This is a genomic window from Campylobacter sp. RM15925 (genome assembly GCF_012978775.1).
GTDB classification, from domain to species: domain Bacteria; phylum Campylobacterota; class Campylobacteria; order Campylobacterales; family Campylobacteraceae; genus Campylobacter_A; species Campylobacter_A canis.
Genome location: NZ_LIWP01000004.1, coordinates 57,672 through 168,999 on the forward strand (window position 1 = coordinate 57,672; position 111,328 = coordinate 168,999).

Sequence of the window (111,328 nt, forward strand, 5' to 3'; positions counted from 1 at the left end):
TTTATCTGCAAAGCCGAAAATCTTTTCTGCTTGCTAAGACTAAGGCTGTTTATTATTTTAAACTATTAAACCATACAAGGAGACAAAATGGACTCTTATATCGTTATAACGGGCGCTAGCTCGGGTATCGGATATGAAGTCGCCAAAGCTTTTGCAAAGCGTGGCGAGAATTTAGTGCTTATAGCTAGGCGCGGAGTACTTTTAGATAGCTTAAAGGCTGAAATTTTAGCCGATTTTGGCAATCTTAAAGTGATAACTAAAATTTGCGATCTCTCGAATCCTAAAAATGTTCATAAAATTTATGACGAACTTAAAATTTATTATATTAAAGCTTGGATAAATAATGCAGGCTTTGGCGATTATAGCCTTGTAGGTTCGCAAAATTTAGACAAAACCGAGCAGATGATAGATCTAAATATCAAGGCTCTTACTATCTTTTCAACTCTTTTTGCAAGGGATTATTTTGATAAACCTGCCAAGCTTGTCAATATCTCTTCAACCGGAGGATACAGCATCGTGCCAAACGCAGTGACGTATTGTGCTAGCAAATTTTACGTAAGCGTGTTTACCGAGGGGCTATATCATGAACTTAGAGCAAACGGCGCTAAAATGCAGGCTAAAGTACTAGCTCCTGCGGCCACTAAGACTGAATTCGGCATGAGAGCAACCGACAAAGACGAATACGACTATGACGCAAATTTTAAGAGATATCACTCATCTAAGCAGATGGCGGAATTTTTGCTTAAGCTTTATGATAGCGATAAATGCGTTGGTTTAGTAGATAGAAATAGTTTTGAATTTAAGCTAAGCGAGCCGATATTCGCTCATGTTTTTAGATAATTTTAAAAAGAGTGAAATTTGAGCTTAAATTTCACTCTTAAAGAACTATCTAAGCATTTTTATATTTGCTCTGGCGCGAAGTTTGTTGAAGTATTCGCTTATGACACGCTCTTCTTCGAGTCTATATATGCTACTTATGACTTCGTTTTTTACGTCTTCAAATCTTGGCATCGTTACGCCTGATTTTGAACTAACTAAAAACATCTCAAATCCGCTTGGCGTTTGGAAAATTTGAGTAAATGAACCGTCTTTTGTCATCTCAAAAATTTGTCTTAGTTGAGGCGGAATTTGCTCGCTTTTAAGTTCTAAAATTTCGGTTTTTACGGCAGGATTTACGCTTAGTGGCGAATCTTGAATAGATTCTAAAAGCTCTCTTTGTCCGGATATATATCTTGTTGCTTTAACCTCTGCGAATTTTACGAATTGACTAGGGTTTTGCTCAAAATAAGCCCTCGCTCCCTCTTCGCTAACATTTACTTTTGCGTCTTTGAAGATGTTTTGATAGAGCTTTTCTTGTTTGATACTCTTTGCGACATCCTCTTTAAAATCGCTATAGTTTATTCCTTGACGCGATAGTACGCTGCTAAGATCGGCTAAATTTACACCGTTTTCTTGTGCAATTTTTTGCATTCTTTCATTTATCTCAAAGCTGCTTGCGTCGATGTTTAAAGCTTTTATCTGCGCTTGCTCGAGTCTATCTTTGATCAAAAAATTTATAGCGCTTTTCTCATCTGTTTTTAAAATTTGCGAAGTTTTATAAACCTCATACATCGTTATAGGTTCGTTTTCTACTATGGCCGCCAGTCCGTTTACTAGTTGTTGCGAAAAAGCGAAATTTGCACTGAGTAAAAAAGCCAGAAAAAACATCTTTTTAGACATATAAAACCCTTATTTAAGTTTAAAGTAAATATAATTATCCGCAATTATAACATTTTAATTTTTAAGATTGATAATAAAGGCAAAATTATGATAGTTACGAGATTTGCCCCGAGTCCGACAGGGTATTTACACATAGGCGGACTTAGAACTGCGCTTTATAGCTATCTTTACGCTAGGAAAAACGGCGGGAAATTTCTACTTCGTATCGAAGATACCGACTTAAAACGCAACTCCGAAGAAGCTACCGTCGCTATAAAAGAGGCATTTGATTGGTGTGGGCTTGATTATGACGGAGAGGTTACTTATCAGTCAAAGCGCTTTGATATATATAAAGAGTATGTTAAAAAGCTGCTTGAAGAGGGAAAGGCGTATAAGGATTATATGAGCAAAGAGGAGCTTGATGAGCTTAGAGCGCAACAAGAAGCGCGCAAAGAGCGTCCTAAATATGACGGCAGATACCGCGACTTTACGGGTGTGCCGCCTGAAGGAATCGATCCTGTTATACGCATAAAAGCGCCTTTGACGGGCGAAATTTTGATAGATGACGGCATAAAAGGCGAAGTTAAATTTAGAGCCGAAGATATCTTGGATGATTTTATTATCGCCAGAAGCGACGGCACGCCTACATATAACTTTACGGTAGTTATAGATGATATGCTTATGGGCGTAACTCACGTTATAAGAGGCGATGATCACCTCTCAAACACTCCAAAGCAGATTGTTTTATACGATGCGCTGGGCTTTAAGCCTCCTAAATTTTTTCACGTCGCGATGATAAACGGCGAAGACGGCAAGAAACTAAGTAAGCGTCACGGAGCAACGGACGTGATGGAGTATAAACGTATGGGCTATCTGCCTGAAGCGCTTTTAAATTTCTTAGTGCGACTTGGCTGGAGTCATGGAGATGATGAAATTTTTAGCATGGAAGATATGCTTAAATACTTCGATCCCCACCATATAAACAAATCCTCAAGCACATATAATGCACAAAAGCTTGAGTGGCTAAACGCTCACTACATCAAAACTCTGCCTTACGATAGGCTGGCTAAGGATATGCTTGAATTTGGAGTGGATTTTAAGGCTATGCCAAAGGGCGAAATTCTGCTAAATTCACTAAGAGAGCGCTCTAAAACTCTGCTTGAGATGAGCGAAAGCGCAAAGACTATCATCAATGCGCCAAGCGTTTATGACGAAAAAGCTTTTGGCAAATTTATAACCGAGCAAAGCCTTGAAATTTTGGCTAAATTTAAAGAAATTTTAACTTATGATCTAAGCGCTGCGGGCTATGAGGAGATAACTACTAAATTTTTAGAAGAAAACGGTCTGAAATTAAAAGATCTGGCTCAGGCTTTAAGAGTGAGTTTAACGGGCTCAAGCGTCTCTCCTTCGATATTTGAAGTACTTGAAGTACTTGGAAGCGCGGAGATAAAAAAAAGAATAGAAAATATAATAAAATACAAGGAAACGAAATGACACATGTAACGAAAGAGGAGAGTTTAGCTTATCACGTTGGCGGCAAGATAGAGATCAACGTAAAAACTCCGTGCGAGAGTGCAAGGGATCTATCCATGGCTTACACTCCCGGTGTTGCAGAGCCTTGCAAGGCGATTGAAGCGGATAATGAACTTGCATATAAATATACCAATAAAGCGAATTTAGTAGCCGTCATAACCGACGGCACGGCGGTACTTGGACTTGGCGATATAGGAGCCGTAGCGGGTAAGCCCGTCATGGAAGGCAAGTCTGTTTTGTTTAAAAAATTTGCAAACGTAGATGCCTTTGATATCGAGCTTGACGAAAAAGATCCGGATAAGATAGTTGAAATTTGCAAAGCGCTTGCTCCTACCTTTGGCGGTATAAATTTAGAAGATATCAAAGCTCCAAAATGCTTCGAGATAGAAAAGAAGCTTCAAGAAGCCGTTGATATCCCCGTAATGCATGACGATCAGCACGGAACGGCGATGATAACGAGCGCCGGTCTTATAAACGCGCTTGAAATTTCAGGCAAAGATATAGAAAAGATTAAGATCGTAGTAAGCGGCTCAGGCGCTGCGGGAGTAGCTTGCGCTAGGATGTATAGACTGCTTGGCGCTAAAAATATCGTGATGATAGACAGCAAGGGCGTAGTGCATGATGAAAGAGACGATCTGACCGCCGAAAAGCAAGAATTTGCCATAAAAACAAGCGATAGAACTATGGCTGACGCCGTTAAAGGTGCGGATATGTTTTTAGGTCTTAGTAAGCCGGGAGTGCTTACAAAAGATATGGTAAAAAGCATGAATCCGGAGCCTATTATATTTGCTCTTGCAAACCCGACGCCTGAAATTTTCCCCGAAGAAGTTCTTGAAGTAAGAAGCGATGTCATGATGGGAACGGGCAGGAGCGATTATCCAAATCAAGTAAATAACGTGCTTGGCTTTCCTTTTATATTCCGCGGAGCGCTTGACGTAAGAGCCAGAAAGATAACGGAAAATATGAAAATGGCGGCTGCCCGCGCTTTAGCCGACTTGGCAAAAGAGCCCGTGCCTGAGGAGGTTTGTAGGGCTTCAGGCGAGGATGAGTTAAAATTCGGTAAGGATTACATCATACCAAAGCCTTTTGATAAGCGTGTTTTAACGGCCGTTGCTCCTGCCGTTGCAAAAGCCGCTATCGAAGACGGTGTGGCAAGAGTTGAGAATTTCGATATAAACGCTTATACGGCTAGACTTGCAAAGGGCATAGTATGAAAAACGTTAAGCTCATATCTCATCCGCTAATAGAGCATAAGCTGGCCATTTTAAGAGATATCTCGACAGAGCCGTTTCAATTTCGAATGCTTGTGGATGAGATAAGCCACTTGATGATATTTGAGGCTACCAGAGATCTTGGTTTGCGTGAAGTTAGCGTCAAAACTCCCGTCGCCGATACGACGGCTAAAAAGCTAGCCGATAAAATCATGATATGCCCGATATTGCGCGCCGCTCTTGGTATGCTTGATAGTGTTTTTACGCTGATTCCTGATGCAAGCGTAGGCTTTTTGGGCTTTCAGCGAAATGAAGAGACGGCTGAGGCTGAGTTTTTTTACGCTAAACTTCCAAAGGATGCCAAAGATCGCGTTGCTATCATCATAGACCCGATGTTTGCTACGGGCGGTACGGCTATAGATGCAGTTAAATTTTTAAGAAAAAACGGCGTTAAGCATATCAAATTTATCTCTATCATCGCAGCCCCTGAGGGACTAAAAAGATTTAGTGAAATTTATCCTGATGTTGAAGTTTTTACCGCGGCGATAGACGAGAAACTTGACGAGAGAAATTATATAGTTCCGGGTCTTGGCGATGCGGGAGATAGAGTGTTTAACACACTATAAGCAGATATTTTCGTGAAATTTAATGAATTTATAAAAAGGAATAAAATGAGAAATTTTCTAGCCTGTTTGCTTTTATCTGTTTTTATGGCGGGTTGTGCTGCTTCTAGCGCGACAAAATCTAGTGCTAAAGTCGAAGAAAGGCAGTTTTCAAGCGTATTTTACGCGGTTAAACTAACAAGCAGCGACGGCTGGCAGACCGCAACTATGGAAGATAGCGACGGAGATGTTTATGAACTTAAGAAGAAAGATACTCCTAAGGGGTTGTTTTTAGTATCTGATAATAAAAGAGTAAACATCCATATCAAGGGGCAAAATGCCTTGCTTCAAAACAGTATGGGCGAATTTTTCGTACTTGAAGAAGCGAAGTAATCAGTAGCCTTTTTTGGGTTAAATTTATCTGGTTTATATAGCTAATTTAAAGCCGTTAGTAAAGATATTGTGGATATAATTAATCTAAATTTATATGTTAAAAACGGATAAATTAAATACACCTGAAAGGAATAATAATGAAAACCGTTGTCATTATGTCGCATCCGGATTATCAAAATTCAAGAATGAATAAGGCTCTTTTTGAGGCTGCAAAAACTATCAATGATGTTACCGTAAGGCACTTAGAAGCTATCTACGGATATGATACAAAGGCTTTTAACGTAAAAGAGGAGCAAAAAATTTTAGAAAGTGCCGATAGGATAGTCTTTCAGTTTCCGATGTTTTGGCTTGCGACTCCTGCGATGCTAAAAGCTTATATAGATGAAATTTTTACTTACGGCTGGGCGTATGGAAGCACCGGAAATAAGCTTGCAGGCAAAGAGCTTCAGATAGTGGTTAGCTTAGGAAGCGCAGAGGCTGCCTATTCAAAAGAGGGTAGCATCAAGCATACCGTTAGCGAAGTGCTTTTGCCTCTACAGATCACGGCTGATTATTGCGGGATGATATTTAATAGAATTTTTATAAACGGCGGCTCGTTCAGTGCAAATGACGATGATATAAAAGAGTGCGTCGAAAAATACGTAAAACTACTTCAAAACGAGCCTATGGAGGAGTAAATTTCAGGAGTTTTCTCCTGAAATTTTGAAGGAAATTTGTGATCTTTGGCAAGATTGATTATCTGAATTTACTTCCTTTTCACATATATCTTAAGCGCTCACCACTTCAAAGCTATACCAAAAAAACGATTGAGTTTAAAAAAGGAGTTCCAAGTCGCTTAAATAAAAATTTACGCGCTCGCAGAGTCGATGCCGCAGTTGTTTCTAGCATAGAGAGCTATCAAAAAAGATATAAAAAGCTTAATTTCGGCATAGTCGCAAAACGCGATGTAAAAAGCGTGCTAGTACGCAAAAATTCTCTCCCAAAGAGCGATCCCGCATCTGCCTCTTCAAATTTGCTTGCTAAAATTTTAGATGTCAAAGGCGAGGTTATCATAGGCGATAGGGCCCTTAAAGCTTATCTTAGCGAAGGCGGCGAGCGGTTTTACGACTTAGCCGGGCTGTGGCACGAGCGGACAAATTTACCTTTTGTATTTGGTAGATTTTCATGCACGAAAAATTTCAGTAGATACAAAAGGCTAACTAAGAAATTCTTAAACCAAAACATCAAAATTCCAAACTATATACTAGCGACATACGCTAAAAGCAGAGGCATCGGCAAAGAAGATATAAAATGGTACCTTGGGTTTATCAGCTACAAGATAGAGCCTAAGGAGCAAAAATCACTTAGGATATTTTTTAAAGAAGCAAGACTTCTAAAATCCCGTTCAAAACAGCCCAAAATGTAAAATTTAAAGCGCAAATGATTTGTGGTGTGCGAGATATTTAAATTCGGGCTTCGCAAGGCTTGAGTTTGGCTTGTATTAAACACGCTTTAAATTTTTAGTAGAGCTAAATTTGTCTAAAAGCAACCTAATAAATTTATCGCTAAATAAAATTAAAATTTACAAAATCTCTTTTTTAAGATAAACCACCGACGTTAAAGCTTATGCAAACTTCGACTAGAGCGAATTTTTATAAGCTTTTGAAGTGATGAATTTTAAGCGGATAGCTTAAAATTCATTTTGTATAACGGGAGTAAATTCTTCCCAATGAAGCTTGGTTTTTGCCGTAGGCATCTTGCTTTGAAACGGTTCTTTTTTCATCGAAGCCACCGCTACGCTATCGCCGATAGGTTTAGCAGGCGCCTCAACAGAAAGTATCGTACGCTCAATCTGCATAAAAATTTCTATTATCTGAGCGTAGGCTTTAAAGAAATTTGAATTTTTGTGATTATGCAAAAGCAAGGCGAATTCATCTACAAAATTATTTATAACCCCTGAAAATAGCTTGTCGCTGATGTTTTTTGCACCGCTAAATTCATCGTTTAAAAAAGTTGACATCGCCAAAAACACAAAACCGATGAAGTCCTCGCTATCTTTGCAGTTTTGCACATCGCGTCTATACGGGCTTAGCTTAAGGCACTCTATCACTCTAAGCCTTGCTGCGCCGTCATCACGACCCTCTTCATAAAAAGAGGCGTTTAATGGGATGTTTGAGTAGGCAAAGTCAAAAAGCACGTCATTTTGCTCACGCAAAAACGTTTCAAAATCAAATTTCTTAAGATGAGCAAACGCCTCGTCCGATTGCTCGGAGATCGGTGTTGAAGCTAGATACTCAAGCTTTTGTAGCCACTTTTCAAATTTTGATTTGTCGGTATTAAAAAACAGCGGAAACGCTAAAAATTCGTAAAAATATGAGCGCGCTTTGGTGATATTGTTATCCATTGAAAATATCCTTTTGCATCATCTCTATTTGCGCTTGTACCATCACTTTGGCTTTGCAATCCGCACAGCAGTAAAGCGTCTTGTGCTTTATCGGATCGGAGGCGAATTTCGGACCCATTATAGAAGCTATTTTCTCAACGGCTTTTTTAGTCGCAAACTCTTTGCCGCACTCTATGCAGGCAAAAAGCTCGTCGCGCGCAAGCTCGTTATATACGAAATATTCCGGTTTTAGCTCGATCTCTCCTCGTTTAAGTACTATGGTGTCTTTTTCGGCGCAACTTACCTCGCAGTATCCGCAGTTGGTGCATATGCTTGGGTTAAACATTATGGAATTCGTCTTGGTGTCCGTAACGAGCGCACTTACGTTACATGCACCCACGCAGCTTAAACAAAGCGTACATGTGTCGCGGTTTATCTCAACCGTGCCGTAGCTTATGTTTTCACCCGTTTTTACTACGCCTAAATTTTCATCTCCGACAAGCCACTCAAGTCGTTTGGCAAAAATTTCTCTTTTTGGCATTGCGTATTCGGCAATCGAATGCTGTGAGCCTTCTATTAGAGTTGCTTTGCTAAGAGCGTCTTTAAGCTCTTTTTCATTCATGGCGACATAGACCGCTTTGCGGGCGAATTTGATCTCATAAATTTGATTTACTATGTCAATGGCGTCTTTTGAGCCGCGACTTACGAAATCGGTATAAAATATCACGCTTGCTCCGCTTTCTTGCAAAAGCGTCATAAAGTGCGCCTCATGCAACCATTTTTCGCCTTCTACGGCAAAAGGAAGCACGCCTGCAGGCAAATTCAGGCTTAAATTTGCTAGATCCATTTTTTTAGGCACGATCAGCGCGATTTTGCCTTTATACATCTTTGCTATTTCTCCAAACGCAACACGCGGAGTATATGAGTAATCAAGCGCACCGCTAGGACATACGCTGATACAGCCGCCACATCCAAGGCAGTCTATGTGAGAAAATACAAGATGTTTTGTCGCATCCTCTTTTAAAATCGCAACCGTAGGGCAGACATCCGCACATCTTCCGCAAATTTCTTGTCTGCGCTCGTGGTATTGACAAATGGTAGAATCATAAAAAATATGCGTTTTGTATTTGAATTTCGGGCTTTTTTCAAGCATAAAATTTAGCACGTTCTCATCGCTCATATTTGCTATCTCGTAGCAGCCGCTTTGCTTAAGCATATAATCTCTTGCGTTTTCAACTAGCAAGAAATCGCAATCAACTTCAAACTCGTCGTTTTCTCTTAGCATTATCACGCTTAATTCGCCTGCCGCGCCATATACGAATTTCATCTCAAAGTGCGTTATTTCAATAACCTTAAATCCGTTTTCTTTTAAAATTTCAGCTAGCTTTTCACGGCCTGTGTTGCTTACGATGACGACGTTTTTGCCGACTTCCTTTTCGTGCTCGACATCTCTTGCAAGGTCAAATCCGTGAGCTCTTGCTTCGTATAATAAAAGCGTGTTTTTGGCTTTGTCAAGTACGCTATCGCTACTGTTTTTGAGATAAAAATTTATCTCGGGGGCTATGATATCAGCCTTTAATTTATCCGAATTTGAGATCAGATACTCGCCTTCTTTTGCTATTTCAATCTGCTCGTTTAGCATCAAAGAGTCGTCAAAATCGTTGTAAAAGCCAAATTCTTTCATTAATATTCTCCATTATCAAAAACTACTGCATTTTAATACTTATGTCATTAATGAGTACTGAATTTAAAAATCTATTTTTAATATATAAGCTAAAATCTCTTGCAAAATTTATGATACAATCCTCGTAGTAAAACAAAATTACTTGGAGAGTTGAAATGAGCGAATTTAAAAGCCTACCGCAGATAGATAAAATTTTAAAAATGCCCGAATTTAAAGATAAAATTCCAACCTTTGTAGCCAAATTTGCCAGACAAGAACTTGAGTTTCAGCGCGAAAAAATCATAGCGAATAAAACTTGCGATCAGTTGCAAGATATTATAAAAAATATCCTAAAACGCTACGCAAAATTTGAAATTTCATCTTTGCAAAGCGTGATAAATGCAACAGGCGTTGCCGTGCATACAAATTTAGGCAGAAGCGTAATAGATGAAGAAATTTTGATGCGTGCAAAGGACGTCATCACGGGGTATTGTAATTTAGAATACAGCCTTGAAAGCGGGACTCGCTCAAACAGATACGATTACGTCGGCTCGCTTTTAGCGGAGCTTTTTGGCTTTGAAGACGCAATCGTCGTAAACAATAACGCAAGCGCCGTTTTTCTCGTGCTAAATACCTTTGCAAAAGGCGGTGAGGTGGTTATTAGTAGGGGTGAGCTTGTTGAGATCGGAGGAAGCTTTAGAGTGCCTGAAGTGATGGCAAATTCGGGAACTTTATTGCGCGAGGTCGGCACTACAAATAGGACAAATTTAAAAGATTATGAAGCGGCTATCGGTGAAAACACCAAGATGATCGTAAAAGTGCACCGTTCAAATTTCGATATAGTCGGATTTAGCGAGGATGTTTGTATAAACGAGCTTTCAAATTTGGCTAAAAAGCATGAAGTGATTGATTATTACGATCTTGGAAGCGGATATGTCGGCGAGCTTCCTTATAATCTAGGCAAAAATGAGCCGAATGCGAGGGAATTTAGCGATGTTTCGCTACTAAGCTTTAGCGGCGATAAGCTGTTTGGCTCGGTTCAGTGCGGCATAATCCTTGGCAAACGCGAACTAGTAGCAAAGCTTAAGCAAAATCAACTCCTTAGAATGCTTCGAGTGGATAAGGTGATAATATCGCTTCTAAGCGAATCGGTAAAGGCTTACATAAATAAAGAATTCAGTCTCATAACCACAATTAATCAGCTTTATAAAGACATTAATGAGCTTGAAAATACCGCGACTAGGATAAATTTTGCTCTTAAAAAACCGCTTGAAGCGGTGCAAACCAAAACTTTTGTGGGCGGAGGCACTATGCCAAATAAGGCTATACCGAGCATTGCTCTTAAAGTGCGCGGTAACGCAAATTTAAACGAGGCGAAATTTAGAGCTAAAAATATCATCGGACGGATTGAAAACGGGGCGTTTTTGCTTGATTTAAGAAGCGTTTTGCCTAAGGAAGAAACGAGGCTTATAAATTCGATAAACGAAATTTTAGGAGAGTGCGATGAATAGCCTCATAATCGGAACCGCAGGACATATCGATCACGGTAAAACGGCACTTATAAGAGAGCTAAACGGCTTTGAAGGCGACGTGCTTGAAGAGGAAAAAAAGCGCGGCATAACTATCGATCTTAGTTTTTCAAATTTAAAGCGAGGCGAAGACAATATCGCATTTATCGACGTTCCGGGACATGAAAGCTTGGTTAAGACGATGATAAGCGGAGCGTATGGCTTTGATGCTTGCTTGTTTGTAGTTGCCGCAAATGACGGGCTTATGCCTCAGAGTTTAGAGCATTTGCAAATTTTAAATTTGCTTCAGATAAAGTCTTTGATTATCGCCGTAACAAAGTGTGATTTGGTAGATGAAAGCAGGATAGAGCAGGTTAAATTTGAAGTTACAGAGGCTATAAGCAGGCTAAAAAATCTTGAAATTTTAGAATTTTTTGCAGTTAGTATAAAAGACGCTCAAAGCATAGCCGAATTAAGAGATTATCTCTTTACTTTAAAGCCAAAAACCAAGAGTGAACACGGCGTGTTTCGCTACTACATCGATAGGGTCTTTAGTCTAAAAGGAATCGGTAGCGTCGTAACCGGCACCATCATAGAAGGAAGCGTAAAAAAAGGCGAAAAGATCTATAACTACGGCTCAGGCAAAGAAGCGCTTGTAAGAAGCGTGCAAATTCACGATAGTTTCGTTGATGTCGCGTATGAAGGCAGCCGCGTGGCACTAAATTTAACAGGTATTGAGCTAAATCAGCTTAAAAAGGGGCAACTTCTAAGCAAAAAAGGCTTTTTTAGGGGATTTAGAGAGGCTGACTGCTTCGTAAATGCAAAAAATTTAACTCACAATGAAAGCGTGACGTTTTGCGTGGGAGCGCAAACAGCAAGTGCAAAAGCGATTATTTTGAGCCAAAAAGACGATAGTTGTTTTGTAACTTTTAAATTTGAAAAGGATATGTTTTTAAAATTTGACGAGCCTTTCGTCTTGGTTGCAAATTCGCGCGTGATAGGCGGCGGTAGAGTTTTAAATTCGGTAAATGAACCGCTGAAAAAGGCGCAAAAAATTCTATTTTTAAATCATCTTTTTAAAAAAGATTTCGTAAGCGCCTTTGCTTTGCTTAAAGACACGCATAAAAACGGCTTTGGCATTATCTCCTCTTATCAAAGATTTGGTTTAACGCACGAAGAAGCGGTTAATATAGCAAAGCAAATTCCAAGCGTTTATGTAGATGAAAAAGCCTTAAATATCTACGATATAAGCGCGATTTCTCGCATTAAAGAGATTATAAAATTTATGATAGAAAAAAATCCTTATGCCATATTTTCGGCTTCAAGTATCAGTCTAAAGCTAACTTGGGCGAGCGAGGAGCTATGCCAAAAAGCTATCGACGAGCTTTGCAAAAGCGGCCTCATAGCTCAAAACGAAGGCGTTTATACAAAAACAGGGGTTGATATCAAAGAGCTTAAAGTAAGGCTTGAAGAGCGAATTTATCAAATTTTGGAAAGCTCAAATTTAGCTCCAGCCGCGCCTTATAACATCTATGATGAGCTTGAGATAGACAGGCTTAGCGGAGATAACGCGCTTAAAAAACTAACGGGCATAAAGCGAGTGGTAAGGCTTGCGCATAATCTTTTCGTAACTTCAAAGGCTTTAAACGAGGCGACCAGTAAGCTTAAAGAGATAATAAAAACTGAAGGCTTCGTAAATGTAACAAATGCAAAAGATCATCTGAATTTAAGCAGAAAATACATAATCGCATATCTTGAATACCTCGATACTATGCCTGATATCGTAAAAAACGGAAACGATAGAGTGATGAAGGGGTGATTTTCTATCCGTTTAAAAAAAGTTATTATAATCGAGCGAAATTTCAACAAAGGTAAAACAATGAAAAAAATTATATTAGCGTCCGTAGTTGCGGCTACAAGTCTATTTGCTGCCAGCAATGAGCAGATAATCGATTTTTATAAGTCAATTGCTCAGCCTGGACTTATGTTTAAGGTTACGGAGCGTCAAAAACTAGCCGAAAACCCTGAATACGAGATGGTTGTAGTAAATATCAGCAACGGCAAACTTAGCGAAGATGAGATAATGTTTACTAAGGGCGATCTGCTTCTTCCAGATATCATCGATCTAAAAAATAAAAAAGCTTATAAAGCCGAGATGAAAGAGAAGATAACTGCTAAAAATATCGCAGCTCAGTTTAATAAAGAAGAAAAGAAAAATATCATAATGCTTGGCAACGACTCTAAAAAGCCTACTTATGTTATGTTTTCAGATCCTGAGTGCCCATACTGCAGAATGGAGCTCGAAAAGATCGAGACAACCCTAAAAGAGGCAAATGTCCATATAATCCTAACTCCTGTACATGATAAATCAGCTCTTCAAAAGAGCTTTTTGATATATAAAGATGCGGTTAAGGCAAAAACCGATAGCGAAAAGATCAAAATTCTAAGAAAATATTTCGCTGAGGATTATAAAGTAGCGGATAATGCAGTAAGCGACGATGAGGTTAAAATGATGGATGATCTTCGCACAAAATACCTTGCAGCAGGCGTTAGAAGCGTGCCTTATATAATAAATTTGCAAGATCTTAAAAAATAACACTTCATTACAAAAGCTCTCTTTTTGAGGGCTTTTATCAAATTTAGCCACCTTAAATTTTAAATTTTCTTTTTCGTCCGCTTAACCGCTTCGGCATTGATGCTTAAATTTTATAATCTCTCATTTTAAATTTCATTGTTTGAATAAATATTATTATTTTTTTATATTTTTAAAGATTTTTAAAAAATATTATTTAATATCAGTTCTTTACGATTTCCAATTATAAGATATGCTAAATTTGCATAGTTAATATTTATGTGGCTTAAATTAGCTATTTAACGCTATTTGATAGCGGTTTCCAATTAGAAATATGCTAATTTTGAACATTTTAAATTGAATTTTGCTTTTTAATATAGATAAGTTGCTTTTATATATTTAAAAGCTGAAAGGAGAAAAGATGGAAGGCTCAAGACGAGATTTTTTAAAAAAATCTTTAAAGATTGGCGCCGTGGGCGGCACGATGATGGCTACCGCTGCTATCGCAAATAGCGGCAGTAAGGCTAGCTTGCAAGCTGATTCTAACGGCGTAGTGCTTGGTAAGTCAAGCAAAAAAGAGGTGCTTTATCAAAAAAGCAAAGAGTGGGAGTACTACTATAAAATCGCTTACTAAGGGAGAATACTATGAGTGATTCACGTATAGGAAGACGCTCTTTCCTTAAGCTTGCAGCCCTTGGAGCGGGTAGCACGGTCGCTTTTGGAGAGAATGAAGTATTTAGAAAAGCCACGAACGAAGAGATAAAAAATCCGTTTGAGGGCTCAAAAAAAGTTAGAACCATCTGTTCGATATGTTCTGCCGGATGCGGTATAGAGGCGGAGGTCAAAGACGGCGTTTGGGTTCGTCAAGATATGGCGATGTATCATCCCGTATCTCAAGGCAGTCACTGCTGTAAGGGCATAGATCAAATCGATCTAACCAAGAGCAAGCAACGCATCAAATACCCTATGAAAAAGGTAAACGGCAAGTGGGAGCGCATAAGCTGGGAAACTGCGGTAAACGAGATCGGCGATAAGATGCTTGAAATTCGTAAAGAGCATGGACCTGATTGTGTTGAATTTTTGGGCTCTGCGAAATTTAGCAACGAGCAGTCGTTTTATTTTAGGAAATTTGCAGCATTTTGGGGCACAAATAATATAGACCACGTTGCACGTATTTGACATAGCGCATCAGTCGCCGGAGCGGCGAATACTTGGGGTTATGGCGCTATGACAAACCACTTTGGAGACGTGGCGGCAAATTCAAAAGCCATTATGGTTTTTGGAGCAAATTCCGCAGTTGCAAATCCAGTCGGAGGCATGAAGCACTTCCTTCAAGCTAAAGATAGAAACAACGCAAAGCTGATAGTTGTAGATCCTATCTACACAAAAACAGCGGCAAAAGCCGATATATACGTGCGTGTTAGACCTGGAACGGATATAGCTTTTGTTTACGGGCTGCTTCATATCATATTTAAAAACGGCTGGGAGGATAAGAATTTCATCGCCGATAGAACTTACGGCATAGATGAAGTTCGCAAAGAGGCCGAGCACTGGACGCCTGAAGTAACGTCTGACGTTACCGGAGTTCCTGCCGATTTGATTGTGCAGGTAGCAAATATTTACGCTCATACAAAGCCGGCTTCTATCGCATGGTCTCTTGGAATGACTCAGCACAGTATCGGCAGCTCAAATACGAGAATTTTGCCTATTCTTCAGCTTGTGCTTGGAAATATGGGCGTAGAGGGCGGCGGATGTAACATTATCCGCGGACACGATAACGTTCAAGGTGCAACCGATATGGGCAACCTAGCCGACAGCTTGCCTACATACTACGGGCTTGGAGATAAAGCTTGGAAGCACTTTTGTAAGGGCTGGGGCGTTGAATTTGACGAATTTGTAAAACGATTTGCCGTTTCAACCAAAGAGCCTAAAAAAGGCGGTACTCCTATAAAAGGAACGAAATTTGAGGAGTATTATTACCACGATCCTAAAAATCCTGAAGATAGAAACTGGAGAAATGAAAAAGGCTGGTCGCTTTCAAAATGGTGGCAGGGCGTTTTAAAAGAAGAAAATACCTTTACAAGCGGCGAGCTTAAGGTGCTTTGGGTTCAAGGAACGGGAATTACCTCTATGGCTCACCTGGCAAAAATTCAAGAGGCGATAGATAAACTTGATTTGCTAGTTATTGCAGAGCCGTTTGTAAATGAGGTTGCGATCTTAAGCGACAGAAAAGACGGAATTTATATCCTTCCTGTTGCGACTCAGTTTGAAAATGAAGGTATCGTTGTGGCTACAAACCGAGCTGCGCAGTGGAGAACGAAAGTTGTAGATCCACTTTATGAGAGCAAGCCTGATCATGAGGTTATGTTTGAATTTGCTAAAAAATGGGGCTTTTATGAGGATTACACAAAATCTTTAAAGATGAACGATGATCTTGAAGTGGTAAAAGATAGCTTCGTGTGGCCTGATGACGCTACAAGAGAGCTAGCCAGAATGGGTCAGACTATCGGGCTTCAAGGTTGGCAGCCTGAAAGATTAAGAAAGCATCAGCAAAATTGGGAAAATTTCGATCCCGATACGCTAATAGGAATAGGCGGAGACGTAAAAGGCGAATACTACAGCTTGCCTTGGCCTTGTTGGGATAAGCAGCATCCGGGAACTCCTATACTTTATGATCTAAATAAGCCTTATACCGAGGGCGGTTGCGGATTTAGAAATAGATTTGGTCTAGAGCATAACGGCGTTTCTCAAATCGCATCTGAAGCCGTTCAGCTAAAAGGCTCTAAGGTTAAAGGCGGCTATCCGCAAATCACTAAGGACAATATCGAGCAGGTGCTTGGCATAACTTTAACCGAGGAAGAAAAGGCTAAGATCGGCGAAAACTGGACTATGGATTATAGCGGTATCATAAATCAAAAATGTCGCGAAGCGGGCGTTGCTCCTTACGGAAACGCAAGAGCAAGGGCTATAGTTTGGGAATTTATAGATCAAATTCCAAAACACAGAGAGCCGATACACTCGCCAAGATGGGATCTGGTACAAAAGTATCCTGCTATTGATGATCAGACTAGAAATTTCCGCGTTGAGACGAAATTTAAATCAGAGCAGCAAAAGCAAGATTGGAGCAAGGATTTCCCTACTATCATCAGTTCAATGCGCTTGGTTAATTTAAGCGGTGCGGGAATGCTTGAGCGTACAAGTAAATATCTAGCGGCTATTACGCCTGAGATGTTTGCTAACGTTCACCCTGAACTAGCGCTTAAATACGGCATACAAGACGGCGATATGATGTGGATTCACTCTCCGCAAGGCACTAAGATAAAGGTAAAATGCTATCACAACAGAAGCGTTACGCCCGATAGAATTTGCTTACCTTATAACTTCGCGGGCGTGATGCAAGGCGTTGATCTAAGCCACAGGTATCCTGAAGGAACTAAGCCATATACGATAGGCGAGCCTTCAAACATCGTAACAAACTACGGATTTGACCCTGTTACTCAAATTTCAGAGTATAACGCAGGTCTATGCCGTCTGGAAAAAGCGTAAGGAGTAAGCCATGGCAAGAATGAAATTTTTCGTAGATAACAACAGATGTATAAGTTGTTTCGGTTGTCAAGTAGCTTGCTCTTCGGCGCACGAAACTCCTGTGGGCATTAACCGCCGTAAGGTTATCACGCTGCATGACGGCGTTGAGGGCAAGGAGGTTTCAACAACCATCGCATGCCAACACTGCACGGACGCTCCTTGCGAGCAAGTTTGTCCTGTGGATTGCTTTTATATCCGCGAGGACGGTATCGTGCTTCATGATAAAAACAAGTGCATCGGCTGTGGATACTGCTTATATGCTTGTCCGTTTGGTGCGCCGCAGTTTCCAAGAGACGGGGCGTTTGGCATTAAAGGCGAGATGGATAAATGCACTATGTGCGCAGGTGGTCCGGCTGAGACAAATTCTCACGAAGAGCGCGAACTATACGGACAAAACCGTATCGCAGAGGGCAAAGTGCCTATGTGTGCGGCGGTTTGTGCGACAAACGCTCTTTTGGTTGGAGATGCAACCGAAGTTGCAAACGTATATCGCAAACGTGTCACACTTCGCAATACAGGCTTTTCTATCTAAATTTAAGGGGGCAATTCGCCCCTTTTTCTTCTCTTTTATTCTTTAAAATTTAGCTTTTATTTTATCTTTCATTAATCGCAGCGAGTTATAATTTTATGTAAAATCATAAAATTAAAGGATTTGAGATGAGGTATGTTCAAATTTTACTCCTTTTATTTATAGCCTTTTTCTTTGCGGCTTGCAGCACAAATAGCACTCCAAAACTATACTTAAACTCCAGTGCGCCAGTATTTATTACAAATTTAGACGCAAACCAAACGGTCTTTATAAATTTTAAAAACTCATCAGGACATCAAAACACTCTTGAAGAGACGGTTAGAAAGAAATTTGTAAGTAAGGGCTTCGTGCCCGTAGCTGATAAAAAGCGTGCAGATATCGTCTTGCTTGGGGATTTTATGATGCTTGAGAGAGTGGAGCGTAAGGATCCTAATGTCTTTATAAATTTAGGCTACGGCTTTGGCTCGTTTGGACGTAGGAGCTCAGCAGGAGTTGGCATGGTGTTTGGAGATCCTTTTTATGATGATTATTACGACACTCGCCACTACATCTACAAGGCAACGGTTAGCGTCTCGATCGCTACAAAAGAGCGCGAACAACGCACCATACTCGATGTGCAAAGCGATAAAAACGTATATTCTCCAAGCTACATCATGCCTTTTGTAGAAGATAAGATAGCTACTCAGATAATCAACTTCTTTTATTAATTTTGTTTGTAAAGAGGGCGGATAGGCTCTCTTTACAAGCCTTTATCCTTTCAAACCATGCTTATAATTTATCGAGCTAAATTTCAAATTTGTTTTTGATATATATTTTAGAGTTGATATATATCAATATCTTTAACTGCTTAATAATGATATACTTAATCAAAATCAAAAGAAATCAAATTTCTCATAAATTTCATACAAAAAGGACGCAAGATGAGAGTAGTTTTAAGTTGTGCCGCGTTAGTTAGCTTGCTTGTAGCAAATAGCGCAAACCCAGATAATATCGCTCCGTTAAAAGATTTCGTGCCACCTAAGCCATATACGCCAAATATCGCTCAAAGCGCATTTCCCGCACATCAGTTTGATCGTACGAATAGGGATGAGTATTTTTTCGTAACCGATCTGCTTGATGATTCAATGGATAAATTTCACGTTTCAGGCGGATTTTACGGTAGAGATTTTTATAGCTCGACTCTTTTTAAATACCGTGGGGCAAATTTCTACACCATCTTAAATGCAAATTTTTCAAAGGGCAACCGCTACAAAGACGGTGGCGGCAATGAAGTTGATTTTGGCTACTCAAGACAAGGTCAAAGCGCTATAGTAGGATTTGTACCAAACGATATAAGCGAATTTCGTTTTACTTTTTTGCGTGATAATATAGATAACGAAAAAGAACCTCATCACGCGATGGACTCAGTTAAAACCGAGCGTAAGATAGCGAAATTTAACGCTCGTTTAGGCGAAGAAAGTCTTGCTAATACGCTAAATTTAGAGCTTATGCTAAGAGATATCAACCGCAACGCAAACAACTACGAGCTAAGAAATTCGGCTCAAAAAGTAAAAGTCGAAGTAGAGAGGAAAATTTTTGACGCGAAGCTTAGCTATGACGCTGATTTTGGCAATTTTCACAACATGATAGGCACTAGCTATCAGCACGACTTGCACGAGGGCAAAAGATACGGATTTGTGGGCGGCAAATGGGTGTTTAACGGATACCGCTTCGGTGATATTAAAAACCAAAGCGTGAGAGTGTTTGACGAGATATCTTATAAATTTAACGAAGCAAACAGGCTAAATTTGGCGCTAAACTACGAGTGGATGAGCTCAAATTTGCGCGCGGCGAACAACCAATACGTAGCGCGTATGCCTCAAATTTCAACGATAAAAGGGCTGATTAAGTCAATTTACGGCGAAAATTTAGACGGCGACATCAAACATAAGGCTTTAAGTGCGAGCCTGAAATACGAATTTAGCCCGAATGAAAAGGATCTTTACTACGCGGCACTTGAGAGCATTAGCAGGATGCCTTCAAACATGGAGCGCTTTAACACCCTTTACGGACCGCTTGATAATGGCTGGATATCAAATCCGTTCTTAAAACCCGAGCGCCACAACCGCGTGAATTTGGGACTTGAGTATAAAAGCGAGTTTTTCAAAGAGTACCTAAGCTCAAAGCAGGGCGAGGATAGCTTTGCGATTAAAGCTCATCTTATCGCAAGCGACGTAAAAGATCTCATCATCTATGATCGCAGGCACTCAAAAGCGGCTATGCCGATGAACAAAAACGCCGTTATTTCGCGCAATGTGGATGCTGAAATTTACAGCGCAAATTTAAGCGCGAGTTATAATTTCTTGCAAAATTTTGGCTTAAAAGCAGCACTTTTTTACAACTACGGACAAAACAAAACAGACGGCAGAGCCCTTTATCAAATTCGTCCGTTTGAAGCGAATTTGGCAGCTGATTACAAGAGCTACGCAAGCTTTGGAAGCTTTAGTTTAGGCAGTGCGCTTAGATATGTGGCAAAGCAAAACAGAGGCGATTTTGATAAAACTACAGGTCTTGGCATAGACAGCAAAGAGACCAAAGCGTTTACGCTCATAGACGTTTACGGTGCGGTTGAGTTTAGAAATAAATTCGGCTTAAGATTTGGCGTAAATAATATCTTTGATAAAGAGTATGCGGAGTTTATAAGCGGCGATCATGTCGCAGCTCTTGATCCAAGGAGGGTGAATGCTCCAGGCAGAACGGTGTTTGTAAGTTTTCACTCAAGCTTTTGATAAAAGCTAGTCTCGCGAGCGCTTTTTTGAGATTTTGCAAAATTTTCACTGCAGCAGGCTATCTTGCCTAGCTTTGCTTAATTTTGCTTCAAAGCTCAAAAAATCATCTCGCGATACTTTGCTTTTACGACTTTATTTTAGTTAAAAATTTAGATCAACACAAAGGATAAAAGATGAAAAGACGAAATTTCTTAGGTTTAGGCGCAGCTCTTGGAGTAACGGCATTAGCCCCAGATTTGTTTGCAAAAGAGAGGTTTGATATTTGGGGGATGCCCGCTATCCCAAGCACTATGCTTGCGGTTGCGACTATGCAAGGAGAGCTTAATAAAACTCACGATATGAAGCTGCGAATTTGGAGCAACCCCGACCAGCTTCGCGCGGGTGTGGCAAGCGGAGATATGAAGCTAACTGCCGCACCTAGTAACGTGGGCGTAAATTTAGCCAACCAAGGCATAAAATTTGGCATGCTAAACATCATGACAAACGGACTTCAAAACGTCCTTGTTAAAGACGCAAGCATAAAAAGCATAGAGGATTTGGTCGGTAAAAAGCTTATCATGCCTTTTAAAAACGATATGCCCGATCTCGTCTTTCGCGCCATTTGCAAAAAGCGCGGCATAGACATCTCAAAGATCGACATCACCTACGTGCAAACTCCGCCTGAGTCGGTTGGACTCTTTTTACAAAAGGACTATGACGCTGCACTATCTATCGAGCCTATGAGCTCTGCTGCCATACTTAAGGGCAAAAAGATGGGCGTGGATGTAAGCGTGGGCTTTGAACTACCTGAAGTTTGGGGCGAGAGCTTTGGCATAAAGCCATATATCCCGCAAGCGGGTCTTATAGTGAGTTTGGATTATTATAATTCTAACAGAGAGGTTTTTGAGGTATTTCATAACGATTTGCAAAACGCTCTTAAGTGGATTTTGCAAAACAAACAAAGTGCCGCTAAGATCGGCGCTCAGTATCTGCCTGCACCGGAACCGGCTCTTGCAAACGCATTTGAGCGCTCAAATTTAACCGTAACTAAAGCAAGCGATTTGGCTGATGAGCTGATGAGCTTTTTTGAAGTGCTTTTTGAGCTAAATCCAAAAATTTTAGGCGGTAAAATGCCTGATAAAAGTCTGTTTTTATGATTTTAATCGATAACGTTAAAAAAGATCGCGCGGCGATAAACCGCGTGGTTGATTATCTTTGGGGCGGATTTAGTGGCTTTGCCACGATATGTCTTTTGATTGCTCTTTGGCAGCTTGGTAGTGAAAAATTCGGCGAATTTATGCTGCCTGCTCCAAAGGTCGTCTTTCTTAAGGCTTATTCGCTTCTGCTTGAATACAAGGCAAGTGAGATTGATGTAACGCTGTTTAGGTCGCTTGTGGGCGTGGGAACTGCATGTATCATCGGCATCACTTTGGGGCTTATTGCCGGCGCTTATAAGAGCTTTGCCGTACTTTTAAAGCCGCTTATAACGGTGCTTTTGGCTATGCCGCCGATCATTTGGATAGTGATGGCAATATTTTGGTTCGGATTTGGAAATTTTAGCACTATCTTTACCATCATCATAACCGTTTTGCCGCTAACGTTTGCAAGTTCGGCAGTGGGCATGATGAGCGTTAGCGAGGAGCTAAAGGAGATGTTTGACGCATATCATCTTGGGCTTGTTAGGAAGATTCGCCACCTTTATATCCCCCATCTTACGGGATATATCATAAGCTCTTTGAGTGTGGCTGTGGCGATGGGCGTTAAGATAGTCATCATGGCGGAGCTTTTGGGAGCAAATGAAGGAATGGGCGCAAAGATAGCAAGCGCGCGCGTCATGCTTGATACGACCGAGGTGATGGCTTACGTCGTGCTTGTTATCACGCTTATCATGCTTTTTGAATACCTAATCATCGAGCCTTTAAAGATAGCACTCATGCCTTGGAAGCGCTAAGGAGCGATAATGCTGGAACTTAAAAATGTAGAATATGAAATTTTGCGCGATAAGGTCGTGAGAAATTTTAGCCTAGATGTTAAAAGCGGCGAGGTTATAACTCTTTTTGGCGCAAGCGGGTGCGGTAAGACTACGATACTTAGGCTAATTTCCGGTATCATAGAGCCAAGAAAAGGGCGCATAATCAACAAATTTGCCCGCACGACCTATCTTTTTCAAGAAAACCGCCTCTTAGAGTGGAAAAACGCGCTTGAAAACGTGCTTTTAGTTATGGATAAGCCCGATGAAAGTCTAGTGCTTAGCTACTTTGAAAGGCTTGGTCTTGGCAAAAAGGACGCTAGAAAATATCCTAATGAGCTAAGTGGTGGAATGCGCCAAAGGGTCGCCTTCGTGCGTGCTATCGTTACCCAGCCTGATTTGCTTTTGATGGATGAGCCGTTTTCGGGGCTTGATTACGACATGAAAGAAATTTTGATGGAAATGATCGCAAACCGCGTGAAAAACGGCATGAGCGTAGTGCTTGTGACGCATGATAGGATGGAAGCAGCTAAGATGAGTGATGAAATTTGCTTCCTTGAGAGCAAGGGTGCTGTCATCGAGCGTAGGCTAAAGCTTGAAAAGCGCTTTGAAGATAGGAATTTTGATTACTTAAACGCCGTGATAAACGAGAATTTTAAGGGGAAAATTTACTATGATTAATGATTTTTTTACCTATCCTATGCGGATATTTTTCCTTTCAAGCGCGATTTGTGCGGCACTTGGCGGGGCTGTATTTTTTGCGCCGGTTGATTTTATAAGCCTTCATAAATTTATATTTTTACACCTTGTAGGCGCGCTTGCTTATGCGGGATTTTTGCTCACTGGCCTTACCGACTGGACGAATTTTACTAAATCGCTTAAAATTCACGCTTATAGTTTGTTTGGAATTTTTGCTCTTAGTTTCCTTGCCTCACTCGTAAATTTGTGGCTTGCCCATCTTTTTATGGCGATTTTTTGGGCGTATTTGGTGATGCTTTGCGCTTATATGATCTGGCTTGATAAAAACGACGATCAATTTGGGGTTATGGGCTTTTTGCTTGGAATTTTGCTCTTTGAAATTTGCTATCTTTTAAGTGGTGAAGAGAAGTTTTTAAATTTGCAAATTCATCTGCATATCATCGCGATTTTGCTTATATCATTTCGTGTTAGTATGGTGCTTGGACGAGAGGCGATAAAGCGCGAAAGCGATATGGATGAGGCTGTGTTTGTGCCAAATTTGGTCTATAAAAATATCGCCATTTGCTGCGTTTGTGCGTTTTTGATTTTAAGCGTGTTTTTTGAATCAAGCGGCGCGATAAGTTATGCGGCGTTAGCTTGCGGTGCTGCGGTGTTTGCCAAGCTTAAGGAGTGGCATTATAAAGAGCTTTTAAGGCATAATTTTATCGTTTTTTACTATCTTATGCAGCTTCTTGCGGCAGTTGCTTACGCCATCTTTGGCATAAGCGGAATTTTGGGTCTTGGGCTTGAGGCAAACATGATTCACATACTTGCGATTAACGGTATGATATTTAGCATTATGCTTATCTTTAATATCGCCGGGCTTCGTCATAGCGGACAGGAGCTTGAGTTTTTGCTTCTTAGTAAGATAGCTTTTGTTTTGGTTGTGGTTGCGGGAATTTTTAGAGGGTTTTTTGCCTATGCTTGGAGCGGATTTTATATACATCTGCCGGCTACTTTGATCGTAATCGCTTTTGTTTTATGGTTTGTTGATTTTTATAAAATTTTTAAAAATAACGAATTTAGCGACGATCCCGAGTAAGAAATTTGAGTTTAAATCGACTAAAAGCGATAAATTTGCCGATTTTGCAAAGAGTATCGAGATATTTAAAAAAGAGCCGATAATGGCTAAAGCAGTAGATGTGTAAGGCTCTTCACGCAGGTAAAACTTGGAGCGAGGCCGAAGTTAGCCTAAAGCTTGCCGTAGAAAAATGATTTAAAGCCCAAATTCGGGCTTTAATCTAATCAAGCGTTCTTTTATATCTATACAACGATAAAGCGGTGCTGGCGCATAAAAATACAAACATAGCTATCACGTCATAGACGTAGTCTGTTATAAGAGCATTTTTAAGCCAAATTCCTCTAATCATACGTAAAAAGTGCGTCAGCGGAAAGAATTCTCCTAAAATTTGCGCCCATTTTGGCATACCGTAAAACGGAAACATGAACCCCGAAAGTAGCAGTGAAGGCAAAAAGAAAAAGTAAGTCATCTGCATAACTTGAAGCTGATTTTTAGCAAGCGTGCTAAAGGTAAATCCAACTCCCAAATTTGCAAGCATCAAAAGAGTGCAGCAGGCTATAAGAGAGCCCCAATTAGTTATGATGGGAAGCTCAAAAAGATATCGCGCGATAAACAAAAGCACGCAAATTTGCAGATACGAGATAAAAAGATAGGGCAAAATTTTACCAAGCATCACCTCGGTCGGATATAGCGGTGTCGCAAGCAAATTTTCCATCGTGCCGCGCTCATACTCCTTAGTCATCGAAATTCCCGCCAGCAAAATAGTCGTAAGCGTAAGAAGTATGCCCACTAGCCCCGGGATGATCTGATATCTTGTCAAAAGCTCAGGGTTGTATTTAGTATGAACTATCAGCTCAAATTCGCTGTTTTGATGCTCTATGCTAAATTTATCCCTTGAGATGGCTTGGTTAAAAGCTCTTATAAGCGCGCTTGAAACCTGAGCCGATGAGGCGGGATCGGTAGCGTCAATGTCGATTAAAATTTTTGGCACAAAGCCTCTTGTTAGATCGCGCTCTAAATCATGCGGGAAGTGGATGATAAACTGCACATCGCCTTTTCTCATCAGTTCATCTGCAAGCTCTAAATCCCTCGTAATGCTTTTTATATGAAAATATCCCGTGTTTTGCATGGCCTTAATAAGCGATCTGCTAAGCTCTCCTTGCGAATTTATGACAAGTGCGGTTGGCAAATTTCTTGGATTGTTGTTGATCGCGTAGCCAAAAAGCAGCATGAGCATAAGCGGCATCATGATGATAAGAGCTAGTGTGCCTTTATCTCTTAGAATTTGGCGAAATTCCTTGATAACTACGGCGTGAATTCTAAGGATTGAAAATTCTTGCATGATTTTTCCTACGCACGCTCATCTTCAAAAATGTTTAAAAGATGGATAAATATATCTTCCAAACTCGTTTTTATAGGCTTTAAATTTGCTTGAGCGTTTGAGTATCCAAGATTTTTTATCTCGCTTTGGAGCAAATTCGCATCTCGCACTACTATGTGATAGCTGTTTCCAAAAGCAGAAACTGTATGAACCGCTCTGCTTGAGGCTATTAGCCTTGAAATTTCAGCTGCGCGCGAGCCGCTTAGATCCCAGATGTCAAGTTTGTATTTGGAGATGATTTCATTTTCACTGTCTTGGGCTAAAATTTTGCCGTAAGCTATGTAGATAAGCTCATGGCAGCGCTCGGCTTCATCCATGTAGTGGGTTGAAACTAGCACCGTTACGCCGTCGTTTGCAAGGCGATGTATGATATCCCAAAACTCCCTTCTAGCCTTTGGATCAACGCCCGCGGTAGGCTCATCGAGCAAGAGCAGTTTAGGGCTATGCACAAGGCACATCGCAAGCGCAAGGCGTTGCTTTAAGCCGCCTGAGAGAGCGCCTGCACTTTGGTTTTGTCTAGCTGCAATACCAAGCTCGTCAAGCGTCCTGTCTATCTCAAATTTTTGATTTTTGATCTTAAAAAGTTTCGCTACAAATTCTAAATTTTCTCTAACGGTTAGATCAGCGTACCAGCCGAATTTTTGCGTCATATAGCCAGTGTTTAGCCTTATGGCGTCAGACTGCGTTAAAAAATCATATCCAAGACACTGCCCGCTTCCGCTATCGGCTTTTAAAAGTCCGCAAAGCATTCTTATCGTGGTCGTCTTGCCGCTTCCGTTTGGTCCTAAAAATCCGCAAACGCTACCTTTTTGCACTCTGATATTTACGTTGTCCATTATCACGCGCTTGCCAAATCTCTTTGAAAGCCCTTGCACGTCTATGGCGTACTCGCTCATTGATTTTGCCTTACGCTAATGGGAAGTGAGGGGTGCAAAAACTCGCTTGGGTTATCAAGCACGGCTTCAACGAGATATGTAAGCGTATCTTGAGTGTTTTCGCTGTAGATGATGGGCGGGGTGTATTCGGGCTTAGAGGCTATCTTGCTAACGGTTGCGGTTAAATTTTCGCATCCAATGCAGCCGATTTTTATCTTTTGTCCCTCTTTAAACTCGCCGATATAAGCGATCGGCACGAAAAATTTGGCTTTTAGCTCGTTTATGGGAAGTAGCAGGATGGCGGGCTTTGAGTTTAACGCCCACTCGCTTTCTTTGTAAAAAATCTCTTCGATCTTGCCCGCTTTTGGGGCATAAATTTTGGTTTCATTTAGCTGCCACTCTTTGGCTTTGATATCTTCTTTAAGTGCATTTATGTCCGCTTTTAGGCTGTTTATTTGATTTACTCTGGCGGGCAAATTTGCGATCTTTAAAGAGGCTTCAAGCTCGTTTACTACGGCTCTTGCTCTTTCAAATTCGGCTTTTGCGATATCCGCTTCTTTATCAGAAACCGAATTTTTGGCTATTAGTTTTTTAGTTCGCTGCCAGTTTTTATCAGCAAGCCAACTTGCCGCTTTGGCTTCGTCTAGCTTTGCTTTGATGCGCTCGATCTCTTCTTTTCGCATGCCTAAATTTAGATCTTCAAGCTTTGCTTCAAGGGAGGCTAAATTCGCTTTAGCTATGTTTAAATTCGCTTTTTGCAAAGTATCTTCAAGCTCAAATAGCAACTTGCCCGAATCAATAATCTCGCCTTCTTTTACGTGAATTTTTACTATGCGTCCGCTAAAATAAGGCGATATGTGGATATATTCACCTTCTAAATAGCCGTTAAAATGTGTGTCGTCCGCTTTCTTGTCGCAACCTGCAAGTAGCAAAAAAAGAGATAAAACTATAAATTTTGCATTCATTTTTACTCCTGAAATTTAGAGTGCAAATGCTAAAAACTAAAAACAGCTTTTTAAAAGCGATATCATTATAGCGGAATTTAGCTTAGCGGCTAAATTTTAGTGTCGGTTTGAAAGCTTTAAATTTGGGCTTGTTCTGATATAATCATTTTTAAATTTCTAGCTTTTAGGCGCGAAATTTGTGAAACAAAAAGGAAAAACATGCAGATAAAAGAGAATAAAAAGGGCGCTATAGGATCGCTTATCATGTCGGTCTTGCTATTTGCGGCGGGTTTTTTGGGATATGTTTATTATGAACTTGCGGCTTCTGCGATTTTTACCATGATAGTAACTTTAGTATGTGCCGTTTTTTGTGTGAAAAAGATAGTTCAAGAGAGTTTTATAGAAATTTTTGATGACGGATTTGGCGTGAAAAAGGGTTCTAAACAGCATAAATTTTATTTTAAAGATATCGATGAGATAAGCACTCGCGTTGTGGATAAAAAGCGAGATATTCAGGTTTTAAACGTGAAATTTAAAAGAGGAAGGCTTGACAGGGAAGCCGCTGACGGGCTTATACAGCCAATTGGTGAAAACGACGCAATAATCTTAGATAAATACGAAAAATCAAAATATGAAATTTTTAATCTTTTAAGAGAGAAGCTGCAAAAAATTAATGCTGATAAATAATCCCCAAGAAAGCGATAAATTTAGGCAAGATAAGCTGCAAATGTAGTTTTGTTAATTAGTTTTCTAATTTGTATATGGTAAAGGTAACCTGCGCATCAGAAGGTTTTGCTATTGAAATTATATTATTATTGTGAATATGAACATATTTATCTTGCGGAATATCAGGGTGGTTACTTAATTGATAGTAATCAAGATAAAAAATAAGTTTTGAAATATATGGAACTGTTTTGTCCGCTGAAGTTAATGCCATGGATATCATAATACAAGATAAAATATTTACGAACATGATGCCTGTAACTCTTCCGAATAAATTCAAATTTAATATTTGCGGTTTATTGAAATTTACAATTTTTGTTACACCGTCAAATATCATATCCAAAAACATTCTTGCAACTAGGGATATCCAGCTTAAAATAAGAAAGAATGAGATAAAAACATAAAATGTAATAATAGCTGAAGGTATATATAATAACGCAGTTAAAGCCTCCACACTAAATTCAAAGTCCTGAGGAGGTAGTCCTGTAGTGATAGAAATAGCATACATTGCTATAAATTTTGCTAGAAAATAGATAATTAAATTTGAGATAGTTAATATTATTTTACCTATCCAATGTTTCCATATTTTTTTTACGAACTTAAAATAATGACTTAAGCAAGCATAAATACAGAGCAAAATACTTAAAAAACATAGTGTTTTAATATACACATTGTGCTTGAGTTCAAAATTGAAGTTTAATAAAGCTAGAATAAGTAGCATTATAAAACTTATAGCATAGAGTATCGTTTCTTTGTTTGAATTTATAAATTTATTTTTGATTTTATCTATAAACAACATACTTCCTTTTTAATTTAGTTTTTGTATTGTTTGATAAGGGAGTATATTCCATATAAGTTACTATACAGAATATACTAATTTAGAATATTATTGAGTTTTATGTGTATTAAATTTTCCTCTCAACCTCATATCTCTCGCCGGGTTTCATTTCTATTATCTCCCACGGCAATCCTTGCTTCATAAGCTCGTCCATGAAAGGCTTGGCGTCAAATTCTTCCATGTTAAATACACCTTTACCATTCCAAATTCCTTTAGCAACCATCATAGAACCTATCATGGCAGGAACGCCCGTCGTGTAGCTAACAGCTTGCGCGCCCGTCTCTTTATAGCACTCTTCATGATCGCATACGTTATAGATATAGACTTGGCGCTCTTTGCCGTCTTTTATGCCTCTTATGACGCAGCCGATGTTTGTCTTGCCTTTCGTTCTTGCACCGAGGCTGGCGGGATCCGGAAGTAGGGTTTTTAGAAACTGGATAGGCACTATCTTCATTCCGTTATGCTCAACCTCGTCTATGCGCAGCATGCCGACATTTTCAAGGCATTTCATGTGAGTTAGATAGCTTTGTCCAAAAGTCATAAAGAAGCGAATTCTCTTAAGTCCTTTGATGTTTTTAACTAGGCTCTCAAGCTCTTCGTGATATAACAGGTAGCTGTCTTTTACGCCGATTTTCGGGTAGTCCCACTTAAACATTATCTCCATAGGCTCGGTTTCTATCCATTTGCCTTCGCCGCTTTCGTCTTTTTCCCAATACCTGCCCTTTGAGCTAACTTCGCGCAGGTTTATCTCCGGGTTGAAATTCGTCGCAAAAGGATATCCGTGATCTCCGGCGTTGCAGTCTAGGATATCTATCTCGTGGATTTCATCGAACAAATTTTGTTGTGCATAGGCGCAAAATACGTTTGTCACACCCGGATCAAATCCGCTTCCAAGAAGCGCCATTGTGCCTGCGTTTTTAAAGTCGCCGTCTTTTGCCCATTGAAGCTTGTATTCAAATTTCGCAGTATCGGGATGCTCGTAGTTTGCGGTGTCTATATAAGGAATTTTAGCTTTTACGCAAGCGTCCATGAGTGTCAAATCCTGATACGGAAGCGCCACGTTTAGTAGCAGATCGGCTTTGGTTTGTTTAATGAGCTCTACAACCGCATCGGTATCATCAGCGTCGATTTGAGCCGTATTTATCGTAACCCCAAGGCGCTCTTTGATAAATTTTGCTATAGCGTCGCATTTGCTCTTTGTGCGGCTTGCAAGCGTGATAGTCGTGAAAACATCGCTATTCATCGCGCATTTTACGGTCGCTACTTGGCTTACTCCGCCGGCTCCGATAATTAAAATATGTGCCATGTTTTTCCTTAGTTTTGAAATTTATTTTGATTTTATCAAAAAATTATGTAATGTAAGATAAGTTTAAAGCTTAGTAAAAATCACAGGCAAAATAGTATCGCCATAAATTTGCCTCAATTTAAAATTTAATCAAGAGTTCAAAGCACCCCCTGCTCGTTTGACTTTTTAATCTGCAAAAGTGCCTTGTACAAAGCGCAAAGATGTATCATATAAATTTCCTCTCAATGCTCCTTAGCACAAATTTAATTAACTCAAGCCCTTTTGATCGGTGAGAAATTTCAAGCTTTATCTCATCATCAAGCTCGCCAAGAGTTTTATCAAAGCCGTTTGGTATAAATAGCGCATCATAGCCAAAGCCGTTTTCGCCCCTTTCTTCGGTAAGCGCAGTTCCGTGCATAAATCCATGCGCGCTGAATTCTCCAAATTTGCTAGCTATCGCGATACAAGCCGTGTAGTAAGCGCGCGAGTTGGGTAAATTTAGCGCTTTTAGTTCGGATATCAGTTTGGCTCTGTTTGCCTCGTCCGTTGCAAGCTCGCTAAATCTGGCCGAGTAAATTCCAGGCTTGCCGCCGAGCGCATCTACGCTAATGCCGCTATCATCGCTTAGGGCTATAAATTTATCCTGCAAATTTAGCTCGCAAATTTTATTATAAACGGCTCTTGCCTTGATAAGCGCATTTTCTTTAAAGCTCGTCCCGTCTTCAGCTATATCAAAAGGCTCGCAAATCTCGTTAAGCGAGTAAATTTCATACTCTTTTAAGAAATCTTTTATCTCTTTAACCTTACCTTTGTTGGACGTGGCTAGAACTATTTTCACTTTTTTATCCTTTTTGCGACTTATCTTTTGGCGTATTATAAATTTAGCCTTTTATTGGCCGTGCGAGTACGGTAAATCGCTCAAATTTATGCGAAATTTCAAGGCTTAATTTAAATTTTGCCATCCTGCAAGTAGGCTACTGCAATCGGCAAAATTTTTCATATTTTAGCTAATTTTGATAAAAAATTTAAGCCTATCTAGGGTAAAATCACTCTTTTATATCAAGGAAATTTTATGTTAAAAAGCGTTTTGCCTCTGTCTTTTATCATCGGAAGCAGATTTTTTGGGATATTTATTATACTGCCTGTTATCAGCGTTTATGCTTTGGAGCTTGAGCACTCAAGCGAATTTTTTGTAGGAGTTTTAATAGGCGTTTATGCGCTAACTCAGGTGATTTTTCAGATACCTTTTGGCTATTTTTCGGACAAATTCGGGCGCAAGATCACTCTTTGTCTAGGGCTTGTGATCTTTATCATCGGAGCCTTGATCTGTGCGCAGGCAACCGATATCTACACGATGATTTTGGGGCGTTTTATACAGGGCGTGGGCGCTATCGGAGGCGTTGCTACCGCGATGATAAGCGATAATACAAAAGAAGAAGTTAGAGGCAAGGCGATGGCGATAATGGGCGTATTTATCGGCGTAAGTTTCGCTCTTTCGATGCTTATCGCTCCTAGCATGAGTGCGAAATTCGGACTTTCAAGCCTCTTTTATCTAAGTGCTGCGCTTACTGCGTTTTGTATAGTGCTTTTATATACTGCTGTGCCAAAAGACCCTAAAATTCAGCATTATGAAGAGAAAACGCCGTTTTTTAAGCTCATATCAAATAGAAATTTATTTTTGATGAATCTAACAAATTTCATGCAAAAAATGCTTATGTCTGTGGCTTTTTTCATTATTCCGGTCGTCTTGGTTCATGATTTTGGAGGTTCTAAAGACGAGCTTTGGAAAATTTACGCAGTTTCTACCGTGTTTGGCTTCATCGCGATGGGGTTTGGCGGAGCAATAGGCGAAAAAAGAGGTCTTGGCAAGCATCTTTTGGTAGTAGGAGTTGTATTTTTTATAGCCTCTTATCTCTTTTTTGCATTGGCAAAGAGCGAGCTTGTGTTTTGTATCGGTGTCGTGCTGTTTTTCGTAGGGTTTAACCTTCACGAGCCTATCATGCAGTCAATCGCTTCAAAATTTGCCAAAGTAAGCGAAAAGGGAGCCGCTCTTGGCGTGTTTAACTCATCCGGCTTCATGGGAACTTTCATAGGCGGCATAGGGGCGGGAGCTTTGCTGAAATATTATGATTTAAACGTGCTTTGCATCGTTTTTATCGTGCTTTGCGTGATCTGGCTTGTGCTTTTAAGGTGGCTTGACAATCCCGTTATTTTTAAAAATATCTATTTTGGGCTTGAGGATAATGTAAATTTAGAGGCTATTTCAAATTTCGACGAGGTTGTTGAATGCTACAAAACCGCAAACAACTACGTTATCAAATACAACTCTAAAATGATAGATGAAGCCGCTTTGTTTGATAGGATCAAAAACTAAATTTTGGTTTTAATTTGAATAAAATTTACGATGTTTTAATTATCGGAGCAGGCGCTAGCGGACTGTTTTTAGCCTCAAATTTGCACGGACTAGAGGTTGCGATCTTAGAAAAAAACTCCTGCGCAGGCAAAAAAATTCTAGCAAGCGGTGGCGGCAAATGCAACATCACAAACCGCTACATAAGCTCACAAAACTATCTTGGCGATGAAGAATTTATCGCTAAAGCGCTTTTAAATTTGAGTTTTTGCGATGTGCTTGAATTCTTCGCAGAGCTTCAGTTTAAGGAGATAAAGCAAAATCAATTTTTTTGCACAAGCTCCGCCAGAGACGTTTTGGGAGTGCTTTTAAGATCGTCCGAGCAAAACAAAGCGAAGATATTTTATAACTGCGATGTAAAGAGTGCTAGTAAGATTTCAAATTCCAAAAATTGCGAAGCCGGCGTTTGTGGCGACTTATCAAATTCTCAAAATGAAATTTTTGAAATTTTAACCCACAACGGGCAGAAATTTAGAGCCAAAAATCTTGTAGTAGCAAGCGGCGGACTTAGTTATAAAGCTCTTGGCGCAAGCGATATAGGCTATCTTGTCGCTCAAAATTTCGGCTTGCAAGTAACCAAAACCGCTCCGGCTTTAGTTGGCTTTACAGTTCAAAAGGATGAATTTTGGTTTAAAAATTTAAGCGGTGTTAGCCTAAATGCCGAAATTTCTTTAAATACAAAAAATATATTAGGTTTAAAATTTAAAGACCAAGATAAGCCAAATTCAGATAAAAAAACGGCTTTAAGCGAGCGAAAATTTAGCGCAGATGTTTTATTTACTCACAAAGGCATTAGCGGACCTGCCGTATTAAGCGCATCTTTGTTTTGGAGCAAAGGCGCTGTTAGGATAAATTTTTTACCGAATTTTGATACGAGATGTTTAAGCCGTACAAAAAAGCAACTTTCTACGATTTTGCCGCTTCCAAGGCGATTTACGCTTGAATTTTTAAAGGCAAACGGGCTAGAAGATATGATTTTTGGCGAATATAACGAAGAACAAAAGGCTAAAATTTTAAAGTTGTTTGATTATCCGTTTGCACCTGCGGGAACCTTTGGATTTGAACGAGCAGAAGTTACTAAAGGCGGCGTTAGCACAGATGAAATAGATGAAAATTTTGAGTGTAAAAGCGTTAAAAACCTATACTTCATCGGCGAGGTTTTAGACGTTACGGGCATGCTTGGCGGATATAACTTGCATTTTGCTTTTACAAGCGCAAAAATTTTAGCCAATCATTTAAATTTAAGACTTCCATAGAGTCTTTTGAAATCCAAAAATTAATTTCAAACAAATTTGCGCAAGAGCCAAATTTAACCTCGCGCAAAATTTTATTAAACCATCTTTAGAACTTCGACTACTTCGCCACGAGCGATAAATTCGGTCTCTTTTGGGATGATTAAAAGCGCGGCGTCATTTAGCAGGTTATTTACGATCGCGGAGCTTCCAAGCTTCTTGCCCTCTAAATTTAGGTAAATTTTGCCGTCGCGATTTACTAAATTTGCAGCCGTAAATTCCAAAAACGGAGAGCGTTTTTTATAATCCTCATCCATTATCGCAGTTATCTTTGGCTCGGGCAGATTTAACCACGAATTTATCAAAATTCGCACGTAAAGCACGCACATAACCATCGCCGAATACGGAAATCCTGGAAGCGCAAATATGTATTTATCTTCGCTTTTTGCTACTTTTATATGTCTGCCCGGTTTAATCGCCGCTCCATCTATTATTAGTTTAAAATTTTCATTCAGCGCGCCTTTTACGAAGTCGTAATCCCCCATGCTGACTCCGCCCGTGGTTACCAGCACGTCCGCACTTTTTAAGGCATTGATGATGGCTGTTTTTACGGTGTTTGCATTATCTTTTGCGATTTCGCAGATGATCGGCTCGGCACCCATTTTGCGCACCATTTGGGCGATTGCTATATGGTTTGAGCTGTGAATTTGAGCAGGGTTTAAAAGCGGCTCGCCAAGATCTCTTATCTCGCTTCCTGTTGCCAGTATCGCAACTCTAGGACGCACAAATACGCTTATATGAAACATCCCAAGTTCGGCCATTAATGCAATTTCTGCGTAGCCGATTTTGGTGCCTTTTTTGATTAAAATTTCGCCTTTTTTATAGCTTTCGCCCACTTCTCGCACGGCAAAGCCCTTGTTTACGGGCTTTTTTATAATTATTTTAGAGCCTGCTACTTCTACGTTTTCAACGGGTATAAGAGTATCGGTTCCTTCGCTCATAAGCGAGCCCGTGAAGGTTTTTACGCATTTTGCGCCGCTTACGTTTATGCCCTTATCGGTTCCTGCCGGAAGATCGGTGATAAGCTCAAGCTCATTTAAATTTTCACTCCAGGCAAACGCATATCCGTCCATAGCCGAAGTCGGTTTTGGCGGGTAGTTATCGGCTGCAACTACATCTGTGGCGATATTGCGATCAAGCGCTTCGGTAATGGCTACCTTTTGAATCTTATCCCAAGGCGTGATCGTGGAGCGCAGTATGTCCAAGCTTGCTTCATAGCTCATAAATTCTTTCATTTTTTTCCTTCCGGCGGTTGCATTAATAGTCTTAGAACCTCGTTTTTATCTTAAATAACGAGTTGATTTACGCAAAGCGCAAATTTTGCATATTTTATCATCTTAGCCTTAAATGGCTATGGAATTTATCACCTTTTTATTTTTCACAAGCTAAAATAAAGTTTAAGAAATCAGGCTGATTTTACCTATCCTTAAGGAAATTTCATGAACACTTTAAAATGGCAAATCGTAGCCGGCGGAGCGCTTGGCGTAGTGGCAGCTCTTCTTGTATTTTTTGGCAATCCGGGCAACATGGGCGTATGTGCAGCTTGCTTCTTGCGCGATATAACGGGATCGCTTGGGTTTCACAGAGCAAGCGTCGTGCAGTATATGCGTCCCGAGATCATGGGGCTTGTCATAGGTGGGTTTATAGCAAGCGTTCTTTGGACGAAAGAATTTGCTCCAACTACGGGATCCTCGCCGTTTTTGCGCTTTTTCTTGGGCGTATTTGCGATGATCGGATGTCTTGTATTTCTTGGTTGCCCATGGAGGGCGTTTTTGCGTCTTGGCGGAGGAGATTTAAGCGCACTGGCAGGCTTTGGCGGACTTATAGCAGGAGTTAGCTTTGGAGTGATGTTTAAGAAATTGGGCTACAAGCTTGATGGCGGAGCAGTTGCTAGCAAGGCGTTTGGAATTTTGCCTGTGGTTATTGCCGTGGCTTTATTTGCGGCGTTGATATTTGGCTTTAAAGCCGGTGAAAGTGGTGCGCTTTTTGCCTCTGTAAAGGGTCCCGGCTCAATGCACGCAGCCGTTTGGATATCGCTTGGCGCAGGAGTTTTGATAGGAATTTTGATGCATAAGAGCAAATTTTGTAGCGTAGGAGCGATAGGACACATCTATAAGGGCGATTTTTCTATGTTTGCGGGGCTACTTAGTATTATATTTTTTGCAAGCGTTGCAAATTTAGCCCTTGGGCAGTATAAATTCGGCTTTGAAGATCAGCCTATCGCGCACAATAATTATATATGGAATTTTTTAGGAATGGCGCTTGCGGGGCTTTGCTTTAGCCTTAGCGAAGGGTGTCCGGGCAAGCATTTAGTGCAGATGGGAACGGGAAATTTAAACTCGGTTATATTTGTTATCGGGATGATGACCGGGGCGGCTTTTGCTCATAACTTTATGCTTGCAAGCTCTCCAAGCGGAATAACCTCAAATGCGCCTTATGCCGTGATAGCGGGGTTTGTTTTTGCCGTTTATGTCGGGCTTTTTAAAAGGTAAATTGTCATACCAAAAGGACTTTAAATCATTTTAGCCGGGTGCTTAATCATGTATTTTAATACTCTCATATCGCACTCTGCTAAAATTATCCAAAGTACGCTCAAGCCGTCTAAGATTAAGTTAAAAACACAGTCGTAACATTGTGTCTTTAAAGACTTTGCCAAATTTATACTTGATGAATTTTAGATTTACTTCTTCTTAGCTTTTTCTTTAGCCTGCTCCAGCTGTCCTTTAGCACTATCCAGCTTTACTTTTGCTTCGTCCAGCTTAACTTTGTTTTCATCGGTAGGGCTGATCTCGTATTCTGCCCTAGCCTCTGCCTCTTCCTTTACTGCCTCTTTGTAGGTTTCTTTTGCCTTTGATAGCTTATGCTCTTCTGCGGTCATACCGTCTTTTTCGATTGTGTAGCTCTCCATAGCGACTATTCTATCAAAGCTACCTTTTCCGCCTGGCATATCATAGCCTTTTGTTTTTTCTAATAATTCGCTTGCAACTAATTCATTGTTTCTCTCTTCGATAGTGTTAAAAGCTCTTTTATTTCTATATCCGCCCTTATAATCTGTTCCCCAGTATAAAACATACTTGCCATTTTCAAATGTGCATTTAGCTTCACTTACTCCCAGTTCAGGGTATTTTTTATTCTATTGCAAAAATCTTGCTCCGCTTCTGCTCCAAAAGCCAAACCGATTGCCGTTAAGCTAAGTAAAACTATCTTCTTCATCTTCTAGCTCCTTATTTTTTGTTAATTATACCATTTTGAATAATCTAAAATTTATTGAAAGTAAAATTTGAGTGTAGTTTTTTGAATAAGCTAAGCCAAAGAGCTTAGCTTTTAAATTTGTATTAAGCCAAAAGCCCTGCGCCTTTTATAGCTTGGCTTCGCTCTTTAGCGTAAATTCTCTCGCCGTTTATCACGTCGTATTTCCAGATGGGAGCGTTTGCTTTAAAGTCCTCGACAAATTCGTTGATTAGCCTTAGCGCTACTTTTCTTTGAGGGCTTACGACTCCTGCTACATACGAGCTTGTATGAACTGCTACATCGCCCTTTGAGTGTGCAAAGAGGACATAAGCGTTTTCTTTTGCGGCTTTTTCTTCCCAGCTTTTTAGCCATCTAGCTAAAATCGGCTCATATATATCAAAGCTAAGCGCGCTTATACCGCCTTCTTCACGCACGATACCCACAAAAGTTATCAAAGCTCCGCAGTTTTTATCCTTAAACTCATCGTACCAAGAATTTGTGATTTGATTTACGTCCAAACTTCCTTCATAAATTTGCATATCAGCCTCCGCAAACAGGTGGTAAGATAGAAATTCTATCTCCGTCTTTAAGAGGAGTGTTAAGCTCGCTAATTATCTCGTCATTTACGGCTACTGCGCAAATTTTAAGCCACTCGCTAAGCTCAAGCTCATGATAGCCTTTTAAAGCGTCCTTTAGCTCGCCCAAATTTGAGGCTTCAAGCTTTATGTTTTCAAATTTTATAGGTCCTAAGAATTCAACCTCTACCATAAATATCCTTTTTAAAATTTTCGCCATTTTACTTAAAATTATTAAATTTGGATATACTTATAATCAAAAATTTATAAAACCAGAGATAAAAATGAATGAAATTTTAAATACTATAAAAACTCCGGCTTATGTTTGCGAAGAGGCTTTGTTGCGTAAAAATTTAGAGCTTTTAAAGCGTGTTAAAGATGAAAGCGGAGCTAAAATTTTAGTAGCCCTTAAAGGCTTTGCATTAAGCGGCGTGATGGATATCGTAAGCGAGTATCTTGACGGAGCCACTTGCAGCGGACTTCATGAGGCGAAATTTGCAAATGATTTTGTAAAAGGCGAAATTCACACATACAGCCCGGCCTTTAAAGATGAGGAATTTGATGAAATTTTGGCTATCTCAAAGCATGTGGTTTTTAATAGCTTTAATCAGTGGAAAAAATTTAAAGATAAAGCCTTAAAAAGCGGAGTTGAATGCGGACTTAGAGTAAATCCTGAAAGTTCGGTTGCACCTACTGATATGTATAATCCATGTGGTAGATTTAGCCGTTTAGGCATAACGGCTAAGAATTTTAGAGCGGATCTGCTTGATGGTATCACGGGACTTCATTTTCACGCGCTTTGCGAGGAGAGTGCCGAGAGTTTAGAGACTGTACTTATGGCGTTTGAGGAGAAATTCGGTGAGTTTATACCTAAGATGAAATGGATAAATTTCGGCGGAGGTCATCACATAACCAGAAAAGATTATAATATCGAGCTTCTTATAAATTTGATTAAAAATTTCCGTGCAAAATACGGCGTTGAGGTCTATCTTGAGCCCGGAGAAGCGGTCGGCTGGCAGACGGGATTTTTGATCTCAAGCGTGCTTGATATCGTAGAAAACGAAAAGAATATCGCTATTTTAGATACTTCCGCAGAAGCGCATATGCCAGATACTATACTAATGCCTTATCGACCAGCCGTTAGAAACGAGAGTAAAAACGGCAAATTTAGCTATCGTTTCGGTGGCAATACCTGTCTTGCAGGCGATATCGTCGGAATCGATGCCGGCAATGCCGAATATAAATTTGATGAAGAGCTTAAGATCGGCGATAGAGTGATATTTGAAGATCAAATTCACTACACTATCGTAAAAAATACGACTTTTAACGGCATTAAGCTGCCTGATTTGCTCCTTTTGACAAAAGACGGCGAGATAAAAACGCTTAGAGAATTTGGTTACGAAGAGTATAAAAGACGAAATTAGTCCTTAAATTTTTTCAAATTCAACATTTTTTGATAACTGCCAAAGTTTAAATTTTGCTTTGGTTGTTATCAAAATACACTATATCCTATCTCCTTAAATTTTTATAAAGATTACCTAAAATTCGCAATTTAAACACTATGCTGTTAAGGCATATTTAAGGCAACTTTAATTTTTATAATTTATATTTTTTTAAGTATATTAGCTAAGCTTTTTGGTAGTATAGTTTCATTGTCAAAAAGCGTGAGAGCTCGATGACTAGATGATTTAAAAGGATTTTTTGTGGCGAACGCTTCTGATATAGCTGCTGCTAGAGCGCTTTACTATTCGCTGTTTTCAAGGCTTTTTGCATTTAGCTTTAAAGAGGATAGGTTTGACGGCGTAAGCAAGATGCTTGGGCTTATTAGCACAGCCAGTTTGGACGAGGAGTCAAATGCCGCAGCTATGAGGCTTAGCTTAAATTTTAGTGAGCCTAATCCGCAAAACGTAGTGCAGGAGTATGATGATATATTTCACTCTCCTCCAAGACCGCTTAGAAATACATTTTCGTATTATGATGAGGGCTATGAGGTCGGAAACGCCTGTGTTGAGATCAAAAAACTGCTTCTAAAAACGGATATTAGAAGAGATGAGAAGAAATTTAAAGAAAACGAAGATAGCGTAGGGTTTGTATTTACGCTTATGAGTGAATTTATACAAAGAGTGATAGATGGAAAAAGCGAGTATGAAGAGATTTCGGCTGAGCTTTTTAAGGATATTATAAACCCTTGCATAGATGAATTTTGCGATAAGCTATTTATGCATGATGCTTCTGAAATCTATAAAGACGTTGCGATTTTGCTTAGAAATTTCATAGAGTTTGAAAGAATCTACTATGATGTGCCAAGACCTATCAACGATAGCGAACTTAGTAAAAAAAGCTCAGGGCTTGCACGCTCTGAGATGATTAGACGAGAGAAAAATAGAGTTAGAAAACTAAAATCACAAGGAGAGATTTGATGGAGAAAAACAGACGAGAGTTTTTAAAAAAGCTCGGCGTTGCAGGTAGCGTTGCCGTAGCTTCCGCAGGGGCGGCATATGCAGCTGGCTCAAATTTAAAAAGCGGAAAGAGTAAGAAAAACGAGGTGCTTTATACAAGAAGCAAAACTTGGGAATTTTATTATAAACAAGCAAACTAATAAAATCTAAGAAATTTTAAAAAAGGAAAATATATGTCGCAAGCTAATACACCTAGCACACTTGCGCCAAACAGAATCGGTCGTAGATCGTTTCTCAAGATGGCGTCGCTTGCTACGGCTATTGGCTCTGTTAGCGGACTTGCCGCGAGCGGAGTAACTAGAGAGGCAAGCAACGAGGAGATGAAAAATCCATTTTCTAATTCTCGCATTGTAAAAAGCGTCTGTACAGCGTGTTCTGTAGGATGCGGAGTTATAGCAGAAGTTGAAAACGGCGTTTGGGTTCGTCAAGAAGTAGCTCAAGACCACCCTGTAAGTGCAGGCGGACACTGCTGTAAGGGCAGCGATATGATCGATATGGTTCGCTCTCATTGTCGCGTTAAATACCCTATGGTTAAAGAAAACGGAAAGTGGAAAAGAATAAGCTACGAAGAAGCCCTTGACAGAATAGGCGCTCAGCTTAAAAAATATAGAGAGGAAAACCCGGAGCAAGTGATGTTTCTAGGCTCTGCCAAAGTTAGCAACGAACAAAGCTACTATATAAGCAAATTCGCTGCTATGTTTGGAACGAACAACCTAGATCATCAAGCTAGAATTTGACATAGTGCAACAGTCGCCGGTGTGGCGAATACTTGGGGTTACGGCGCTATGACAAACCACCTTGGAGATATCCAAAGCGCGAAATCTATATTTATAATAGGCGCAAATCCGGCGGTTAATCACCCTGTGGGATTTAGACATTTTTTAAAAGCTAAGGAAAACAACGGAGCTAAGCTAATAGTTGTAGATCCTAGATATACAAGAACTGCGGCAAAGGCTGATTATTTCGCTCAAATTCGTCCGGGAACGGACATACCGTTTATGTATGGAATGATGCATTTAATCTTTGAAAACGGCTGGGAAGATAAGAAATTTATAGAAGATAGAACTTACGGTATAGATCTTATCCGTGAAGAGGCTAAAAAATGGACTCCTGAAGTTGTTGAAGATGTAACAGGAGTAAAGGCTAGCACGTTAAAAGAGATAACGGAAGTTTTTGTTAAAAACAAACCAGGTTCCGTCGTGTGGGCTATGGGTCTAACTCAGCACACTATAGGAAGCTCAAACACTCGTATAGCCCCTATACTTCAACTAATACTTGGCAATATGGGCGTAAGCGGCGGCGGATGTAACATCCTTCGCGGTCACGATAACGTCCAAGGCGCAAGCGATATGGCAAACGCTCCTGACAGCTTGCCTGGATATTATTCTAAGAATGAAGGATCTTGGAAATATTTTGCTAAGATGTGGAAGGTTGATTACGAGTGGTTGCAAGGAAATTTCGTAAAACCTGAGTGGATGTTTAAGCCGGGCTTTACTCTTGCTCGCTGGTGGGCGGGACCGCTTGACGGAAAGAATGGAAACGATCCGATAGATAACGCTGGAACCAGCTTAAAAGCTCTGTTTGTAATAGGAAACGGTATTACATCTACCGCTCAGCAAGCTAAAGTTCAAGAGGGGCTTGATAATCTTGAGCTTTTAATACTAGCCGATCCTTTCGTAAATGAAGCGGGTATCATAACAAACAAAAAAGATAATATATTCTTGCTTCCTTCTGCTACTCAATTTGAGACAAGCGGTTCGGTCGTAGCTACAAACAGAAGCGGTCAATGGAGATCTCAAGCTGTTGAGCCTTTGTTTGAGAGCAAGCCGGATCAGGAAATTTTATTTGAACTTGCTAAGCGCATAGGATTTTATGACGAGCTAACTAGAACTATTCGCGACGAAAGCGGCAAAATTGAGTGGCCTGAAGCCGCCACTAGAGAAATTGCAAGCATAGTAAAGAGCATCGGACTTACGGGCTGGACTCCTGAAAGGCTAAAAAAACATCAAGAAAACTGGGATAAATTCGATGAAAAAACACTTATTGGTAAAAAGGGCACTCCTGTAGAGGGCGAATACTACGGCTTGCCGTGGCCTTGCTGGACTACAAGCCACTGCGGAAGTCCAAATTTATATGCTATAAATAAACCTGTAAGTGATGGCGGAATGGGCTTTAGAAATCGCTTCGGTTTAGAGCATAACGGCGTAAATCAACTTGCAGCCGACGGTTCTGCGCCTGTGGATTCGGTAGTAAAAGGCGGATATCCTCAGATTACTAAAGAGAATATAGAATCCGTTTTGGGTATTACTTTAACCGAAGAAGAAAAAGCCAAGATGGGAGCTACTTGGGCTACTGATGATAGCAATATAATAGCCGAAAAATGTATGGAAAAAGGCATCGCTCCTTACGGAAACGCAAGAGCAAGGGCTATAGTATGGACATTTGCGGATCAAATTCCTATCCACAGAGAGCCGATTCACTCTCCAAGAACGGATCTTGCTAAGAAGTATCCAAGCTTTAAAGATAAGCCAAACCACTACCGTGTATTTACGCAGTATGAAAGCTTGCAACAAAGCAAGGATTTCGCTAAAGAATTCCCGTTAAATTTGGTTACGGGCAGACTTGTAAATCTAAACGGTGCGGGAATGGAAAATAGGGCTAGTATGTATCTAGCGCGCTTAACGCCTGAAATGTTTGCCGATGTGCATCCTGATTTAGCTAGCAAATATAAGCTTAAAAACGGCGACATGATCTGGATCCACTCTCCTGAGGGAACCAAGATCAAAGTTAAGACAAGAATAGTGCATTCCGTTGCAGCGGATATGGTATTTTTACCGTTTCACTTCACGGGCGTTATGCAAGGTGTCGATATGACCGGAAATTTCCCTGATGGAACAAAGCCGTATGCATGGGGCGAAAGCGCAAATACGGTAACAAACTACGGATATGACATAGTTACTCAAATTCCGGAAACAAAAGGCGGTCTATGCCGCATAGAAAAGGCGTAAGATGAGTGCGATAACAAGACTTAAATTTTATTGCGATGATGATAGATGTATCGATTGTAACGGTTGTTCGGTAGCGTGCGACGAAGCGCATGAGCTTCCTATGGGAGTTCGCCGCCGCCGTGTTATAACCTTAAACGAGGGCGTAGTTGGCAAAGAGGTTTCGACTTCTATTGCTTGTATGCACTGCGAAGACGCTCCGTGCTCTTTGGTTTGCCCTGTTGATTGTTTTTATATAAGAAATGACGGAATCGTTCTTCATGATAAAGAAATTTGCATAGGCTGCGGATACTGCTTGTATGCTTGTCCTTTTGGTGCTCCTCAGTTTCCAAAAAGCGGCGTATTTGGCGTTAAGGGTTCTATGGATAAGTGTACGATGTGCGCCGGAGGTCCTGAGCCTACAAATAGCGAACATGAGCGCGAAGAGTATGGACAAAACAGAATTTCTGAGGGTAAAGTTCCTGTTTGTGCGGCTATGTGTTCTACTAAAGCTTTGCTTGTGGGAGAATCTGATATAATTGAGCAAATTTATCAAGATAGAGTAAGCGCAAGAGGATACGGTGTAAAAAATATCAAAGAATCGCCTTCTTGGAAGATCGCTTACTACACAAAGGATAGAGTATGACAAGAATTTTTGTTTTTCTTTCTATGGCTTTTGGAGCTTTGATGGCTAGTTCTGCAACCAGCACCAATCAATATGATAGCAACATATGGGCTGCCGGCAGAGTCGAAAACATCAAGCCTTACGAAGATGGATTTGGTCCGCTTTTTACTTTTATCCAAGGAAATGACTACTTCGCGTTTGGCGTTGTTGCTATACTTGCTGCCGTTGTGTTTGCCTTTGTTCTTCACTTTTTGATCATAGGTCCAAAGCATTTTAGCCATGACGGAAAGAAAATTTACGCTTTTGGAGTGATTGAGCGCGTATCTCACGCTCTTGCGGCGGTATCTTGGATAGTGCTCGTTCCAACTGGCATAATCATGATGTGGGGCGATCTGTTTGGTGGCGGAACTTTTGTTAGAGTCTGTAAGAATTTGCACGGTATAGCAACTATTATCTTTGCGGTTTCCGTGCCTCCGATGATGATTTACTGGACAAAAAGAATGCTTCCTGCGATCTATGACATCAAATGGATGATGATAGTGGGTGGCTATCTTTCAAAGGTTAAGCGACCTGTGCCTGCGGGTAAATTTAACGCCGGTCAAAAGGCGTGGTATTGGATAGCGATTCCCGGCGGTCTTGTCATGATAGCAACGGGAGCAGCGATGTATTTCCTAGACTTCTCAACTCCAAACGTTGCAGGCTGGCTTGGAATGAGTCAGATAGAGGTTCTTAGACTTTCAGCTATCATCCACAACATACTTGGTATAGTTTGCGCTACTTTCTTCTTTGTGCATATCTATATGGCTGCAATCGCTATTCACGGAGCGATTTGGTCTATGGTTACGGGCTATAAAGAGGAAGAAGAGGTGGCTATACTTCATAGCTATTGGTATAAAGAGCTTCAAAGTAAAGGTCAAATTTAAAATTTATAAACAGGGGAATTTGGATTCAAATTCCCTTTAAATTTAAAATTTAAGAAATGTGCTAAAAAATCATAACAAATAGCTTCAAGATACCCAATATTACGATATAAAATAAGTTTAAGTTTTATGCTTTATTTAAGTTAAAATCTAATACAATTCAAATGTAAATTTTAATAGAATAACTATGTTTTATTAAAATTTAAAGGAAGTCGATGCAACCGATTTATACTACGCAAATCACTAAATTTAAAGGTGATGAGCAAATTTTAAAAGATGATATTTTGGTTCGTGAGATCAAGCTTGAAATTCAGATCAACGACAAACGCTTCGGTGCTATGATGGCGACACCTGTGGATCAAGAAGCACTTGCCGTAGGTTATCTTATAAGCGAGAATATAATAGCTAGTCCAAAAGATATAAGCGAAGTTAGGCTTGAGGATGACGGACTTATGGTCAAAATAGCCGCAAAAGTAAATGAAAAGAGTATGGAACGCTTTGATGAAGAAGCTATCATCATAAGCGGATGCGGTAGAGGACAAACCGCCAACATCGATCCGGAGGCGATGGCGGCAAGAGTCGTAAAAGCCGATGTCAAATTTAAAAAAGATGAAATTTTAAAGCAGATGGGGCAGTTTTACACGCAGTGCGAGCTTTATGAGATGACGGGCTGTGTGCATACGGCAAAGCTTTATGTGGATGAAAATACTTTCTTTATCGGAGAGGATATCGCTCAGCATAACACTATTGATAAAGCAGTAGGCAAGGCCTGTTTAGCAGGAGTTGATCTTGGCAAGACGTTTTTGATGGTTAGCGGAAGATTGAGTTCGGAAATGGTGGCAAAAGCCGTTATGCACGGAGTGTCGGCGCTTATTTCGCGAACGGCTCCGACTAGCCTTGGAGTGCTGATAGCGCGTAAATTTAACCTTACTCTTTGCGGATTTGCAAGAGGCGAAAATATGAACGTTTATAGCGGTCTTGAGAGGATTATAAGATGAGTAAAGAGGTCGAAAATTTAATAAATGATCTGCTGAATTCAAACGGCAGACTTGATTGCGGTTCGGCTTTTAAAATTTCAGCCAAGACAAACACGCCTATAGAAGAAGTAGGCAAGATAGCTACGGATATCGGCGTTAAGATCGATAACTGCGAGCTTGGACAGTTTGGAAAACTTGATTGTGATAGCGGAAGCGTAGAGGTTTTATCCAAGCTTGAGCCGTTTTTAGATGATAAAAGAAGAATATTTTGCGCCGATGGAAGAAATGCGGCGCAAGGGGTCGGATTAAAGAAAATTCGCTCAACTTTAAAAGATTATAAAATAGATGTCAAGTACTGCAAACTAGGCTGTTTTAAAGAAAAAAAAGGCAAGAAAATGGTAGTAAAAACTAAAACATGGATAGAAAACGCAGAGGGCGAATTAATCTTTGGCAAAGGCAAAACCGAAGTTCTTGAAGTAATAGCTCAAGTGGGCTCGATCTCAAAAGCAGCTGAAATTTTAGGAATGAATTATAAAAAATGCTGGAATCACCTGCAAATTTTACAAAAAAATATGAAAGAAGATCTTGTAAACACAAAGCAAGGCGGCGGGGATAACGCGGGAACTACGCTAAATGAAAGAGCTTATGAGCTTATTAACGCCTATAAGCAGCTTCAAGCCGATATCGAAGAGTATGCAAACAAGCGCTTTAAAGAGCTGTTTATAAAAAAAGAAGAGAAATAATAACCAAATTTATACAAGGGAGAAAATATGTATATCAAACTAAACGACAGAGTCTATCTTAACAAAGATAAGATCACCAGAGTAAAAGTTGATAGCGTTCAAGACGGTATCAGAATTCGCTTCTATGAGGGTCAAAATCAAGTTGCAAAGAGCGGAAAATTCGAAAGCGAAGCAAAAGCTATCGAATGGCTTGAGAAAAACTTTATCAACAAATAACAACCACAAAAGGCGCTCAATAAACCCGGGCGCCGTCACTTCTAAAATCATTTCTAATAAAATTCACAAATCTCTTTTAACTATTTAAAATTTAAAATGTTATAATCACTTCTAAGCTTCAAGGTTTATCGGCTAGAGCCGGTTTGAAGAGACAGTAAAAAGGAAAAATATGCAAATAGATTGTAGAAATTTAGAGTGTCCGCAGCCTGTTATAAACACGAAAAACGCGCTAAATGAGCTAAAAAACGGCGAAATTTTAGAAATTTTAGTAAATGCCGTAGCTCCAAAAGAAAATATCAGTCGCTTTTTAACTTCTCAAAATATCAAATTTACTATGACCGAAGATAATGATGAAGTGATAATTAGAGCCGTTAAAAGCGGGGCTGAGATAAAGAGTGAAAATTTTGATGAATTTCTTTGCAAAACTCCTAGCAAGGCAGGCAAAGTTGTCTATATCAGCGAAGAGTACGTAGGTAGCGGGCCTGTAGGTGTTGGGCTGATGTCGAAATTTATCGGTGCGCTTCTTCAGCTTGAAACCAAGCCTTATGCGGTGATTTGCGTAAATAACGCAGTTAAAATGACGACTGACCGCGGACACGTCAGCTTTACTCCTCTAAAAGAGCTTGAAAGAGCAGGCGTAAAAATTCTAAGTTGCGGAAGCTGTTTGGAGGCTTATAAACTGGTTGATAAATTAAGTATCGGCGAGATGACAAACGCGTATGAAGTCGTGAGTTTGCTTGATAAATACGATGTGATAAAGCTATGATGTATAACGATAAAAGACTTACTAAATTTGTATCCGCTGCGGGTTGAGCTGCCAAACTGGACCCGTCGGGTCTAAACAAAAGTATCGGCAAGCTTGATCTGGTCCATCCGAATTTGCTTACTCGCATAGATACCAACGAGGATGCAAGCGTATTTAAGATAAACGACGAGCTTGCGCTTGTGCAGACACTTGACTTTATAACTCCTGTTGTTGATGATCCGTATCTTTATGGGCAGATTGCCGCGGCAAATTCGCTAAGCGATATATTTGCAATGGGCGCAAAGGTAATAAACGCACTAAATATCGTTGGTTTTGATAGTTGCAACCTTGAGCCTGAAATTTTAAGCGAAATTCTGCAAGGCGGGTTAAGTAAAGTGCGTGAGTGCGGCGGCGCTCTTGTGGGCGGGCATACGATAGAGACTAAGGAGATGTATTACGGACTTAGCGTAACAGGAAGCGTTAGACCGAATAAATTTTGGGCGAATAATACGGCTTGCGAGGGTGATGTATTGATCCTCACAAAGCCGCTTGGAATGGGAGCTTTAAGCACGGCTATAAAAGCCGATATGCTAAATTTAGACCAAATCAAAGAGGCTGCTAGCTATATGGCTCAGCTAAATTTTTATGCGGTAGAGGCGATGAGCGAAATTTGCGTTAATGCGGCGACCGATGTAACGGGATTTGGATTTTTAGGGCATTTGAGCGAGATGTTAAGAGCTGATATAGGCTTTGAAATTCTTTCTGATAAAGTACCGATTTTATCCAGCGCCAAAGAGGTTGCGGCGATGGGACTTTTGCCTGTGGGAAGTTATAAAAACCGCGAATTTGCTAGTAAATTTGTAAGCGGCAAGGAGGCCGATATGCTACTTTACGATGCTCAAACTTCAGGCGGACTTTTGCTTGCAGTTAGTGAAAAACATGCAAATTTAGCTCTTAAGCGACTAAAAGAAGCAGGATATGAGATGAGCCAAACAGTTGGCGTAGTAAAAAGCGGCAGTTGCCGTATCAGATTGGTTTAATGCCACTTTAGGCTTTGCATATATCTTTTTTATCGCTTTAAGCATCGTGAAATAAATTTATCATTTGTCGGTCTTGTGGCAAATTTAACTCGGACAAGTAGTAACTAATATATGATATTTTAAGTTTAATATGAAATATAATATAAAATTTATGAAATAAATATAATAATTTAAAAGATATATCATACTTTACTATTATTTAATAGCTATTGATATTTACAATCAAAATATAAACTTTAAAACCGTTAATGCTTATAAATTCTGTCTTGATATCTGAAATTTATATTATAAAATACTCTTTTTAGTACATATTTTATTATAAAATGATACAAGATTATGATATTAAAATATGAAATTAAAGTATATCTTTTACAAGAGAAGCTCTTTAAGAAAGATATAAATAAATTTAAAATAAAATCAGCAGATTAATTTTAAAAATATTAAGAAAGGAGACAATAAATATGGAATTGTTGGGATTTTTATTCTTTGCTCTTTCTATTTTTATTGCTTGGAAAAAGCCTGAAAAAGAGGGGCTTGCATTTGGTGCGTTCGTGCTTGGCACGGCGGTTTGCTTTATTATGTTTTTTATCGCCAGTTGGCCGTCGTTGCTACCTTACGCGGCTTATTAGGAGGTGAAAAGTGGGATTTTTTAACGAAAAGAATTTTGACTTTTTTATGGCGACGGCAGTACTTTTAGTGCTTGCTATACCTGTTGGAATCGCAAATTTTTATCTTGGATATGTGATAGGTGAAGGTCCGTGCACGCTTTGCTGGTGGGAGAGAATGGGTATGGTAGTAGTAGGAGGAGCTGGAATTCTTATCCTTAGATATGGACTTAGAGCAAGATATATCGCGGCTATTTTATTTGCGGCGGCTTACGGTATATTTATGACGCTTCGTCATGCAAGCTTTAGCGTGTATAGAGACGTTGGCATGGGCTTTGGCGGAGATATTTTCGGCGCTCACACTTATACTTGGGGAATTTTAGTATATTGGGTTGTGGTTGTCGTAATGGGAATTTTCATGCTGTTTGCAAAAGATAAAGTAGTGGCCGAAGATATATCAAGAGAGCATACTCGTATAAAACCGCTTTCTAAATACTCAAGCTTCGTTATTGCGCTTAGCCTTATCGTAGTGCTTTCAAACGCGGTTCAAGCGCTTATTTCGGCAGGATACCCTCCATATAGCGGTAAGGGAAGCCCTGAGAGAATAAGTCTAAATAATACTTGGACTGCAGGCGTTTGGAAGAGATTTGAAAAGCCGTTTTCATTTACAGGCTCAAACGTAGTTGAGGATCCGTTTATAGCCGGCGAACCAAAAGAAAAGAGCATTAAATTTAGTGCAAACGCTAAAGACGGTGCTTTTATAGATATAAAACCTGCCATAGCTGTTAAAAATAGCTTCCCGCTTCCGTTTACTACAAAAGGAATTTTTGGCAAGGGTGTTACGTCAGGACTTGCCTATAACGCTAAAGACGATGTATTCGGTATCTCAAACACCGAAGGAAGTGTTTATTTTACCGATGCGAATTTCAAAGAGATAGCTCATGCCATCATAGATAAGCCAAACGGCAGAAATATCAAAAAATCAGTCGCTTCAACTTTCGTAGGCGATATGTTGGTAACTTCAGGGTTTAATAAGACGATTTTTGCAGTGAAACAAGTATCAAAAGACAAGATTGATCCTTATAAAGAGTGGGTAACGTTCCGAGAGACTACAGGCGGCCTTGAGATGCCTTGGCATACCGATCGTCCGGCACTTCTTACTATAAGAGCCAAAAAACAATACATTCTAACTCTAAGCAAGGATCAAAACAGCAATTTTATGTATATGATATCCGTGCCAAATGATCGTGTTAAAGGTATGATACTTATAAAAGTTGATACTAAAGATAGATTGCTAAGCGGCGAAACCATCATTACTTCCTCGCTTGCTCTTAAAGAAAAGCGTGATATTAAGGATTATTATGTAACGGCAGGCGATATAACTGACGGTAAATTCTTAGCATACTCTAAAAACTACAACACCTTGCTTGTGATAGATCTTGCAAGCGCAAAGGTTATTGACGCTTATGAGATGCCTCAGATCGGTGATATATCAGGACTTGCCATAAAAGGAGATAGCTTATTTACTCTAGCTCACAAAGATGGCAAAGTGGAAGTTGTCGAGCTTGACAATCCTTTAATGTAATTAAAAATTTAAATTTGAGCGGCGAATTTTAACCGCTCAAATTCCTCTTTTAAAATCCTAAATTTTCAATTTGTTTCTTTTTGTTAAATTGCGGTTAGAATATGTTCAAATTTTGTTTTGATTTAATAAGTGTTATCAAAGCTATTGTAAAGTGAAACTTAAGGATTTGTTGTTTTGCATGCACGGCAAGTCTGAAAGATTTCAAATAAAAGGATATAAAATGGCTGCACAAGATTTAAATTTAGAGAGTTTAAAAAAAGATATCGATTCGCTAAAAACGGATTTAAAAGATATAGTTAAGTCTGTAAAAGATATCGGAGCTAAGCAGATTGAGGCCGGCAAAGATAAAATTTTAGATCACTTGGATACCGAAGAGATCAAAAAATATATCGACGATCTTAAGGCAAAAGGCAAAGACGGCATAGAAACCGTAAATGATACTATCAAAGAAGATCCGATTAAAAGCGTTGCGATAGCGGCAGGTGTTGGGTTTTTAATAGGTTGGATACTTAAAAAATAATGGCAAATATATCTGAATTCCTAGTCTCTGTCGTAGAGCTAGTAGAAGCCCAAGCAGATGATATCAGGCACTCTTTTTTTAAGAGTGCCGATAGCTTTTTGATACTTGTGGTGGCGCATATTTTGGCGATAATAGGATTTGTGTTTTTCCTCATAGGGCTAAACATACTCTTAGTTTCGATGTTTAACGAAGTTGCGGCATATTTAACTACCGCTTGTATAGCTTTTATTTCGGCATTTATTTTTTATAGGGTTGCGCTGTGGAAAACAAAATGACAAAAGAAAAGTTAAGCGTAGTAGTATCTATGCTTGAAGGAAGAGATAACAATAAAAAACGATTAAGGCTTGAAGAGGCTAAATTAAGACTGCTTTTAAACGATCCCGGATTTGATGTCTCAAACGAGCTTAAATTTATAAACCAAGGCAGAATCGCTGACGCATTGATAAGCTTCATAGATAGAAATTTAATCATGCCTGCCTTGGTTAAACTTTTTAAAAGATAATTTGCTAGTCGCGTAAATTTATCTACGATAAGGAGACTACATGGACGCTTTGGATAATAAGGACTATTTGGAAATCATAAATTTTCGCCACGCTTGCAAAATTTTTGATGAAAATAAAAAGATCAGAAAAGCTGATTTTGAGTTCATCCTTGAGGCGGGCAGACTTAGTCCAAGCTCGCTCGGACTTGAGCAGTGGGACTTTCTTGTAGTGCAAAACAAAGCTTTGCGTGAAAAGATAAAAGAAAAATCATGGGGTCAGCCTCAGATAACTACTTGCTCTCATCTTGTTGTCGTACTTGCTAAGATTGCCGAATTAAAAAGCGGAAGCGAGTATATCAATAAGATGATTGATCGTTTTGCTTTTAGTTCCGAGCAAGATCGTATGGCTAAAGAGGAATTTTACAAGACAAGGCTTCATCAAAAGCTTCAAAACAACGACGAGATAATTTTTCAGTGGTCTCATGAGCAGTGCTTGTTCGCTGCGCTAAATATGATGAATGCCGCTGCAAGTATCGGCATAGACAGTTGTCCGATGGAGGGCTTTGAGCGTGATGAGGTGGGTAAAATTTTAGGAATTGATCCGATTAAACATCGCGTTGCTATCATTGTGCCATTTGGATATCGTCTAAACCCTCAACCGCCAAAATATCGCCGTGAAATGAGCGATGTAGTCAAATGGATAGATTAAATTTATATTGTTAAACCTAAATTTCAATATGTTTAGCTTTTTAGCATTAAGCTAGAAATCAATACCTTTTTTATATGATTTTGTAAATTTTATAAAGGAGTTTGTATGGATTTTTTAGAAGCTATGAATTTTCGCCACGCTTGCAAAATTTTTGATGAAAATAAAAAAATAAGCGATGATGAATTTGGTCTTATCTTGGAAGCAGGAAGGCTTAGCCCAAGCTCAACCGGACTTGAGCAATGGGACTTTCTTGTGGTGCAAAATGCTGATTTAAGGCAAAAGATACGTGAAGTATCTTGGAATCAGGTTCAGATGACCTCTTGCTCGCACCTTCTTGTGATACTGGCAAAGATATCTGAAGTAAAACCTGGAAACGAATACATAAAAAAGATCATCGCAAGACGAGTTGATAAGGAACCTGAGCTAATCGCTCAAAGAGAGAAATTTTATCAAGATTTTCTAACCGCAAATTTCAAAAATGACGACGAACTTACATATCACTGGTCAAGCAAGCAGTGCTACATCGCCGCTGCAAATATGATGACCGCAGCCGCGACTCTCGGTATAGACAGTTGCCCTATAGAAGGATTTGACGCGGATGCTTTAAATAAAGTATTAAATCTTGATACGACTAAACAGCGTGTCGCCGTGATGATACCGTTTGGATATCGTCTAAACCCTCAACCGCCAAAATATCGCCGTGAAATGAGCGATGTGGTTACTTGGATAAAATAGCTTGATAAATAAAGAGGCGATTTATATGTTCGCCTCTTAAATTTCAGCTAGAGTTTTTAGGGTATTTAGCGCGTCTTCTTCAGGGTTTTCTACAAGATCAAATCGCTTTAAAATTTCGCCTTTTTTTATGATTAGAGTTTGACGGTGATAAAATTTCTTTCCGTCACCCGTGCTAAAGGTTTTTAAATTTAATTTATCCGCAAGATTAAAATTTTCATCGCTGAAAAAGCTGAAATTCACGCCTAAAGCCTCTTTAAATTCTTTAGTTTTTGCTACGTTTAAAGCCCCGAGCGCGATAACTTCAAATCCAAATTTTTCAATCTCTTTTAAATTAGCTTCATAAGCTTTGCATTGATTTGTACAACCAATTAAGCCTTTTGTCTGCTTTAGCTCTTCGGGTAGGAATTTGCCGCTCTCGCCCATTTTGGGATAGACGATTAAAACGCAGTTTTTATTTTTGATAAGTTCTAAAAAATCAACTTCGTTTGCGTTTATATCTTTTACGCTCATACTTTATCCTTGTTAAATTTGATTTTATGATAGCATAAATTTGAGTTAAAGCTGCGCGAGTAGAGCTGCAATCAGTAAAATTTGAGCTTAAAATTTAGGCTTTTTTCTGTTTAGCATTAAAGAAATAGACCAAAAATAGCACGGCAAAGCTGATTATGAGCATGAGTGCGGAGTAAACATGCGCTTTTTGATAATCCATCAGCTCGACCGCTTCGTAAATGGCGATACTTGCGACCTTTGTCTTATCGCCGACACTTCCTCCTATCATCAGCACCACGCCAAATTCGCCCAAAGTATGAGCAAAGCTAACGATAAGCGCAGTTAGAAGTGAAGGCTTGATATTTGGCAACGCAACCATAAAAAGCGTAGTCCATTTGCCTTTGCCCAGTGAATAACTTGCCTCAAAAAGGCTCTTTGGCAGGCTTGAAAACCCGGCTTGCAACGGCTGAAACATAAACGGAAGCGAGTAGATACAGCTTGCTATGACAAGCCCTGAGAAGTTAAAAACCAATCGTATATCGAAATTTTCTTCCATAAATTTGCCAAAGAAATTGTATGGCGAAAGAAATACAAGCATGTAAAATCCAAGCACCGATGGCGGCAAAACAAGCGGAAGAGCCACTATGGATTCGATTATCGGTTTGGCTTTGAAATTTGATCTACTTAGCCAGTAGGCAAGCGGTAGTGTTGCAAAAAACAATATAATCGTCGTAATAAAAGCAAGTTTTAACGATAGATAAAACGGCGTAAAATCAATACTTGATATATCAAACATCGCTTTTGCTTTTTCTAAGAGTCGCCGCAAATGCTTTTGCGCTAAGCGTAGCCTCGTCGCCAGCTTTTAGATTTGCCGCTTCTTGATGGCTTAAGACTACTTCGCAAAGCTGCTGTCCGACAAGAGTGATCGCTACATAGATACAGTCGCGCTTTTGAATTTCTAAAATTTTGGCATGAAAGCTAAGCTTTTGGGAATTTGAGTGCTTTAAAAATATCTCGCCGGCGCTTCCGCAGCGCTCTATCACGCCTTCGCTTAGGACAAATACTTTTGAAGTAAGTTTATAAATTTCAGCTATATCGTGGCTTACCAATATGGTCGTCATATCAAATTCGCGGTGAATTTTAAGCAGATAGTCTTGCAGCTTCTCGCGCATAGATATATCAAGCGCAGAAAGCGGTTCGTCAAGCAGCATGATCTCAGGCTTTCGCATAAGCGCTCTAGCTAGCGCCACACGCTGCTTTTGACCGCCTGAGAGCTTTGAAATTTGAGCATTTTTAAGCGATGTTAGCTCGACTAGATCAAGCAAGTGGTTTGCAAGCTTTAAATCATTGTTTGCAAAAAGCAAATTTTTAAGCACGTTCATATTTTCAAAAAGAGCGTAATCTTGAAACAAAAATCCTATATTTCTCTTTTGAGGCGGCAATGATTTGCCCGCATTGAAAAAGAATTTGTCCTTAACTTTTATCACTCCGCTATCAGGGGTTTCAAAGCCTGCAAGTAAGCGTAAAAGTGTAGTTTTGCCGCTCCCGCTTTTTCCGTAAAGTGCTACGAATTCGCCTTTTTTGATATCTAGATCAACATCAAGGCAAAACTGTCCGCTAGAGCCGTTTAAGGTCTTTTTGCATCTAAATTCAATCACGGTTTTTATCGCTGATATAAAGTGAAGTGGCTTTTACGTAAGCGTAAATTTCGTCATTTTGTTTAAGATTTAACCTCTGGCAAGATTTTGTCGTTATTATGCTTTCAAATTCGAAATTTAAAGCCTGTAAATGCAAAACGCTTGTGATGTTTCCTTTGGTTAAATTTGAGATTGTCGCTTTTATCTCGTTTGTAAGCGAGCAGTTTTTCAAAGGAGTCGTTGCGATGATGACATCTGAGCTTTTAAAGGCGAGTTTTACACTGTCGGCTATTTTAAACTCATCTAAATTTTCAAGCCCAAGCATATAAAATTTCATTTCACCTGAAGTAAATTCAAAGAGATTTACGTCCTCGCTACCGGTTATATTTGAAACTTGGGCCTTTATCATTATATGTTGTATCCGAATTTTCTAAAGATCTCTTTTGCTTTTTCGCTTAGGATAAAATCATAAAACGCCTTAGCTTCAGGGTTGTTTTCGCCGCGTTTTAGAAGGATTACGCCTTGATCGATCGGAGTGTAAAGAGCAGGATTAACTAAGATGAAATTTTTACCCTCTTTATACTTGGCCATTTTCGGATCATACATCGCGCTAGCTGCGATAAATCCGGCATCTGCTGCGCTAAGAGCCGAGCTTAGAGCCTCTGAAATCGATTTTGTGTAGATGATGTTTTTTTCAACTTTATCAAAAATTCCATCTTTTTTAAGCGCTTCAATACTTGCCTTGCCGTAAGGAGCTGACTCGGGAAGTGCGATAGCAACGGCTTTTAATCCCTCAACCGCTTTGATGCCTTTTGTAAAATCTATGTCGCGGATACTAAATAGTGCAAGTGCGCCTTGAGCGTAAACTATCGGACGAGTCGCAGAAAAGCCGGCTTCATCGAGATTTTCAACAAATTTCATATTTGCCGCCATAAACACATCAGCAGGTGCGCCGTTTTTGATCTGAGTTGTCAAAGCGCCGCTTCCGCCAAGCGTTACGGTTACTTTTGTGTCCGGATTTGTCTTGGCAAATTCAGCCTTTAGCTCATCAAACGCATAAGTTACGTTTGCTGCGGCAAAGACGTTTATCTCGCCAGCGTTTAGATTAAAAGTCGCGATTGCCGCTAAAACTAACGAAAAGAAAGTTTTTTTCATTTTTATACTCCTATTATGATTTGACTTGATTTAATTAAGGCTGTTAGTTCGTCGCCAACGCCTATTTTCATCTCCATTGCGCTATCTTTTGTTATGATTGCGGTGATGGTTTGATGATCGTTTATCTCAAGGACTATTTCAGCACTTACCGAGCCGATTTTAGCCTCTATCACCTTGCCTTTTAGTTGATTTGCCGCACTTATGTTTAGATTTTCGTCCTTGGCAAGCATAACGCTTGGGGCTTTAAATATAAATACTACTTTTTTGCCGACTTGCAAATTTAGGCTTTTTTCGGATTCTACGGTTATGACCGCTCTTAAAATTTCATCATTTGAGAGTTTTGCTACTACTTCAGAGCTTACCGCTCCTGTTTTTATTTCAATTATTTCGCACGATAGTTGGTTTCTAGCGCTTAAACTCATACTCATACGTTGTAAATTTGCTATTTCGGCAGTAGAGATATCTATGTTTGCACATACTTTTTCTAAAAATATTTTTTGCGACTCAAGCATAGCTTCATATAGGCTGATCATCTTTCTGCCATATTCGGTTAGCTCGCTTCCGCTGTTTTTTTTATTTCCTTGCATGCGGGCTATTAGAGGCTTATCCGAGCGGTTGTTTAGCGCATCTAGGCTATCCCAGGCGTTTTTGTATGAAATGCCTACGAATTCGGCTGCTTTAGTTATGCTTTTTGTCTCGTCAATCGCTTTTAGCAAATTTATATGCTTGGTTAAAACAGGCACTCCGCTATCTAAAAATAACTCTAAACTTATATCTGCTTTCATTTCTTATCCCTTATATTATATTTGTATATTTAATTGTAATGCTAGCTTTAATCGGTTTATATATAAAAAAGCTTTTAAGTATAAAATAGTATATATAAAAAGCAACTTAAAACAAAACTCAAATACTCCGATCTAAAAAAGATTTTATAAATTCGTATAGCTTTAAAATTTAATATTTTTGATTTTGTTATAATTATTTTGCTAATATTAGCAGTTTGAAAGGAAGCTATGAAAATTTTTATATCTTTAATGCTTGGTTTTGTTTTGGTTTTTGCAAATGAAATTGATGAATTCGACGATGAATTCAAAGATAAGACCGAGGTGTTTGATCCGCTTTCGGGATACAATAGAGTAATGACGAATGTAAATGACTTTTTGTACGTAAATATTTTTAATCCCGCTATAAGAGGTTACAACTACGTAGTTCCACAGCCCGCAAGAGAGGCTGCCGGAAATTTCTTTGATAATCTTTTATTTCCTCTTAGGTTTGTAAATAACTTGCTTCAATTTAAATTTAAAGAAGCGGGCGAAGAGACGCTTAGGTTTGTCGCAAATACGATAATAGGCTTTGGCGGACTAACCGACGGGGCTAAATACTATGATTTGCAAAGACACGATGAGGATTTTGGGCAAACTCTTGGATATTGGGGTGTCGGAAGCGGTTTTCACGTGGTTTTGCCGATTTTGGGACCTTCAAATTTACGCGATATAGTGGGCTTAGCCGGAGATTATTTCGCCGATCCTATAAGCTATATAAATCCTAGTTCAAGGGCGAGCGGTATTCAAATTTACAGAAGAGGCAACTCGTGGTCGCTTGATCCTGATGCTTATGAAAATTTAAAAAAAGACGCGGTTGATTTATATCCGTTTTTACGCGATGCATACGAACAGCGTCGTAATTATTTGATAAAGGAATAAGATGAAATTTTTTAAGATTATTTGCGCTTTGTTTTTAAGTGTTTCACTTTATGCTATAACCGAGAGTGAGATAAAGCCAAGCGTTGAGGCGGCGACAAAAAACGCTATTTCGGTTTTAAAGGATAAGGGCTTAAATAACGATCAAAAAGCCGATAAAATTTTTGCCATATTTGATCCGTTTTTTGACTATAAACAAATGGCTAAAATAAGCCTTTCAAAGCGATACGACGCCTTAAGCGATACTCAAAAGCAGCAGTTTGACAAGGCGTTTGAAACAAGACTTAAAAGCTCGTATGTGGATAAGCTTTTAAGCTATAACGACCAAGAGATAAATTTAAAAGAGCACACAAAACCAAACGATAAAAGATACTGGCTAAACGGCGAGGTTGTAAGCGAAGGCAAAAGCTATCCTTTTGTCTATAAATTTTATGACGCTAAAGAGCGCGGTTGGCTTATATACGACCTTGATATTTTAGGCGTTAGTATAGTTCAGACTTATCGAAGTCAGTTTGGAAGCTTGCTTGAAAACGGCAGCTTTGATGATTTGCTAAAAAGGCTAGAAAGCGTAAATTTGCCCGAGGATAGCAAGTAAATTTAATGAAATCCATCTTTAAATTTATCGTTTTTTATCCTAAGCGAGTTATTGTCTCAGTCTTGCTTTTAACGCTTGTTTTTGGATATTTTTCCACAAAACTTGCAGTTGATGCCTCCACTGAGACGCTTTTGCTTGAAAACGATAAAGACTTGGCTTTGTTTAGGGATGTTGCTAAAAGATATGCAAGCCCTAACTACTTAGTTGTCGCATACACTCCAAAAAACGAGCTTTTAGATGATGTTACGCTTGAAAAGATTAGAAATTTATCAAGCGAATTTGAGCAAAACGAGCTTGTTAAAAATGTCGTATCCATACTAAATGTCCCTCTGCTTCAAAGCTCAGGCGGCTCGCTTAGCGATATCGTAAAGCGAGTCCCTACTCTTGAAGATCAAGATATAAATAAAACCGCCGTGAAGCTGGAATTTGCAAGCAGTCCGCTATATACAAACGCCCTTGTAAGCAAGGATCTAAAAACAACGGCGATCATCTTAAATTTAAAAGACGATAAAAGATATACGGAGCTTTTAAACGCTAGAAATTTGCTGTTAAATAAAGAACTAAACGGTACTTTAAGCAAAGGCGATAAGCAAAATTTAAAAAGCGTAAATGTTGAGTTTAAGTCCTATCGCGACTCTTTGCGCGCAAAAGAGAAGGCTAGTATAGAGCATATAAGGGGCGTGATAGATAAATTTAGAGGCGATGAGACGCTGTTTTTAGGCGGAGTAAATATGATCGCAAGCGACATGGTAAGCTTCGTAAAATCGGATCTTTATACTTACGGTATAAGCGTGGCCTTGCTTTTGATATTTAGCCTTTGGCTCTTTTTTAGGCAAATTCGCTGGATCGTGCTACCTATATTTATATGTGCGGTTAGCGTTATATTTGCAACGGGACTTTTTGGCTTTTTGGGCTGGGAGATAACGGTTATCTCATCAAATTTCATAGCTCTTCAGCTTATCATTACTATCTCTGTGGTGATTCACTTAACGGTTAGCTACAGGGAGTTTTTTATAACCAAGCCGAGCTTAAATCAGCACCAGCTTGTATATCTAACGCTTAGGGATAAATTTCAGCCATCTTTTTTTGCGATATTTACGACCGTTATAGGCTTTTTATCGCTTGCGTTTTCCGACATAAAGCCCGTTATAATGCTTGGCGTGATGATGAGTACGAGCATATCTATTTCGCTTGCGCTTGCGTTTTTATTATTTGGCAGCGTAGTCTCTCTTCTTGATAAGCTCGCTCCCGTTAGGACGTTTGAGAGCAAATTTAACTTTACTAAAATTTGTGCAAATTTTGCTCTGAAATCCAAATTTGCCGTTTTTGCCGTAAGCGGACTTATGCTTGCTTTTGGAATTTACGGAATTTCAAAACTTCGCGTTGAAAATAGCTTTATTGAGTATTTTAAAAGCTCAACCGAGATCAATAAAGGCATGCAGATAATCGACACTAAACTCGGTGGCACGGTGCCCGTGGATGTACTTATAACATTTAAAGACACAAGTAAAGACGAGGGCGTAAACGAAGCGAAAGATGAATTTGAAGATGAGTTTAAGGCTAATGAAAACGAGGCTAAGTACTGGTTTAACAGCCATAAGATGAACATCGTAAAAAAAGTGCATACTCATCTTGAAGGCAAGGAATTTGTCGGCAAGGTTTCAAGTCTTGGCACGCTTTTAGAGATCATTGAAATTTTAAACGACGGAGTGATTGATGATTTCTTGCTAAGCGTGATGTATGAGCAGATGCCTGAAATTTATAAAGATATCATTTTAAGCCCTTACGTTAGCATCGCGGGTAATCAAGTGAGATTTTCGCTTAGGACTATTGACTCTGACGAGAGGCTTAGACGAGATGAGTTTTTAAAAACGCTTGAAAGCGAGATCGTAAATTTAACCAAAGACGATAACGTGAAAGTGCAGATAAGCGGTGCAATGGTGCTTTATAACAATATGCTTCAAAGCCTTATTTACTCGCAGATTGATTCTTTCGGTTTTGTCGTTTTAACTCTTTTTGTGATATTTTGCGTTATTTTTAAGAGCGTAAAACTTGCGATTATCAGCATTATCACAAATATCATCCCGCTTTGCGTGGTTTTTGGAGTGATGGGTGCAGCGGCGATTCCGCTTGATATCATGAGTATTACTATAGCTTCCATAAGTATCGGTATCGGCGTGGATGACATTATTCATTATATCCATAGATACCGCGAAGAGCGCCGAAGCAAGAGCGTGGCGGAGAGTATAAAAGCCTCGCACGCAAGCATAGGTTACGCGATGTATTATACTTCCTTTGCTATATTTTTAGGCTTTAGCGTAATGGTTACGAGTAATTTTATCCCGACTATTTATTTTGGATTGCTTACCGATTTGGTTATGGTTATGATGCTACTTGGAGCGCTTGTGCTTTTACCTGCGCTTATTCATACGTTTTATGCAAAAAGCGCTGCCAAGTAGAAACTTTACTTCATAACTCTTAAAAACGAATAAACGTCATTTACGCCTTCGATATGTTTAGCATACCAGATGGCGTGCTTTTCTTGCTCGATATCTGTTATTATGCCTGTAAATACGACATTGCATTGTACTACGCTAACTCTTACGCTAGTACCGCTTATCTTGCTATCTGCAAAGAGGTTATTTTTAAGGGCAAGCATTATGTTTAAGTTGCTTTCGCATTTTTTTTCGTCGCTTGGAAATCTTATATAAGTGTAAATTTTTTCAACCTCGGCGGTATCTTTGGCTAAATTTATGAGTTTTGTTTTATGATTTATATCAGGCACTATGCCTATTAGATAGACGTTGCCGTAAAAGCTCTCTACATCGATATCAAGGTTGCTAAGTCCCGATGAGGCTAAAATTTTGCTTTGAATTTTTGTTTTGATAACCTTGTCTTTTGTTATTGCGTAAATTCCTCGCTCGTCTTGAGAGATGAGATATGCGTCATAGACGTTTAGTCCTGTAAGCGGAGATGGGATGCTGGTAAAAATTTCTAAACATCCGTTTAAAAACAGTGCAAAAAACAAATTTATAAATACAAATCTAAATTTCATAAACAACTCGTTAATAATTTGCCTGAAATCGTATAAAATTCAAACTAAAATTTATATAAATCTGATATAATCCACATAGTCTTTGGAGGATAAAGCGATCTGGTGGCGCTCGCGGACTTCAAATCCGATGACGGGGCGGTTGACCGCTTCGTGGGGAGTTCGATTCTCTCATCCTCTCGCCAATTCCTAACTAATTACATTTTTATTTTAATGTTTAAATTATATTAAAAAAAGAAAAATCCGATATAATACTCTTTTATTAAATTTAATTATAGTTTTTAGGGCATTTGGTATAAAATAATGTTTTTACACAAGAATAAAAATTTATCTTTCAACATCTTAAATAAAATTTATTTTGCAAATTTTATGACCACTATTGCTATATTTTGCATTATTGCTTTTGGGTTGAGCCTGAAATTTGACGATGTAAAAGATAACGTATATGCTAATAACAGATACTTCAGAAACGTCATCACCGCCCACTCAAGAGCGGTTGCCGCAGAGCTTGATCTGCTGCAAAAATACATAGTTTCTGATAGCTCCGATACAGGAACCATACTTGATTACGCCTTTCGCAACAGAGAGGAGTATCACGCCTTTTATGTGCTTGACTCTAATGGAAATGTCGAATTTTCAACTCTAAAAAGCAACGAGATTAACAAAGACTATAGAGTATTTTTTGCTTCAAAGCCATGGGAAGGTAAATTTGTAGATGGAATTTATAAATCCAAATTTAGCTTTGCGACAAGTGATATTCCCACTAGATTTATCGCTAAAGATCTTGGAAACGGCGAAATTTTAGTTGCCGAGATTAAATTTGATTTTATATACGGAGAGCTTACGCAAGCTTATGACGATAAGGGGGCTAACTCTTTTATCATAAACGGCAACGGTAAAATTTTATTTCATCAAAATATAGATCTTGTGCTTGAGCAAAAGACTATATTTGATCTTTACGGCGTAAGGGCTGATTATCTTACGAATAACGAAATACAAACCAGCGATTTTGGCTCAAAAAATTTCGATATTTATCTTATTAGATATATACCTGAAGAGGATATGGCGATAGTTACTTATCGCTCTTTTGATAGTATTTTTGGGACAAACTGGCTGTTTTTGCTGATATCTATTACATTTTTATTCTCTTGTCTGTTGCTCATTTTTATCGATGTTAGAGTTACTAAAGACAAGGTTATAAAGCCTATTCTTTCGATTAAAAAACTCATTAAAAAGATGGAAAATGAAGAGGATATTAAGCAGTATGTAAGTACTAAGCATATAACCGATTTTAACGAGATAATAAACGGCATTATTAAAATTTATCAGGATTTTGACGCTAAAAAGACAGCTTATCTTGAGCATGATAAGAAATTTGGCTATCTGTTTAAGAAAGGTCCTCTTGTTATATTGCTAATCAACGCTAAAACAGGCGATATCATAGAGGCAAGTGCAAAAGCTTTGGAATTTTACGGGCTTGAGCAAGAGGGGATGATCGGTAAGAATTTAAATTCCTTAAATGCCATAGAATCAAAAGATATAAACATCATCTCTCACGGAAATATCGACGATACGATAGTTTATGAAACCAAGCAAAGAGTTTCAAACGGCGATATAAAAGATGTCATCATAAGCAGAAAAAATATCGATGTGAATGATTACAAGATAGGTTTTTGCGTCATACAAGACGTTACTTACGAAAATATGATGAGAGAGAATTTAAAGAAAGAAAACGAGACGAATTTCTACTCTCCGGTATTTACCATATCTTGGAAAAACGGCTTTTTAGAAGATATTATAAATGTATCCTCAAACACGCAAAGCATACTTGGATATAAGATCGAAGAGATGCTTGATAGCAATTTTAGTTTCAAAGATATTATTCATCCTGAGGATTTTATTAAAATTTTTAACGAATTTAACATCAAATTTAGGCTTTTTGGGCTTAACTTTTCTAAAAAAGAGTATGAGTCTTTGCAAGCTTGCAGGCTTATAAAGAAAAATTTAGAGATCATCACTTGTAATATTTTTATTAAATTTATATCAAACGACGGCAAGAACGTCAGCGAAATCATAGGGTATTTTATAAATAACGAGCTTATTAAAAAAGTAAGCGTAGAGTATGCGGATATAAATAAATCTGTTCCTATAAGCGTTCAAAAAGAGTCAAAAGACTATAAGCTAATTGCCGATAAGTATAAAAATATAGTTTCAAATTTATTCTTGCATTCAAAAGAGGGTATAGCGCTTGTCGGTACGGATAGTAAATTTATAGACATAAATGATACTTTTAGCGATATTACGGGATATTCTAAAGAAGAGATCATCGGCAAGCCTTCAAGCGTATTAAAATCGGGCGTGCATGATAATAAATTTTATTCCAATCTATGGAAAAAAGCCGTTGAAAACGGTTATTGGAGCGGTAATATATGGAACAAGCGCAAAAACGGCGAGAAATATCTCGAGTTTTTAACCATAAGCGCAATTTACGACAGCAACGGAAGTATCGAGTATTTCTTGGCTATTTTTTCAGATATTTCAAGTATGAAGGCAAAAGAGGATAAATTAGAGCAAATCGCTTATTACGATCCGCTTACCAAGCTTCCAAACAGATTTTTATTCTCAAAGCGTCTTGAAGAGGCTATGAAAACGGCGGCGCAGTCTGAAAATTTAGTAGCCCTTATCTACATCGATATAGATGACTTTAAGCCTATAAACGACCTTTACGGACATAGCATAGGCGATCAATTCCTTATAGAAGTTACCAGAAATATAAATAGCGTAATAAAGGCAAACGATACATTAGCTAGAATTGGTGGCGATGAATTCGTAGCCATCGTAAATGACATATACGATCACAAGCAAGCCGAAGAGATACTAAACAGCATACTAAAAGCGGCAAATAAAGATATATACATAAATTACAAAAAATTAAAAGTAAGCGTTAGCGTAGGCGTAAGCTTGTATCCTCAAAAGGCGGACATAAGGCAAGAGACATTGATCGAGCAGGCCGATTGGGCGATGTATCAGTCAAAATTATCGGGCAAAAACAAATTTTATATATTTGATTCTGAATCTGATAGAAATTTTAGAGACAAATACGCGGTTGCCGATAGAATTTCAACCAGCCTTGCAAACAATGAGTTTAAAATAGCTTACCAGCCTATCATACAGATAAAAACAGGCAAAATTTCCGCTCTTGAGTCCTTTGTCAGATGGAAATCAAGTAGTGTTTCCATACTACATGAAGAGATCTTGCCTCTTGTTTCAAAAGATTATATATACGATGATTTGGTCATTTGGAATATAAAAAATGCGCTTAGAGATCAGGAATTTTTAGCAAAGGAGCATGGACTTAACTTAAAAGTCAGCGTAAATGTAACGCTTGAGCTTCTTTATAAGATGAATTTTATAGATAAATTTAAGATTATCGTTGAAGAAGGATATGAGAATTTGCATATGCTTGAGTTTAATATAAACAACTCAAATTCGTTTAAACAGCCTGATGACGATGAAACATTGGAGGTTTATACCGAACAAGGCGTTACCTTTGCGCTTGATGAATTCGGTTCAAATTCCGCTTCGCTTCAAATTTTAAAAGACATTCACGCCGATAAGCTAAAAGTCTCAAAATACTTAAGCTTAAGTGCGGTAAACGGAGCCGATAGCCTTATCATACTTCGCGCTATACTCTCTCTTTCAAACGCATTTTCTAAGGATGTGGTTGCAAAAGGAGTTGAGACTTCAAGCAATATGAGACTGCTCATAAAAGCCGGATACCAAAAGCTTCAAGGCGGGTATATAGCCCCTCCTATGAAGATTGAAAGCATTAAAAAATGGTCAGATAACTATCAAATTCCTGAGCAATTTAAAGAGCTAAGAGCGCTGAGTGAAGACGATATGATGTGGTGTAATTTAGCCGTTATGCATAGAGTTTGGATAAGAAGCTTGCTTGATATGCTAAGCGCTTCAAATTTAGGCAGACTTGATACTAAAGAATTTGCCAAAGAATATACCGCTATGATGATAAACGTCTATAAAAAACATATAGAGGATACGCACAAAGTAGCCATTCATGTAGAGATAAGCGATATAATCATGAATATTTTGACAAATCTTGACAGCAAGCAAGATATCTCTAAACTTGTGTTAAATTTAAAAACCAAGCGAGATAAGCTGCTTGATTTAGAGTAAGGATGGGCTGTGGAGTTTAAAAATTTTGACGCAAATATATTTGAGCATGAGATCCCGGTAGGAAGCAGGCTTTATTTCGGCAAGAGCGCATCTCTTAAGCGAGAGGTTGAAAGTATAGCCAGTGAAATTTTAACCCAAAACGGCTTTAATGAGATAGTAACGCCTTATTTTTCGCACCATCAGCACTTAAGCGTAGCTCCTACTCAACTTCTTAGATTTAGCGATCATGCAAATCACGAAGTAAGCTTAAGAGCCGATAGTACGGTTGATGTTGTAAGGATAGTGCTAAGAAGGCTAAAAGACAGCGAGCCGAAAAGATGGTTTTATATCCAGCCGATTTTTAAATACCCAAGTAGCGAATTTTATCAGATAGGAGCCGAGTTAATAGGCGAAAAAGATCTTATAACAAGCGTAAATATCGCTAAAAGTCTCTTTGAAAGGTTAAATTTAAAACCCTATCTTCAAATAAGCCACATAAAGATACCTCATATCGTATGCGAACTTTTAAATTTGCCTATTAGTATATTTGAGCATGGCGAGCTTGAGAAAATTCTAAATCAGGATAAAGAGTGGCTAAGAAAGCTTGTTTTTGTAAATTCGATTAAAGACATCGATGAAATTTTAAGCATAGTGCCAAATGAGTTAAAAGAGCCTCTTTGCGAGATAAAAGAGCTTGCTAGTCTGTCGCGATATGAAAATTTAAGAATAGTGCCGTTATACTACTCTAAAATGAGATATTACGATAATCTGTTTTTTAGATTTTTAAGCGGTAATCAAATTTTAAGCGGTGGCGGAAATTACGATATAGAAGGCATTAAAAGTAGCGGTTTTGGTGTTTATACCGACGCTTTATTAGAAAATTTGAAATAAAAACTAATCAAGGATTTAAGATGACTAAAGCTGATATTGTAGTCGGAGTTCAATGGGGAGACGAGGGAAAAGGCAAGATAGTTGATATGCTAAGTGCCAAGTATGATGTGGTTTGCAGGTGTCAAGGCGGACACAACGCCGGTCACACTATCTGGACAAACGGCGTAAAATACGCACTTCACCTTGTGCCTTCGGGAATTTTGCATAGAAATATTATAAACGTGATCGGCAACGGTGTCGTAGTAAGTCCTGAATTTTTGATCAAAGAGCTTGAGCAGTTTGAGGATCTTGAGGGAAGATTTTTTATAAGTGACAAGGCGCATTTAAATTTACCTCATCACGCGCTTATAGATCGTGCAAAAGAGCGTTTAAAAGGCAAAAACGCCATAGGAACTACAGGCAAAGGCATAGGACCTGCTTATAGCGATAAGATAAGCAGAAGCGGTCATAGAATGGGCGAACTAAACGATCCTGATAAACTTTGCAAGGCTATAATGAGCGATTTTGAAGAAAACAGATGCTTTCTTGACGCACTTGAAATAGAAATTCCAAGCGAAGAGGAGCTTTTAAAAGAGCTTAAATTTTATAAAGAGAAGCTTGCGAAATTTATAACCAACACTACAAGGCTTGTTTGGAGAGAGCTTGACAATAATAAAAAAATATTGCTTGAAGGTGCGCAAGGAACCTTGCTTGATATAGATCACGGCACTTATCCTTATGTAACTAGCTCAAACACCGTAACCGCAGGTAGTTGCGCAGGTATAGGCATAAACCCTAAAGAAGTAGGAGAGGTAATCGGTATCATCAAAGCTTACACTACTCGCGTTGGCAACGGAGCTTTCCCGTCTGAAGACTTTGGAAAAGATGGCGATAGTATGTGTGATGTGGGTAAAGAGGTAGGCACTACGACAGGTAGAAGAAGACGCTGTGGTTGGTTTGATGCGGTTGCCGTAAGATACGCTGCCAGACTTGACGGAGTGGATAAATTTGCGCTTATGAAGCTTGATGTGCTTGATGGATTTAGTAAGGTTAAAATTTGTAAAGCGTACGAGTACAAGGGCAGGGAAACGGATTGTTTTCCTACCGATTTGGAAAACGTAAAGCCGGTTTACGAAGAGCTTGACGGTTGGGATAGCGTAGTCGGCGTGCGTGAATTTAAAGACCTCCCTGAAAATGCAAAGGCTTACATAAGACGCATAGAGGAGCTAACCGGAGTTAGAGTAGGCATCATCTCTACGAGTCCTGAAAGAGAAGATACTATCATAAGATGAAGAGCAAATTTAGCCAAATCGTAAAAGTAAAAAAACAAAATTTGGATAAAATAGGCATGCGTCTTGCAAGAAGTAGGGCCGAAGCCGTGATGATAGAGGGGTTTATCGCTGAAGCAAACGAGCAGATAGCTTCTATAAAACTGCCTCAAAGCGGTCAAATTTCGCAAATGAAAAGCTCTTTGGAGCTTTTAAATTTGGCTCGCAGGGAAAAAGAAATTTTAACTCAAAGGCTTGAGCTTACCAAAAAAAGCATAATGCACTATGAGCACCAATATAAAAACGCAAATTTAGAGTATGAAAAGATCAAGTATCTTGAAAGCGAGGATTTTAAATCTCAAATCACCAAGATAAAAAGAGCCGAGCAAAATATGCTTGACGAGTTCGGCTCTATTAGGCATGCTTATCTTAAAGAGAGTGGAAATTGAAAAAAATTTTAATTTTATCGCTGCTGAATTTGGCTCTTTTTGGTTTTGAAGTGCCGGTTGATTGTGTTTCTATATTTGAATCCAGAAAAGCCGAGCTTTTAAAAGAAGTTGAAAAGATAGATGAAGCCAAACAAGGACTTGAGGCATTTCAGGCTTCATCAAAAGCTCTATTTAACGAGCGCAATACCCAACTTGCTAAAAAAGAAGCCGAGATAAACGCGACGCTCGAAAAAATCGAAGCGAAAAAGAAAGATATCGAAAATTTGCTCAAGAGAAACGATGAAATTTTAGCCGAGCTTAAGACGATGACTACCGATAAGGTTAGCGAAGCTTACGGCAAGATGAAGGATCAATCCGCCGCCGACGTGCTAAGTGCTATGGATAGAGCAAATGCCGCTACTATAATGTATGCGCTAGCTCCTAAAAAAATTTCAACTATCATGGCTAAAATGCCGCCTAATATAGCTTCGGAGATAACATTACTGCTTCAAAAGGGTCCGCCGTTTATACATAGCGAATCAAACGCGACTTCAGGCAGTGAGAGTTCGCCCGAAGGACCTGCAGGAAATCTGCTAAATTTTTAAATTTAACCTACTTTTACCTTTTTTTGGCTAAAATTCAGCCAAAAAGAGAGGTAAATATGCGTATTAAACTACCACACACTCCCTATATTGCACAAAAAATCGCAATTGATCTATTAAAATCCGGATTTGTTACTTTAAATAAAGGCGTTGAGCCTCTTGCAGCTCTTGCTAAAGAAATTTTAGATGATGATTTAAACCGCGAAAGAGCACTTGAAGAGCGAGTTAATGAGGTCTTGGAAGAGAATGAAAACGAGATGGAATTTATGCAAGTGGATAGAAAAAATATGTTTTGGCTCGTTAAGAAAAAACTCGCAAAAGAGTATAATGTGATACTTGCTTATGAAGATCGTTTTAATAACGTTGCTCACCTTATCCTTGAGGCCGCTTGGAAAAAAAGCCTGATGGACTATACCGTTTCTGAAAATAGAATTAAAAACATAATTTACGGCTCGATAGAAAACTATATTAAAACCTACGAAAAGCTTGAAGATGAGGTTATCGCAAAGATTGATAACTATAAGCGCAAGCTGATACCGGGTACCGAAGAGTATGATATCGTGTTTGAAAAGCTTTATGAAGAAGAGCTAAGAAAAAAAGGAATGCTTTAATGAAAGCTTATATCTATCTTGAAAACGGCGTATTTTTAGAAGCTAAAGCTTTTGGTAAGAGTGGAAGCGCATTTGGCGAACTAGTCTTTAATACATCCATGAGCGGTTATCAAGAGATAATGAGCGATCCAAGCTATGCCGGGCAGTTTATAGTATTTACCATGCCTGAAATCGGCATAGTGGGCGCAAATGACGACGATATGGAAAGCTCTCATATTTATGCAAGCGGCGTTATCATGAGAAGCTATAACGAGATGACTTCAAATTTCCGCTCTCAAAAGAATTTGGCCGAATTTTTCGAATCAAAGGGCAAATTCGGCGTTTATGACGTAGATACTCGCTATCTTACTAAAATTTTAAGAGATAGCGGCAATATTAGAGCCTTCATATCAACTGAAATTAGCGATAAAGACGAGCTTAAAAGACGCCTTGAAGCGTCACCTGATATATCCGAAATAAACTATGTCAAAGAGGTTAGCACAAAAGAAATTTACTCTTATGAAAAATCAACTTGCAAATACGGACAAAAACCTTTTGAGTCTTCGAAAAATGTCGGCAAAAAAGTCGCGGTAATTGATTTTGGCGTTAAAAGAAATATACTAAACGAGCTTTGTGAAGTTGGTCTTGATGTCGAGGTTTATCCTTATGATACAAAGGCTGAAATTTTAATAGACAAGTTTAAAAAAGGCGAAATTCACGGCGTATTTTTATCAAACGGACCGGGCGAACCAAAGAGCTTAAAAACCGAGATAGAGCAGATAAAAATTTTAGTTGAAGCTAAAATGCCGATATTTGGAATTTGCCTTGGACATCAGCTGCTTAGCAATGCGTTTGGTTACGAGACTTACAAGCTTAAATTCGGACAGCACGGGGCAAATCACCCTGTTATAAATTTAGACACAAAAAGCGTTGAAATTACAGCGCAAAATCATAACTACAACGTGCCGGAAAACATTTGCGAGGTTGCCGAAATAACTCACAAGAATTTATTTGACGGCACTATCGAAGGGGTTAAATACAAAGACTACCCCGTATTTTCCGTCCAGCATCACCCTGAAGCTAGTTCAGGACCAAATGAGAGCAAGTATATATTTAAGCAATTTGTTGAAATTTTATAAAATTTATGGATAGTGCGACAGTTTTTTCGATCATAACCGTTGCGCTATCTAGCTCACTGGCCCACTGCACAGGAATGTGTGGAGGCTTTGTAATCGCACTTTCAAGCTTTTTAGATCAAAAAAAATCAGTAAAAAATATATTTGTCATTGTAGGCTATAATGCTTCAAGAGTTAGCGCATATATCCTGCAAGGTGCTATTTTTGGTGCATTTGGAGGAGTGTTTGTGCTCTCTTTAAAGGCAAGAGGATATCTGTTTTTTGCTCTTGGAGTTTTTTTAGTGATTTTAGGAATCGCGCTTATTCGTCGCGGGAAAATTTTAAATTTGATCGAGACAAATTCGCCGTTTTATAAGTTTATAAACTCAAATATGCGAGCTTTGATATCTAAGAAGAGCAAATTTGGCTTTTTGATACTTGGGTTTTTAAACGGTTTTTTGCCTTGCGGCGTGGTGTATTATTTCCTAGCGCTTGCCATCGCTTCAGGAAGTGCAGCAAAAGGAGCTTTTGTGATGGGACTTTTTGGCGCTGTTAGTTTGGTTATGATGAGTACGTATGCTCTTTTGTTTAAACTGCTAAGTGATAAATTTAGGAATTTTATGCTTTACGTATCCGGCGTTTTGATCGTAGGATACGGTATTTATTTGGCGTTTTTGGGATTTATGGCGACGAAGTAAATTAAATTAGAGTTAAGAGTATGAATAAAATAGAAAAGAAATTCAAGCAGTATCAAGAGGCGATAGAGGCTAGCAATATCGTATCAAAAACCGATATAAACGGCATTATTACCTTCGTAAATGATGAATTTTGTAAAATTTCCGGCTTTTCAAGAGAGGAGCTTATCGGCGCAAATCACAACATAGTTCGCCATCCTGAAGTTGATGAAAGTGCATTTAAAAAGCTTTGGAATACGATTTTAGCCAAAAAAGTTCATAAAGCTATCGTCAGAAACCGCACTAAAGACGGCAAAGACGTCTATCTAAATACGACTATAATTCCTATTTTGGATTTAAACGGCGAGATAGAGGAGTTTGTCGCGATTCGCCATGATATAACAGATACGATAAATTTAAATAACGAGCTTTTAAAGACCAAACAAGAGCTTGAGGATCTTAATAAAACGCTTGAAAAAAGGGTCAAAGAACAGACCAAAGAGCTTTTAAATCTAAATGAAAATTTAGAGCGACTCGTGCAAGAAGAGATAAAGAAAAACGAAGAAAAAACCAAGATGCTTATAGTGCAATCTCGTCTTGCGAGCATGGGAGAGATGCTTTCAAACATAGCCCATCAGTGGAGGCAGCCGCTAAATGAACTCAGCATCACGCTTTTTAAACTCAAAGAGGCTGCTGGCAAGGATGATGAGAAGTTTAAGAGTGGCTATGAGCACTCAAAGCGGATTATTAAGGATATGTCTCATACTATTGAAGAGTTCAGAAATTTCTTTAATGTGGATAGGGATAAGGAGCTTTTTTTGCCTTCTATTTCGGTTAAAAACGCTATGCAGATGGTTGAAAAGACCTATCAAAAAGAGGGCATTGATCTAAAGTTAAATTTGGAAAATGAAGCTGAAATTTTAGGCTTTCATTCGCAACTTGCTCAAGCTATAATCATCTTGCTTAGTAATGCAAAAGATGCGATGAAGGATAAAAATTATGATAAAGTTGTTACCATTTCAATAAATATAGAGGATAAATTTGTAATAATTCAGGTTTTGGATAACGGCGGCGGCATCAAAGATGAGATTATAGATAAAATTTTTGAGCCTTATTTTACTACTAAGCATCCAAGCGCAGGAACAGGTATAGGGCTATATATGCTTAAGACTATAGTTGAGAACATGTGTGGAAGTATAAATGTGCGAAACGAACCCTTTGGAGCTTGCTTTGAGATAAGATTACCTATTGCAGACGAAGATAATTAAGAAAGAGGGATAATGGGAAATTTAAAAGATCTAACAATACTTTTGGTAGAGGATGAACATAGAGTAAGAGAGTCTATGGGCGAAGTTTTTGCAAGTGAATTTAAGAAGGTAATAACTGCTGGCAACGGAGATGAGGGGCTTAAGAAATTTAAGAAATTTAGTCCTGATATCGTGGTAACGGATATAGCCATGCCTATCATGGACGGACTTGATATGTCAAAAGAGATAAAAGAAATTTCTAAAAATACTCCGATAATCGTTCTAAGCGCATTTAGCGAGAAAGAAAGACTGCTAAAAGCCATAGATGTGGGCATAGATAAGTATTTGATGAAGCCTATTGATATGGATGAGCTTTTTACAGTGCTTGAAAACATAGCAAAATCAAAGATAGAAAGCGCAAATTTGATAGATATTGCGGATGGATATTTTTTCAATCAGACCAAAAGAGTTTTAGTTAAAGACGGAGTAGAGATAGCCCTTACGAAAAAAGAGCTTGCATTTATATCTTTACTCGTTAAGCGCCTTGGCACTCTTGTTTTGATTGAAGAGATAAAAAATGTCGTTTGGGTTGGCGAAAAAGTAAGCGAAGCTGCTATAAGAACCTTTGTAAAGCGGGTTAGAGACAAAGTTGGAGCCGAATTTATCAAAAACATCCCTGGACTTGGGTACAAGATAGATCTGAAATAAATTTATAAAAATTTGCTTAATTTAAGAATATTTATATATTATTTACTTTAAAATATCACTATAAAATTACGTTAAAGTGATAAATTTGAAAAGGAGGTTTTTAATGCGACCATCAAATGCATTAAACTACGATTACACGGTAGCTAAGTATTTTATGTTTGCAACCATATTGTTTGGTATCATCGGTATGGCTATCGGCGTGATCATAGCGTTTCAGATGGCATATCCTGACCTGAACTACTTGGCTGGCGAATATGGAACTTTCAGCCGTCTTAGACCGCTTCATACCTCGGGCGTTATCTTTGGATTTATGCTCTCTGGAATTTTTGCGACTTGGTACTACATCGGACAAAGAGTTTTAAAAGTCTCTATGAACGAATCGCCGTTTTTGATGTTTATCGGCAAGCTTCATTTTTGGCTTTATATGGTTTTGATGATAGTTGCGGTAATAAGCCTTTTTGCAGGCGTTAGCACATCAAAAGAGTATGCCGAGCTTGAGTGGCCGCTTGATATAGGTGTAGTTGTCGTGTGGGTTCTTTGGGGTGTTAGTATATTTGGACTTATCGGAATTCGCCGCGAAAAGACGCTTTACATCTCGCTTTGGTACTATATAGCTACGTTTCTTGGTGTTGCTATGCTATATCTGTTTAACAACATGGCGGTTCCTACGAAATTTATTTCAGGATACGGCGACTGGTGGCATTCAGTTTCCATGTATGCCGGCACAAACGACGCTTTAGTTCAGTGGTGGTACGGGCACAACGCGGTTGCTTTCGTATTTACCGTTGCAATCATAGCTCAAATTTATTACTTTCTTCCAAAAGAGAGCGGACAGCCTGTATTTTCATATAAACTATCGCTTTTTGCATTCTGGGGCCTTATGTTTGTCTATCTTTGGGCGGGCGGACACCACCTTATTTACTCGACCGTTCCTGACTGGATGCAGACTATGGGATCGATATTTTCTATCGTTCTTATCCTTCCGTCTTGGGGCTCTGCGATAAACATGCTCCTTACGATGAAGGGCGAGTGGGTTCAGCTTCGCGAAAATCCGTTAATCAAATTTATGATTTTGGCTTCAACTTTTTATATGTTCTCAACGCTTGAAGGACCGATCCTTTCTATCAAATCGGTAAACGCTCTTGCTCACTTTACGGACTGGATCCCGGGACACGTTCATGACGGTACTCTTGGATGGGTTGGGTTTATGACTATGGCGGCACTTTATCATATGACTCCGCGCATTATGAAGCGTGAAATTTACTCAAAATCCTTGATGGAGGTTCAGTTCTGGATCCAAACTACGGGTATCGTTCTGTATTTCGCGTCAATGTGGGTAGCAGGTATCACTCAAGGTATGATGTGGAGAGCGACTGATCAGTTTGGAAATTTAGCCTACTCGTTTATTGATACCGTTACGGTTCTTATACCTTACTATTGGATTAGAGCGGTTGGTGGACTACTTTACTTAATAGGATTTTTTATATTTACTTACAATATCTACAAATCCATGTCTGCAAGAGTGCTTGATAAAGAGCCTGCAAATGCAAGCCCGGCAGGAATTTGCTGTGGCGTAAAGGAGGCAAAAAATGTTTAGTTGGTTAGAAAAAAATCCATTCTTTTTTGCTGTTGCTGTTTTTATAGTTATCGCTTATGCGGGCATTATCGAAATTTTGCCTGATTTTGCAAATCGTGCAAGACCGCTTGAAGGAGTTAAGCCCCCTACGGTGCTTCAGCTTGCAGGCAAGCATATCTACATGAAAGATAGCTGTAATGCCTGCCATACGCAGATGATACGTCCGTTTAAGTCTGAAACCGATAGATACGGTATGTATTCTCTAAGCGGTGAGTATGCTTACGATCGTCCTCATCTTTGGGGTTCAAAAAGAACGGGACCTGATCTAAAACGCGTAGGTAACTACCGCACGACAGACTGGCATGAAAACCATATGCTAGATCCTACATCCGTAGTTCCGGGTTCTATCATGCCTGCTTATAAGCATATGTTTAAAAACAATGCCGACATAGAGACGGCTTATGGTGAAGCGGTTACTACAAAAAAAGTATTTGGAGTTCCTTACGATACCGAGGGCATGCCTAAACTTGGTTCTTGGGAAGAGACTCAAGCAATCGTAAAAGAAGAGGCTCAGGCTATAGTTGATGAGATGAAAGATCAAGGCGTAAAAGATGCGTTTGCAAGAGGCGAGATCAAAGAGATCGTCGCAATAATCGCATACTTAAACAGCTTGAAATAGGAAAAACGATGGATATGCAGACTATAAGAGAGCTTCAGGGCTATGGATTTTTCTTCTTTACCGTTTTTTTGGTAATCGTGCTTTATAGCTATTATTATCATCTTTATAAATCGGAAAAAACGGCCAGAAGAAACTACGAGAAGTACTCGAATTTAGCGCTTAACGACAACCTTGATAGCGAAATTTTAGAGTCTGTATCCTCGGATAATACAAAAAAGGAAAGTTAAAATGCAATGGTTTAATTTAGAAGACAATATCAATCTCCTCTCTCTCATCGGCGCATTGGCTATCATATTGCTTACCGTTTTTGTGGTTGGCAAATATATGAAACAGATGAAAGAGAGCAAATCCGAAGGAGAGCTTAGCGAGCATAATTGGGACGGCATAGGCGAGTATAAAAACCCTCTTCCTATAGGTTGGGCGGTGATGTTTGTGCTTACTCTTGTGTGGGCGATTTGGTACTATTTAGTAGGCTATCCGCTTAATTCGTATTCTCAAATCGGCGAATACAACGAAGAGGTTAAAGCTATGAACGCCAAATTTGAAAAAGAGTGGGCAAACCCTGATCTAAAAACTCTTCACGCAATGGGCGAGAGTATCTATCTGGTTCAGTGTTCTGCGTGTCACGGTATAACAGCTGACGGTATTAACGGCAAGGCGGCTGATCTTACCGTATGGGGAAGCGAAAAAGCACTTGTCGATGTGATACTAAACGGCTCAAAAGGACTTGACTATCCTATGGGTGAAATGCCCGGAGGAATGGCCGATGAGGAGGGTGCAAAAGCTATCGCTGCTTACATAGCCAAAGAGCTTTCGGGTATTAAAAAAACATCTAATGAAGATTTGGTTGAAGTCGGCAGAGCGCAGTTTGCGGTCTGTGCGTCATGCCATGGAGATGACGGCAAAGGAATGGACGGCATGAGTCCTGATCTAACCAAATACGGCACTAGCGAGTTTGTGGTGGACGTGTTAAGACGCGGTAAAAAAGGCGCGATCGGCGCTATGCCTAAATTTGACGACGGCAGGCTAAACGATATCCAGCAAAAAGCTGTAGGCGAGTATATACTCTCGCTTAGCAAATAAGGAGGCGGCAAGTGGAAAATACAAATCGAAACGTTTTTGCGCTAAACGGCGTAACTGGTATGCTTATAGCCACGGTGCTTTTGCTTACTATATTGGCGGTCCTTACTTGTCTTGGAATTTCGGCTCAAAAAGAGGTCGCACAAAAACCTTATGTCTTAGAAAACCCAAGCGGTATTCAGATGAAAAGCGTTGAAAATGCAAAACATGTGAAGATTAAGGAGTAAGATATGTCTGCAATTTTAGAAAAAGCTATACTTGTTTTGCTTATCGTAGCAGCGGCGATTTGCGCGTGGTCGGTTCTAACTCCAAATCACCTATTCGTAGGATGAAAATTTTAAATTTTAAGGGCGTTTTCTTCGCCCTTATTCTCTTTTTATCACCTATTTTTGCAAATAAAATTGTCCTTATTAACCAAAACATCCTAAGCGATAAAGTTGAGAGTAAAATTTCAACCATCGGTGAGGAGCTACGCGAAAAAACCGGCATCTATGCCGGGCTTGGAATTTTTGAAAATTTGGGCGGTAAAAGCATAAACGAGAAATTTAAAGAGCTAAATTTAAAGCCGCCGTACGCATTTTTAATGCTTGCAAAGAGCGAGCATAAGCTTGAAATTTTTGCCGATGAAGATACGCTAAAGCTTTTTGATAAAGAGCAAATTTTAAGCCCTTATCCAGCTCGTGGATCGATACTTCCGATACTTACTTCAAAAAACGGCAAGGATATTTATAACGCTTCTATGTTAAATGGTTATGCCGATATCGCCGAGCAGATCGCAAAATCAAAAGGTATTAAACTAGAAAATGCTATCGGTAGCTCAAATAAAATCACGCTTGATATTTTAAGATTTGCCGTTTACGGGTCGGTTATTTTGGTTATAGGCGTGATAATGTTTGCTAAATTTAGGAGAAGAAATGCAAAATAACACAAAGACGTTTTGGCCTCACGCGATAGTGCTTTCCATCATCGCCATAGTGATAGCTTGCATCGCAACTATCGTTATCGCGCTTAAAAATCCCGTGCAGATGGATAACTTTTATATGGATAGATACCAAAATGTCGATGAAAACATAAATGAGATAAGAGATACTCACAAACGCTTTGAAGCCAAATACGCAGTTGCGTTTGATAATCCAAATCCAAGAGCTATGGAAGGCGAGTTTGAGTTTAAAATCACTCCTAAAAGCGCCCAAATGCCAAATTTCAAAACGCAAATTTTGCTTACTAAGCCTGAGACGAACGAATTTAACGAGGAGCTAAGCTTAACTCAACAAAAGGAAGTTTTAAAAACAGCCAAGGTAAAATTAGCCAAAGAGGGCAGATGGCAAATTTTGCTTAAGATAAATGACGGTGCGGATACGGGGTTTTATAAATTCGATATAAACGCCACTAGATAGCTAGCTGCGCTTTTTAGATTTAAAAAGGCTTGCGCGTGATAGATAGACAAAATTCGCTTTTTGTATTTACAAACTCACGAAAAATTCGCGAATTTAACTCAAATTTTGAAAACCAACTCATACCAAAAGCTCTTACAATAGCCGAATTTGAGAAAAAGGCGGTTTTTGTAAGAGATAAATTTGACGCTGATCCTACTTATCTGCTTGTTTTGATGCAAAGAGCCACATCAAGCGTAAAAGAAGCAAATTTAAAGCTAAAAATCCCGAATGAATTTTTTGCCTTTTTAAAAAATAACGACTATCTTTTTAGTTTTTTTAAAGAGCTTGCTATCCAAAAAAGAGCTATCTCAGACATCAAATTTAGCGATATATACGCTGATTTTGAGGAGCACCTTGATATCCTTGAAGCGGTTTTTAAAGAGTATAAAGCTCTGCTTGAAGCTGAGAATTTATACGATGAGATAACTTTGAGTGAAATTTATGAACTAAATACTCGGTTTATAGGCTCTTATAGTGAAATTATAATTGAAATAGACGGATTTTTAAGCGAATTTGAATGGGAGCTCATCGGTAAAATTTCAAATTTAACAACTCTAAAAATCATCTTTCAAACAAGTAAATTTAATAAAAAACTTATTGAAAAGATAGCTCAAATTTCAAGCATCGAGATAGAAAATTTCACCCCTTATACAAAATTTGAGCTAAATCTCAGCGCAAAAAGCCTCAAAAGTCTTGAAAAAATAGAGCGAAAAAGAGCTATAGAGGCTCGCTCGTTTAGTGTTAGAAGCTTGCAATGCGCTTACGCTATGGCTAAAGTTAGCGAGTTTGTGCGCGAAGGTATCGCGCCTGAAAAGATAGCCGTAATACTACCTGATGAGAGCTTTGGCGAGATTTTAAAACTGCATGATTTTAACAGGCTGTTTAACTTCGCAATGGGCGAGAGCTTTACGCATACTAAAATTTTTCAGACGCTAAGCTATATAAACGACGCGATAAACGATAAGAAAAGCATAAATTTAAGTCCCGAAAATAGTCTAAAATTTAGTGAATTCGAGTTTGTGTTAAACTCATTTGGCGTTAGCGACGAACTTTTTAATAAATTTAAAAACGGCTATGAAAGTGCCTGTTCGTTTGAAAAATTTAAAGAGCTGATGGATGACATTTTAGCCTTGCAAAATGATGCTAGAGTAGAAGAAAAAGTGCTTGAAGAGCTCTTTTTCGTGCAAAATTTATCGCGCTATTTTAGCTTTAGTTTAAGGCAAATTTGTGAGATATTTTTAATGCGTCTAAGATCGCTTAGCCTTGATGACGTAGGCGGTGGAAAGGTTAGCGTTATCGGCGTTCTTGAAAGTCGCGGTATGAAATTTGAGGGCGTCATACTGCTTGATTTTAACGACGATCTAATACCAAAAAGAAGCGTAAATGAGATGTTTTTAAACTCTCGCGTTAGAGAAAAAGCAGGTCTTATAAGCTACGCCGAGCGTGAAAATTTGCAGAGGTTTTATTATGAAAGTCTTATAAATTCAGCCAAAAAAGTAGCGATCGGTTATGTTTTAAACGAAGAAAAGATAGCTTCGAGGTTTTTAAACGAGTTTAGCGTAGTTGAGGATGTTAAATTTATTGACGAAAGCTATATGAAACTGCTTGGTGGTTCAAATTCGGCTACTCTTAAGGGCTTTGATGAAGAGGTTGTTTTAAAGCATGATTTTTTTGCTATACCGCTTTCTTTTTCAAGACTTAACACATTTTTAAAGTGCGCCAGAAAGTATTATTATGCTTATATTAAGGGCATTAAGCCTGCTAATATGCCTTATGAAAAAAGAGGCTTTGAAGTAGGATTAAAGCTTCATGCCGCACTTTGCGAGTATTATCAAAATTTTAAGGAATTTGATTTAAGCAAATTTAAAAATATCCTTTTGCAAAAGGATATCAGTCCGCTTGATTTTGAAATTTTGATGGTTAAATTTGAAAAATTTAGCGAAGTTGAGGAGTCTAGATTTAAAGAGGGTTGGCGAGTTTTGGAGTGTGAAAAGAGGCTTGAAAATACGTTTTGTGGCGTGCATATAATCGGCGTTATAGATAGGATTGACGTTAAAAATGAGCAGATGATGCTCATTGATTATAAAAGCGGCTTGATAGAGAAAAAGTCCTTGCAACTTCCATTTTATCAAGCGCTTATCGGCAAAGAATGCGAAACAAGATATTATGACCTTAAAAACGAGATGAATTTGGTTGAAAATAGCTCAAATTTAGACGAACTTCAAGCAGAGATGGAAAATCTAAAAAGCATAAATAATACTCATATAAATTTCGCTCAAAATATCTCCGCAGAGTGCAGATACTGTGAGTTTAAAACGATTTGTAAGGGCGAACTATGAAGCCGTTTTTAGCTCTTGAAGCAAGTGCGGGAAGCGGTAAAACATTTGCGCTTAGCGTGAGATTTATCGCTACGATTTTAAACGGAGCAAACCCAAACGAGATAGTTGCGCTTACGTTCACTAAAAAAGCTGCAAACGAGATGAAAGAGCGTATCATCAAGACTTTTTTAGCTCTTGAAACTCACGTAGCCGAGCTTGCCGAACTATCAAAAATGCTTAAAAAAAGCGAAGAAGAAATTTTAAAAATGCGCGACAAGCAAAAGGCTAAATTTTTAGAATCAAATCTTAAAATAGGCACTTTTGATTCGTTTTTTGCTAGCATTTTAAGACAGTTTAGCTTGAATTTGGGCTTAAGCTCCGATTTTGATATAAGCTCAAATTTAAAAGAGCTTCAAATGGCAGAATTTATAGCTCAAATTTCAAAAGATAATGCGCTTTTAAAAGCGCTTGCGATTTCAATCGCAACTGCACAAAAGAGCCAAAACAACTTCTTTGAAACGCTTGAGATGTTTTATGAGAATTTTAGCTCGCTAAAACGCGATGAAAATGCCAAATTTCCAAATCCTGACGGAGTTAAAAAAGCTCTTTTAAATTTGCGCGAATACGCTGAAAATAATGGCGGTTCAAAAACGGCGGTTGATTCATTTAGCGAGGCTGAGCCAATAGAGCTTATCAAACGTTCTTTCATAAGCAAAGAAAGCCTTGAATACCGCACTTACTCTAAAATTTACACCCCTAAGCTTGATGAGCTGTTTTTTGAGCTTAAAAATGAGCTAAAGAGCTATTTTGACGAACTTGAAGCTTATAAGATAAATGAGCTTGGGCGGTTTTTAGAAATATATAAGCGAGTAAAACTTGAGCTTAATCAAAAGCTAAATACTCTTACTTTTAGCGATATAAACGCACTTGTTTATGAGCTGCTTTGTGGCAAGCTTGATAACCAGATGCTTTATTTTAGGCTTGACGGTAGGATAAATCACCTCTTGATCGATGAATTTCAAGACACAAACGTAACGCAGTATGAGATCATGAAGCCATTAATCGCCGAAATAGTCGCGGGATACGGACAAAACGGGCTTGGAAGCTTTTTTTATGTGGGCGATACCAAGCAGAGTATTTACCGCTTTCGTGGCGGGAAAAAGGAGCTTTTTGATAAGCTAAAGAGCGATTTTATCCAGATAGAAAATGAAAATTTAGATACGAATTACCGAAGTTTCAAAGCTCTTGTGAAGTTTTCAAATGCGGTTTTTAAGGATAAGATCGCAAATTTTATAGAGCAAAAAGCATCTGTAAAAAATGATGAGCGTATAGATGGCGCGCAGGTTTTGGATGAGTGCGAGTATTTTAAAAGCGAGTCTAACGATCATGGATTTTTGCGTGTCGTAAGCAGTGAAGATATCGTAAGCGAGGTGGTAGAGCAGACTAAAAACCTGCTTGCAAACGGAGTAAAAGAAGATGATATAACGATACTTTGCTGGAAAAACGAAGACATAGATCGCCTTAGCCTAGCACTTGAAGCTAGCGGCATAAAAAGTCTAGGAGAAGGAGCTACCGAGCTAATCAAAAGCCCTTATGTGGGCGCACTCTTGGAGTATGCTAAATTTTGCCTGTTTGGCGATGAAATTTATAAGCTAAATACAGAAGCGATTTTGGATGTAAAAGCCGTAAGGCTAAAAATAGATGAAGCCAAACCGGCGTTTCAAAGCTTAAAATACTTAGCAGATAAACTTGGAGTAAGTAGCGATAATAGCGATGTTTTAAGGCTTTATGAGATGGCTCAAGAGTTTGGAAATTTGGCTAATTTTATATTTAATCTTGAAAGAACCCAAGAAAAAGCTAGTTCAAAAAGTAAAAACGGCGTAAAAATAATGACCGTGCATAAGTCAAAAGGGCTTCAGTTCGAGCATGTGATAGTATGCGATAAGATAGGCGGAGATAAAAACGATAGTTCAAATTTTATTACCGAATACGATATAAATAGCGGTTGGCAGATAAAACATAACGTCAAAAAGGAGAGTTTTGACGATGAATTTGCAAATCTTAAGCAAAGAGTAAAAGAGCTTGAATACGCAGAGGATATAAATAAACTCTATGTTGCTTTTACACGCGCTATTTGTTCGCTTGTAGTTGTAAAAAAACTGGAAGCAAACGGCAAAAATCCTAGCTTTTTTAGCGCTTATGAATCAAACGGAAAAAGTGTGGAGTATCTAAATTTAAATGACTTTAGTTTTGGAAAAATTTTGCCTAGTAAAAGTGAAAGTGCAAATGAGAAAATATCACACGATCATCTTGAGATAGTTAAAATTTCAAAGCAAGAAGTTGATGAATCCCAAAGGCAAAGTAGCAAGAATTTGCATGCTATTTATGTCGGGCTGGCGCTTCATTACCTGCTTGAAATGACGGCTAAATTTGATGAAAATGAGCTTGAGATAGCTAAAATTTCAATGCAAAATAGATTTAGTAAATTCCTTACGCAAAACGAGCTTGATGATGTTTATAAGAGTGCTTTAAATTTGATTAAAGATAAGAAATTTAAAGAATTTACAAATTCTAAATTTGTGTTTAAAGAGCAGCCTATTAGATTTCAAAACTCCCTTAGACAGATTGATTTGCTATGTTTTAAAGATGATGAAATTTGTATAATTGATTATAAAACTTCAAAGAAAAATACTGAAGAAAATATCGCTCAAATAACGCATTATAAAGACGCTATAGGGCAGTTTTACCCGAATTTTAATGTTAGAGCCACACTGTTTTACGCCTTTAAGGATAAGATAGAGTGGATTGAAATTTAAATATTACTTAAATTAAGGTTAATATAAGCTATTTTTAAATACAATCACACTCTAAAATTATTGGCAAAGGTAAGAAAATGACAAAAATAACAAAGCCAAACGAAGTTAAGCGCGATTGGATTTTGCTTGATGCGTCCGGCAAGCGTTTTGGTAGATTATTAACCGAAGTTGCAACTATACTTCGCGGTAAAAATAAGCCAAATTTTACTCCAAACGTTGATTGTGGCGACTATGTTATCATAATAAACGCTTCAAAGGTAGAATTTACAGGCAACAATAAAGCCGAAGATAAGCTTTATCACAGACATTCAGGATATTTTGGTAGCGTAAAGAGCGAGAAATTCGGTGATTTGCTTGCAAATAAACCGGAAAAACTATTTAAGCTTGCTGTTCGCGGAATGCTTCCAAAGACAAAGCTTGGTAAAGAGATGATTAAGAAATTAAAAGTTTATGCGGGTAGCGAACATCCTCATACAGCTCAAATTGCTAAAGAAGGAAAATAATTATGGCGAAAGTTTATGCAACTGGTAAAAGAAAAACTGCTGTAGCTAAGGTTTGGATAAAATCTGGAAGCGGAAAAATCATAGTAAACGGAATGGATCTTAATACTTGGCTTGGTGGGCATGAAGCAATTAAACTAAAAGTTGTTCAGCCACTTCTTCTAACAAAGCAAGACGGCAGCATAGACGTAACCGCTACAACTCTTGGCGGTGGATACTCAGCACAAGCCGAGGCTTTAAGACACGGAATTTCAAAAGCTTTGGCAGAGATGGATGCGGATTTCAGAGCTACTCTTAAACCAAAAGGCTTGCTAACTCGTGATTCACGTGTTGTTGAGCGTAAGAAATTCGGTAGAAGAAAAGCTAGAAGAAGCCCACAATTCTCTAAACGTTAATCAATATTTATACTTGTCAAAGCTCCTTTTTGGGGCTTTGAATTTGCTCTTTTTAATACAATTTGACTTCAAAATTACACTTTTTTATATTTTTAATTTTTTGATAAAAATAGTAAATTTGTATTATAAATTATTTTTTTGTATAATAGTAAACAAAGTGTTTAAATAACATTTATAAAATTTGTGATAACATTTTAACTTGCATTTAAAAATATGCAAAGAAAGGATATTCTATGAAAAAGATTGCTATTGCTTTAGTTGCTGCTACTGCACTTTTTGCTGCTGATTCAGCATATAACTATGAGTTGACTCCAACTATCGGAGGAGTTCACCCTGAAGGAAATCTTGGAACAAACGATCATGCTGCTATCGGTTTAAGAGTTGGCAGAAATCTTGAGAATTTCTTCCTTGATCAAGTTGAATTAGGCTTTAATTATTCAAACAATATTAAAGAATTTGGTGTAAAAGGTAACGCTACAAGATATTTTGTAAATGTTATTAAAGATTTTGGTCTTACAAACAATCTATCTCTATATGGACTACTTGGTGCCGGATGGGAAGATGTGTCTGCTAAATTTGTTGATAATGAAGATGGTGGATTTGGTCAGTACGGCTTAGGTCTAAAATATAAAGTTACAGAAAACTTTGCACTTCGTGCAGAAGCTGTTGATGCTATCAAATTTGAGCATGGAGATCACAATCTATTCTATACACTCGGTTTTGCTGTAGGATTTGGCGAGAAAGCTGCTCCAGTAGTTGCTGCTGCTCCGGAACCAAAACCAATGATGCCAAAACCTGTAAATCTTGACGATGACAACGACGGCGTTTTAAATGACGTTGATAAATGCCCTAATACACCGGCAGGCGTTGTAGTTGATGAGACAGGTTGTGAGAAAGTTATCGTTCTTAGAGATATCGGTGTAAATTTTGCATTTGATAGCTATAAAGTAACTCCTGAATATCTTGAGGAGATCAAAAAAGTAGCTATGTTTATGAGCGAAAATCCAAGCTACCGTGTTGTACTAGAAGGACATACTGATAGCACAGGCGCTGAGGCTTACAACCAAAAACTATCTGAAAAAAGAGCAAATGCTGTTGCTAAAGCTCTTGAGGGTCTTGGTGTAAGCGCAAGCAAAATCACAACTGTAGGTTATGGTGAGCTTAAGCCTATAGCTGACAATAAAACAAAACAAGGTAGAGCGGAAAACAGACGTGTTGAAGCTAGATTTAATAAATAATTAAATTAAAATATGAGTATGAGCGATATTAATTTTGATGCTATTTGGTCTTTAATATCCTCATACTCGCTTAAAATTTTAGGCTCTATCGCAATCTTACTTATAGGCAAGTGGCTTGTCGATAGAGTTTCTAAACTGCTTTCTAAAGCTATAACTGTTTCAAAATTTGATGAAACTCTTTCAAGATTTATACTTAATGTAATAAAAACTCTTCTAATAGTCTTCGTAATCATAGCTGCTATATCAAATTTAGGCATAGAAACTTCTATGTTTGTAGCAGCATTTGGAGCCCTTGGCCTTGCTATAGGCATGGCATTTAAAGACACTTTTTCTAATATCGGCGCAGGTATTTTGATAGTATTTTTTAGACCATTTAAGATCGGCGATACCGTTGAAGTTTCAGGTGTTTTGGGAGTAGTTAGCGAAATAAGCATCTTTAGCACTATCTTAAAAACAGGAGATAATAAAACTATTATCGTTCCAAACGGACAGATCATCAACGATAACATCATAAATTACTCAAAAGAGGGCACAAGACGCGTTGAAATAGTATTTGGCATTGACTATAATGATGATTTAAAGCTTGCTAAAGAGATTATTTTAAAAATAGCTAATGAAAATCCAAAAGTTTTAAAAAACCCAGCTCCTTTTGTAGGTGTAAGTAGTCTTGGGGATAATAGCGTAAATTTAGCCGCTAGACTTTGGTGTTTGAGCGGAGATTTTATGGATGTTCAGTTTAGTATGCTTGAAGCTGTAAAATTAGAGTTTGATAATCAAGGCATCTCTATACCTTTCCCTCAGCTTAATATTCACTATCCGCAAAAGAAGCAGAGTGAATAAGACTATACTCTTTGATCTTGACGGAACTCTTATTGATTCAACTCCTGCTATTTTAGACGGGTTTAATCAAGCTTTTAGAGCGCACGGTGCTTTTCAGCCAAATAGCCAAGATATAAAATCACTCATAGGACATCCTCTTGATGTTATGTTTGCTAGATTAGGCGTAAATAACGAACTCATAGATAGCTATATAGAGGCTTATAAGGCTAGATATCAGGAAATCTATTTAGATCAAACTACGCTTTTAAAATTTGCTAAAGATGCAGTTAAACTAGCTTCCCATATAGCAGATGTTGGTGTAGTTACTACTAAGACTTCTAAATTTTCGGCGATATTGCTTGAGCATCTTGACATTATGCAGTATGTTAAAACTCTTATCGGAAGAAATGATGTGGCAAATCCAAAGCCAAATCCTGAGCCTATAAATTTAGCTTTAGCAAGGCTTGGTAAAGATGACCTTCAAGATAGAGCAAATACTTTTATGATAGGCGATACCTGTATGGATATGGGAGCTGCAAGAGCGGCTAAAGTGAATGGCTTAGCGCTACTTTGTGGTTATGGCACATTTGATGTTTTACAAACTTGCTCTGATAAAATTTTTAGTAACTCTCTTGAGGCTGTTGAGTATATAAAAAATTTGTAAATTAAATAAACTTTACTGAGACTTTGAAATTTAACTCAAAGCGCTTGCTTTTTTTAAAGATAAAATCGCTATACGCAGCTTAAATTTGATAGATCAAATCTTAGTTTGATTTAAACATTTATCCGCCAAAACAAATTTCAAAGCTCAATTATTTATTCTATAGCCGGTACCTGATATATTTTCTATTAAATCATTGTCGGTCTTAAGTCTAATCTTTTTTATCGCCATTCTCAAGGCTTCATTACTCATTGATTTTTCGTTCCATACGAAATTTTCTATTACTTCATAGCTGACTATTTTGTTTATGTTGCTTACTAATAAGAAAAATAGTTTTGATTCTATTTTTGTAAGTGCAACTTCTTCTGAATTTTTAAATAGTCTTTTTTGCAAAAAGTCATATTCGTAGCCGTCTTTAAATCTAATTTTATTTTCATACAAATTTTTTGTAGCCATTAAAATAGTTGTTTGTAGCTCTTCTATCTTAAAAGGTTTTCTTAAGTAGTTATAAGCGCCAAGCTCTATGCTGGCTAGCATATTTTCGCTAGTGTCATAAGATGTTATGATGATCTAAGCTACGTGAGGAGCTCTCTTTTTTATCTCATCAAGCATTTCAAGACCATTTAAATTTGGCAAATTTATATCGGTTATTACTATATCAAACTGGTCTTTGAAATATTTGTTAAAACCCTCCATTCCGTCCTTGGCGGTCTGTATTTTTTTACAATAAAACTCTAAAGATTGAGTTATGGCCAGTCTTGTATTCTCATCATCTTCCACAAGTAAAACGGATATATTTTTGAGTTTTGAAAGGATGTTGGTATCTATCATTTTAGACCTTTTTTGCTATTTTTAGCATAAATATTGTTGGATTTTTGCTTTTGATGAGATATAAATCCCCGCGACATTTTTTATTTGCTATTAGTTTTGATATATAAAGTCCGAGTCCTGTGCTATTTTTAGTGCTTAAAAACGGAGTAAAAATTTTATCTTTTTGGTTTTCATTGATTCCGCCCGCATTATCTATGACTCTTATTTCAAAATGTGTATTATTTTCTTTTATTGAGATAACTATCCTGGCTCTTTTTTTATTTTTACTATCTATTAGAGCTTGTTTTGAGTTTTGTATCAGGCAGGCTATTATCTGCTTAAATTCATTTAGATAGTTTTGACATGTTAAATTAGTATTTTGTTTTATAGCTATTTTTATGTTGATTTTTGATTGTTGCGCAAACAGGATGAAAATAGTATCTGAAATAGCTTTTTTTATATCAAAAATTTGCGTCTTTGTCTCAAGCTTATAAAAATTTTTAAATATATCCATAGTGTTTACCAGATAGTCTATGTTGTTAAGAGATCTGGTTATATTTTCGTAAAAAATTTCATCACTTAGCTTATTTATCTTTTTAAATTGCATCAAATTTCCAAGAAAAATACTAAGAGAGTTTAAAGGCTGTACCCATTGGTGCGAAATGGCAGCTATCATTTGTCCCAGTTCGGCCATTTTAGTTTGTTGGAAAAGCATTCTTTCATGCTCTTTTTTGAATTCATTAAATTTGTGTTTTTGGCTTACATTGGTTAAAAATAAAATCATACCTTCATAGTTTTTGTTTTGAGTGAAAATAGATGAAATTTGGATCTGAAAATGTTTTTTATTTAGTTCATAATGCAGCTCTAAATAGGATTTTGAATTTGATCTTTTTAAAGCAAAATTTTTTATCTTGGCTGCTGTTTGAGCGGGGAAATTTTGTATCAGCTCATCATAATCCACGGGATAATTTTGTAAATTTAGTATGTTGTTTAATTTTTTATTTGTGAATATGATTTTATTTTGCTCGTTTGTGATTAAAATGCCTTTTGAACTGTTGTTTACAAACAGATCAAGCATTTTATTTGTCTTTTCAAGAAGAGTTTCTTGTTTGTTTGAAATTTTATTGTAAAAAAATGCAAGTGTTAAAAACAAAAATATACTTATTATGTATATTGCAAAATTTACTATAAACTGCTCATTTATCCTTGTATAAATATTTTTTTTAAGTGTCTTTGCAACTAGTATTAGGTGTGAATTTGGCAGCGGTTTAAAAGTTAAAATTTCACTGTCCGTTTCGTAGTTTAAAGTTTGAGTTAAATTTAAATCATCGATATTAAACTCCGCTTTTTTAAGTTCTAGAGTTTCATCGGGATGAAGCAGGATATTGAAGTCATAATCCATTAAAAATATATATCCGTTTTTTTCAAGCCTGAGATCTAAAATTTCGCTTTTGATATCGTTAAACGATAAAATTCCGCACAAGACGCCTTTTGATATATCCTTATCTTTTATGCTTTGACATATCGAAATAACATGTGTTTGAAGCCCTACGTCCAAATAAGGCTTGGTTATATATAGTTTGTCTTCTTTGATTGTGTTGATATACCATGGACGCTTAGTGGGATCATAGTTTTGGGGCTTATTAAAAATTTTACTTGAGATTGTAATTTTATTTTCGTATCCTGCATAAACACTTGAAAATTTAGCTATGTTTTGGCTTTTTTCAAGTATATCTTGTATGGTTTGTTCGCCTATCTCGGAATCGTATTTTGATATTAGGGAATTTATTGATTTTAGACTGGATTTTTTATTTTCCAGCCATTTTTCTATCCTATCGCTAGAGCTTTTTAGTATGCTTAATTGTTCATTTATTAAAATTTCTTTTACAAATGAACGATTAAGCCAGTGATTTCCCACCATGAGGGATAAAAAAATGAGAGAAAATATTATAAAAAGATGTTTTTTATAAAAATTCTCCCTCATTAAACCCTCTTAAATTTTATTTTTTGTCATCCCAATTTCCGACAGGAGGGTGCTTGATCTCATAAAGCACTTTGCCCAGATCTTTATGTCCTACCGTCTTGTGACAAGTTACACAGCCAACTTTATCTGCTTGCTCGTTTTTAAGTTTAGTGTAAGCAGCATGCATGTCGTTTATGTTTTTGTTTGTTGAATTTATATCTAAAATTGTTTGATGGCAGCTTAAACAACCGCTATCATATACAAATTTCTCTCTTTTTTTCCTGTTTTCTTGCCAATCATAATCTTTTGCATCGTTAAAAAGCATATAGCTAACTTCACTCACCCCGTTTGCCGCTTTTTGGAATATATATCCTATGTAGCTATCGTGAGGCAAATGGCAATCTACGCATTTTACCTTTACTCCATGAGAGTTAGCTCCTCCGTGAACGCTTTTTTGATACGTAGCCACCATAGGATCCATCCACTCATGGCAAACCGTACAAAATTTATCGTCACTTGTAGAGTGCACCAAAGCGTTTCCACCGAAAAATACCACAAAGGCAAAGGCCAAAAGCCCTAAAGTTATAAATGTTTTTTTCATCATATCTCCTTTATGGAACCAGTAAATTTTTCATCGTATCTTGCGAATGGCACATTACGCAGAAATTCTTAGACGGTTTGTGCGATGCGTGACAAACGTTACAATCAACATTTGGATAGTGCGGGCTTGCATGAACATTATCATCGTAGCCAAGATGTCCGCTTAGCTCGGCAAGACTGGCATAGCTTTTATGACAGCTTAAGCAATCATTTGCACTTAGTGCTTTGTAATCTTTCGGATCGCTTTCTTTATGGCAATTTGCACAGCTAAGTCCAAATTTTTCATGATGAGCCTTTATAGGGTAGTTCTCTTTCGTGTATTTATTTGCAGTAGTTGAATTTAAATCCGCAGCAAACAGAGCTACACTAAAAGTGAAGCAAAAAATCAAAAGTGTCTTAAAAATTTTTAGCATTTTTTATCCTTTTTTGCTAGTAATGTAGCGTTTCTGCCTGCTATTCTTCCAAATACCAAACAATCAGGTATCGCACAGCTTCCAAGCCTGCTGGCTCCGTGCGGTCCGCCTACCGCTTCGCCTGCTGCAAATAGCCCCACTATAGGCTTGTCGTCTATATCATACACTCTAGCCTCTGTGTCTATTTTTACGCCTCCCATTGTGTGATGCACTTTCGGTAATGCTCTCCATGCATAAAAAGGCGGTTTCGTAAGATCCGGGATCATATCTTTAAATTTAAAGAATGGCTTATTAAATTCCTCGTCTTTGCCGTTTTTAGCGTATCTAGTGTAGTCGTCAATAGTCTTTTTAAGCCCTTCGTATGGTATATTGTAATACTTAGCAAGCTCTTCAATAGTGTCAAATACCTTGATAACTCCTTTATGAATTCCTCTGTGAACATTTGCCTTAGTTGTTCCTTGTGCACCTACGCTATCACAGATTACGACAGGATGAGTTATGCTTCCATCAGGGTTTTTGTGCATTTTTAAAATAGCATCCGAGCGTATTTTTCTATCCGCAAGCTCGTTTACAAATCTTTTTCCTGTTCTTGCATCTACCATAACTCCGTAAGAGAATGCAGGTATTGCAAAGACAGGAGCTATGCCAAATCCTTTTTCGTCTGGACTACCCCACGGACCAAGCTGGATCCATTTTAAATCCACTGTCTGGGCTCTGTTTTTCATCATTACTTTAAGCGCTTGTGCGGTAGCTCCGTAGTGGTTTGTACAGTCTAAATCAGGGGTAATCGCAGGATCTATCTCTTGTCTAAATTTAACGTCATAAGAAAAGCCGCCCGTAGCCATTACGATTCCGCCGTTTATTTTGTAAAATTTAACCGTTCCGCTTTTATTGTCCGCTTCGTCTTTTGAAGGATCAAAGATAAAATCATAATTTTCCCTAACCTTTGCTCCTATAACTCTACCCGCATCGTTAAAGATAAAGTCGTCCAAGATCACTCTTGTTCGTATTGTAGCACCTTGTTTCATTGCATGCTCTTGAAGCGGTATGGTTATCTTGCCACCTGAATTTATCTCAGGCCATATCGTTCTAGGGACGGAATGCCCACCGAATTGTCCAAGCGCATTTCTATAATAAACGCCTCTTTCAAGGGTAAATTCGTAAGCGTCATTTCCGTTTTTGGCAATAACCTCAACCAAGTCCATTCGGTTTAAATTTAACCCCGCTTTTAAGATATCTTTTACGTAAAGCTCGTAAGAATCCTCTATGCCTCTATCTTTTTGATAGCTTGAATTTACGATAGCAAATGCCCCGCCGTTAATAGCGGAATTTCCGCCAAGAACAGGCATTTTATCTATCATAAGTGTTTTGGCGCCATCTTCTATCGCCTGACATGTAGCGGCAGATCCGGCAAAACCTGATCCTACTACCAGCACGTCCCATTCCTCATCCCACTTTATGCTGTTTGTATCGGCAAAAAGCGGTGTTTTTGTCATTGATGCCGCTCCAAGCAGCATCAATCCGTTTAAAAATTCTCTTCTACTAGCCATTTTTTACCTTTCAAAAAGTGTAGCTAAGACCTGCGCCTACTTGTCTAAGGCTTGGATATCCTTTTTGGGCTCTAAATACTTGATCGTATATCACGAAGGCATTTAAATTTTTCATGATCGGATAGTTTAGCCAGACGCTAAGTTCGTTTTGTCTGTATTTGGTATCATCGCCGCCTTTAAGTTTGTAGTTTGTAGTTCCGTAAAGTCCGGTTATCGATAATTGTTCTATCTTAGTTGAAAGCATTGCATAAAGAGTTCTAATATCTCTTTCATACATTACATCGCCCTCTTCAAAAGGAACTATTTGATCACCCGCCATATTTAAGCTTCCCCAGCCGATCTCTTTGCCTGTTTTTACATATCCTAGGGTAAATTTGTTGTCAAGATATTTGGCGTAAGCTGTTGCCTCAAGAACTTTTCCGTCGTGATTTTTCTTCTCTTCATCGCTTCTTGCGTAGTGAAGCATACCGCCAAGTCCTAGATCGTCGCTGATTTGACCGTCATACATAGCCTTTGCGCCAAAACCTGAGAATATATCTTTTGCGTATAATCCATAAGCTTTAATTCCAAATCCTCCGTCAAATTTATATGTAGCTCCTAGGTTAAAAAGCCCTCCGTCGTCTTTGTTGATTCTTTTTTTATTAAATCCCCACATCTCTTTTAGATAAGCTCTTCCTTGGGCTCTTGTCCACATAGCATCAAGAGTTAAATTTGAGACAGAGTTGTTTGTGATTCTAACGCCGTCATTTATCTTGCCGATCCAGTCGCTTATCATCTCTTGACGACCGATTTTGATAGCGGTATCGTAAGCGTTATATTCTAAATACAAATTTGATAGCAGCACTCTATCGTCTTCGTAAATTCTCTCTGTAGAATCACCTGTTCCGTGCAATGTCTTTAAATTTTTATCTTTTTCATAAAGAGGAGCACTGGCTCTAAAGCCGACTACCGCTTTGAAATTTTTGTAAAAATCAGTTTCAAATTTAAGCCCTACCGAGCCTACCGCCCAGGCTGTGTTGTTGTAATAAACCGACTTTTGGCCTTTGTTTATATGACGACTTTCATAAAACACAGAAACATCGCCGCTTACTTTACCGTTTGCAAGAGCGCTTGCCAGATCATCGCTGTTTGCTAAAACGGCGCTTGCATATAGCGCCGTTATTAATACTAAACTTTTTTTCATCGACTTGCTCCTTATTTATACTCTTTTAAAAATTTTGCAGAATTTCTAAAATCATCTGTAAGAGGTCTGTCCGTATCCATAAATTTAACTACTTTTCTATACTCGCTATATATCTTTTCAGTCGCTTTTGAAAGTTTTAAATTCGGATTTTTCTCTTTTCTTAGATCTATCGCTTGTGCGGCGTGCATTAGCTCCATGCCTACGATATTATAAAAATTATCGATTTGTTGTTGAAGTTTTTGAACTACAAGAGGTGCGTTTGTAGCTACATCTTCTATCTCACCCGCAACAGGAGTGTAGTTTAGCGAAGCAGGATTTGCTAAAAACTGATTTTCTCCGGCTAGCGAAACGAAAGGTTTTTGCATAGCGCCAAATGCGTGAATAGTCTTGTCCGTACCTAAAAATCTGGTTAGTTTTGTAAAGCCGTCATTTGAAAGCTTGATCGTTCTAAGCGCTGAAGCTTTTGAGTTGTGGGCTAGAACTATAGAAGCTTTTTCAAATTCCAAAACCCACATTAAAGGTTCAAAATTTGATGTCGGAACGACTGCTCCGTTTTTTGTAAATAGTTTAGTCTCTTGGAATTTGTCTGTTTGAGGTTTTGTGCCTACTAAAATTCCAGGATTGTCATCTGAAGAGTTAAGCTGAATTTTCATTAAATTTTCTAACTCCTCAACAGTATTTTTAAGTGCCGCAAAGAAATATGAAGCGTCTCTATAGCTAAGCGGATCTTGCAATGCTCTTGTGTCGTCTTTATCCCAAAGATAACTATCTTTTAGAATTTCTCTTAACTCTTTTGTTGTTTCTACAAAATCAGGAAAAGGTCTAAGCTCTGACGCTTCTTTTGAAAAAGGCGCGACATTTCCGTTAAATGCTTCTATGCTAAGTGCAAATACAAGCTTAGACATCTTTAACGCTTGTTTTAAATCCTCAAGCGCTAGACTTCCTAGTGCAGCCGAATACGCATTGGAGCTTAATATAGAAAGGCTATCTTTGCCAAACGGAGTAAGTTTTTTAAGTCCTGCTCGTTTTAAGGCCTCCGCAGCTTGCATTTTTTCGCCTTTATAATACACATAACCCTCTCCCATCATCGCAAGACCTACGTGACCTAGTATGGTTATATCGGCTTCACCCATAGAGCCTTTGCTTGGCATTGCAGGGATTATGTCGTGATTTAAAAATTCTTTATATAGGTTGATTACATCACTTTGAACGCCTGTTGCACCAAACAGCATGTTGTTTAATCTCGTAGCTAAAACCGCTCTAGCAGTCTTGATAGGCATATCCTTATAAACGCCGCCACAGTGAGCATGGATTAGTCCGATGTTAAAATCAGTTGAAGCTTTGATAACTTCGGCATCCAAATTTCCCTTTGCATCTACGAATTTTTTATCTTTATTAAGCCCAACTCCAACGGTTAATCCGTAAATTTTTTGACCGTCTTTTGCTGCTTGAAGCAGTACCTCGTGAGATTTTTGAGCTTTTTTAAAAGCTTTTTCGCTAATCTCTACTTTAGCACCATTTGAAATCGCTAAAATTTCTTTTGATGAGACGCTTTCTCCATTAAGAGTTATGGTTTGAGCGCTAAGTCCAAGCGCCAACACGGCTACTATAGATAAATTTCTAAAGTTAAACATCAATTCCTCCTAAAAATTTGTTTTGCAGAGTAATATTAAATAAAAATAATTTCCAAAAAGTAATTTTTTTCTAAAATTTAGACTTTATATTTAAGGTTTGTTGCAAATTTATTTCATTTGTAAATTTGATTTAAATTTAATATCTCAGCCAAAATTTGGCTTAGACTTGAACCAAATTTAAAATAATTATTAGTTAATTGCATTAAACATCTATTTTGAAATTTCGTTTTATAATTAAAAAAATTGTATAATTGAAAGAAATTCAAGGAAAAATATGAGCAAAATTATGAAAACTATGGACGGTAACGAGGCGGCGGCTTACGCTTCTTACGCATTTACGGAGGTTGCGGGAATTTATCCTATTACTCCGAGTTCTCCGATGGCTGATTACACTGATGCTTGGGCTGCGGCAGGAAAGAAAAATTTATTTGGAATGCCCGTTAAAGTCGTTGAAATGCAAAGCGAAGGAGGCGCGGCAGGAACGGTTCACGGCTCACTTCAAGTAGGTGCGCTTACCACTACTTACACGGCTTCTCAAGGTCTACTTTTAAAAATTCCTAATATGTATAAGATCGCAGGGCAGCTTCTTCCGGGGGTTATTCATGTGAGCGCTCGCTCCATCGCTGCTCAAGCTTTATCTATATTTGGCGATCATCAAGATATCTATGCCTGTCGCCAAACGGGGTTTGCGATGCTGGCAAGCGGTTCTGTTCAAGAGGTTATGGATATCGCAGGCGTTGCGCATTTGGCGGCTATTAAGGGTCGCGTGCCGTTTTTGCACTTCTTTGACGGATTTAGAACAAGCCACGAAATTCAAAAGATTGAAGTTATGGATTATGCTCATTTTGATAGACTTTTGGATAAAGAGGCGGTTCAAAAATTTAGAGACGAGGCGCTAAACCCCGAGAGTCCAAAGACTAGAGGTACGGCTCAAAACGACGATATTTACTTTCAAACCAGGGAGCTGACTAACCGCTTTTATGACGCGGTTCCTGATATAGTTGCTGATTATTTGGCTGAAATTTCAAAGATAACAGGACGCGAGTATAAGCCGTTTAACTACTATGGAGATCCGCAAGCGGAGCGAATTATAATAGCTATGGGCTCGGTAACTCAAACCCTTGAAGAGGTTGTTGATCACTTAAGAGCAAAGGGCGAAAAAGTAGGCATTATCAAAGTTCATTTGTATCGTCCTTTTAGCTTAAAATACTTATTTGACGTTATGCCAAAAAGCGTTAAGAAAATCGCCGTTTTAGACCGCACAAAAGAGCCAGGAAGCTTGGGCGAACCGCTATATCTTGACATAAAAGCTGCATTTTATGAAAGCGAATTAAAGCCTGTCATAGTCGGCGGTAGATACGGACTTAGCTCAAAGGATGTTGATCCTGCTCAGATGATCGCGGTATTTGAAAATTTAAAACTGAATGAGCCTAAGAACGGCTTTACCGTAGGAATAGTAGATGACGTAACTTTCACATCTCTTGATGTGGGCGAGAAAATTTCACTGAGTGACGATAGTGTAAAAGAGTGTTTGTTTTACGGACTTGGCGCTGACGGAACTGTTGGAGCTAATAAAAACTCCATTAAGATCATCGGCGATAAGACCGACCTTTACGCTCAGGCTTATTTCGCATACGATAGTAAAAAATCAGGTGGATACACGCGCTCGCATTTAAGATTTGGCAAAAACCCTATCCGCTCGACCTATCTTGTCTCAAACCCGCATTTTGTCGCATGCTCGGTCGCGGCGTATCTTGAACTTTACGAGGTTATAGACGGCATAAGACAAAACGGAACGTTTTTGTTAAATTCAATCTGGGATGCAGAGGAGACTCTGGCTAAAATTCCAAACAGAGTTAAGAAAATTTTGGCTCGCAAAAATGTAAATTTCTACATCATTAACGCTACTAAGCTGGCTCATGATATCGGGCTTAAGAATCGCACAAATACTATTATGCAGTCAGCCTTTTTTAAGCTTGCAGACATCATACCTTTTGAAGATGCGCAAAAATACATGAAAGAATACGCTCACAAAGCATACTCCAAAAAGGGCGAAGCGATAGTTGAGATGAACTATAAGGCTATCGATATGGGTGCCGGTGAGCTTGTAAAAGTACCAGTAGATCCTGCTTGGGCAAATTTAAGCGATGAGAGCGATACGAAAGAACAATATATCGGAACCGATTTTGTCGAAAAGGTAGTAAAGCCGATAAATGCGGCTAAGGGTGATAGCTTGCCGGTATCCGCGTTTTTAGGCTATGAAGACGGACACTTCGAGTCGGGAACAACGGCTTATGAAAAGCGCGGCGTAGGCGTCATGGTGCCAAAATGGATAGAGGAAAATTGTATCCAGTGTAACCAATGCGCATTCGTATGTCCGCATGCTGTTATAAGACCGTTTTTGATAGATGATAACGAGCTTGAAGCGGCTCCTCAAACGGTAAAAGATCATGTGTTAGACGCAAAAGGCAAGGAGCTAAAAGGTCTAAAATATAAAATTCAAGTTAGTATCCTAGACTGCACCGGCTGTGAGCTGTGCGCGCAAAACTGCCCTAGCAAAGAAAAATCTCTTGTAATGGTGCCTTTTGAGGAGGAACAAGAGAAAAACGAGCAGGTAAATGCCGATTATCTATTTAAAAATGTAACTTATAAAGATGATCTTATGAGCAAAGAAAGCGTTAAAGGCTCAAGTTTTGCTCAGCCTCTTTTTGAGTTCCATGCGGCTTGTCCGGGATGCGGTGAAACTCCTTATCTAGGACTTATTACAAGGTTGTTTGGCGATCATATGATAGTGGCGAATGCGACAGGTTGTAGCTCGATTTACGGAGGAAGCGCGCCTTCTACGCCATACACTACAAATAAAGAAGGACACGGCGTGGCTTGGGCGAATTCGCTGTTTGAAGACAATGCCGAATTTGGTATGGGTATGGAAGTAGCTACCCAAACTATTCGCCACCGCATAGAAGATATAATGCTTCGCACAAAAGATATCGTGCCAAACGCACTTAGCGCACTTTATACCGACTGGTGTGAATTTAAAAACGATAGTGCTAAAACCAAAGAGATAGCTAAAATTTTGGTGCCGATTTTAGAGCAAAATTCGCAAGTTGAAGGTGTAAAAGAAATTTTAAGTCTTAAAAAATACCTCATTAGAAAATCTCAATGGATTATCGGAGGCGATGGTTGGGCTTATGATATCGGCTTTGGCGGACTTGACCACGTGCTTGCAAGTGGCGAGAATGTCAATGTGCTTGTGCTTGATACGGAAGTTTATTCAAATACGGGCGGGCAAAGCTCAAAAGCAAGCCGTGCGGGTTCTATCGCGCAATTTACCGCCTCAGGCAAGCCTGCTCAGAAAAAAGATCTTGGTTATATCGCGATGACTTACGGAAACATCTTTGTAGCACAAATCAACTCAAATGCAAGCCAAGCAAACACGATAAAAGCGATTTTGGCGGCTGAAGCATATGACGGACCAAGCCTCGTGATAGCCTACTCGCCTTGTATCGCTCACGGTATCAAAGGCGGACTTAGCTACTCCGGCAATCAGGCCGAACTTGCTACAAAATGCGGTTACTGGCCAACTTATGTCTATGATCCAAGACTAATGAAAGAGGGTAAAAATCCGCTTAAGATGACATCTAAAGAGCCTGACTGGAGCCTTTATGAGGAATTTTTATTAAACGAAGTTAGATATAGCGCTCTTAAAAAGACAAATCCAGAGCATGCGGATGCGCTTTTAAAGAAAAACGAAGATGACGCTAAGCGTCGCTATCGCCAGCTAAAACGCCTATCGGTGGCTGATTTTAGCGATGAGGTTGAAATTGAGGCCAAAGCGACAAATCAAAGTGAATGATCAATTTGCCCCATAAAGCTGCTTATAAGAGTGGCTGGTGGGGTAAATTAAACCCATTTAAATTAAGTAATATGTTGTCAAAAGCTAGGCGTCTCAAAATTTAATCTCTCTAATTTTACATAACCTCATTACAAAATGCTACAATACGATTAAATTTATCCTAAGTAAAGTTGCTATTAAATTAACTAAATTTAAAGTAAAGGAAAAATATGAAAAAGATCGGTCTAATTGGCGGTATGAGCTATGAATCCACGATCACCTATTACGAGCAAATCAATAAAAAGATTAATGAACGACTAGGTGGGCTAAACAGCGCCGAAATCATTGTAAGTAGCTTAAATTTTGAGCCTATTGAGGCGTATCAGCGCACCGACAAGTGGGATGAGGCGAGTGCGATTTTAGCTTATCATGCACGTATTTTGGAAAGTGCAGGATGCGATTTTATATTTATTTGCACTAATACTATGCATAAAATTTATGATGCGGTACAAAGCGCAGTAAGTGCCCCTATCGTGCATATCGCGGATGCTACGCTTAATGCACTAAAGCATGAAAATATCGCTCGCGTGGGTCTGCTTGGCACTATCTATACGATGAAAGAAGGATTTTATAAAGATAGGTTGGTGTGTGGCGGCGTAGAAGTCATTTTACTAAGCGAAGATGAGATGGAAATTGTAAATAGCGTTATCTTTGATGAGCTTTGCTTGGGTAAAATTTTAGATAACTCGCGTGAGAAATTCCTGCAAATTATTGAAAATTTAGCTAAACAAGGTGCCGGTGGTGTGATACTAGGTTGCACGGAAATAGGATTGCTTATTTCTCAATCAGACACCAAAGTAAAGCTATTTGATACTACTTTGATACATATAGATGAAGCGGTAAAATTGGCTCTGTTTTAGGTTAAACTGAAAATAATTTTTAGTAAGATTGACTCGCAGGCTAGTTCAGAATAATTAATTTTATTAATAAAAATAAACTATACAGTAATATTTTATTTGTTTAGCTAATTTATATTATTTATTTTATTAAAAATTTAGAGAAATATTATTAAAATCGCGCTATAAATTTATTAATATTTAAGCTATGTTTTAAGGATTTTTATGTTTGGGTTTTTTAATAAAAAAAGTGAAAATTCGGATGTGTCCGTCAATGAAAACGACCTACTTAGCCTGTATTTATCTTCAAGCGATATAGAAAATAAAATTAGCGCCGTTAAAATGCCAATCAAGTTGGCTCTTGGTTATGTGATGCCAAATTCCGATTTTGCAAATATCAGTAATCGCCTAAAAAACATATTGCCTTCGGATTGTATTTTGATTTTAGCCAGCTCTTCGGGTCTTTTGTGCAGCATAGACGGCTTTAAATCCAAAGATAAAATTTACTGAGAGGGTATGGATGGCGAGGGTGTAGCTTTGATGCTATTTTCTAAAAATATGATCAAGGATGCGTACGTAGCAACCGTAAATTTGCACGCTAATACAAAAGAAACCAAAGAACAGATAGAAAAGATCCAAAGAGAAATTTCAAGCATAAAAGTTCCTTTTAAAGTAGATTACGAAGATACTTTGGCATACACTCTTATAGACGGACTTAGCGCAAGCGAGAGCTTTTTCATGGAGGCTATTTATAATTCTGGCAAAAACCCGTGTCTGTATGTCGGAGGAAGTGCCGGTGGAAAGCTTGATTTTCAAAATACATACATCTATGACAACTCAAGAATAGTCCAAGGCAGTGCCGTAATAACTTATATAAAGCTTAATGAAGACTATCGTTTCGGCGTCTTTAAATCTCAAAATTTTGAAGCCACATCCACTAAATTTACAGTTTTATCCGCTGATATAAAGACCAGAGTCGTAAGAGAATTTGTAGATATAAATACAAAAAGCCGAGTTAACTGCATAGACGCGCTTTGCGATACTTTTAAATGCTCGCCTGTAGAGTTAAGATCAAAAATGAGCCAATACACATTCGGCATAAAAATAAATAACGAAATTTACGTGCGTTCGGTTGCAAATTTTGATTTAGAAAACAAACTAATGCAGATGTATTGCGATATAGACAGCGCCGAAGAGCTTTATCTACTTAAAAAAACAGATTTTATAAGCTCGACTGTGGATAATTACAATAAATTTAGCAGCGGCAAGCCAAAGCCCATCGGAGCGATACTGAATGATTGTATTCTAAGAAGACTAAATAATGCAAGCGAGCTTAGCGGTGTTAAAATTTTTAACGATTTTCCTGCGGTCGGGTTTTCTACCTTTGGCGAGCTTTTGGGCATAAATATCAATGAAACCCTGACGGCTATATTTTTTTACAAGACACAAGGTCAGTTTAGCGATGATTATGTAAATTCATTTATCAATAAATATAGCGAATTTAAAGCCTATTTTTTAATGAAAAGAGTACAGAGGCTAGAGCTTATTAATCTTATAAATAAAACCATGCTACTCCAGCTGGAGGCAAGTTTTCCGATTATAGATGGCGCAAGTTTGGCTCTTAAAAACACTTCAAAAGACTTTGAAGAGGTTAAAAGCGATATAGATAAGGTAAATACGGTCTTAAAGCAACTTGAAATTTGGCTTGCGTCTAGCGGCGAAAAGATGAATATCGAAAATGAAATTTCTCAGCTTCTAAATAGCATAAATGATTTAAACGGCATTTTTGAGATCATTTCAGAGATCGCCGATCAGACGAATTTGCTCGCTTTAAATGCCGCCATAGAAGCCGCGCGCGCAGGAGAATACGGCAGAGGCTTTGCAGTGGTTGCTGATGAGGTTAGAAAACTTGCCGAAAGAACGCAAAAGTCACTAGGAGAGACTACGAATTCCGTTAAATACGTATCTGAGCTTGTAAATTCTATAAGCGAAAATACTAAAGATATTAGCGCTCAGATACTAGAGATATCTCAAAATTCGCAAAACGTATCTGAAGCAATGAGAAATTTAGTAAATTCTGGCGAAAAGATATCAAAACAGATGCAAGATCAGACCAGATCAAGCGATGAACTTGATGTCGAACTTAAAAGAGTAAAAGCTTATGAGGACTTATTAAACAAACTGGTTTAAATTAGAAGACTAAATTTGGCTATTATCAGACTAGCTAAATTTAGCCGTTTGTTTTGCTTGCACTACTTAAATCAACAGCTAAATCTAAATAAAAATTCTTAAGAATACTTCTAAAATTTCAAAGCTTAAATTTATGTTACAAATTTACACTAAACTGATAATAGATATCAAGACTAAGAAATAATTTAGCAAAGATAGTTTATAATAATCGATATCAAGACAAATAAAAAGCTAGGAGTTCATAATGTCAGTTTTAGTAATCGGAGCCGACGAGATAACGCCGATAAAAGCGGTTTTGAAAGATTTGGGAGCTGAGAAGATAGAGCACTGGGACGCAAGAAACGAAAACAGAGTAAATCGTAAGCCAATCCCGCAAGATACTAAATGCGTTGTGATGCTAACGAGCTTTTTAAATCACAATACTATGAAAACTATCAAAACTCAAGCCAAAAAGCGAAATATCCCTATAGTATGCGCAAAAAGAAGCGTTAGTTGCGTATTTTGCGAATACTGCAAGGTCTTTGGGCTAGACAAGGAATTCAAATGCAAATCAAAAGATTGCTAAATGAAATTCGGCTTTTTATCAGATATTGGAGAAATAACTCCAAATATTTTTTCAAAGCTTGATAGGGTAAAAAAAGCAAAAATTTTTATAAATTTGTATAACTCATGCGTAGAAGATGAGCTAAAAATCCCTAAAAATTATTATAAATTCGGGTTTAGCTTGCAAAATATCTTTTTAAAAAGAGTTGATGAGTTATGCAAATTTAAACATCAAAGCTTTAAAAAACCAACTAGCTTTTGTGTGGCTTCAAATACTATAATCTATGCTTTTAAAAATGGAAATTTAGATGAAATTCCCGTTATCGCAGGCACTCCTAAACACCCTGCCGCAAAGCTACTCATGCTACTTAAATCACAAAACGGAATTTGTTTTGATGCGGATATAATGTTTTCTCAGTTTGTTTATGATAAAATCCGTAAAAAACATCTTGATAAAAATGTTTATTTTCAAGACGGCATAATCTTTGCGGAGCATAACGGCAGAAAAATTTTTGGAGTTTTGCCTAGCTTTAAGGAGATTTCAAAAGATAGGTTTCATCTGGCAAATTACGAAATCGCAAGGGCTTTTAAAGCTCTTGACGAGAACGGATTTGATAGGATGTTTGTTGTTTTTCCGCGCAACACAAACTTCTTAAGGCACATAGAGGTTAATACTTGTTGCGGAAACTATGGCGGTGAGGCTAGGCTTAAGCTTGTTCCTTACACCATCGTTCATAACGTATTTTAATTTAAGGAAAGTTTATGATAGGAATAATTTTTGGAAGCAGTATGGGAAATACTGAAGAGGCGGCAAAATTTTTGTCTGAAAATTTAGGGCTTGAAAACGAGCTTTTAAACGTAAGCGATTGCGATGCGGATAAGATAAACAGCTTTGATAAGCTGATCCTTGGCACTTCCACATGGGGAAGCGGCGATTTACAAGATGATTGGGATGCGTTTGATTTCGAAGGTCTTGAGCTTAGCGGTAAAACTGTTGCGGTATTTGGAATGGGCGACAGCGAGAGTTATAGCGACGAGTTTTGTAATGCTATGGGCAAGCTTTACGATCATGTCGTAAAACAAGGCGGAAAAGTCGTAGGTAGCGTATCAACAGACGGATATAGCTTTGATAGTTCCGATTCTGTTCGCGACGGCAAATTCGTAGGACTTGCGCTTGATGCGGATAATGAAAGCGATCAAACAGAGCCGAGAATTCTTGCTTGGATTGAGCAGATAAAACCTCAATTTGCATAACACATCTTTCCCCTTTTTGGGGAATTTGCCTCTCTTTTTTAAAATTCATAAAAATTTAACTTCAAAATCTATAAAATCTTTTAAAATTTAAAATTTGGATAGAGATGTTTAGAAATTTAAGGAATTTTATAAGCGCTAAAGAGCTTAAATCGGCTTTATTTTTGGCTGTCTTATCAAGTATGATTTTAGCTTTGATAGCTATAATAGATCTGAAATTTGATTTTGCTTCAGGCGGATTTGCAGAGGCTAGCGACACGATGAAATTTGCTTTTTTAGCTCTTGCTATTTATATTTTTATCAAGATTTTTACATTTTTTAAGAGATTTTATTTTTGGGCTTTGACGCTTTTTGTTGTGATATTTATGGTTGATTTTTATATCGTGCTTAACCTCCTTACAGGCTTTGACGGCACATACAAAGAGCTTAGTGAAATTACTATTTATCAGGCTTTGATCGCTTTAAATTTTCTTTATATTCTCATCTTAAATATTATTCCCGATGGAATTTTTAACAGCCAAAAAGATAGCTAAAATTTGGGCGTTTTTGGCTTCAAATTTAGCTTAAAAACTTTTGTATTTTATTAAATTTTCGCTACAATCTCACGAAAAAAGGAGATATGATGCCATTGCTTGATAGTTTTTGCGTAGATCACGTAAAGATGAACGCCCCGGGGGTTAGGTTGGCTAAAACTATGAAAACCCCAAAAGGCGATGATATAAGCGTTTTTGATCTTAGATTTTGCAAGCCTAATGAGGAAATTTTGCCCGAAAAAGGAATTCACACTCTTGAGCATTTGTTTGCAGGCTTTATGAGAGATCATCTAAACGGCAACGGAGTTGAGATCATCGATATCTCGCCGATGGGTTGCAGAACGGGGTTTTATATGAGTCTTATCGGCACTCCTAGCGAAGAAGATGTAAAACAAGCTTGGCTTAAATCAATGAGCGATGTCTTAAACGTAAAAAACCAAAGCGAAATTCCGGAGCTTAACGAGTATCAGTGCGGCACTTACAAGATGCACTCGCTTGAAGAAGCGCATGCGATCGCAAATAAAATTTTAAAAAGCGGACTTGGCATCATTAACAACGACGAGATAAAACTTGATCTAAAAGCTATGGGCTTGTGAGTTAAATTTGACGCAGATGATTAGCGATGTAAAGCCTGAAATTTCAAGCGAAAATAAGGCTTTTTTAACCGAGCAAATTTTAACCTATCTTGGCAATAAGCGCTCCTTGCTTGGATTTATAGAGCAGGGCGTATTGCACGCTAAAAGCGAATTAAGGCGAGATAAGTTAAGTTGCACGGATGTCTTTTCAGGCTCGGGAATTGTGGCTAGATTTTTAAAGCGACATGCAAATTTTATCGTTGCAAACGATCTTGAGCTATATTCTAAAATCACAAATGAATGCTACCTTGCAAATTTAACACCCGAGCTTAAAGCCGAACTCAAAACTACTTTAGCAAAACTTAAAAAAGAGATAAAAAGCAATTTTAAAAGCGGCTTTATAACAGAGCTTTACTCCCCAAAAGATGAAGCTAGTATCACACCAAACGATAGGGTTTTTTATACACCTTATAATGCGCGCTATATCGATACCGCAAGAGCTAGCATTGAGCTTTTGGATGAAGAGATAAGGCCGTTTTTCCTAGCCCCGCTTCTGCATTCTGCGAGCGTGCATGCAAATACGAGCGGCGTTTTTAAGGGCTTTTATAAAAATAAAGACAAAATAGGGCAGTTTGGCGGCGAAGGAAAAAACGCGTTAAAAAGAATTCTAGCTCCTATTGAGCTTAAAATGCCTGTTTTTTCTAATTTTAACGTTGAATTTGAAGTTATGCAAAAGGACGCAAATTTACTGGCAGGCGAGATTGGCAAGATCGATTTGGCATATCTTGATCCTCCTTATAACCAGCACCCTTACGGCTCAAACTATTTTATGCTGAATTTGATTGCCAAATACGAGCGTCCAAGCGAAATTTCAAAAGTTTCAGGCATAGCTAAAGATTGGAATCGCTCCGTTTATAATCAAAGAGCAAACACTGCTGAAGCGTTTTTTGATCTCATTAGGAAGCTGAAGGCTAAATTTGTGATCATATCTTTTAACTCCGAAGGATTTATTTCAAAAGAGAGCTTTGAAAAAAATCTTAAGAAATTTGGCAAGGTAGAATTAAAAGAGCAGAAGTATAACGCTTTTCGCGGAAGTAGAAATCTAAAAAGCCGAAGCTTGCATGTAAACGAGCTTTTATTTATACTCAAAAAACAAAGCTAAAATTACAATTTTAATTAATAATTCTAAAGACACCCATAAAAAAATTTTAAAATATACCAATATAACTTTAAGTACAAAATCTATAAAATTTCAATAAACTATTTTTAAATAAATTTTTAAAAATAGAAAAATATAAAGTTTGCAACCGTAAAAATCAAATTTTATACTGTTCTTTACTTGAAAAAGCTAATCAATTTTAATAAAGGAGAAAAGGTGAAGAGACGAGACTTTATAAAGACTTCAGCCGTTTTGGGTGCTAGTACGCTAAGCGCAAGCAGGATCGAAGGCGTAACGCAAACGATTTTTGATAACAAAAAGCTGTTTGGCGCAAATAGATTCGGTACGTTTTGGGCGAACATCAATTCGGGACAAATTGTTTCCGTAGACAAATTCGAGGGCGATAAGTTCCCAAACACTATGAACTACTCGCTTCCTGACGTTATACAAAACGAAAACAGAGTGCTTTACCCGATGGTTAGAAAAAGCTATCTAAAAGCCAAAGGTCCTTCAAAAAGCGAACTAAGAGGTAAGGATGAGTTCGTGCGTGTTAGCTGGGACGTTGCGCTTGATCTGGCGGCAAAAGCGTTAAAAGAAAATTTCGACAAATACGGCCCTGAGAGTATTTACGGCGAGTGCTACTGGTGGGGCGGTAGCGGTAAAGTAAGCTGGGGTAGAACCGTAGTGCATAGAATGCTAAAAATTCTTGGCGGATATGTTGAAGAAAGTGGGGATTATTCAACGGGTGCAGGGCTTGTCATCATGCCTCACGTTGTTGGTGGAAGTGCGGTTTATGATACACCAACCAAGTGGAAAGCTATCGTTAAAAACGCTAAAAACGTAGTATTTTGGGGTACCGATCCGATAGTTACAAACCAAATAGCCTCCGTTCCTCCGACACACGATAACTATCTTGGAGTTATGGATCTTAAAAAATCAGGCATTAAAACCTATAGCGTAAACGTCATGATTAACGACACTTCAAGATATCTTGGCTCTGAAAACGTCATCGTTAAGCCAAATACCGATACCGCAATGATAATCGGAATGTGCCACTATCTATATGAAAATAAGCTTTATGATGAGCAATTTATCAAAACTTACACCGTCGGCTTTAATAAATTTAAAGATTATTTCCTAGGAACTGAAGATAAGGTGGTAAAAGATGTAAATTGGGCGAGTAAAATTTGTGGCGTTAAACCCGAATACATCGCTAAATTTGCAGAAAAACTGGCAAAAGAGCCAAGCACTATCGTAATAGGTCGTGCACTTCAAAGAGCAGATCATGGCGAGCAAATTTTCTGGGCTTTAGTAACTCTTAGTGCGATGCTTGGACATGTGGGCAAACAAGGACTTGGCTTTGAGTTTAGCCTTGGTTATAACTCAGCAGGCGCAGGCGATAAGATAGCTCCTATCTTAAAAGGACTAAGCACAAGAATTAGCGAAAAATACGAAACTCCTGACGCTCCTTGGAAGAAATTTAAAAATGTAACCATTCCTTCATCACGCTCTATCGAGGCTCTTGAGCATCCGGGCAAGGAGATTGACTATAACGGCAAAAAGATCAAGCTTCCGCACATGAGAGTGGCCTTTAACGCGTCAGGCTCTATGTTTACACGCCATCAAGATGTAAATAATATCGTTAAACAATGGAAGAAATTTGAGACCGTTATCACTGCAGAGCCTTATTGGACCAGCACTGCAAAACTATCCGATATAGTATTTCCTGTGGCTATTGAAGTTGAGAGAAACGATATCAACCAAACCGCTCCAAACGGCGAATATATCGTAGCGTATAGACCGCTTGTAGAGCCGATGGGCGAGAGCAAGAGCGACTTTTGGATTTGTGAGCAAATTTGCAAACGCTGGGGCATGGCAGAGGTGTTTACAGAAGGCAAAGATGAGCTAGGATGGGCAAAAGAGCTATATGAAGACGCTATGGCGCAAGCAAAGGGGCTTAATATATCTATGCCTAAATTTGAAGAATTTTGGGAAAAAGGCTTTGTGAGATTTGAGCAAGATAAAAAAGAGACCGAGCTTTACACCAGACTTGAAGCTTTTAGAGAAAATCCTACTAAAAATCGCCTTGGAACGCCATCCGGTAAGATAGAAATTTACTCGCCTACGATAGCGAAATTCGGCTATGCAGACTGCCCTGGTCACGTTACTTGGATCGAGCCTATCGAATGGTTGGGGGATGCAAAAAAGACGGCTAAGTATCCGATTCACATCGTAAGCCCTCACTCAAGATATCGCTTACACTCCCAGCTAAACAACTCTATCATCAGAAGCTTTGCCGAAGTTAGCGGCAGAGAGCCGATTTTGATGAATCCAAAAGACGCTAAAGATCGCGGACTTGCCACCGGCGATATAGTAAGAGTGTTTAACGATCGCGGCGAAATTTTAGCCGGCGTGCTGGTAACTGATCTTGTTCAAGAAAAAGTAGCGGCTATATGCGAAGGCGCTTGGTATGATCCTGAGGTTTGGGGAGAAAAGAGCCTTTGCCAACACGGTTGCGTAAACGTCTTAACTATAGATAAAGGTACAAGTAAGCTTGCTCAAAGCAACACCGCTCACACGACTTTGGCGCAAATTGAGAAATTTAAAGGTGAGATTAAGCCTATTAAGGCGTTTTCAAAACCTGTCATACTTCAATCTCTTTAACAATTTTAGCCCGAATTTTTCGGGCTAAAATTTCTTATTATATTATCTTGTTATATTATTTTCATTTAACACTTATGTGATAAAATTAGCCTTTTAAAAGGAAATGTATGAATGATTTTAAAAGATTAAACGAGTTAAATAAAGAGCTTAAAAGCAAGCTAAATTCCCTTTATAAAGACTATGATAACGAGCTTGTAAAAAGAGGGCTTGAGATAGCTAAATTTCAAGGAAGCCAGAGTGAAAAAACGGCTATCTTAAGACGAATTGTAGATCTTAAAGTTGATCCTTTGATAAATGAGCTTAAAAAGCTTGGACGAAATGAAGAAGAGATCCTTGAAATTCGCGAAAAGATGTATGACTATACAAGAGAAATTCATGAAAATTTGCATACTGAACTTATAAAAAAGATAAAAGAAGAGCAAATTTTAGACGAGTTTTATCTTGAGCTTATTAATGGCGTGCATAACGTCGGAGTAGTGATAAACGATATGCAAAAGTCGTGGCAAGCTCATATAGTAGACGGGATAAATAAAGAATTTGAGACTAAATTTAAGGATATGAACAAGGCGCGAGATTTTATATCGCAAAACGGGCTTTTTCAGCTTGATACTAATGGCGAGGTTTGCGATAGGACTTACGGTGCAGTCGTTAAAAACGGCGAAAAATTTGAGTTTAAGCCTTATGCGGTAGTGTTTGAAAGCGACATTAGGATGCTTGAGAGCAAATTTGACGAGATGATCGCCGTCCTTAAAAAAATAGCTACCAACGAGGAGCAAAGCGCTTATATAAACTATTTTATAAAGCTTAAAGAGGCGTTTTGCCAAAGAGAAAATTCCAAAGTAATCTCTGCATGGCAAGAGGCGGAAATAGCATGGATGGACGTGCGCTCGCCGATTCAAGTCGGACATCCGCTTGAATACTATGAGGATGCTTATACCCACGCAGTCGCGCTTGAATGGGATATCAGGCTTGCTGAAGTAAGCGAATTTAACGAGGATAAATTTAAGCAAGATATAAAAGATAGCTTTGAAAAAATTTACAAGCAAGTAGTTGCCAATAGCCTGAAAATGCATGAATTGGTGCTTTCAAACATAAATAAAACTCAGCTTTACATCTCAAATCCTATGATTTATTACGGTGCCGAGCTTAACGGGCTATTTTCGGCGCAAGTCGTTCCAAATGACGAATTCGTAAGCAAAAAATGCGGCAAGAAAATTTTCGCTTTTGTAAATCACGTCTATGAAAGCGCTAAAGCAAGACCGTTTATGAGGCTTTCAGGCGAAATTTTTGATAGAGATTTTTTAAATTTCGGAAGAGAAATTTTATTTACCAAGCCTGAAGTATGGAGAAGGGTTTATGAAATTTCAACGATCGGACATGAATTCGGACACGTGCTTTTTGTTAGCGAAGATAGTGAAAAAGAGATGAATACGGGCGGCGTGTTTAAATTTATAGAAGAATATAAGGCCACAACCGGGGGGCTTGTGAATTTCTTTTTGCATGAAGAAGAAATGTATAAGCTGCCCGTATTTCACGAGCTCATAGCGCGTTGCGTGGGGCTTATAGCTTGGCGTGAGGTTGATGAGGTTAGAGCGTATTATTGCGAAGGACTTATCCATCTTAGCTTGCTTTTTAAAGCGGGTGTGCTTGGCTTTAAAGATGAGAAATTAAGCGTGAATTTTAGCTTGCAAAGCTACGAGAAATTCAAAGAAATTTGTATGAAAAATTATGAGGATTTAGCCACTCATTATGTTAAAAAGGCTGAAGCGGGCGAGTTTTTGGCTAAATTTTGCGAACCTGACGGACAAAGCTATCTGCCAAAAGATGAAAATGTAAGAGAATTTGTCAAATTTTACTTTGATTTGTACCAAAAAATCGGCAATGAGATCGATAATAGCGGCGAGTGGGAAAGATGGCAAGAAAGAGCGAACGAAATATACAAAAAGGAGTGTGTGTGATAGAGGCTATGGGAGAACCGCGCATAAAAGTAGTCGCGCTACCAAAGGATACAAACTCTGCGGGCAATATATTTGGCGGTTGGATAATGAGTCAAATCGACCTTGCGGGAGCTACGGCTGCTCGTGAGGTAGCGCCTGAGAGAGTTGTGACGATATCTATGCAAGAGGTTATTTTTAAAGAGCCTGTTTTTATCGGTGATGTGGTTAGCTGCTACGCTAAAATTCTTGCAGTGGGCAAAACATCGATAAAAACGCAGATAGAAGTAACGGCTCAAAGGCTAAATAAAGACGGCTTTCGTGAGTGCATACACGTAACAAGCGCGATCGCAACCTACGTAAGTGTCACAAAAGACGGAGTTAAAAAGCCGATTGATGAAGAGTTAAAGAGGCTGCACGGGTTTTAAATTTACAGCTAATTTTAATATGCATTTTTGTAATATTTCTTTATATCTTGAATTATATAAAGGAGATATTATGAAAAAAATAAGCTTAGTTTTTCTACTTATTTTAGGGCTTTTAAGCCTAAATGCAAGCGAATTTAGAAGCGTAAAAGATATGGCTGGAAATGAGGTAAAAATTCCTGCCGTAACTACAAAAATCGCCGCTCTTTGGCACGCAAATAACCAGATGATCCTAACGGTAGGCGGCGCAGACAAGATCGTAGCAACTACCGATAAGATCAGGCAAAACAAGTGGTTTGCACACATCTATAAGCCTATCG

The 111,328-nt window shown here is 38.5% G+C and carries 109 protein-coding genes, 1 tRNA gene and 1 pseudogene; 83 read left to right on the forward strand and 28 right to left on the reverse strand.

What is annotated here, in order from left to right; all coding sequences use genetic code 11:
• Positions 1 to 87 precede the first annotated feature (87 nt).
• Positions 88 to 840: an SDR family NAD(P)-dependent oxidoreductase gene (locus tag CDOM15925_RS03400; RefSeq protein ID WP_169941113.1), complete on the forward strand. Its 753-nt coding sequence runs from the start codon at positions 88 to 90 to the stop codon at positions 838 to 840.
• A gap of 45 nt (positions 841 to 885) precedes the next feature.
• Here CDOM15925_RS03400 and CDOM15925_RS03405 read toward each other — a convergent pair whose 3' ends face one another.
• The gene (locus tag CDOM15925_RS03405; RefSeq protein ID WP_169941115.1) at positions 886 to 1,719 is read right to left on the reverse strand and encodes a peptidyl-prolyl cis-trans isomerase; all 834 of its coding nucleotides are present in this window, start codon (positions 1,717 to 1,719) and stop codon (positions 886 to 888) included.
• Positions 1,720 to 1,806: 87 nt separating this feature from the next.
• Here CDOM15925_RS03405 and gltX point away from each other — a divergent pair, with 87 nt between their 5' ends.
• The 6 genes from gltX to CDOM15925_RS03435 all read left to right on the forward strand — a co-directional run bounded on the left by gltX (position 1,807) and on the right by CDOM15925_RS03435 (position 6,842).
• On the forward strand, positions 1,807 to 3,192 hold the full coding sequence (gene gltX, locus CDOM15925_RS03410) for a glutamate--tRNA ligase (protein WP_169941117.1): 1,386 nt from the start codon (positions 1,807 to 1,809) through the stop codon (positions 3,190 to 3,192).
• Positions 3,189 to 4,445: a malic enzyme-like NAD(P)-binding protein gene (locus CDOM15925_RS03415; protein ID WP_169941120.1), complete on the forward strand. Its 1,257-nt coding sequence runs from the start codon at positions 3,189 to 3,191 to the stop codon at positions 4,443 to 4,445. The genes gltX and CDOM15925_RS03415 overlap by 4 nt, the downstream gene beginning before the upstream one ends.
• Positions 4,442 to 5,068 (forward strand): uracil phosphoribosyltransferase, encoded by a 627-nt coding sequence (upp, locus tag CDOM15925_RS03420; protein WP_169941122.1) that lies wholly within the window; start codon positions 4,442 to 4,444, stop codon positions 5,066 to 5,068. Before CDOM15925_RS03415 ends, upp begins: the two co-directional genes overlap by 4 nt.
• A gap of 45 nt (positions 5,069 to 5,113) precedes the next feature.
• Positions 5,114 to 5,437, forward strand: coding sequence for a hypothetical protein (locus tag CDOM15925_RS03425; protein ID WP_169941124.1), 324 nt, complete (start codon positions 5,114 to 5,116; stop codon positions 5,435 to 5,437).
• Positions 5,438 to 5,574: 137 nt separating this feature from the next.
• Positions 5,575 to 6,114 carry an NAD(P)H-dependent oxidoreductase gene (locus CDOM15925_RS03430; protein ID WP_169941126.1) on the forward strand — a complete coding sequence of 180 codons (540 nt, stop codon included), beginning with the start codon at positions 5,575 to 5,577 and terminating at the stop codon, positions 6,112 to 6,114.
• 38 nt (positions 6,115 to 6,152) lie between these two features.
• Positions 6,153 to 6,842, forward strand: coding sequence for an MqnA/MqnD/SBP family protein (locus tag CDOM15925_RS03435; protein WP_169941128.1), 690 nt, complete (start codon positions 6,153 to 6,155; stop codon positions 6,840 to 6,842).
• A 264-nt stretch (positions 6,843 to 7,106) separates the two neighbouring features.
• On the opposite strand, the gene CDOM15925_RS03440 is transcribed toward CDOM15925_RS03435, so the two are convergent.
• Together CDOM15925_RS03440 and CDOM15925_RS03445 are read right to left on the reverse strand one after the other, a co-directional pair.
• Positions 7,107 to 7,820, reverse strand: coding sequence for a TorD/DmsD family molecular chaperone (locus tag CDOM15925_RS03440; RefSeq protein ID WP_169941130.1), 714 nt, complete (start codon positions 7,818 to 7,820; stop codon positions 7,107 to 7,109).
• Positions 7,813 to 9,483: a 4Fe-4S dicluster domain-containing protein gene (locus tag CDOM15925_RS03445; RefSeq protein WP_169941132.1), complete on the reverse strand. Its 1,671-nt coding sequence runs from the start codon at positions 9,481 to 9,483 to the stop codon at positions 7,813 to 7,815. The genes CDOM15925_RS03440 and CDOM15925_RS03445 overlap by 8 nt, the downstream gene beginning before the upstream one ends.
• A 155-nt stretch (positions 9,484 to 9,638) precedes the next feature.
• Between CDOM15925_RS03445 and selA the strand changes: the two genes are divergently transcribed.
• The 12 genes from selA to CDOM15925_RS03510 all read left to right on the forward strand — a co-directional run bounded on the left by selA (position 9,639) and on the right by CDOM15925_RS03510 (position 24,152).
• Positions 9,639 to 10,973 (forward strand): L-seryl-tRNA(Sec) selenium transferase, encoded by a 1,335-nt coding sequence (gene selA / locus CDOM15925_RS03450; RefSeq protein ID WP_169941135.1) that lies wholly within the window; start codon positions 9,639 to 9,641, stop codon positions 10,971 to 10,973.
• On the forward strand, positions 10,966 to 12,789 hold the full coding sequence (selB, locus tag CDOM15925_RS03455) for a selenocysteine-specific translation elongation factor (protein ID WP_169941137.1): 1,824 nt from the start codon (positions 10,966 to 10,968) through the stop codon (positions 12,787 to 12,789). The genes selA and selB overlap by 8 nt, the downstream gene beginning before the upstream one ends.
• Positions 12,790 to 12,849: 60 nt before the next feature.
• Positions 12,850 to 13,566, forward strand: coding sequence for a thioredoxin fold domain-containing protein (locus CDOM15925_RS03460; protein WP_169941139.1), 717 nt, complete (start codon positions 12,850 to 12,852; stop codon positions 13,564 to 13,566).
• A 397-nt stretch (positions 13,567 to 13,963) separates the two neighbouring features.
• Positions 13,964 to 14,176 carry a twin-arginine translocation signal domain-containing protein gene (locus CDOM15925_RS03465; RefSeq protein WP_169941141.1) on the forward strand — a complete coding sequence of 71 codons (213 nt, stop codon included), beginning with the start codon at positions 13,964 to 13,966 and terminating at the stop codon, positions 14,174 to 14,176.
• An 11-nt stretch (positions 14,177 to 14,187) separates the two neighbouring features.
• Positions 14,188 to 17,088: a formate dehydrogenase subunit alpha gene (locus tag CDOM15925_RS03475; protein WP_249934675.1), complete on the forward strand. Its 2,901-nt coding sequence runs from the start codon at positions 14,188 to 14,190 to the stop codon at positions 17,086 to 17,088.
• A 10-nt stretch (positions 17,089 to 17,098) separates the two neighbouring features.
• A complete protein-coding gene (gene fdh3B, locus CDOM15925_RS03480) occupies positions 17,099 to 17,659 on the forward strand; it encodes a formate dehydrogenase FDH3 subunit beta (protein WP_169941147.1) in 561 nt (186 codons plus the stop codon).
• Positions 17,660 to 17,784: 125 nt separating this feature from the next.
• Positions 17,785 to 18,363 (forward strand): complement resistance protein TraT, encoded by a 579-nt coding sequence (traT, locus tag CDOM15925_RS03485; RefSeq protein ID WP_169941149.1) that lies wholly within the window; start codon positions 17,785 to 17,787, stop codon positions 18,361 to 18,363.
• Between the two features lie 213 nt (positions 18,364 to 18,576).
• Positions 18,577 to 20,424, forward strand: a complete 1,848-nt coding sequence (locus tag CDOM15925_RS03490; RefSeq protein ID WP_169941151.1) for a TonB-dependent receptor domain-containing protein — start codon at positions 18,577 to 18,579, stop codon at positions 20,422 to 20,424.
• Positions 20,425 to 20,597: 173 nt separating this feature from the next.
• Positions 20,598 to 21,560, forward strand: coding sequence for an ABC transporter substrate-binding protein (locus CDOM15925_RS03495; protein ID WP_169941153.1), 963 nt, complete (start codon positions 20,598 to 20,600; stop codon positions 21,558 to 21,560).
• Complete coding sequence (locus CDOM15925_RS03500; protein WP_169941155.1) at positions 21,557 to 22,354, forward strand: ABC transporter permease; 798 nt, start codon at positions 21,557 to 21,559, stop codon at positions 22,352 to 22,354. The genes CDOM15925_RS03495 and CDOM15925_RS03500 overlap by 4 nt, the downstream gene beginning before the upstream one ends.
• A 9-nt stretch (positions 22,355 to 22,363) precedes the next feature.
• Positions 22,364 to 23,053 carry an ABC transporter ATP-binding protein gene (locus CDOM15925_RS03505; protein ID WP_169941157.1) on the forward strand — a complete coding sequence of 230 codons (690 nt, stop codon included), beginning with the start codon at positions 22,364 to 22,366 and terminating at the stop codon, positions 23,051 to 23,053.
• A complete protein-coding gene (locus CDOM15925_RS03510) occupies positions 23,046 to 24,152 on the forward strand; it encodes an NnrS family protein (RefSeq protein ID WP_169941159.1) in 1,107 nt (368 codons plus the stop codon). Before CDOM15925_RS03505 ends, CDOM15925_RS03510 begins: the two co-directional genes overlap by 8 nt.
• 199 nt (positions 24,153 to 24,351) lie before the next feature.
• Here the strand turns inward: CDOM15925_RS03510 and CDOM15925_RS03515 are convergent, their stop codons facing one another.
• Genes CDOM15925_RS03515 through CDOM15925_RS03525 form a run of 3 tightly spaced genes read right to left on the reverse strand, consistent with a single transcriptional unit; the run spans position 24,352 to position 27,352 of the window.
• Positions 24,352 to 25,473 (reverse strand): ABC transporter permease, encoded by a 1,122-nt coding sequence (locus CDOM15925_RS03515; RefSeq protein ID WP_169941161.1) that lies wholly within the window; start codon positions 25,471 to 25,473, stop codon positions 24,352 to 24,354.
• A gap of 8 nt (positions 25,474 to 25,481) precedes the next feature.
• Complete coding sequence (locus CDOM15925_RS03520) at positions 25,482 to 26,408, reverse strand: ABC transporter ATP-binding protein (protein ID WP_169941163.1); 927 nt, start codon at positions 26,406 to 26,408, stop codon at positions 25,482 to 25,484.
• The gene (locus CDOM15925_RS03525) at positions 26,405 to 27,352 is read right to left on the reverse strand and encodes an HlyD family secretion protein (RefSeq protein WP_169941166.1); all 948 of its coding nucleotides are present in this window, start codon (positions 27,350 to 27,352) and stop codon (positions 26,405 to 26,407) included. The genes CDOM15925_RS03520 and CDOM15925_RS03525 overlap by 4 nt, the downstream gene beginning before the upstream one ends.
• Positions 27,353 to 27,550: 198 nt before the next feature.
• Between CDOM15925_RS03525 and CDOM15925_RS03530 the strand changes: the two genes are divergently transcribed.
• On the forward strand, positions 27,551 to 28,018 hold the full coding sequence (locus CDOM15925_RS03530) for a molybdate transport repressor (RefSeq protein WP_169941168.1): 468 nt from the start codon (positions 27,551 to 27,553) through the stop codon (positions 28,016 to 28,018).
• 55 nt (positions 28,019 to 28,073) lie between these two features.
• On the opposite strand, the gene CDOM15925_RS03535 is transcribed toward CDOM15925_RS03530, so the two are convergent.
• The 3 genes from CDOM15925_RS03535 to rdgB form a co-directional block, all read right to left on the reverse strand.
• The gene (locus tag CDOM15925_RS03535; protein ID WP_169941170.1) at positions 28,074 to 28,850 is read right to left on the reverse strand and encodes a hypothetical protein; all 777 of its coding nucleotides are present in this window, start codon (positions 28,848 to 28,850) and stop codon (positions 28,074 to 28,076) included.
• A gap of 109 nt (positions 28,851 to 28,959) precedes the next feature.
• Positions 28,960 to 30,198, reverse strand: coding sequence for a saccharopine dehydrogenase family protein (locus CDOM15925_RS03540; protein ID WP_169941171.1), 1,239 nt, complete (start codon positions 30,196 to 30,198; stop codon positions 28,960 to 28,962).
• A gap of 205 nt (positions 30,199 to 30,403) precedes the next feature.
• Positions 30,404 to 31,015, reverse strand: coding sequence for an RdgB/HAM1 family non-canonical purine NTP pyrophosphatase (gene rdgB, locus CDOM15925_RS03545; protein ID WP_169941173.1), 612 nt, complete (start codon positions 31,013 to 31,015; stop codon positions 30,404 to 30,406).
• Between the two features lie 234 nt (positions 31,016 to 31,249).
• Here rdgB and CDOM15925_RS03550 point away from each other — a divergent pair, with 234 nt between their 5' ends.
• Positions 31,250 to 32,551: an MFS transporter gene (locus tag CDOM15925_RS03550; RefSeq protein ID WP_169941175.1), complete on the forward strand. Its 1,302-nt coding sequence runs from the start codon at positions 31,250 to 31,252 to the stop codon at positions 32,549 to 32,551.
• A gap of 14 nt (positions 32,552 to 32,565) precedes the next feature.
• Entirely contained in the window at positions 32,566 to 33,843 is a 1,278-nt protein-coding gene (locus tag CDOM15925_RS03555; RefSeq protein ID WP_211436662.1) for a BaiN/RdsA family NAD(P)/FAD-dependent oxidoreductase, read from the forward strand.
• Positions 33,844 to 33,917: 74 nt separating this feature from the next.
• On the opposite strand, the gene CDOM15925_RS03560 is transcribed toward CDOM15925_RS03555, so the two are convergent.
• Positions 33,918 to 35,114 carry a molybdopterin molybdotransferase MoeA gene (locus tag CDOM15925_RS03560; RefSeq protein WP_169941177.1) on the reverse strand — a complete coding sequence of 399 codons (1,197 nt, stop codon included), beginning with the start codon at positions 35,112 to 35,114 and terminating at the stop codon, positions 33,918 to 33,920.
• 204 nt (positions 35,115 to 35,318) lie between these two features.
• On the opposite strand from CDOM15925_RS03560, the gene yedE reads away from it, so the two are divergent.
• Entirely contained in the window at positions 35,319 to 36,371 is a 1,053-nt protein-coding gene (gene yedE / locus CDOM15925_RS03565) for a YedE family putative selenium transporter (RefSeq protein ID WP_169941179.1), read from the forward strand.
• Between the two features lie 188 nt (positions 36,372 to 36,559).
• On the opposite strand, the gene CDOM15925_RS03570 is transcribed toward yedE, so the two are convergent.
• From CDOM15925_RS03570 to CDOM15925_RS03580, 3 genes are all read right to left on the reverse strand, one after another.
• The gene (locus tag CDOM15925_RS03570) at positions 36,560 to 36,826 is read right to left on the reverse strand and encodes a hypothetical protein (protein ID WP_169941181.1); all 267 of its coding nucleotides are present in this window, start codon (positions 36,824 to 36,826) and stop codon (positions 36,560 to 36,562) included.
• A 388-nt stretch (positions 36,827 to 37,214) separates the two neighbouring features.
• The gene (locus CDOM15925_RS03575) at positions 37,215 to 37,649 is read right to left on the reverse strand and encodes a molybdopterin synthase catalytic subunit (RefSeq protein WP_169941183.1); all 435 of its coding nucleotides are present in this window, start codon (positions 37,647 to 37,649) and stop codon (positions 37,215 to 37,217) included.
• Position 37,650: 1 nt separating this feature from the next.
• Positions 37,651 to 37,878 (reverse strand): MoaD/ThiS family protein, encoded by a 228-nt coding sequence (locus CDOM15925_RS03580; protein WP_169941185.1) that lies wholly within the window; start codon positions 37,876 to 37,878, stop codon positions 37,651 to 37,653.
• A 91-nt stretch (positions 37,879 to 37,969) separates the two neighbouring features.
• On the opposite strand from CDOM15925_RS03580, the gene nspC reads away from it, so the two are divergent.
• The 18 genes from nspC to CDOM15925_RS03675 all read left to right on the forward strand — a co-directional run bounded on the left by nspC (position 37,970) and on the right by CDOM15925_RS03675 (position 53,029).
• The gene (nspC, locus tag CDOM15925_RS03585; protein ID WP_169941187.1) at positions 37,970 to 39,109 is read left to right on the forward strand and encodes a carboxynorspermidine decarboxylase; all 1,140 of its coding nucleotides are present in this window, start codon (positions 37,970 to 37,972) and stop codon (positions 39,107 to 39,109) included.
• 279 nt (positions 39,110 to 39,388) lie between these two features.
• Positions 39,389 to 40,105, forward strand: a complete 717-nt coding sequence (locus tag CDOM15925_RS03590; protein WP_169941189.1) for a TorD/DmsD family molecular chaperone — start codon at positions 39,389 to 39,391, stop codon at positions 40,103 to 40,105.
• On the forward strand, positions 40,105 to 40,284 hold the full coding sequence (locus CDOM15925_RS03595) for a twin-arginine translocation signal domain-containing protein (RefSeq protein WP_169941191.1): 180 nt from the start codon (positions 40,105 to 40,107) through the stop codon (positions 40,282 to 40,284). The genes CDOM15925_RS03590 and CDOM15925_RS03595 overlap by 1 nt, the downstream gene beginning before the upstream one ends.
• Before the next feature lie 33 nt (positions 40,285 to 40,317).
• Positions 40,318 to 43,152: a formate dehydrogenase subunit alpha gene (locus CDOM15925_RS03605; RefSeq protein ID WP_249934676.1), complete on the forward strand. Its 2,835-nt coding sequence runs from the start codon at positions 40,318 to 40,320 to the stop codon at positions 43,150 to 43,152.
• Between the two features lies 1 nt (position 43,153).
• On the forward strand, positions 43,154 to 43,774 hold the full coding sequence (gene fdh3B, locus CDOM15925_RS03610) for a formate dehydrogenase FDH3 subunit beta (protein ID WP_169941195.1): 621 nt from the start codon (positions 43,154 to 43,156) through the stop codon (positions 43,772 to 43,774).
• Positions 43,771 to 44,676 (forward strand): formate dehydrogenase subunit gamma, encoded by a 906-nt coding sequence (locus CDOM15925_RS03615; protein ID WP_169941197.1) that lies wholly within the window; start codon positions 43,771 to 43,773, stop codon positions 44,674 to 44,676. Before fdh3B (CDOM15925_RS03610) ends, CDOM15925_RS03615 begins: the two co-directional genes overlap by 4 nt.
• Positions 44,677 to 44,888: 212 nt before the next feature.
• The gene (gene fdhD, locus CDOM15925_RS03620) at positions 44,889 to 45,671 is read left to right on the forward strand and encodes a formate dehydrogenase accessory sulfurtransferase FdhD (protein ID WP_169941199.1); all 783 of its coding nucleotides are present in this window, start codon (positions 44,889 to 44,891) and stop codon (positions 45,669 to 45,671) included.
• Entirely contained in the window at positions 45,668 to 46,393 is a 726-nt protein-coding gene (locus CDOM15925_RS03625) for a winged helix-turn-helix domain-containing protein (protein WP_169941201.1), read from the forward strand. The genes fdhD and CDOM15925_RS03625 overlap by 4 nt, the downstream gene beginning before the upstream one ends.
• Positions 46,394 to 46,420: 27 nt before the next feature.
• Complete coding sequence (locus tag CDOM15925_RS03630; protein WP_169941203.1) at positions 46,421 to 46,609, forward strand: sodium-dependent tyrosine transporter; 189 nt, start codon at positions 46,421 to 46,423, stop codon at positions 46,607 to 46,609.
• Between the two features lie 169 nt (positions 46,610 to 46,778).
• Complete coding sequence (gene yedF / locus CDOM15925_RS03635; protein ID WP_169941205.1) at positions 46,779 to 47,375, forward strand: sulfurtransferase-like selenium metabolism protein YedF; 597 nt, start codon at positions 46,779 to 46,781, stop codon at positions 47,373 to 47,375.
• Complete coding sequence (gene selD / locus CDOM15925_RS03640) at positions 47,375 to 48,394, forward strand: selenide, water dikinase SelD (RefSeq protein WP_169941207.1); 1,020 nt, start codon at positions 47,375 to 47,377, stop codon at positions 48,392 to 48,394. The genes yedF and selD overlap by 1 nt, the downstream gene beginning before the upstream one ends.
• Positions 48,395 to 48,855: 461 nt before the next feature.
• Complete coding sequence (locus tag CDOM15925_RS03645) at positions 48,856 to 49,023, forward strand: hypothetical protein (RefSeq protein ID WP_169941209.1); 168 nt, start codon at positions 48,856 to 48,858, stop codon at positions 49,021 to 49,023.
• A gap of 10 nt (positions 49,024 to 49,033) precedes the next feature.
• Positions 49,034 to 50,584, forward strand: coding sequence for a disulfide bond formation protein B (locus tag CDOM15925_RS03650; protein ID WP_169941211.1), 1,551 nt, complete (start codon positions 49,034 to 49,036; stop codon positions 50,582 to 50,584).
• A 220-nt stretch (positions 50,585 to 50,804) separates the two neighbouring features.
• On the forward strand, positions 50,805 to 51,104 hold the full coding sequence (locus CDOM15925_RS03655) for an ElaB/YgaM/YqjD family protein (protein ID WP_169941213.1): 300 nt from the start codon (positions 50,805 to 50,807) through the stop codon (positions 51,102 to 51,104).
• Positions 51,104 to 51,379: a hypothetical protein gene (locus tag CDOM15925_RS03660; protein ID WP_169941215.1), complete on the forward strand. Its 276-nt coding sequence runs from the start codon at positions 51,104 to 51,106 to the stop codon at positions 51,377 to 51,379. Before CDOM15925_RS03655 ends, CDOM15925_RS03660 begins: the two co-directional genes overlap by 1 nt.
• Positions 51,376 to 51,606, forward strand: a complete 231-nt coding sequence (locus CDOM15925_RS03665; protein WP_169941218.1) for a hypothetical protein — start codon at positions 51,376 to 51,378, stop codon at positions 51,604 to 51,606. The genes CDOM15925_RS03660 and CDOM15925_RS03665 overlap by 4 nt, the downstream gene beginning before the upstream one ends.
• Before the next feature lie 40 nt (positions 51,607 to 51,646).
• A complete protein-coding gene (locus CDOM15925_RS03670) occupies positions 51,647 to 52,294 on the forward strand; it encodes an NAD(P)H-dependent oxidoreductase (RefSeq protein WP_169941220.1) in 648 nt (215 codons plus the stop codon).
• Between the two features lie 105 nt (positions 52,295 to 52,399).
• Positions 52,400 to 53,029 carry an NAD(P)H-dependent oxidoreductase gene (locus tag CDOM15925_RS03675; RefSeq protein ID WP_169941222.1) on the forward strand — a complete coding sequence of 210 codons (630 nt, stop codon included), beginning with the start codon at positions 52,400 to 52,402 and terminating at the stop codon, positions 53,027 to 53,029.
• A gap of 36 nt (positions 53,030 to 53,065) precedes the next feature.
• Here CDOM15925_RS03675 and CDOM15925_RS03680 read toward each other — a convergent pair whose 3' ends face one another.
• The 6 genes from CDOM15925_RS03680 to CDOM15925_RS03705 form a co-directional block, all read right to left on the reverse strand.
• Complete coding sequence (locus CDOM15925_RS03680) at positions 53,066 to 53,539, reverse strand: redoxin domain-containing protein (protein WP_169941224.1); 474 nt, start codon at positions 53,537 to 53,539, stop codon at positions 53,066 to 53,068.
• Between the two features lie 94 nt (positions 53,540 to 53,633).
• Positions 53,634 to 54,314, reverse strand: a complete 681-nt coding sequence (gene modB / locus CDOM15925_RS03685; protein ID WP_169941227.1) for a molybdate ABC transporter permease subunit — start codon at positions 54,312 to 54,314, stop codon at positions 53,634 to 53,636.
• Positions 54,307 to 55,176 (reverse strand): ABC transporter ATP-binding protein, encoded by an 870-nt coding sequence (locus CDOM15925_RS03690; protein WP_169941229.1) that lies wholly within the window; start codon positions 55,174 to 55,176, stop codon positions 54,307 to 54,309. Before CDOM15925_RS03690 ends, modB begins: the two co-directional genes overlap by 8 nt.
• Positions 55,169 to 55,564, reverse strand: coding sequence for a TOBE domain-containing protein (locus tag CDOM15925_RS03695; RefSeq protein ID WP_169941231.1), 396 nt, complete (start codon positions 55,562 to 55,564; stop codon positions 55,169 to 55,171). Before CDOM15925_RS03695 ends, CDOM15925_RS03690 begins: the two co-directional genes overlap by 8 nt.
• Positions 55,564 to 56,310 (reverse strand): molybdate ABC transporter substrate-binding protein, encoded by a 747-nt coding sequence (gene modA / locus CDOM15925_RS03700; protein ID WP_169941233.1) that lies wholly within the window; start codon positions 56,308 to 56,310, stop codon positions 55,564 to 55,566. Before modA ends, CDOM15925_RS03695 begins: the two co-directional genes overlap by 1 nt.
• A 2-nt stretch (positions 56,311 to 56,312) precedes the next feature.
• On the reverse strand, positions 56,313 to 57,095 hold the full coding sequence (locus CDOM15925_RS03705; protein WP_169941235.1) for a TOBE domain-containing protein: 783 nt from the start codon (positions 57,093 to 57,095) through the stop codon (positions 56,313 to 56,315).
• A 228-nt stretch (positions 57,096 to 57,323) separates the two neighbouring features.
• On the opposite strand from CDOM15925_RS03705, the gene CDOM15925_RS03710 reads away from it, so the two are divergent.
• The 3 genes from CDOM15925_RS03710 to CDOM15925_RS03720 are packed head-to-tail and all read left to right on the forward strand — an operon-like array spanning position 57,324 to position 61,064.
• Positions 57,324 to 58,013 (forward strand): MlaA family lipoprotein, encoded by a 690-nt coding sequence (locus CDOM15925_RS03710; protein WP_169941237.1) that lies wholly within the window; start codon positions 57,324 to 57,326, stop codon positions 58,011 to 58,013.
• A gap of 1 nt (position 58,014) precedes the next feature.
• Entirely contained in the window at positions 58,015 to 58,605 is a 591-nt protein-coding gene (locus CDOM15925_RS03715) for a Tgt2/MlaC family protein (RefSeq protein ID WP_169941239.1), read from the forward strand.
• Positions 58,606 to 58,610: 5 nt separating this feature from the next.
• Entirely contained in the window at positions 58,611 to 61,064 is a 2,454-nt protein-coding gene (locus CDOM15925_RS03720) for an efflux RND transporter permease subunit (protein WP_169941241.1), read from the forward strand.
• A gap of 5 nt (positions 61,065 to 61,069) precedes the next feature.
• Here CDOM15925_RS03720 and CDOM15925_RS03725 read toward each other — a convergent pair whose 3' ends face one another.
• Positions 61,070 to 61,660: a BON domain-containing protein gene (locus tag CDOM15925_RS03725; RefSeq protein WP_169941243.1), complete on the reverse strand. Its 591-nt coding sequence runs from the start codon at positions 61,658 to 61,660 to the stop codon at positions 61,070 to 61,072.
• 84 nt (positions 61,661 to 61,744) lie between these two features.
• On the opposite strand from CDOM15925_RS03725, the gene CDOM15925_RS03730 reads away from it, so the two are divergent.
• From CDOM15925_RS03730 to CDOM15925_RS03850, 25 genes are all read left to right on the forward strand, one after another.
• Positions 61,745 to 61,842 (forward strand) — tRNA-Sec (locus CDOM15925_RS03730).
• A 184-nt stretch (positions 61,843 to 62,026) separates the two neighbouring features.
• A complete protein-coding gene (locus CDOM15925_RS03735; RefSeq protein WP_169941245.1) occupies positions 62,027 to 65,851 on the forward strand; it encodes a diguanylate cyclase domain-containing protein in 3,825 nt (1,274 codons plus the stop codon).
• Between the two features lie 9 nt (positions 65,852 to 65,860).
• Complete coding sequence (locus tag CDOM15925_RS03740; protein ID WP_169941247.1) at positions 65,861 to 66,721, forward strand: ATP phosphoribosyltransferase regulatory subunit; 861 nt, start codon at positions 65,861 to 65,863, stop codon at positions 66,719 to 66,721.
• A gap of 20 nt (positions 66,722 to 66,741) precedes the next feature.
• On the forward strand, positions 66,742 to 67,992 hold the full coding sequence (locus CDOM15925_RS03745) for an adenylosuccinate synthase (protein ID WP_169941249.1): 1,251 nt from the start codon (positions 66,742 to 66,744) through the stop codon (positions 67,990 to 67,992).
• Positions 67,989 to 68,417 (forward strand): flagellar export protein FliJ, encoded by a 429-nt coding sequence (locus CDOM15925_RS03750; protein WP_169941251.1) that lies wholly within the window; start codon positions 67,989 to 67,991, stop codon positions 68,415 to 68,417. Before CDOM15925_RS03745 ends, CDOM15925_RS03750 begins: the two co-directional genes overlap by 4 nt.
• Positions 68,414 to 69,001, forward strand: coding sequence for a MotE family protein (locus CDOM15925_RS03755; protein WP_169941253.1), 588 nt, complete (start codon positions 68,414 to 68,416; stop codon positions 68,999 to 69,001). Before CDOM15925_RS03750 ends, CDOM15925_RS03755 begins: the two co-directional genes overlap by 4 nt.
• A 56-nt stretch (positions 69,002 to 69,057) precedes the next feature.
• A complete protein-coding gene (locus CDOM15925_RS03760; protein WP_169941255.1) occupies positions 69,058 to 69,609 on the forward strand; it encodes a DUF507 family protein in 552 nt (183 codons plus the stop codon).
• A complete protein-coding gene (gene carA / locus CDOM15925_RS03765; protein ID WP_169941257.1) occupies positions 69,609 to 70,727 on the forward strand; it encodes a glutamine-hydrolyzing carbamoyl-phosphate synthase small subunit in 1,119 nt (372 codons plus the stop codon). Before CDOM15925_RS03760 ends, carA begins: the two co-directional genes overlap by 1 nt.
• Before the next feature lie 5 nt (positions 70,728 to 70,732).
• The gene (locus CDOM15925_RS03770) at positions 70,733 to 71,401 is read left to right on the forward strand and encodes a sulfite exporter TauE/SafE family protein (RefSeq protein WP_169941259.1); all 669 of its coding nucleotides are present in this window, start codon (positions 70,733 to 70,735) and stop codon (positions 71,399 to 71,401) included.
• Between the two features lie 20 nt (positions 71,402 to 71,421).
• Complete coding sequence (locus CDOM15925_RS03775; RefSeq protein WP_169941261.1) at positions 71,422 to 72,645, forward strand: PAS domain-containing sensor histidine kinase; 1,224 nt, start codon at positions 71,422 to 71,424, stop codon at positions 72,643 to 72,645.
• A 12-nt stretch (positions 72,646 to 72,657) separates the two neighbouring features.
• Positions 72,658 to 73,332 carry a response regulator transcription factor gene (locus tag CDOM15925_RS03780; RefSeq protein ID WP_169941263.1) on the forward strand — a complete coding sequence of 225 codons (675 nt, stop codon included), beginning with the start codon at positions 72,658 to 72,660 and terminating at the stop codon, positions 73,330 to 73,332.
• A 103-nt stretch (positions 73,333 to 73,435) separates the two neighbouring features.
• Positions 73,436 to 74,929, forward strand: coding sequence for a cytochrome-c oxidase, cbb3-type subunit I (gene ccoN / locus CDOM15925_RS03785; protein WP_169941265.1), 1,494 nt, complete (start codon positions 73,436 to 73,438; stop codon positions 74,927 to 74,929).
• Positions 74,922 to 75,587 (forward strand): cytochrome-c oxidase, cbb3-type subunit II, encoded by a 666-nt coding sequence (ccoO, locus tag CDOM15925_RS03790; RefSeq protein WP_169941267.1) that lies wholly within the window; start codon positions 74,922 to 74,924, stop codon positions 75,585 to 75,587. Before ccoN ends, ccoO begins: the two co-directional genes overlap by 8 nt.
• Positions 75,588 to 75,595: 8 nt before the next feature.
• Positions 75,596 to 75,814 carry a cytochrome c oxidase, cbb3-type, CcoQ subunit gene (locus CDOM15925_RS03795; protein ID WP_169941269.1) on the forward strand — a complete coding sequence of 73 codons (219 nt, stop codon included), beginning with the start codon at positions 75,596 to 75,598 and terminating at the stop codon, positions 75,812 to 75,814.
• Between the two features lies 1 nt (position 75,815).
• Complete coding sequence (locus CDOM15925_RS03800) at positions 75,816 to 76,670, forward strand: cbb3-type cytochrome c oxidase N-terminal domain-containing protein (RefSeq protein WP_169941272.1); 855 nt, start codon at positions 75,816 to 75,818, stop codon at positions 76,668 to 76,670.
• A gap of 11 nt (positions 76,671 to 76,681) precedes the next feature.
• The gene (locus tag CDOM15925_RS03805; RefSeq protein ID WP_169941274.1) at positions 76,682 to 76,894 is read left to right on the forward strand and encodes a DUF4006 family protein; all 213 of its coding nucleotides are present in this window, start codon (positions 76,682 to 76,684) and stop codon (positions 76,892 to 76,894) included.
• Between the two features lie 101 nt (positions 76,895 to 76,995).
• Positions 76,996 to 77,592: a hypothetical protein gene (locus tag CDOM15925_RS03810; protein WP_211436663.1), complete on the forward strand. Its 597-nt coding sequence runs from the start codon at positions 76,996 to 76,998 to the stop codon at positions 77,590 to 77,592.
• Entirely contained in the window at positions 77,582 to 78,064 is a 483-nt protein-coding gene (locus tag CDOM15925_RS03815) for a FixH family protein (RefSeq protein WP_169941277.1), read from the forward strand. Before CDOM15925_RS03810 ends, CDOM15925_RS03815 begins: the two co-directional genes overlap by 11 nt.
• 35 nt (positions 78,065 to 78,099) lie before the next feature.
• Positions 78,100 to 80,442, forward strand: a complete 2,343-nt coding sequence (locus CDOM15925_RS10195) for a PD-(D/E)XK nuclease family protein (RefSeq protein ID WP_349644317.1) — start codon at positions 78,100 to 78,102, stop codon at positions 80,440 to 80,442.
• Positions 80,439 to 83,237 (forward strand): RecB-like helicase, encoded by a 2,799-nt coding sequence (locus CDOM15925_RS03825; protein ID WP_169941279.1) that lies wholly within the window; start codon positions 80,439 to 80,441, stop codon positions 83,235 to 83,237. The genes CDOM15925_RS10195 and CDOM15925_RS03825 overlap by 4 nt, the downstream gene beginning before the upstream one ends.
• Positions 83,238 to 83,314: 77 nt before the next feature.
• Entirely contained in the window at positions 83,315 to 83,740 is a 426-nt protein-coding gene (rplM, locus tag CDOM15925_RS03830) for a 50S ribosomal protein L13 (protein WP_169941281.1), read from the forward strand.
• A gap of 2 nt (positions 83,741 to 83,742) precedes the next feature.
• Positions 83,743 to 84,132, forward strand: coding sequence for a 30S ribosomal protein S9 (rpsI, locus tag CDOM15925_RS03835; protein ID WP_169941284.1), 390 nt, complete (start codon positions 83,743 to 83,745; stop codon positions 84,130 to 84,132).
• Positions 84,133 to 84,365: 233 nt separating this feature from the next.
• Positions 84,366 to 85,370: an OmpA family protein gene (locus tag CDOM15925_RS03840; RefSeq protein ID WP_169941286.1), complete on the forward strand. Its 1,005-nt coding sequence runs from the start codon at positions 84,366 to 84,368 to the stop codon at positions 85,368 to 85,370.
• A gap of 18 nt (positions 85,371 to 85,388) precedes the next feature.
• Complete coding sequence (locus tag CDOM15925_RS03845) at positions 85,389 to 86,210, forward strand: mechanosensitive ion channel family protein (protein WP_169941288.1); 822 nt, start codon at positions 85,389 to 85,391, stop codon at positions 86,208 to 86,210.
• A complete protein-coding gene (locus CDOM15925_RS03850) occupies positions 86,203 to 86,853 on the forward strand; it encodes an HAD family hydrolase (protein WP_169941290.1) in 651 nt (216 codons plus the stop codon). Before CDOM15925_RS03845 ends, CDOM15925_RS03850 begins: the two co-directional genes overlap by 8 nt.
• A gap of 144 nt (positions 86,854 to 86,997) precedes the next feature.
• Here CDOM15925_RS03850 and CDOM15925_RS10040 read toward each other — a convergent pair whose 3' ends face one another.
• From CDOM15925_RS10040 to CDOM15925_RS03890, 8 genes are read right to left on the reverse strand one after another with little or no spacing between them, the layout of a single operon-like run.
• Positions 86,998 to 87,387 (reverse strand): response regulator transcription factor, encoded by a 390-nt coding sequence (locus CDOM15925_RS10040; protein WP_249934678.1) that lies wholly within the window; start codon positions 87,385 to 87,387, stop codon positions 86,998 to 87,000.
• A 33-nt stretch (positions 87,388 to 87,420) separates the two neighbouring features.
• Positions 87,421 to 87,681: a response regulator transcription factor gene (locus CDOM15925_RS10045; protein ID WP_249934679.1), complete on the reverse strand. Its 261-nt coding sequence runs from the start codon at positions 87,679 to 87,681 to the stop codon at positions 87,421 to 87,423.
• A 1-nt stretch (position 87,682) separates the two neighbouring features.
• Positions 87,683 to 89,644 carry a sensor histidine kinase gene (locus CDOM15925_RS10050; RefSeq protein ID WP_249934680.1) on the reverse strand — a complete coding sequence of 654 codons (1,962 nt, stop codon included), beginning with the start codon at positions 89,642 to 89,644 and terminating at the stop codon, positions 87,683 to 87,685.
• Between the two features lie 16 nt (positions 89,645 to 89,660).
• Positions 89,661 to 90,224 carry a cytochrome c3 family protein gene (locus CDOM15925_RS03870; protein ID WP_169941292.1) on the reverse strand — a complete coding sequence of 188 codons (564 nt, stop codon included), beginning with the start codon at positions 90,222 to 90,224 and terminating at the stop codon, positions 89,661 to 89,663.
• A gap of 10 nt (positions 90,225 to 90,234) precedes the next feature.
• Positions 90,235 to 90,636 (reverse strand): cytochrome c3 family protein, encoded by a 402-nt coding sequence (locus CDOM15925_RS03875; RefSeq protein WP_169941294.1) that lies wholly within the window; start codon positions 90,634 to 90,636, stop codon positions 90,235 to 90,237.
• Positions 90,630 to 92,186, reverse strand: coding sequence for a flavocytochrome c (locus CDOM15925_RS03880; RefSeq protein WP_169941296.1), 1,557 nt, complete (start codon positions 92,184 to 92,186; stop codon positions 90,630 to 90,632). Before CDOM15925_RS03880 ends, CDOM15925_RS03875 begins: the two co-directional genes overlap by 7 nt.
• A 10-nt stretch (positions 92,187 to 92,196) precedes the next feature.
• Positions 92,197 to 93,369: an Opr family porin gene (locus tag CDOM15925_RS03885; protein ID WP_169941298.1), complete on the reverse strand. Its 1,173-nt coding sequence runs from the start codon at positions 93,367 to 93,369 to the stop codon at positions 92,197 to 92,199.
• Between the two features lie 11 nt (positions 93,370 to 93,380).
• Positions 93,381 to 95,003, reverse strand: a complete 1,623-nt coding sequence (locus CDOM15925_RS03890; protein WP_169941302.1) for an HAL/PAL/TAL family ammonia-lyase — start codon at positions 95,001 to 95,003, stop codon at positions 93,381 to 93,383.
• Positions 95,004 to 95,277: 274 nt separating this feature from the next.
• On the opposite strand from CDOM15925_RS03890, the gene nifJ reads away from it, so the two are divergent.
• From nifJ to CDOM15925_RS03955, 14 genes and pseudogenes are all read left to right on the forward strand, one after another.
• Positions 95,278 to 98,859 (forward strand): pyruvate:ferredoxin (flavodoxin) oxidoreductase, encoded by a 3,582-nt coding sequence (nifJ, locus tag CDOM15925_RS03895; RefSeq protein ID WP_169941304.1) that lies wholly within the window; start codon positions 95,278 to 95,280, stop codon positions 98,857 to 98,859.
• A gap of 209 nt (positions 98,860 to 99,068) precedes the next feature.
• A complete protein-coding gene (locus CDOM15925_RS03900; protein ID WP_169941306.1) occupies positions 99,069 to 99,758 on the forward strand; it encodes an aspartate/glutamate racemase family protein in 690 nt (229 codons plus the stop codon).
• A gap of 201 nt (positions 99,759 to 99,959) precedes the next feature.
• Positions 99,960 to 100,244 carry a hypothetical protein gene (locus tag CDOM15925_RS10055; protein WP_249934681.1) on the forward strand — a complete coding sequence of 95 codons (285 nt, stop codon included), beginning with the start codon at positions 99,960 to 99,962 and terminating at the stop codon, positions 100,242 to 100,244.
• A gap of 6 nt (positions 100,245 to 100,250) precedes the next feature.
• Entirely contained in the window at positions 100,251 to 101,924 is a 1,674-nt protein-coding gene (locus tag CDOM15925_RS03905; RefSeq protein WP_349644318.1) for a methyl-accepting chemotaxis protein, read from the forward strand.
• 244 nt (positions 101,925 to 102,168) lie between these two features.
• Entirely contained in the window at positions 102,169 to 102,489 is a 321-nt protein-coding gene (locus CDOM15925_RS03910; protein ID WP_169941309.1) for a DUF2325 domain-containing protein, read from the forward strand.
• Positions 102,490 to 103,215 carry a hypothetical protein gene (locus CDOM15925_RS03915; RefSeq protein WP_169941311.1) on the forward strand — a complete coding sequence of 242 codons (726 nt, stop codon included), beginning with the start codon at positions 102,490 to 102,492 and terminating at the stop codon, positions 103,213 to 103,215.
• Positions 103,216 to 103,229: 14 nt separating this feature from the next.
• On the forward strand, positions 103,230 to 103,721 hold the full coding sequence (gene fldA, locus CDOM15925_RS03920) for a flavodoxin FldA (protein WP_169941313.1): 492 nt from the start codon (positions 103,230 to 103,232) through the stop codon (positions 103,719 to 103,721).
• A 104-nt stretch (positions 103,722 to 103,825) separates the two neighbouring features.
• Positions 103,826 to 104,251, forward strand: a complete 426-nt coding sequence (locus tag CDOM15925_RS03925) for a hypothetical protein (RefSeq protein ID WP_169941315.1) — start codon at positions 103,826 to 103,828, stop codon at positions 104,249 to 104,251.
• 89 nt (positions 104,252 to 104,340) lie between these two features.
• Positions 104,341 to 104,847, forward strand: a complete 507-nt coding sequence (gene luxS / locus CDOM15925_RS03930; RefSeq protein ID WP_169941317.1) for an S-ribosylhomocysteine lyase — start codon at positions 104,341 to 104,343, stop codon at positions 104,845 to 104,847.
• A gap of 16 nt (positions 104,848 to 104,863) precedes the next feature.
• Positions 104,864 to 105,988: a DNA adenine methylase gene (locus tag CDOM15925_RS03935; protein WP_169941319.1), complete on the forward strand. Its 1,125-nt coding sequence runs from the start codon at positions 104,864 to 104,866 to the stop codon at positions 105,986 to 105,988.
• Between the two features lie 213 nt (positions 105,989 to 106,201).
• The gene (locus tag CDOM15925_RS03940; protein ID WP_169941321.1) at positions 106,202 to 108,649 is read left to right on the forward strand and encodes a molybdopterin-dependent oxidoreductase; all 2,448 of its coding nucleotides are present in this window, start codon (positions 106,202 to 106,204) and stop codon (positions 108,647 to 108,649) included.
• Positions 108,650 to 108,756: 107 nt separating this feature from the next.
• Complete coding sequence (ciaB, locus tag CDOM15925_RS03945; protein WP_169941323.1) at positions 108,757 to 110,607, forward strand: invasion protein CiaB; 1,851 nt, start codon at positions 108,757 to 108,759, stop codon at positions 110,605 to 110,607.
• Positions 110,607 to 111,011, forward strand: a complete 405-nt coding sequence (locus tag CDOM15925_RS03950; RefSeq protein WP_254064969.1) for an acyl-CoA thioesterase — start codon at positions 110,607 to 110,609, stop codon at positions 111,009 to 111,011. The genes ciaB and CDOM15925_RS03950 overlap by 1 nt, the downstream gene beginning before the upstream one ends.
• A gap of 70 nt (positions 111,012 to 111,081) precedes the next feature.
• Positions 111,082 to 111,328 (forward strand): annotated as a pseudogene (locus CDOM15925_RS03955) (ABC transporter substrate-binding protein); the annotation flags it as partial.

What these genes read in the sequence shown, in the direction of transcription:
- CDOM15925_RS03400 (WP_169941113.1), top strand. Translation starts at nt 88, where the DNA reads ATGGACTCTTATATCGTTATAACGGGCGCTAGCTCGGGTATCGGATAT.
- CDOM15925_RS03405 (WP_169941115.1), bottom strand. Translation starts at nt 1,719, where the DNA reads ATGTCTAAAAAGATGTTTTTTCTGGCTTTTTTACTCAGTGCAAATTTC.
- gltX (WP_169941117.1), top strand. Translation starts at nt 1,807, where the DNA reads ATGATAGTTACGAGATTTGCCCCGAGTCCGACAGGGTATTTACACATA.
- CDOM15925_RS03415 (WP_169941120.1), top strand. Translation starts at nt 3,189, where the DNA reads ATGACACATGTAACGAAAGAGGAGAGTTTAGCTTATCACGTTGGCGGC.
- upp (WP_169941122.1), top strand. Translation starts at nt 4,442, where the DNA reads ATGAAAAACGTTAAGCTCATATCTCATCCGCTAATAGAGCATAAGCTG.
- CDOM15925_RS03425 (WP_169941124.1), top strand. Translation starts at nt 5,114, where the DNA reads ATGAGAAATTTTCTAGCCTGTTTGCTTTTATCTGTTTTTATGGCGGGT.
- CDOM15925_RS03430 (WP_169941126.1), top strand. Translation starts at nt 5,575, where the DNA reads ATGAAAACCGTTGTCATTATGTCGCATCCGGATTATCAAAATTCAAGA.
- CDOM15925_RS03440 (WP_169941130.1), bottom strand. Translation starts at nt 7,820, where the DNA reads ATGGATAACAATATCACCAAAGCGCGCTCATATTTTTACGAATTTTTA.
- CDOM15925_RS03445 (WP_169941132.1), bottom strand. Translation starts at nt 9,483, where the DNA reads ATGAAAGAATTTGGCTTTTACAACGATTTTGACGACTCTTTGATGCTA.
- selA (WP_169941135.1), top strand. Translation starts at nt 9,639, where the DNA reads ATGAGCGAATTTAAAAGCCTACCGCAGATAGATAAAATTTTAAAAATG.
- selB (WP_169941137.1), top strand. Translation starts at nt 10,966, where the DNA reads ATGAATAGCCTCATAATCGGAACCGCAGGACATATCGATCACGGTAAA.
- CDOM15925_RS03460 (WP_169941139.1), top strand. Translation starts at nt 12,850, where the DNA reads ATGAAAAAAATTATATTAGCGTCCGTAGTTGCGGCTACAAGTCTATTT.
- CDOM15925_RS03465 (WP_169941141.1), top strand. Translation starts at nt 13,964, where the DNA reads ATGGAAGGCTCAAGACGAGATTTTTTAAAAAAATCTTTAAAGATTGGC.
- fdh3B (WP_169941147.1), top strand. Translation starts at nt 17,099, where the DNA reads ATGGCAAGAATGAAATTTTTCGTAGATAACAACAGATGTATAAGTTGT.
- traT (WP_169941149.1), top strand. Translation starts at nt 17,785, where the DNA reads ATGAGGTATGTTCAAATTTTACTCCTTTTATTTATAGCCTTTTTCTTT.
- CDOM15925_RS03490 (WP_169941151.1), top strand. Translation starts at nt 18,577, where the DNA reads ATGAGAGTAGTTTTAAGTTGTGCCGCGTTAGTTAGCTTGCTTGTAGCA.
- CDOM15925_RS03495 (WP_169941153.1), top strand. Translation starts at nt 20,598, where the DNA reads ATGAAAAGACGAAATTTCTTAGGTTTAGGCGCAGCTCTTGGAGTAACG.
- CDOM15925_RS03500 (WP_169941155.1), top strand. Translation starts at nt 21,557, where the DNA reads ATGATTTTAATCGATAACGTTAAAAAAGATCGCGCGGCGATAAACCGC.
- CDOM15925_RS03505 (WP_169941157.1), top strand. Translation starts at nt 22,364, where the DNA reads ATGCTGGAACTTAAAAATGTAGAATATGAAATTTTGCGCGATAAGGTC.
- CDOM15925_RS03510 (WP_169941159.1), top strand. Translation starts at nt 23,046, where the DNA reads ATGATTAATGATTTTTTTACCTATCCTATGCGGATATTTTTCCTTTCA.
- CDOM15925_RS03515 (WP_169941161.1), bottom strand. Translation starts at nt 25,473, where the DNA reads ATGCAAGAATTTTCAATCCTTAGAATTCACGCCGTAGTTATCAAGGAA.
- CDOM15925_RS03520 (WP_169941163.1), bottom strand. Translation starts at nt 26,408, where the DNA reads ATGAGCGAGTACGCCATAGACGTGCAAGGGCTTTCAAAGAGATTTGGC.
- CDOM15925_RS03525 (WP_169941166.1), bottom strand. Translation starts at nt 27,352, where the DNA reads ATGAATGCAAAATTTATAGTTTTATCTCTTTTTTTGCTACTTGCAGGT.
- CDOM15925_RS03530 (WP_169941168.1), top strand. Translation starts at nt 27,551, where the DNA reads ATGCAGATAAAAGAGAATAAAAAGGGCGCTATAGGATCGCTTATCATG.
- CDOM15925_RS03540 (WP_169941171.1), bottom strand. Translation starts at nt 30,198, where the DNA reads ATGGCACATATTTTAATTATCGGAGCCGGCGGAGTAAGCCAAGTAGCG.
- CDOM15925_RS03550 (WP_169941175.1), top strand. Translation starts at nt 31,250, where the DNA reads ATGTTAAAAAGCGTTTTGCCTCTGTCTTTTATCATCGGAAGCAGATTT.
- CDOM15925_RS03560 (WP_169941177.1), bottom strand. Translation starts at nt 35,114, where the DNA reads ATGAAAGAATTTATGAGCTATGAAGCAAGCTTGGACATACTGCGCTCC.
- yedE (WP_169941179.1), top strand. Translation starts at nt 35,319, where the DNA reads ATGAACACTTTAAAATGGCAAATCGTAGCCGGCGGAGCGCTTGGCGTA.
- CDOM15925_RS03570 (WP_169941181.1), bottom strand. Translation starts at nt 36,826, where the DNA reads ATGCCAGGCGGAAAAGGTAGCTTTGATAGAATAGTCGCTATGGAGAGC.
- CDOM15925_RS03575 (WP_169941183.1), bottom strand. Translation starts at nt 37,649, where the DNA reads ATGCAAATTTATGAAGGAAGTTTGGACGTAAATCAAATCACAAATTCT.
- CDOM15925_RS03580 (WP_169941185.1), bottom strand. Translation starts at nt 37,878, where the DNA reads ATGGTAGAGGTTGAATTCTTAGGACCTATAAAATTTGAAAACATAAAG.
- nspC (WP_169941187.1), top strand. Translation starts at nt 37,970, where the DNA reads ATGAATGAAATTTTAAATACTATAAAAACTCCGGCTTATGTTTGCGAA.
- CDOM15925_RS03595 (WP_169941191.1), top strand. Translation starts at nt 40,105, where the DNA reads ATGGAGAAAAACAGACGAGAGTTTTTAAAAAAGCTCGGCGTTGCAGGT.
- fdh3B (WP_169941195.1), top strand. Translation starts at nt 43,154, where the DNA reads ATGAGTGCGATAACAAGACTTAAATTTTATTGCGATGATGATAGATGT.
- CDOM15925_RS03615 (WP_169941197.1), top strand. Translation starts at nt 43,771, where the DNA reads ATGACAAGAATTTTTGTTTTTCTTTCTATGGCTTTTGGAGCTTTGATG.
- fdhD (WP_169941199.1), top strand. Translation starts at nt 44,889, where the DNA reads ATGCAACCGATTTATACTACGCAAATCACTAAATTTAAAGGTGATGAG.
- CDOM15925_RS03625 (WP_169941201.1), top strand. Translation starts at nt 45,668, where the DNA reads ATGAGTAAAGAGGTCGAAAATTTAATAAATGATCTGCTGAATTCAAAC.
- CDOM15925_RS03630 (WP_169941203.1), top strand. Translation starts at nt 46,421, where the DNA reads ATGTATATCAAACTAAACGACAGAGTCTATCTTAACAAAGATAAGATC.
- yedF (WP_169941205.1), top strand. Translation starts at nt 46,779, where the DNA reads ATGCAAATAGATTGTAGAAATTTAGAGTGTCCGCAGCCTGTTATAAAC.
- CDOM15925_RS03645 (WP_169941209.1), top strand. Translation starts at nt 48,856, where the DNA reads ATGGAATTGTTGGGATTTTTATTCTTTGCTCTTTCTATTTTTATTGCT.
- CDOM15925_RS03655 (WP_169941213.1), top strand. Translation starts at nt 50,805, where the DNA reads ATGGCTGCACAAGATTTAAATTTAGAGAGTTTAAAAAAAGATATCGAT.
- CDOM15925_RS03660 (WP_169941215.1), top strand. Translation starts at nt 51,104, where the DNA reads ATGGCAAATATATCTGAATTCCTAGTCTCTGTCGTAGAGCTAGTAGAA.
- CDOM15925_RS03665 (WP_169941218.1), top strand. Translation starts at nt 51,376, where the DNA reads ATGACAAAAGAAAAGTTAAGCGTAGTAGTATCTATGCTTGAAGGAAGA.
- CDOM15925_RS03670 (WP_169941220.1), top strand. Translation starts at nt 51,647, where the DNA reads ATGGACGCTTTGGATAATAAGGACTATTTGGAAATCATAAATTTTCGC.
- CDOM15925_RS03675 (WP_169941222.1), top strand. Translation starts at nt 52,400, where the DNA reads ATGGATTTTTTAGAAGCTATGAATTTTCGCCACGCTTGCAAAATTTTT.
- CDOM15925_RS03680 (WP_169941224.1), bottom strand. Translation starts at nt 53,539, where the DNA reads ATGAGCGTAAAAGATATAAACGCAAACGAAGTTGATTTTTTAGAACTT.
- modB (WP_169941227.1), bottom strand. Translation starts at nt 54,314, where the DNA reads ATGTTTGATATATCAAGTATTGATTTTACGCCGTTTTATCTATCGTTA.
- CDOM15925_RS03695 (WP_169941231.1), bottom strand. Translation starts at nt 55,564, where the DNA reads ATGATAAAGGCCCAAGTTTCAAATATAACCGGTAGCGAGGACGTAAAT.
- modA (WP_169941233.1), bottom strand. Translation starts at nt 56,310, where the DNA reads ATGAAAAAAACTTTCTTTTCGTTAGTTTTAGCGGCAATCGCGACTTTT.
- CDOM15925_RS03705 (WP_169941235.1), bottom strand. Translation starts at nt 57,095, where the DNA reads ATGAAAGCAGATATAAGTTTAGAGTTATTTTTAGATAGCGGAGTGCCT.
- CDOM15925_RS03710 (WP_169941237.1), top strand. Translation starts at nt 57,324, where the DNA reads ATGAAAATTTTTATATCTTTAATGCTTGGTTTTGTTTTGGTTTTTGCA.
- CDOM15925_RS03715 (WP_169941239.1), top strand. Translation starts at nt 58,015, where the DNA reads ATGAAATTTTTTAAGATTATTTGCGCTTTGTTTTTAAGTGTTTCACTT.
- CDOM15925_RS03720 (WP_169941241.1), top strand. Translation starts at nt 58,611, where the DNA reads ATGAAATCCATCTTTAAATTTATCGTTTTTTATCCTAAGCGAGTTATT.
- CDOM15925_RS03725 (WP_169941243.1), bottom strand. Translation starts at nt 61,660, where the DNA reads ATGAAATTTAGATTTGTATTTATAAATTTGTTTTTTGCACTGTTTTTA.
- CDOM15925_RS03735 (WP_169941245.1), top strand. Translation starts at nt 62,027, where the DNA reads ATGACCACTATTGCTATATTTTGCATTATTGCTTTTGGGTTGAGCCTG.
- CDOM15925_RS03745 (WP_169941249.1), top strand. Translation starts at nt 66,742, where the DNA reads ATGACTAAAGCTGATATTGTAGTCGGAGTTCAATGGGGAGACGAGGGA.
- CDOM15925_RS03750 (WP_169941251.1), top strand. Translation starts at nt 67,989, where the DNA reads ATGAAGAGCAAATTTAGCCAAATCGTAAAAGTAAAAAAACAAAATTTG.
- CDOM15925_RS03760 (WP_169941255.1), top strand. Translation starts at nt 69,058, where the DNA reads ATGCGTATTAAACTACCACACACTCCCTATATTGCACAAAAAATCGCA.
- carA (WP_169941257.1), top strand. Translation starts at nt 69,609, where the DNA reads ATGAAAGCTTATATCTATCTTGAAAACGGCGTATTTTTAGAAGCTAAA.
- CDOM15925_RS03770 (WP_169941259.1), top strand. Translation starts at nt 70,733, where the DNA reads ATGGATAGTGCGACAGTTTTTTCGATCATAACCGTTGCGCTATCTAGC.
- CDOM15925_RS03775 (WP_169941261.1), top strand. Translation starts at nt 71,422, where the DNA reads ATGAATAAAATAGAAAAGAAATTCAAGCAGTATCAAGAGGCGATAGAG.
- CDOM15925_RS03780 (WP_169941263.1), top strand. Translation starts at nt 72,658, where the DNA reads ATGGGAAATTTAAAAGATCTAACAATACTTTTGGTAGAGGATGAACAT.
- ccoN (WP_169941265.1), top strand. Translation starts at nt 73,436, where the DNA reads ATGCGACCATCAAATGCATTAAACTACGATTACACGGTAGCTAAGTAT.
- ccoO (WP_169941267.1), top strand. Translation starts at nt 74,922, where the DNA reads ATGTTTAGTTGGTTAGAAAAAAATCCATTCTTTTTTGCTGTTGCTGTT.
- CDOM15925_RS03795 (WP_169941269.1), top strand. Translation starts at nt 75,596, where the DNA reads ATGGATATGCAGACTATAAGAGAGCTTCAGGGCTATGGATTTTTCTTC.
- CDOM15925_RS03800 (WP_169941272.1), top strand. Translation starts at nt 75,816, where the DNA reads ATGCAATGGTTTAATTTAGAAGACAATATCAATCTCCTCTCTCTCATC.
- CDOM15925_RS03810 (WP_211436663.1), top strand. Translation starts at nt 76,996, where the DNA reads ATGAAAATTTTAAATTTTAAGGGCGTTTTCTTCGCCCTTATTCTCTTT.
- CDOM15925_RS03815 (WP_169941277.1), top strand. Translation starts at nt 77,582, where the DNA reads ATGCAAAATAACACAAAGACGTTTTGGCCTCACGCGATAGTGCTTTCC.
- CDOM15925_RS03825 (WP_169941279.1), top strand. Translation starts at nt 80,439, where the DNA reads ATGAAGCCGTTTTTAGCTCTTGAAGCAAGTGCGGGAAGCGGTAAAACA.
- rplM (WP_169941281.1), top strand. Translation starts at nt 83,315, where the DNA reads ATGACAAAAATAACAAAGCCAAACGAAGTTAAGCGCGATTGGATTTTG.
- rpsI (WP_169941284.1), top strand. Translation starts at nt 83,743, where the DNA reads ATGGCGAAAGTTTATGCAACTGGTAAAAGAAAAACTGCTGTAGCTAAG.
- CDOM15925_RS03840 (WP_169941286.1), top strand. Translation starts at nt 84,366, where the DNA reads ATGAAAAAGATTGCTATTGCTTTAGTTGCTGCTACTGCACTTTTTGCT.
- CDOM15925_RS03845 (WP_169941288.1), top strand. Translation starts at nt 85,389, where the DNA reads ATGAGCGATATTAATTTTGATGCTATTTGGTCTTTAATATCCTCATAC.
- CDOM15925_RS10040 (WP_249934678.1), bottom strand. Translation starts at nt 87,387, where the DNA reads ATGCTAGCCAGCATAGAGCTTGGCGCTTATAACTACTTAAGAAAACCT.
- CDOM15925_RS10045 (WP_249934679.1), bottom strand. Translation starts at nt 87,681, where the DNA reads ATGATAGATACCAACATCCTTTCAAAACTCAAAAATATATCCGTTTTA.
- CDOM15925_RS10050 (WP_249934680.1), bottom strand. Translation starts at nt 89,644, where the DNA reads ATGAGGGAGAATTTTTATAAAAAACATCTTTTTATAATATTTTCTCTC.
- CDOM15925_RS03870 (WP_169941292.1), bottom strand. Translation starts at nt 90,224, where the DNA reads ATGAAAAAAACATTTATAACTTTAGGGCTTTTGGCCTTTGCCTTTGTG.
- CDOM15925_RS03875 (WP_169941294.1), bottom strand. Translation starts at nt 90,636, where the DNA reads ATGCTAAAAATTTTTAAGACACTTTTGATTTTTTGCTTCACTTTTAGT.
- CDOM15925_RS03880 (WP_169941296.1), bottom strand. Translation starts at nt 92,186, where the DNA reads ATGGCTAGTAGAAGAGAATTTTTAAACGGATTGATGCTGCTTGGAGCG.
- CDOM15925_RS03885 (WP_169941298.1), bottom strand. Translation starts at nt 93,369, where the DNA reads ATGAAAAAAAGTTTAGTATTAATAACGGCGCTATATGCAAGCGCCGTT.
- CDOM15925_RS03890 (WP_169941302.1), bottom strand. Translation starts at nt 95,003, where the DNA reads ATGTTTAACTTTAGAAATTTATCTATAGTAGCCGTGTTGGCGCTTGGA.
- nifJ (WP_169941304.1), top strand. Translation starts at nt 95,278, where the DNA reads ATGAGCAAAATTATGAAAACTATGGACGGTAACGAGGCGGCGGCTTAC.
- CDOM15925_RS03900 (WP_169941306.1), top strand. Translation starts at nt 99,069, where the DNA reads ATGAAAAAGATCGGTCTAATTGGCGGTATGAGCTATGAATCCACGATC.
- CDOM15925_RS10055 (WP_249934681.1), top strand. Translation starts at nt 99,960, where the DNA reads ATGTTTGGGTTTTTTAATAAAAAAAGTGAAAATTCGGATGTGTCCGTC.
- CDOM15925_RS03905 (WP_349644318.1), top strand. Translation starts at nt 100,251, where the DNA reads ATGGATGGCGAGGGTGTAGCTTTGATGCTATTTTCTAAAAATATGATC.
- CDOM15925_RS03910 (WP_169941309.1), top strand. Translation starts at nt 102,169, where the DNA reads ATGTCAGTTTTAGTAATCGGAGCCGACGAGATAACGCCGATAAAAGCG.
- CDOM15925_RS03915 (WP_169941311.1), top strand. Translation starts at nt 102,490, where the DNA reads ATGAAATTCGGCTTTTTATCAGATATTGGAGAAATAACTCCAAATATT.
- fldA (WP_169941313.1), top strand. Translation starts at nt 103,230, where the DNA reads ATGATAGGAATAATTTTTGGAAGCAGTATGGGAAATACTGAAGAGGCG.
- CDOM15925_RS03925 (WP_169941315.1), top strand. Translation starts at nt 103,826, where the DNA reads ATGTTTAGAAATTTAAGGAATTTTATAAGCGCTAAAGAGCTTAAATCG.
- luxS (WP_169941317.1), top strand. Translation starts at nt 104,341, where the DNA reads ATGCCATTGCTTGATAGTTTTTGCGTAGATCACGTAAAGATGAACGCC.
- CDOM15925_RS03935 (WP_169941319.1), top strand. Translation starts at nt 104,864, where the DNA reads ATGATTAGCGATGTAAAGCCTGAAATTTCAAGCGAAAATAAGGCTTTT.
- ciaB (WP_169941323.1), top strand. Translation starts at nt 108,757, where the DNA reads ATGAATGATTTTAAAAGATTAAACGAGTTAAATAAAGAGCTTAAAAGC.